The sequence below is a fragment of the Sorangium sp. So ce131 genome, from assembly GCF_051519095.1.
Classification (GTDB): Bacteria; Myxococcota_A; Polyangia; order Polyangiales; family Polyangiaceae; genus Sorangium.
Window position 1 is genome coordinate 11,106,053 of the sequence record NZ_CP150455.1, and the last position, 115,343, is coordinate 11,221,395.

At 71.1% G+C, this 115,343-nt stretch carries 48 protein-coding genes (2 of these 48 running past the window's edge); 23 read left to right on the forward strand and 25 right to left on the reverse strand.

Features of this window, described 5'->3' with window-relative positions:
• Positions 1–47,271: the 3' portion of a hypothetical protein gene (locus tag WMF43_RS40415; protein ID WP_437673218.1), read on the forward strand. It extends 5,376 nt beyond the left edge of the window; only the last 47,271 of its 52,647 coding nucleotides appear in the window; its start codon lies off the left edge, out of view; it ends in the stop codon at positions 47,269–47,271.
• 22 nt (positions 47,272–47,293) lie between these two features.
• Here the strand turns inward: WMF43_RS40415 and WMF43_RS40420 are convergent, their stop codons facing one another.
• Positions 47,294–48,586 (reverse strand): NTP/NDP exchange transporter, encoded by a 1,293-nt coding sequence (locus tag WMF43_RS40420; protein WP_437673219.1) that lies wholly within the window; start codon positions 48,584–48,586, stop codon positions 47,294–47,296.
• Between the two features lie 780 nt (positions 48,587–49,366).
• Between WMF43_RS40420 and WMF43_RS40425 the strand changes: the two genes are divergently transcribed.
• From WMF43_RS40425 to WMF43_RS40445, 5 genes are all read left to right on the forward strand, one after another.
• Positions 49,367–50,941: an eCIS core domain-containing protein gene (locus WMF43_RS40425; RefSeq protein WP_437673220.1), complete on the forward strand. Its 1,575-nt coding sequence runs from the start codon at positions 49,367–49,369 to the stop codon at positions 50,939–50,941.
• Between the two features lie 26 nt (positions 50,942–50,967).
• Positions 50,968–51,534, forward strand: a complete 567-nt coding sequence (locus WMF43_RS40430; RefSeq protein WP_437673221.1) for a hypothetical protein — start codon at positions 50,968–50,970, stop codon at positions 51,532–51,534.
• 243 nt (positions 51,535–51,777) lie between these two features.
• Positions 51,778–53,037 carry a metallophosphoesterase family protein gene (locus tag WMF43_RS40435; protein WP_437673222.1) on the forward strand — a complete coding sequence of 420 codons (1,260 nt, stop codon included), beginning with the start codon at positions 51,778–51,780 and terminating at the stop codon, positions 53,035–53,037.
• A 272-nt stretch (positions 53,038–53,309) separates the two neighbouring features.
• On the forward strand, positions 53,310–53,999 hold the full coding sequence (locus tag WMF43_RS40440; protein WP_437673223.1) for a glutathione binding-like protein: 690 nt from the start codon (positions 53,310–53,312) through the stop codon (positions 53,997–53,999).
• Positions 54,000–54,082: 83 nt separating this feature from the next.
• The gene (locus WMF43_RS40445; RefSeq protein WP_437673224.1) at positions 54,083–54,985 is read left to right on the forward strand and encodes an alpha/beta fold hydrolase; all 903 of its coding nucleotides are present in this window, start codon (positions 54,083–54,085) and stop codon (positions 54,983–54,985) included.
• Positions 54,986–55,089: 104 nt separating this feature from the next.
• Here the strand turns inward: WMF43_RS40445 and WMF43_RS40450 are convergent, their stop codons facing one another.
• From WMF43_RS40450 to treZ, 4 genes are all read right to left on the reverse strand, one after another.
• A complete protein-coding gene (locus WMF43_RS40450) occupies positions 55,090–56,919 on the reverse strand; it encodes a hypothetical protein (protein ID WP_437673225.1) in 1,830 nt (609 codons plus the stop codon).
• Between the two features lie 205 nt (positions 56,920–57,124).
• Positions 57,125–57,664 carry a hypothetical protein gene (locus tag WMF43_RS40455; protein WP_437673226.1) on the reverse strand — a complete coding sequence of 180 codons (540 nt, stop codon included), beginning with the start codon at positions 57,662–57,664 and terminating at the stop codon, positions 57,125–57,127.
• Positions 57,665–58,079: 415 nt separating this feature from the next.
• The gene (locus tag WMF43_RS40460; RefSeq protein WP_437673227.1) at positions 58,080–60,155 is read right to left on the reverse strand and encodes an amylo-alpha-1,6-glucosidase; all 2,076 of its coding nucleotides are present in this window, start codon (positions 60,153–60,155) and stop codon (positions 58,080–58,082) included.
• Complete coding sequence (gene treZ, locus WMF43_RS40465; RefSeq protein ID WP_437673228.1) at positions 60,145–62,091, reverse strand: malto-oligosyltrehalose trehalohydrolase; 1,947 nt, start codon at positions 62,089–62,091, stop codon at positions 60,145–60,147. The genes WMF43_RS40460 and treZ overlap by 11 nt, the downstream gene beginning before the upstream one ends.
• A 425-nt stretch (positions 62,092–62,516) precedes the next feature.
• On the opposite strand from treZ, the gene WMF43_RS40470 reads away from it, so the two are divergent.
• The gene (locus WMF43_RS40470; protein WP_437673229.1) at positions 62,517–66,704 is read left to right on the forward strand and encodes an AAA family ATPase; all 4,188 of its coding nucleotides are present in this window, start codon (positions 62,517–62,519) and stop codon (positions 66,702–66,704) included.
• A 98-nt stretch (positions 66,705–66,802) separates the two neighbouring features.
• On the opposite strand, the gene WMF43_RS40475 is transcribed toward WMF43_RS40470, so the two are convergent.
• From WMF43_RS40475 to WMF43_RS40525, 11 genes are all read right to left on the reverse strand, one after another.
• A complete protein-coding gene (locus tag WMF43_RS40475) occupies positions 66,803–67,348 on the reverse strand; it encodes a hypothetical protein (protein WP_437673230.1) in 546 nt (181 codons plus the stop codon).
• 1 nt (position 67,349) lies between these two features.
• Entirely contained in the window at positions 67,350–68,651 is a 1,302-nt protein-coding gene (locus tag WMF43_RS40480; RefSeq protein WP_437673231.1) for an AAA family ATPase, read from the reverse strand.
• A gap of 80 nt (positions 68,652–68,731) precedes the next feature.
• Positions 68,732–69,121 (reverse strand): YidH family protein, encoded by a 390-nt coding sequence (locus tag WMF43_RS40485; RefSeq protein ID WP_437673232.1) that lies wholly within the window; start codon positions 69,119–69,121, stop codon positions 68,732–68,734.
• A 28-nt stretch (positions 69,122–69,149) separates the two neighbouring features.
• A complete protein-coding gene (locus WMF43_RS40490) occupies positions 69,150–69,869 on the reverse strand; it encodes a molybdopterin-dependent oxidoreductase (RefSeq protein WP_437673233.1) in 720 nt (239 codons plus the stop codon).
• A gap of 66 nt (positions 69,870–69,935) precedes the next feature.
• On the reverse strand, positions 69,936–70,322 hold the full coding sequence (locus WMF43_RS40495; RefSeq protein WP_437673234.1) for a dihydroneopterin aldolase: 387 nt from the start codon (positions 70,320–70,322) through the stop codon (positions 69,936–69,938).
• 226 nt (positions 70,323–70,548) lie between these two features.
• Positions 70,549–70,857, reverse strand: a complete 309-nt coding sequence (locus WMF43_RS40500; protein WP_437673235.1) for a hypothetical protein — start codon at positions 70,855–70,857, stop codon at positions 70,549–70,551.
• 337 nt (positions 70,858–71,194) lie between these two features.
• A complete protein-coding gene (locus WMF43_RS40505; RefSeq protein WP_437673236.1) occupies positions 71,195–71,863 on the reverse strand; it encodes a Crp/Fnr family transcriptional regulator in 669 nt (222 codons plus the stop codon).
• A gap of 338 nt (positions 71,864–72,201) precedes the next feature.
• On the reverse strand, positions 72,202–72,993 hold the full coding sequence (locus WMF43_RS40510; protein WP_437673237.1) for a hypothetical protein: 792 nt from the start codon (positions 72,991–72,993) through the stop codon (positions 72,202–72,204).
• Between the two features lie 5 nt (positions 72,994–72,998).
• The gene (locus WMF43_RS40515; protein WP_437673238.1) at positions 72,999–73,835 is read right to left on the reverse strand and encodes a hypothetical protein; all 837 of its coding nucleotides are present in this window, start codon (positions 73,833–73,835) and stop codon (positions 72,999–73,001) included.
• A gap of 120 nt (positions 73,836–73,955) precedes the next feature.
• Positions 73,956–78,047, reverse strand: a complete 4,092-nt coding sequence (locus WMF43_RS40520; RefSeq protein WP_437673239.1) for a hypothetical protein — start codon at positions 78,045–78,047, stop codon at positions 73,956–73,958.
• A gap of 90 nt (positions 78,048–78,137) precedes the next feature.
• Entirely contained in the window at positions 78,138–80,411 is a 2,274-nt protein-coding gene (locus WMF43_RS40525) for a hypothetical protein (RefSeq protein WP_437673240.1), read from the reverse strand.
• Between the two features lie 475 nt (positions 80,412–80,886).
• On the opposite strand from WMF43_RS40525, the gene WMF43_RS40530 reads away from it, so the two are divergent.
• On the forward strand, positions 80,887–82,206 hold the full coding sequence (locus WMF43_RS40530) for a hypothetical protein (protein WP_437673241.1): 1,320 nt from the start codon (positions 80,887–80,889) through the stop codon (positions 82,204–82,206).
• A 7-nt stretch (positions 82,207–82,213) separates the two neighbouring features.
• On the opposite strand, the gene WMF43_RS40535 is transcribed toward WMF43_RS40530, so the two are convergent.
• Positions 82,214–83,329 (reverse strand): vWA domain-containing protein, encoded by a 1,116-nt coding sequence (locus tag WMF43_RS40535; RefSeq protein ID WP_437673242.1) that lies wholly within the window; start codon positions 83,327–83,329, stop codon positions 82,214–82,216.
• A 235-nt stretch (positions 83,330–83,564) separates the two neighbouring features.
• Here WMF43_RS40535 and WMF43_RS40540 point away from each other — a divergent pair, with 235 nt between their 5' ends.
• On the forward strand, positions 83,565–85,394 hold the full coding sequence (locus WMF43_RS40540) for a PE-PGRS family protein (RefSeq protein WP_437673243.1): 1,830 nt from the start codon (positions 83,565–83,567) through the stop codon (positions 85,392–85,394).
• Between the two features lie 163 nt (positions 85,395–85,557).
• On the opposite strand, the gene WMF43_RS40545 is transcribed toward WMF43_RS40540, so the two are convergent.
• Both WMF43_RS40545 and WMF43_RS40550 read right to left on the reverse strand, forming a co-directional pair.
• Positions 85,558–87,081, reverse strand: coding sequence for a hypothetical protein (locus WMF43_RS40545; RefSeq protein WP_437673244.1), 1,524 nt, complete (start codon positions 87,079–87,081; stop codon positions 85,558–85,560).
• A gap of 224 nt (positions 87,082–87,305) precedes the next feature.
• Positions 87,306–88,970, reverse strand: coding sequence for an N-6 DNA methylase (locus WMF43_RS40550; RefSeq protein ID WP_437673245.1), 1,665 nt, complete (start codon positions 88,968–88,970; stop codon positions 87,306–87,308).
• 338 nt (positions 88,971–89,308) lie between these two features.
• Between WMF43_RS40550 and WMF43_RS40555 the strand changes: the two genes are divergently transcribed.
• On the forward strand, positions 89,309–89,833 hold the full coding sequence (locus tag WMF43_RS40555) for a hypothetical protein (RefSeq protein WP_437673246.1): 525 nt from the start codon (positions 89,309–89,311) through the stop codon (positions 89,831–89,833).
• Positions 89,834–89,934: 101 nt separating this feature from the next.
• Here the strand turns inward: WMF43_RS40555 and WMF43_RS40560 are convergent, their stop codons facing one another.
• On the reverse strand, positions 89,935–90,645 hold the full coding sequence (locus WMF43_RS40560; protein WP_437673247.1) for a helix-turn-helix domain-containing protein: 711 nt from the start codon (positions 90,643–90,645) through the stop codon (positions 89,935–89,937).
• Positions 90,646–91,170: 525 nt separating this feature from the next.
• Here WMF43_RS40560 and WMF43_RS40565 point away from each other — a divergent pair.
• Positions 91,171–92,253, forward strand: a complete 1,083-nt coding sequence (locus WMF43_RS40565; RefSeq protein WP_437673248.1) for a serine/threonine-protein kinase — start codon at positions 91,171–91,173, stop codon at positions 92,251–92,253.
• 85 nt (positions 92,254–92,338) lie between these two features.
• A complete protein-coding gene (locus WMF43_RS40570) occupies positions 92,339–94,048 on the forward strand; it encodes a serine/threonine protein kinase (protein ID WP_437673249.1) in 1,710 nt (569 codons plus the stop codon).
• A gap of 4 nt (positions 94,049–94,052) precedes the next feature.
• Here the strand turns inward: WMF43_RS40570 and WMF43_RS40575 are convergent, their stop codons facing one another.
• On the reverse strand, positions 94,053–96,296 hold the full coding sequence (locus tag WMF43_RS40575) for a cyclic nucleotide-binding domain-containing protein (RefSeq protein ID WP_437673250.1): 2,244 nt from the start codon (positions 96,294–96,296) through the stop codon (positions 94,053–94,055).
• 186 nt (positions 96,297–96,482) lie between these two features.
• Between WMF43_RS40575 and WMF43_RS40580 the strand changes: the two genes are divergently transcribed.
• The 6 genes from WMF43_RS40580 (at position 96,483) to WMF43_RS40605 (ending at position 102,643) form a co-directional block, all read left to right on the forward strand.
• Positions 96,483–97,628 (forward strand): hypothetical protein, encoded by a 1,146-nt coding sequence (locus WMF43_RS40580; protein ID WP_437673251.1) that lies wholly within the window; start codon positions 96,483–96,485, stop codon positions 97,626–97,628.
• 43 nt (positions 97,629–97,671) lie between these two features.
• Complete coding sequence (locus WMF43_RS40585) at positions 97,672–98,661, forward strand: NAD-dependent epimerase/dehydratase family protein (protein ID WP_437673252.1); 990 nt, start codon at positions 97,672–97,674, stop codon at positions 98,659–98,661.
• A 107-nt stretch (positions 98,662–98,768) separates the two neighbouring features.
• The gene (locus WMF43_RS40590) at positions 98,769–99,617 is read left to right on the forward strand and encodes a hypothetical protein (RefSeq protein WP_437673253.1); all 849 of its coding nucleotides are present in this window, start codon (positions 98,769–98,771) and stop codon (positions 99,615–99,617) included.
• The gene (locus WMF43_RS40595) at positions 99,614–100,762 is read left to right on the forward strand and encodes a peptidase MA family metallohydrolase (RefSeq protein WP_437673254.1); all 1,149 of its coding nucleotides are present in this window, start codon (positions 99,614–99,616) and stop codon (positions 100,760–100,762) included. Before WMF43_RS40590 ends, WMF43_RS40595 begins: the two co-directional genes overlap by 4 nt.
• Positions 100,744–101,580, forward strand: coding sequence for a type II CAAX prenyl endopeptidase Rce1 family protein (locus WMF43_RS40600; RefSeq protein WP_437673255.1), 837 nt, complete (start codon positions 100,744–100,746; stop codon positions 101,578–101,580). Before WMF43_RS40595 ends, WMF43_RS40600 begins: the two co-directional genes overlap by 19 nt.
• 292 nt (positions 101,581–101,872) lie before the next feature.
• Positions 101,873–102,643 (forward strand): hypothetical protein, encoded by a 771-nt coding sequence (locus WMF43_RS40605; protein ID WP_437673256.1) that lies wholly within the window; start codon positions 101,873–101,875, stop codon positions 102,641–102,643.
• Positions 102,644–102,732: 89 nt separating this feature from the next.
• On the opposite strand, the gene WMF43_RS40610 is transcribed toward WMF43_RS40605, so the two are convergent.
• The gene (locus WMF43_RS40610) at positions 102,733–103,605 is read right to left on the reverse strand and encodes a zinc metalloprotease (protein ID WP_437673257.1); all 873 of its coding nucleotides are present in this window, start codon (positions 103,603–103,605) and stop codon (positions 102,733–102,735) included.
• 648 nt (positions 103,606–104,253) lie between these two features.
• Between WMF43_RS40610 and WMF43_RS40615 the strand changes: the two genes are divergently transcribed.
• Both WMF43_RS40615 and WMF43_RS40620 read left to right on the forward strand, forming a co-directional pair.
• Positions 104,254–104,706 carry a Fur family transcriptional regulator gene (locus tag WMF43_RS40615; protein WP_437673258.1) on the forward strand — a complete coding sequence of 151 codons (453 nt, stop codon included), beginning with the start codon at positions 104,254–104,256 and terminating at the stop codon, positions 104,704–104,706.
• Positions 104,707–104,815: 109 nt separating this feature from the next.
• Complete coding sequence (locus WMF43_RS40620) at positions 104,816–106,762, forward strand: permease (protein ID WP_437673259.1); 1,947 nt, start codon at positions 104,816–104,818, stop codon at positions 106,760–106,762.
• A gap of 90 nt (positions 106,763–106,852) precedes the next feature.
• On the opposite strand, the gene WMF43_RS40625 is transcribed toward WMF43_RS40620, so the two are convergent.
• The 3 genes from WMF43_RS40625 to WMF43_RS40635 all read right to left on the reverse strand — a co-directional run bounded on the left by WMF43_RS40625 (position 106,853) and on the right by WMF43_RS40635 (position 110,080).
• The gene (locus WMF43_RS40625) at positions 106,853–107,935 is read right to left on the reverse strand and encodes a serine/threonine-protein kinase (protein ID WP_437673260.1); all 1,083 of its coding nucleotides are present in this window, start codon (positions 107,933–107,935) and stop codon (positions 106,853–106,855) included.
• Positions 107,936–108,157: 222 nt separating this feature from the next.
• Positions 108,158–109,570, reverse strand: coding sequence for a type I glutamate--ammonia ligase (gene glnA / locus WMF43_RS40630; protein ID WP_437673261.1), 1,413 nt, complete (start codon positions 109,568–109,570; stop codon positions 108,158–108,160).
• A gap of 171 nt (positions 109,571–109,741) precedes the next feature.
• Entirely contained in the window at positions 109,742–110,080 is a 339-nt protein-coding gene (locus WMF43_RS40635; RefSeq protein WP_012239819.1) for a P-II family nitrogen regulator, read from the reverse strand.
• A gap of 565 nt (positions 110,081–110,645) precedes the next feature.
• On the opposite strand from WMF43_RS40635, the gene WMF43_RS40640 reads away from it, so the two are divergent.
• From WMF43_RS40640 to WMF43_RS40650, 3 genes are all read left to right on the forward strand, one after another.
• The gene (locus WMF43_RS40640; protein ID WP_437673262.1) at positions 110,646–113,372 is read left to right on the forward strand and encodes a serine/threonine-protein kinase; all 2,727 of its coding nucleotides are present in this window, start codon (positions 110,646–110,648) and stop codon (positions 113,370–113,372) included.
• A gap of 4 nt (positions 113,373–113,376) precedes the next feature.
• Positions 113,377–113,952, forward strand: a complete 576-nt coding sequence (locus tag WMF43_RS40645) for a GNAT family N-acetyltransferase (RefSeq protein WP_437673263.1) — start codon at positions 113,377–113,379, stop codon at positions 113,950–113,952.
• 153 nt (positions 113,953–114,105) lie between these two features.
• A protein-coding gene (locus tag WMF43_RS40650; protein WP_437673264.1) for a sensor histidine kinase crosses the window boundary here: on the forward strand, positions 114,106–115,343 show its 5' portion. 319 nt of this gene lie beyond the right edge of the window; the window shows 1,238 of its 1,557 coding nt (coding positions 1–1,238); the start codon lies at positions 114,106–114,108; the stop codon falls past the right edge of the window.

The window sequence follows — 115,343 nt, forward strand, 5'->3', positions numbered from 1 at the left end:
CAGATAGAGGCGCAGCAGCAGGACGACCAGTCGCTCGACGGAGCGCTCCTCCTCGACGCCCGTCTGGCGCAGACGATGAACCGCTCCGCGGTGGCCGGCCGCGATCCGAACGCCCGTGCGCTCCAGAGCTCCCCGCGCCGACCTGGAGAGAAGTCACAGACTGTCCAGCTCCAGAGGCTGCGCGCGCCAAAGGGAAGCACGCGTCCGCGGGAGGTGCGGGCGACCACCCTCGGTTACGGCCGCGTCAACGGCCCCGGTGCAGCGCTGCTGTTCGGCCTGGATGCGGAGCGCGATCTCGACCGCAAGCTGGGCGAGATCGCGAGGAACAAGGCGGAGGATGAGCGGACGAGCGACGATCTCTTCCGCATCCAGGTCGCGGACCTCATCGACAAGCTCGACCGCCAGGAGAACCGAGGTCCCGCGCCCGCGACAGGAAGGAGCACCGATGTCCCTGTCCTGCCGGTGACCGCGGAGGACCGCAAGAGCCCGGAGTACACCGCCATCCTCGACGCCGTGTACGGCCTCAAGATGAGGAACGCGCGGCGGACCGACCTGGCCGAGCTCGCCGATGTCTTCTTCGCCGCGCAGAAGACCGGCTCGACGCCCGTGCTCGCGACCGGATCGAGCGCGCTGCTGGACGCCCTGGGCACGCACGTGGGGCGCGATATGAAGGAGCGCGACCGCGGCAAGAGCTACGCGAGCTTCTTCGAGCCGGACGGCCTCACCGTCACGCTGGGGAACGGGACGGTGAAGGTCGTGCCGGTCGAGGCGGCGAAGCTGCCGCGAGAGCTGCCCGAGACGGCGATGGTACGCCTGGCCGAGACGTGGCAGGCCCCCGAGGGCGGGCAGAAGCTCTATGCGGGCATGAAGCTGCAGTACCGGCGGCGCGGCTCCGGCGAGCAGCTCAAGCCGGCCTCGCTGGTGGGCTATACCACGCAAGACGAGCGGCTCAGGGTGCAGACCCGCCCTGACACGAGCACGGTGGAGGAGCTCTCGTTCGACGAGCACGACATCATCATCGACGAGAGCCAGCCCGGGCCGCCCCCGATGAACGGCGTTCCGGTGGAGGAGGTGCAGGAGATGTTCGGCGATCCGAGCATCGGCGAGCGCCTCGAGAAGCTGCTCGATTTCAAGCTTGCGCCCGAGATCCCCGGGATCGCGCGCATCCCCGTCCGCAAGTACGTCGACATGATCGAGGGGCAGGGCTTCATCGCCACCATCGTGGGCGGCGCGGTGCGCGACGTCGTGGGCGGGCTCAAGGACCCGACCGACATCGACCTGTCGACGACCATGCCAGCCATGGACGTCTTCTCGGCGATGCACTACCAGAAGCTCGGCGACAAGCGGCGCGATGGCGGCCTGCCCGAGGCGAGCGTGCTGCCGTACTGGGGCCTCGCGCAGATCGAGCGGCAGGTGGACTCCGGGCTCGACGTCGCGAGCCGGCACGGACCGGAGCACGGCACGAGCTCGTTCGATCTCGCGGAGGACGTGGGCTCTCGCGACTTCACGATCAACGCTCTTTACTACGACCCCAAGAAAAAGCAGGTGCTCGATCCCACCGGGCGGGGTCTCCAGGATCTGAAGGACTGGAAGCTCCGCTGGACGAGCGGCAGCGGCGAGGCGCTGGAGGCGCATCTCAGGCACGATCCAACGCAGATCCGCCGGTGGATCAAGTTCCGGATGAAGAAGTACAAGGACAAGGAGGGGAAAGAGCGTCACCTCGAGCCGGCCAATCCGGGTGACACCGCCATCATCAACAAGGTGCTCCAGGACCTCCTCCAGGAGGACCAGATCACGCCGGAGGAGGTTTCTTACATCCTCGACGGCATGGGGGCCAGCCCCGCCGAGGTGCTCGACAAGGTCGATCACATCGGGATTGATCGGAGAGCGCTCGAGCAGTTGTTCAGCATCCCGCAGCGCCACGCGTCGCGCTCCGCGCCTTCCGCCGCGCCCCGATCGCCCGAGACCTCCGGCGCGGCGCCTCCGCCCGAGGCCGCTGCGGCGGACGTCCCCGCAGCGCGCAACCCTCGTGCCCTGGAGGAGGAGCTGGCAGGGTATAACCCCGCCTCGGACAGCGAGGACGAGGAGGTGTTCGAGCCGCCCCCGGACTCCGACGAGTTCGAGGACGAGCCGGCCCCGTTCTCGGAAAACACGCCCGATGAGGCGGCGCCCGTCCCCATCGAGGCGGTGACCTGGATCGTCGACAAGGCGATCAACAAGACCCTCTGGCGGACCGACACGAGCTTCGCAAACCGCGAGAGGGTCAAGCGCGATATCCCCAGGATCGCTGGACAGCTCCACGGCGGCGGCTTCGACGACGACCCCAAGACCATGAAGAAGCAGATCGGCGGACGCTTCCCGAAGGGGCCGCTGCTCAGCGACGTCGAGTGGGTTACCTTCGAGCAGCTCTCCTCGACCCCCGAGGGCCAGCGCTGGCTCAACGCCGCCGGCATGCTCACGCTCGACGAGGTCGAGAAGTACCTGTCGGACAACGACGACGACAACCCCGAGCGGTACCGCGGCTTCCACCCGCTCCACAAGGCGAGCAAGGTCGTGCTCGCCAGCTACGTCGCGCGCAAGATGAGCGGCGGCGAGGAAGGCCAGCGCTTCGAGGGCAGCCCTCCTGCCGCCGTGGCCCAGTCGATGGAGGCCAAACACGCCTCCGATCAGGAGCACAGAGACGCCCTCACCAGGGAGATCGACCGGCGCATCGCCGCAGAATGGGCAAAGACCCTCGCGCAAACCGAGCTCAACAACGCGGCGACATTCGCCATCGACCAGGGCGCCGTCCCCGACCCGAAGAAGAGCAAGAACAAGCTCTCCAAGGAGCAGGTCGTCGACAGGCACCGGCAGTCGCTCGAGGTGCTCAAGAACGTCTTCCACCTGCTGCAGGCGGGCGCCGAGATCTACGACGACAGCGCAAAGAGCCATGTCCCGCTCCAGGACGTGCCCGTCGCCAAGCTCCTCTCCCACGGCGGCCGCGTCAACGTCCAGGTCCCCAAGGGCAGCGCGCCCTACGCGCTCACCGAGTTCCTCGGCATCACCGACAAGCACGGCAACCCCACCACCGGCGTGTTCAAGCGCTCCTTCGGGACCCATCACACCGCCCTCAGCGGCGGGAAGTTCAAGGAGGAGGGCGGCCATTTCGCCGCCATCAAGTCCAAGCTCGACGACACAGAGCTCTACGGCATCAACCTCGCCGTCGGCGGCCTCGGCCTCAAGGACTTCAACGGCGACGTCATCCTCCCCGACGGCGCCCACGGACACATGTTCATCGGCTACAGGCCGCCCAAGCCGGGCAGGAAGGGCGCCCTGCAGATCGGCATCGAGACCACCGGCCCTCACGCGCCGAGCACCGTTGGCTACGTCCACAACGTGTTCTCCACCGAGAAGACCGCCAACCCCATCTCCAGCGTCGGCGGCCTCAAGCAGGACAAGATCGGCGACGAGACCACCAAGAACGCGCGCACCGTCGACCTGAGCAAGCTCGGCGACAACTGGGTAGATGCCCTCAGGCAACGCGCCGAGCAGTTCGAGCAAGACCTGGCCCTGAGGGGCAAGGACGCCCTCAACGAGCTCGTCGGACCGCGCACCCAGCCGCCGCAGGAGCTCCAGGGAGCCCAGCCCCCGGAGGACGAGCAGGCAGGGTATAACCCCATGGCGGACGACGCCGACGGGGCAGACGACCCGCTGCCGCACGCCGAGGTGGCGGAGAGCCCCTCCCCCGCGCCGACCACCACCGCCGAGAGCAGCGCCGAGGTCGAGCCGAGCCCACAGGGCCCAGGGAAGACGCTCGATGCTCTGCTCGACGCGCTCGATGAGCAGAGCCGTACGTGGTCGCACCCGGCGAGCGAAAAGGAAAAGAAGAAGGCCGTCCAGCTCCTGACCGAGCTGCTCCAGCGCCAGAACGTGAAGCCCTCGGTCATCGACCGGATGCGGGAGCTCATCAACAATCCCGCCTCGCTCTCGCAGTCGGCCTTCACCAACTGCGGGCTCAACAGCTTCCTCTATCCGACGCTGAAGAACGATCTCGCCACCACCTCCCACCTGGTCGCCGCCCTCTTCACGGGCAAGCGGCTCGGGAAGCTCGCGAGCTCCCCGGGGGACGGCTCCCTCGCACAGCAAGGCTCGGGCAAGGGGACGCTCAGCGACGGGTTGAACCTCATCCGGCGCGTGATGACAGGAGATGCCCCGCCAGCGCTCGGCCCGGCTCCTACCGCCCCTCTCGTCAACGGTCTCCGCACCGCCAAGGCGAAGGGCGGCAACCTGAAGAGGGAGAACGACCGAAAGGACCTGGATCGCTACCTCCTCGACCATCTGCTCGCCCGCGGCTTCGTCGAGCTGCTCGCGCCCGACACCCTCGCCGCGCTCGAGCAGCAGACCGACGCCGCCAAGCGGCCTGGCGTCGCCGCCAAGCAAGGCGACCTGCTGACCTCGGCGAGGCAGATCGCAGACCTCTTCAGCTCGGCGCCCGGGGCGCGCGCCAGCCTCATGGCCCACGGCTCTCCGGGAGGTTACGACGTCACGCGCGTCAACGAGGCCCTTCAGAAGACGGAGCAGGGTGGCTTTGCGATCGCCACCGTGACGGACGGCAAGGCGCTCTGGGACGCAGCGAAGGCGCATCAGGCCGGCGCCACCGCGCCGCAGGGGCCCGGCAAGGTCGCCCGGCTCGGCGAGCCCGCCGCGGTCAGGCCACACCATGCCCCGATCGACGGCCCGATCACCGACCTCGGCGACTCCGTCATCGTCCCGCTCCAGTCCTGGGGGCGCACCTTCCCCGTGCGCGTCGACAAGAAGGACATTCCGAACGTCTTCGCCGCGATCACCTACGGGACCTCTCTCCCGCCACAAACGCCGGCCCTCGGCGCATCCGCCCAGCAGCAAGCGACGGCGCCCCGCGCATCGGGCGGGCCGTCCGGGACCGCGACAGCTGCCAGTAGCCCGGCCGACCTGCTCGCCGGAGCCCGCTCGAACAACCAGTCCGAGAGGCTCATGGCGCTCGAGGCGGGCGTCGATATCGGAATCGTCCAGCTGACGCCGTCGGGGCTGGACGACACCCTGGTGGAGCTCGTCCCGGAGGAGCGCTGGGCCGAGGTCACGCAGCTCATCGTCGATACGATAGACGCGCAGCTCATCCCTGGCCTCGCGTTCCTGATGTCCCTCTCGCCCAAGGCCGCGGCGCGGCTGGCCGAGGAGCTCGTCGACAAGTGGCTGAGGTTCAACGCGGATCTGCTCAAGCGCGACGCCGACGAGGTGAGGGAGCAGCTCGGCGAGTACGCGCAGGGCATCCTGGCGAACTTCGAGCGCGACCAGGAGAGCTGGGCGTTCCGCGAGGGCGCGCCGGAGCCGGAACCGCGCGGCCAGGAGAGCGCCGAGGCGGCGCCGCCACCGGCGCCGGAATCGGAGTCGGAATCGGAGTCGGATGCGGAGTCGGAATCGGAGCCGGATGCAGAACCGGAAGCGGAGACCGAGGGCAGCGCTCAAGCGTCGTCGACGGCGAGCAGCGAGCACGGCGACGACGGCTCGGCGCCCGACGGCGGGGGCGACTTCTTCTTCGGCGCGTTCGGCGAAGACTTCATCGTCCAGTCCTCGCAGCAGGATACCGCCAACGCCCTCGACGGCGACGGCATCCCCAACTGGGTCGCACACTACACGCACCTGATAGCGAAGCTCCGCGATAAGAAAAAGGCAGAGGGCCAGGCCCCCGCGGGGACCTCCAAGCTCCTGACACCGAACAACGAGAGCGTCGTGCGCTTCGCGAGGACGCTCGACCACGCGCTCGCTCCAGCGCCGACGGGCTTCACGGCGGCCACCACGAAGAAGCTGCTGACCTCGCTCTCGAAGGCCCTCGACGACTACAAGGGACGGCGCAAGCGCGCCTTCGACTTCGCGGACGCGCTCGGGGCGCTCGAACCGCTCAGGAACGCAGGGATCGACGTCGCGGCGCTGCGGAGCCCGCCGCCCGCCGGGGTGCGCGCCGAGCTGACGCCGACCGAGGTGCTCGCGAGGGCCGAGAAGAGCTTGTGGATCACGAGCACCGAGAGGAAAGCCGTCTCCCGCCTGATCGGCGAGCGCGCCTTCGCCGGGATGCTCGCGGGCGCCATCGCCAAGGGCAGGCCCGGGCTCATCCGCGTCTTCGTCGACCACCTGCTCGACAGCGAAAAGCGCCTGGAGAACCAGCTCGCGCTGTCACCGCCGCTCACCTCGCGCTCGCTGGTGGTCGACAGCAACCTCGTCGAGGTGCTGCTCAAGACCAAAGCTCAGCTCTCGGCGAGCGATCGGCACATCCGCGAGCGGATCGAGGCGCTGATCCGGGATCACGACATCCAGGACCTGCGCGTCGCCAACACCAGCATCGGCGAGACGTACGAGAGCGGGGATGTCGTCGGGACCCGCGTGAACCTCGGCGGCCGGTCGCTCCCCTGGTACCGTATCCCGCTCGATCCGAGCGCCCAGAACCGGAAGGGCGAGTATGACGACGGGTACGTAGAGCTCACGAAGATGTCGGTCGGCGAGGTCAAGGGCAGCGCCGATCGCAGCATCGTCGCGGACGCCTTCTTCTCCAAGCGCGACAACGGCGCCGTACCCCACTTCGCCACGAAGGACCTCCACGTTACCCGGCCGCTGCTGAACCTCGCCGGGATCAACCCGAAGGAGCGCACGGAGGCGACGCTGACGGAGTTCGTGATCGGCAGGGCCGGTCAGGCCAGCTTCAGCCCGAGCCTGAAGGGCCGCAAGATCGTCGCGCACGTGCTCGAAGCACCGGCGCCGACGATCCAGACCGCCGACGCGCCGCCTCACGACAACGCCCCGGTCGGCGACGAGCACCCCATCGCCGCTCTGCTCAACAGGCCTGTCGGCAGCACGCATCGCGTTCGCGACGTGATGATGTTCTTCAAGGACCAGGGCGCGACGGTCCACATCGTCGGCGGCGCAGTGCGCGATCACCTGCTCGGCAAGGAGCCGAGAGACATCGACCTGAAGGTCAAGATGCCGCTGGAGGAGCTCGAGGAGGCGCTGCGCAGCAATCCCTCGTTCAAGGGCCTCAACATGTACGTGGTCCCCGAGCAGAACCTCATCCAGCTCGGCATGTACCCGAACGTGATCGACATCAGCAGCTCCGACGGGATCGACCGGTCGGACGAGGAGCACATCCTCGCGGACGCGCTCAAACGCGACTTCCGCATGAATGCGCTCTTCCGGGATGCGGACGGCAATCTCGTGGACCCGCTCGGCGGGGAGGAGGACGTGCGCGCCCGCAGGCTGCGCTTCGTCGCCGATCCAGGCCCCTCCGCGCCGCCCGAGGCTCGCAGGGAAGCGGTGATCGAGTACCTCCGCGGCGAGCCGCGGGGGCTCGGCCGCGCGCTCAGGTTCTACCAGCGCGGCTACACGATGGAGCGCGAGATCCTCCACGCCGTGCGCGACGCCGCGAAGGAGATCCTGTCCGGGATGAAGGGCCCCGGCGCGCCGCTCATCGAGAAGAACCTGTTCTTCCACAAGACCGGGGTCACCTCGCCGGAGCAGCTCATCGGGCTGATGCTGGGCCTCGACATCCCCCGCGAAGCCATCCGCGAGCTCATGCCCGACGACGTCGCCGGGCAGCTCGACGACGACACCAGCGTGTACAACCGCGACGTCGTGCCGCGCTGGCGCGATACCCCCGCCGAGGAGGGCGAGTACCAGCTGTCCGTGCCGGAGGTGAAGATCGACGTCGCCACCGGGCGCCTCTACCAGTACCGCTTCCACGCCCTTTCGCCTCGGCCGGAGGGAGACCCCGAGCACGTCCTCATCGACGTGGACCTGAGCAACCACAACCAGGCGGGCCACGCAAAGCCGCACTACCACGTCTACCGCTGGCGCAGCAGCGACGGCCGGTCCTTCTGGGACAAGAAGAACAACGGCTTCTCGGACACCGGCCAGCCGGGCCTCCCGAGCATCAGCAGCGGCGAGTACCGCGGTCCCACGCCCTGGCGGTTCGACGAGGGGCTCGACAGCGACAGCGACGACTTCCTCGATGTCGCCCGCCAGCGCATCAAGGACGCAGGTGTCGAGCTCAAGGAGGCGGGCGGCGTCCTGGATCTGGGCGGCCAGGTGAAGCTGCACCCCGAGCGGCTGCGCGAGCTGCACCGCAGCGGGCAGTTCAACAAGCTGCTCATGCTGGTCAAGAACCTGTCGGACGGGATGGCCTGGTCGCCTCACGACCAGGCGACGCTCGACCTGTCCGGGTCGCACCGCTCCCAGCAGCGGCTGCGCTTCAAGGCGCAGCTCGACGAGGTCGTGCCCTTCCTCGAGAGCGCTGGCATCGAGGACGTCACCTCGCGCTCGATCTTCGCGGAAGGTGGCGAGATGAAGCGCGACGCGCTCCTCCGCCTGTACGACCTGGCCAGCGGCGGCATCGACGAGGCGCTGCGCAAGCCGGCGGCCGAGTACGCGCTCCTCGCGCCGCTCGCCAACGCCGACGCGTTCGTCGAGCGCTTCGAGTTCTATGTGGCCGCGGCGCGGAAGAGCCCCGGCGGCGTCGTCGATGTGACGAGGCTGGAGCAGCGGTGGAACGAGGCGCGGGGCGCCGTGCGGGACGCCGGCGTCGTGACCGGCGCCAGCCTGAACGTCGATGATCTCGATGACCGCGATCGTCTCGTGGCCTCGCTCAGGCAAAACGTCGATCAGCTCGGCTTCAGGTCGCCGAGCGCCGCCGCCTACCACGTGGCCAAGCACCAGGGCGAGTTCACGTCTCCCGGAGCAGGCGACCACGACGTGAGGGCGAGCGTCACCCGGTACGTGGCGGCCGCGCGCGCCGCGATCCGCGACGCCCTCGATCCCCAAAACGCAGCCAGGGACGTCATCATCACGACGGACGAGAGCGGCGCGAAGGACGTGGTGCTCTGGGCTGAGTCGACCAAGGTGGTGGTCCGGGTAGAGCCTGACGGGCGCGCTCACCTCATCACGAGCTTCGTGAAGGGCAGCGGCAACGCCGTCCCGACCGACACGAGCGCTGTCGAGACCGGGAATGAGGACCTTGCCGGCAAGCCCGACGGCTACCGGCCTCAGGACGATCCGTCGGACGAGCTCTTCGGCCCGCTCACGCAGCGGCCGCAAGCGCTCCAGGGCACCCAGCAATCGCCCGTTGATGCCCCGGAGGAAAAACTGGCAGGGTATAACCCCGCCTCGGACAGCGACGACGAGGAGGTGTTCGAGCCGCCCCCGGACTCCGACGAGTTCGAGGACGAGCCGGCCCCGTTCTCGGAAAACACGCCCGATGAGGCGGCGCCCGTCCCCATCGAGGCGGTGACCTGGATCGTCGACAAGGCGATCAACAAGACCCTCTGGCGGACCGACACGAGCTTCGCGAACCGCGAGAGGGTCAAGCGCGATATCCCCAGGATCGCTGGACAGCTCCACGGCGGCGGCTTCGACGACGACCCCAAGACCATGAAGAAGCAGATCGGCGGACGCTTCCCGAAGGGGCCGCTGCTCAGCGACGTCGAGTGGGTTACCTTCGAGCAGCTCTCCTCGACCCCCGAGGGCCAGCGCTGGCTCAACGCCGCCGGCATGCTCACGCTCGACGAGGTCGAGAAGTACCTGTCGGACAACGACGACGACAACCCCGAACGGTACCGCGGCTTCCACCCGCTCCACAAGGCCAGCAAGGTCGTGCTCGCCAGCTACGTCGCGCGCAAGATGAGCGGCGGCGAGGAAGGCCAGCGCTTCGAGGGCAGCCCTCCTGCCGCCGTGGCCCAGTCGATGGAGGCCAAACACGCCTCCGATCAGGAGCACAGAGACGCCCTCACCAGGGAGATCGACCGGCGCATCGCCGCAGAATGGGCAAAGACCCTCGCGCAAACCGAGCTCAACAACGCGGCGACATTCGCCATCGACCAGGGCGCCGTCCCCGACCCGAAGAAGAGCAAGAACAAGCTCTCCAAGGAGCAGGTCATCGACAGGCACCGGCAGTCGCTCGAGGTGCTCAAGAACGTCTTCCACCTGCTGCAGGCGGGCGCCGAGATCTACGACGACAGCGCAAAGAGCCATGTCCCGCTCCAGGACGTGCCCGTCGCCAAGCTCCTCTCCCACGGCGGCCGCGTCAACGTCCAGGTCCCCAAGGGCAGCGCGCCCTACGCGCTCACCGAGTTCCTCGGCATCACCGACAAGCACGGCAACCCCACCACCGGCGTGTTCAAGCGCTCCTTCGGGACCCATCACACCGCCCTCAGCGGCGGGAAGTTCAAGGAGGAGGGCGGCCATTTTGCCGCCATCAAGTCCAAGCTCGACGACACAGAGCTCTACGGAATCAACCTCGCCGTCGGCGGCCTCGGCCTCAAGGACTTCAACGGCGACGTCATCCTCCCCGACGGCGCCCACGGACACATGTTCATCGGCTACAGGCCGCCCAAGCCGGGCAGGAAGGGCGCCCTGCAGATCGGCATCGAGACCACCGGCCCTCACGCGCCGAGCACCGTTGGCTACGTCCACAACGTGTTCTCCACCGAGAAGACCGCCAACCCCATCTCCAGCGTCGGCGGCCTCAAGCAGGACAAGATCGGCGACGAGACCACCAAGAACGCGCGCACCGTCGACCTGAGCAAGCTCGGCGACAACTGGGTAGATGCCCTCAGGCAACGCGCCGAGCAGTTCGAGCAAGACCTGGCCCTGAGGGGCAAGGACGCGCTCAACGAGCTCGTCGGACCGCGCACCCAGCCGCCGCAAGAGCTCCAGGACACCCGGTCACCGGAGGACATGGGGGCAGGGTATAACCCCGCCGCGGACGACGACGATTGGACAGCTGCCCCGCCGCCGCAGCAAGCCGGGATGACGGAGAGCCCTTCCGAGCAACCGGCGCAGGCCGGGGCGAGCCCACAGGCTCAAGGGAAGACGCTCGATGAACTCATCGACGAGCTCGATGAGAAGAGCCGCACGTGGTCACACCCGACGAGCGAGAAGGACAAGGAAGAGGCCATCCAGCTCCTGACCGGGCTGCTCCAGCACCAGAACGTGCGGCCCTCGGTCATCGACCGGATGCGTGAGCTCATCAAGAACCCCGCCTCGCTCTCGCAATCGGCCTTCACCAACTGCGCGATCACCAGCTTCCTTTATCCGACGCTGAAGAACGATCTCGCCACCACCTCTCACCTGGTCGCCACGCTCTTCACGGGCAAGCCGCTCGGCCAGTTCGCGAGCTCCCCGAAGGACGACCACCTCGCACAGCAAGGCTCGGCCAAGGCCACGCTCAGCGACGACCTCGACCTCATCCGGCGGGTGATGACGGGAGATGCCCCGCCAGCGCTCGGACCGGCGCCCACAAGGCCCCTCATCAACGGCCTCAAGACCGCCAAGGCCAAAGACGACAGCCTGACGAAGAACAAAGTCCGAAAGGATCTGGATCGCCACCTGCTCGACCACCTGCTCGCCCGCGGCTTCGTCGAGCTGCACGCCCCCGACACCCTCGCCAAGCTCGAGCAGCAGACCGACGACGCCAATTGGCCTGGCGTCGACACGAAGCAAGGCGACCTGCTGGCCTCGGCGAAGCAGGTCGCGAGCCTCTTCAGCTCCGCGCCCGGAGCGAACGCCAGCGTCATGCTCCCCAGCTCGCCCGGGGGTCACGACGTCACGCGCGTCAACGACGCCCTTCGGCAGACCGCGCAGGGTGGCTTTGCGGTCGCCACTGTGATCGACGGCAAGGCGCTCTGGGAAGCAGCGAAGGCGCATGACGCCAGCTCCACCACGCCTCAGGATCCCGCCAAGGTCGCCCAGCTCGGCGCGCCGGCCACCGTCACCCCACACCACGCCCCCATCGACGGCCCCATCACCGACCTCGGCGACTCCGTCGTCGTGCCGCTCCAGTCCTGGGGGCGCTCCTTCCCCATACGCGTCGACAAGAAGGACATTCCGAAGGTCTTCGCCGCCATCACCCACGGCACCTCTCTCCCGCCGCAAACCCCGGCACTCGGCGCCTCCGCCCAGCAGCAGGCGCCCCTCACCTCGGGCGGGCCGTCCGGGACCTCGGAAGACGCCGAGGACGCGGCCGACCTGCTCGCCGGCGCTCCCGCGAGCAGAGATCGGGGGCTCCAGCCCCAGCAGGCGCCGCAGATCGGCGTGCAGACCTTCCAGAATCCCGGGGAGTGGCGCCGGTACGACAGGGATGTCCGCAACTGGCTTCGTGACACCTTCGCGCTCTCTCCGAGAGACGCAGGCGATCTGATACGCACGGTCTCCCCGGAGGCCGCGCGCCTGCTGCTCCAGCTGCACGGCCACCCGCAGAGAGGTCGACTGCGGCTCCGCCCGATGGATCGCTTCAGGATCAGGAATCCGCAGTTCCTGCGAGAGCAGCTCCAGGGGCTCAACGCGCCCGGGACGACGCCCACCGCCGTCGTCCGCACGCGCCGTGGGTCTTCGCCTTCGCCGACGCGAGGCGGCGCCATCATCGTTGACCAGGCTGATAGGGCGCCGCGAACGCTCGATCCCGCAGCCGTCCAGCTCACGTCGTCAGGGCTGTACGAGACCCTCGTCAACCACGTCCCGGAGCAGCACCTGACGGACGTGGCGGACCTCGTCGTCGAGGCCATCGATTCGCAGCTCCTCCCGCAAATCCTGGAGCTCTTGCCCCTCGAGCTACCCGCCGCCGTGCAGCTGGCCGAGGAGATCATCGACAAGTGGCTGGCGTTCAACCCCAGCTTGCTCGACCTGCCCGCCGACGAGCTGAACCATCACCTCGAGCCCCACGTCGCGCTAGTGCTGGACACGCTCGAGCGGGATCAGGGCCGCTCGATGATCGGCCGAAACGAGGACACGAGTGATGACAGCTCTGGAGACGAGCGTTCCCAGGGGTCGCCCGCCCCTCGGGAGCGGCCCGAGAGCAGCGCGCGTAAATCCTCCTCCTCGGACGCGAGCAGCAACGCCGGCTCGCCCGGACGCACGACCTCTCCCGCGGCGGGCTGGGCGGCCGATGACGCTCCGTTCGGCGGATTCGACATCGACTTCGCCGCTGACCTCGAAGCGCAGCGCCAGGCAAGGCCGCCCAAGCCCCCGCGCGAGACCCCAGCTCAGCAGCTCATCCCCGAGTGGATCTGGGGAGTTCCCTACTACGACGCGCTCCAGCGGTCGCTGCTCGACAACATCGACAGCCCGGCCGTGCGCCAGGCGATCGCGGAAGACGGCGTGCTGGGAGCCGCGGACGAGGGGACGAGGCCGTTCGTCGAGGTGCTGCGCAAGGCCCTGAGCGGCTCGCTCAAGGGTGAAGCTCTGAAGGCCGAGCTCGAGATCGTGCTCCGCCTCTACGATGGGGAGGAGCGCGAGCAGGCCTTCGACGCCGCCAACGCGATGGGAGCCTTCGAGTCGCTCGAGGACCTCGACGACGCCGACCTGGCCGCGCTGCGCAACCCGCCGCCGCCCCCGCCGCGCGACGAGGAGCCGCCTCGCTCGATCCTCAAGCGGGGCCGCAAGGGGCACTGGCTCACCCGCGCAGAGGCCGACCAGCTCAACCGCGCCATCGGCGAGCGCGCCTTCGCCGGCATGCTCGCGCGCGCCATGGACAAGGGCAAGGTCGCCAACATCCGCCTCATCATCGAGCACCTGGCCAACCACGCCCAGCGTGCGACGGACCCGGCGCTCTCGTCAAGCTCGCTCATCGTCGACTCCAACCTGGTCGACGCGCTCCTCAAGCCGCGCGGCGAGCTGTCGCCCGCCAAGCGCCACATCCTCGATCAGGTCGAGGCCTTGATCGACGAGCACGACATCACGGACCTGCGCCTCACCAACGTCGGCGTCGGCGAGCTGTTCCAGTACGGCGACATCGTCGGCACCACGTTCACCAGCTCCGATGGCACAGAGCTGCCCTGGCTCGGCGTCCCGCTCGATCCGAACCTGACCGGCCGCAACAAGGGTCCTTACGAACGAGGGTTCGATGAGCTCACGAACCGCTCGGTCGGCGAGAAGAAGGGCAGCGCAGACCGCAGCATGGTCGCCGACGCCTTCTTCTCCCGGCGCGCCATCGAGCGCGGCGCGACCGCGGTGCCTCATTTCGCCACCAGCGACCACGGCATCCTCAATCCCATGCTGGGCCTCGCCGGCATCGACGCCGCGGCCCGCGGGCAGACGGCGTTCACCGACTTCGTAAAGGCTCATACCCCGGGCGGCAAGCCGTACTTCTCCCCGCAGCTGATGGGCCGCGCGCTCAAGGCCCACGCGATCCCCGCGCTCCCCAACCTGGATACGCCGGCGCGCGCCGCGGACGACGAGGAGGCGCCGCCCCTGAGCGCGCCCACAGGCTCTGCGCTCCTCGACACGCCCGTCGGCAACACCCACCGGGTCAACGACCTCATTGGCCTCATCCGCAGCCACGGATACGACGTCTACGTCGTCGGCGGCGCGGTCCGCGACTCCCTCAGCGGCATCACGCCCAACGACGTCGATCTCAAGACCAACATGCCCATGTCGCGGCTCGAGGACGCGCTGCGCAGCGACGCCGCCTTCAGCTCCCTCCCCGTCAACCCCGTCGCCGACCTGCGCCTGCTCCAGGTCGGCAGCGGCGGCAACGTCGTCGACATCACCACCGGCGACGAGACCAGCGTGCCAGGACCGCTCGACGTCATGGCGGACGCGCAGAAGCGCGACTTCCGCATGAACGCGCTCTACCTGGGCGAGAACGGCGATGTCGAAGATCCGCTCGACGGCGGCATCGAGGACCAGCTCCTCGGCAGGCTCCGCTTCGTCGCCGACCCGGGCCCCTCCGAGCCCGTCGAGGTGCGGCAGAGGGCCGTCGTCGAGCACCTCCGCAGCGCGCCCTGGAACCTCGGACGCGCGCTCAAGTTCTACCAGCGCGGCTACAGGCTCGAGCCCGAGATCCTCCACGCCATACGCGACAACGCCGAGAGCATCCTCTCGTCGATGAAGGAGCACAAGGCCCCGCTGCTCGACAAGTCGCTGCTCCTGCACTCCACGCGGGTCACCTCGCCTTATGCGCTGATCCAGCTCATGCATGATCTCGGGTTCTCTCCCAAGGCCATCCGCGAGCTCGTCCCCGACGAGATCGCCGGACGCTTCGAGGACGACAGCCCCGCCTTCGAGCGCGACCTCTTGCCGCGATGGCGCGCGACCCCCGACAACGACGCCGCGGGCTATCCGCTCGGCGCGCCCGAGATGAAGGTCGACGCCTCGACCGGGCGCATCTATCAATACCGCGTCCACGCCAAGGCGCCGCCTCAGAAGGAAGGGCAGCCGGAGGAGCACATCCTCATCGACGTGGACCTGAGCGACCACAACCAGCCAGGTCACAACGCGCCACACTACCACGTCTACCGCTGGCGCGAGCGCGACGGCCAGTCCAAGTGGGACAAGAAGGACAACGGCTTCTCCGACACCGGACAACCGGGCATGCCGCGGATCGACGACGGCGTTTATGTCGGCCCGCAGCCGTGGCGCTTCGAGGACGGACTCGACAAGGGCGCTCCGCTCGACGACTTCCTCGACGTCGCCCGAGAGCGCATCAGCGACGCAGACATCCAGCTCACGGAGACCGACGGCATGTTCGACCTGGGCGGCCAGGTCAAGCTGCATCCGGCGAGGCTCCAGGAGCTCCACCGCGGCGGGCAGTTCAGCAAGCTGCTCATGCTCGTCAAGAACCTGAACGACGGCATGCCCTGGTCTCCCAGGGACCAGGCCACCTTGGACCTGTCCGGCTCGCATCGCGGGCAGGAGCGCCTGCGCTTCAGGCCGCAGCTCGATCAGGTCGTGCCTTTCCTCCAGGACAGCGGCATCGACGACCCCTCCTCACTCTCCATCTTCGCCGATGGCGGCGAGATGCGGCACGACGCCCTCGTGCGGCTCTATGACCTGGTGAGCGCCGACGTGCGCCAGGATCTGCGCCGGCCCGCGGCCGAGTTCGCGCTGAAGGACGCCGGGACCTTCAGCGCCTTCGTCGAGCGCTTCGAGTTCTATGTCGCCTCGATGCAGGACAACCTCAACGAGGTCGACGTCGAGGCGCGCTGGCAAGACCAGCTGGACGCAGCACGGGACGCCGACGCCGTGGGCGACGTCGCGCTCGGCCCGGGCGACGATCCGGTGCAGCAGCTCAAGAAGGACAAGGCCAGCGATCTGCGCTTCGAGTCGGAGAGCACCGCCGCCTACCACGCCGCCAAACACGCCGACGAGTTCCTCACGCCGGAGCAGCGGGCCACGGCCGGGCCCACGGCGGAGAAGGTGCAACGTTACCTCGACAAGGCGCGCGACGCCGTCCGCAATGCCACCTTTACTGAGGCACGCACCGACGAGACCGGCGCGACCAACATCGTGTTCTGGCACGGCGCGACCAAGACCATCGTCCGGGTCAAGCCCGACGGCACCGCCCACCTGCTCACGAGCTACGTCCATACCGGCCGCAACGCCACGGCAGCCTCCGCGCTCCCTGGCGCGACGACCCCCACGCCACTCTCGGAGGCCGACGACTCCAGCAGCGATTCTGACTCCGAGCACAGCGATTCTGACTCCGAGGACGAGGACGATTCTGACTCCGAGGACGAGGACGCCGCCAACCAGCTCGGCGGGTACCTTCCTGAGGACGACGCGTCGGACGAGCTCTTCGGCCCCCTCACGCAGCGGCCGCGAGCGCTCCAGGGCACCCAGCAACTGCCCGACGATGTCCCGGAGGAGATGCTCGCAGGGTACAACCCCGCTTCGGACAGCGAGGACGAGGAGGCGTTCGAGCCGCCCCCGGACTCCGACGAGTTCGAGGACGAGCCGGCCCCGTTCTCGGAAAACACGCCCGATGAGGCGGCGCCCGTCCCCATCGAGGCGGTGACCTGGATCGTCGACAAGGCGATCAACAAGACCCTCTGGCGGACCGACACGAGCTTCGCGAACCGCGAGAGGGTCAAGCGCGATATCCCCAGGATCGCTGGACAGCTCCACGGCGGCGGCTTCGACGACGACCCCAAGACGATGAAGAAGCAGATCGGCGGACGCTTCCCGAAGGGGCCGCTGCTCAGCGACGTCGAGTGGGTTACCTTCGAGCAGCTCTCCTCGACCCCCGAGGGCCAGCGCTGGCTCAACGCCGCCGGCATGCTCACGCTCGACGAGGTCGAGAAGTACCTGTCGGACAACGACGACGACAACCCCGAGCGGTACCGCGGCTTCCACCCGCTCCACAAGGCCAGCAAGGTCGTGCTCGCCAGCTACGTCGCGCGCAAGATGAGCGGCGGCGAGGAAGGCCAGCGCTTCGAGGGCAGCCCTCCTGCCGCCGTGGCCCAGTCGATGGAGGCCAAACACGCCTCCGATCAGGAGCAGAAAGACGCGCTCACCAGGGAGATCGACCGGCGCATCGCCGCAGAATGGGCCAAGACCCTCGCGCAAACCGAGCTCAACAACGCGGCCACATTCGCCATCGACCAGGGCGCCGTCCCCGACCCGAAGAAGAGCAAGAACAAGCTCTCCAAGGAGCAGGTCATCGACAGGCACCGGCAGTCGCTCGAGGTGCTCAAGAACGTCTTCCACCTGCTGCAGGCGGGCGCCGAGATCTACGACGACAGCGCAAAGAGCCATGTCCCGCTCCAGGACGTGCCCGTCGCCAAGCTCCTCTCCCACGGCGGCCGCGTCAACGTCCAGGTCCCCAAGGGCAGCGCGCCCTACGCGCTCACCGAGTTCCTCGGCATCACCGACAAGCACGGCAACCCCACCACCGGCGTGTTCAAGCGCTCCTTCGGGACCCATCACACCGCCCTCAGCGGCGGGAAGTTCAAGGAGGAGGGCGGCCATTTCGCCGCCATCAAGTCCAAGCTCGACGACACAGAGCTCTACGGCATCAACCTCGCCGTCGGCGGCCTCGGCCTCAAGGACTTCAACGGCGACGTCATCCTCCCCGACGGCGCCCACGGCCACATGTTCATCGGCTACAGGCCGCCCAAGCCGGGCAGGAAGGGCGCCCTGCAGATCGGCATCGAGACCACCGGCCCTCACGCGCCGAGCACCGTTGGCTACGTCCACAACGTGTTCTCCACCGAGAAGACCGCCAACCCCATCTCCAGCGTCGGCGGCCTCAAGCAGGACAAGATCGGCGACGAGACCACCAAGAACGCGCGCACCGTCGACCTGAGCAAGCTCGGCGACAACTGGGTAGATGCCCTCAGGCAACGCGCCCAGCAGTTCGAGCAAGACCTGGCCCTGAGGGGCAAGGACGCCCTCAACGAGCTCGTCGGACCGCGCACCCAGCCGCCGCAAGAGCTCCAGGACACCCGGTCACCGGAGGACATGGGGGCAGGGTATAACCCCGCCGCGGACGACGACGATTGGACAGCTGCCCCGCCGCCGCAGCAAGCCGGGATGACGGAGAGCCCTTCCGAGCAACCGGCGCAGGCCGGGGCGAGCCCACAGGCTCAAGGGAAGACGCTCGATGAACTCATCGACGAGCTCGATGAGAAGAGCCGCACGTGGTCACACCCGACGAGCGAGAAGGACAAGGAAGAGGCCATCCAGCTCCTGACCGGGCTGCTCCAGCACCAGAACGTGCGCCCCTCGGTCATCGACCGGATGCGGGAGCTCATCAACAACCCCGCCTCGCTCTCGCAATCGGCCTTCACCAACTGCGCGATCACCAGCTTCCTTTATCCGACGCTGAAGAACGATCTCGCCACCACCTCTCACCTGGTCGCCACGCTCTTCACGGGCAAGCCGCTCGGCCAGTTCGCGAGCTCCCCGAAGGACGACCACCTCGCACAGCAGGGCTCGGGCAAGGCCACGCTCAGCGACGACCTCGACCTCATCCGGCGGGTGATGACGGACGATGCCCCGCCAGCGCTCGGACCGGCGCCCACAAGGCCCCTCGTCAACGGCCTCAAGACCGCCAAGGCCAAAGACGACAGCCTGACGAAGAACAAAGTCCGAAAGGATCTGGATCGCCACCTGCTCGACCACCTGCTCGCCCGCGGCTTCGTCGAGCTGCACGCCCCCGACACCCTCGCCAAGCTCGAGCAGCAGACCGACGACGCCAATTGGCCTGGCGTCGACACGAAGCAAGGCGACCTGCTGGCCTCGGCGAAGCAGGTCGCGAGCCTCTTCAGCTCCGCGCCCGGAGCGAACGCCAGCGTCATGCTCCCCAGCTCGCCCGGGGGTCACGACGTCACGCGCGTCAACGACGCCCTTCAGCAGACCGCGCTGGGTGGCTTTGCGGTCGCCACCGTGATCGACGGCAAGGCGCTCTGGGAAGCAGCGAAGGCGCATGACGCCAGCTCCACCACGCCTCAGGATCCCGCCAAGGTCGCCCAGCTCGGCGCGCCGGCCACCGTCACCCCACACCACGCCCCCATCGACGGCCCCATCACCGACCTCGGCGACTCCGTCGTCGTGCCGCTCCAGTCCTGGGGGCGCTCCTTCCCCATACGCGTCGACAAGAAGGACATTCCGAAGGTCTTCGCCGCCATCACCCACGGGACCTCTCTCCCGCCGCACGCACCGGTTCTCGACGCCTCCACCCAGCAGCAAGCTCCGGCGCACCACGACGCGAGCGGGGGGTCCGCGACCGCGCAAGGCGGCGTGGACCCGAGCGACCTGCTCGCGGGCGCCCCCGCGAACGTGCAGACTTTCGGGAACGCCACAGATTTTCGCCGGTTCAGGGAGGATGTCCGCGACTGGCTTCGTGACACCTTCGGCCTCTCTCCGAGGGACGCAAACATCCTGATGAGCACGGTCTCCGCGGAGGCCGCGCCCCTGTTGCTCCAGCTGCACGACCACCCCCGGAGGGGCCAGCTGGAGTTCCGCCCGACGGACCGCTTCAGGGTGAGCAATCCGCGGTTCTTGCGACAGCAGCTGCAGCGGCTCAACGCGCCCAGGGCGGCGCCTGCCGCCACCCGGGCGCCGCGCCGGGCCTCGAGGTCGCCGGCGCGGGACGGGGCCATCGTCATTGGCCGGCCTGACGTGTCGCCGGCGAGGGTCGCTCCCGAGACCGTCCAGCGCACGCCGTCAGGGCTGTACGACGCCCTCGTCAATCACGTCCCGGAGCAGCGCCTGAACGACGTGGGGAGACTCGTCGTCGAGACCATCGACTCGCAGCTGCTTCCGCGCATCCTGGATCTATTGCCCCTCGAGCTGCCCGCCGCCGCGCGGCTGGCCGAGGAGATCATCGAGAAGTGGCTGACGTTCAACCCCGCCTTGCTCGATCTGCCGGCGGGCGAGCTGAACGATCATCTCGCAGCACACACGGCGCTCGTGCTGGGCACGCTCGAGCGGGATCAAGGCCGCTCGACCATCGGCCGAGGCGAGGAGAGCGACGAGAGCGCCGACGACGGGAGCTCCGTGGGGGAGCGCGCCGAGGGGACACCCGGCACTCGGAAGAGCATCGAGAGCAGCGCGCAAGACTCCGCATCGGACACGAGCAGCGAGGCTGGCTCGCGCGGGCCTGCGATCTCACCCGCGGCAGACGAGGAGGACCCGTTCGGCGGCTTCGACTCCGACCTCGACTTCGGCGCTCCCCCGGAGGAGCCGCCGCAGAGCCAATCACAGCCCAAGCCCGCGCGCCAAACCGAAGCTGACAGGCTGATCCCCGACTGGATCTGGGGCGTGAAGTACTACGAGGTGCTCCAGCGGTCGCTGCTCCACAACATCGACACCCCGATCGTGCGCGAGGCGCTCTCGGAGGAGGGCGTGCTGGGGACCGCGGACGATCGCACAAGGCCGTTCGTCGAGGTGCTGCGCAAGGCCCTGAGCGGGTCGCTCAAGGGTGAAGACCTGAAGGTCGAGCTGGCGATCGTGCTCCGCCTCTACGACGGCCCGCGGCGCGAGCAGGCCTTCGATGCCATCGAGGCGATGGGGGCCCTCGCCTCGCTCGGGACCCCGGGCGACCCGGACCCCGACTTGATCGCGCTGCGCAACCCGCCGCCGCCCCCGCCGCAGGGCGACGAGGAGCCGCCCCGCTCCGTCGTCAAGAGGGGCCGCAAGGGGCACTGGCTCACCCGCGCCGAGGCCGACCAGCTCAACCGCGCCATCGGCGAGCGCGCCTTCGCCGGCATGCTCGCGCGCGCCATGGAAAAGGGCAAGATCGCCAATATTCGACCCATCATCGAGCACCTGGCCAACCACGCAGAGCGCGCGGCGTCTCCGGCGCTCTCCCCGCCGCTCACGTCACGCTCGCTCGTCGTCGACTCCAACCTCGTCGACGCGCTCCTCAAGCCGCGCGACGAGCTGTCGCCCGCCAAGCGCCACATCCGCGATCAGGTCGAGGCCTTGATCGAAGAGCACGGCATCAAGGACCTGCGCCTCACCAACGTCGGCGTCGGCGAGCTGTTCCAGCACGGCGACATCGTCGGCACCACGTTCACCACCTCCGATGGCACAGAGCTCCCCTGGCTCGGCGTCCCGCTCGACCCGAGCCTGCCCGGCCGCAACAAGGGTCGTTACGAACGAGGGTTCGATGAGCTCACGAGCCGCTCGGTCGGCGAGAAGAAGGGCAGCGCAGACCGCAGCATGGTCGCCGACACCTTCTTCTCCCGGCGCGCCACCGAGCGCGGCGCGCCCGCGGTGCCTCATTTCGCCACCAGCGACCATGGCATCCTCAATCCCATGCTGGGCCTCGCCGGCATCGACGCCGCGGCTCGCGGGCAGACGGCGTTCACCGACTTCGTAAAGGCTCATTCCCCAGGCGGCACCGCGTACTTCTCCCCGCAGCTGATGGGCCGTGCGCTCAAGGCCCACGCGATCCCCAACCTGGATACGCCGCCCAGCGCCTCGGACGAGGACGCCGCGCCCCCGCCGAGCGCGCCCACCGGCGCTTCGCTCCTCGACACCCCCGTCGGCAACACCCGCCGGGTCTATGACCTCATCGAGCTCATCCGCAGCCACGGCTACAACGTCTACATCGTCGGAGGCGCCGTACGCGACGCCCTCAGCGGCGTCGAGCCCAACGACGTCGATCTCAAGACCAACATGCCGATGTCGCGCCTCGAGGCGGCGCTGCGCGACGACCCCGCCTTCAGGTCCCTCTCCGTCAACCCCGTCGCCGACCTGCGCCTGCTCCAGGTCGGCAGCGGCGACAACGTCGTCGACATCACCGCCGCCGACGACACCAGCGCTCCCGTCCCGTTCGACGTCATGGAAGACGCCCTCAAGCGCGACTTCCGCATGAACGCCCTCTACCTCGACGAGAACGGCTACGTCGAAGATCCGCTCGACGGCGGCATCGAGGACCAGCTCCTCGGCAGGCTCCGCTTCGTCGCCGACCCGGGGCCCTCCGAGCCCGTCGAGGTGCGGCAGAGGGCCGTCGTCGAGCACCTCCGCGACGCGCCCTGGAACCTCGGCCGCGCGCTCAAGTTCCACCAGCGCGGCTACAAGCTCGAGCCCGAGATCCTCCACGCCATACGCGACAACGCCGAGAGCATCCTCTCGGCCATGGAGCAGCGCGAGGCGCCCCTGCTCGCCAAGTCCCTGCTCCTGCACTCCACGCGCACCAAGTCGCCCGGCGCGCTCATCGATCTCATGCTCGAGCTCGGCTTCTCTCCCACGGCGATCCGCCAGCTCATCCCCGACGAGATCGCCGGCCGCTTCGACGACAGGAGCCCCGCCTTCGAGCGCGACATCCTGCCCCGCTGGCGCGACACCCCCGACGACGACGCCGCGGGCCATCCGCTCGGCGCGCCGGAGATGAAGGTCGATGTCGCCACCGGGCGCATCTATCAATACCGCTTCCACGCCAAGGCGCCGCCGCAGAAGCAAGGGCAAGCCGAGGAGCACGTCCTCATCGACGTGGACCTGAGCGACCACAACCAGCCAGGCCACAACGCGCCCCACTACCACGTCTACCGCTGGCGCGAACGCGACGGCAAGTTCAAGTGGGACAAGAAGAACAACGGCTTCTCCGACACCGGGCAGCCGGAGCTGCCGCAGACCACCAACGGCTTCTACCTGGGCCCGCAGCCGTGGCGCTTCGAGGACGGGCTCGGCAGCGACGCCCCGCTCGACGACTTCCTCGACGTCGCCAGAGAGCGCATCAACGACGCGGACATCCAGCTCACGGAGACCGACGGCATGCTCGACCTGGGCGGCCAGGTCAAGCTGCATCCGAGGCGGCTCCAGGAGCTCCACCGCGGCGGGCAGCTCAGCAAGCTGCTCATGCTCGTCAAGAACCTGAACGACGGCATGCCCTGGTCCCCCAGGGACCAGGCCACCTTGGACCTGTCCGGCTCCCACCGCGGACAGGAGCGCCTGCGCTTCAGACCCCAGCTCGATCAGGTCGTGCCCTTCCTCCAGGACAGCGGCATCGACAATCCCGCTTCGCTCCCGATCTTCGCCGACGGCGGCCAGATGCGGCACGACGCGCTCGTGCGGCTCTACGACCTGGTGAGCGCCGACGTCCGCCAGGACCTGCGCAGCCCCGCGGCCGAGTTCGCGCTGCGAGGGGCCGACAGCGCCAACAGCTTCGTCGAGCGCTTCGAGTTCTATGTCGCCTCGATGCAGGGCAGCCTCAACGAGGTCGACGTCGAGGCGCGCTGGCAAGACCAGCTGGACGCAGCCCGGGATGCCGACGCCGTGGGCGACGTCACGCTCGACCGGGGCGACGATCCGGTGCAGCAACTCAAAGACAGGGCCAGCGACCTGCGCTTCGAGTCGGCGAGCACCGCCGCTTACCACGCCGCCAAACACGCCGACGAGTTCCTGACCCCGGAGCAGCGAGCCACGGCCGTGTCGCCGGCCGAGGACGTGCAACGTTACCTCGACAAGGCGCGCGACGCCGTCCGCAATGCCACCTTCACCGAGGCACGCACCGACGAGACCGGCGCGACCAACATCGTGTTCTGGCACGGCGCGACCAAGACCATCGCCCGCGTCAACCCCGACGGCACCGCGCACCTGCTCACGAGCTACGTCCATACCGGTCGCAACGCCACGGCAGCCTCCGCGCTCCCTGGCGCGACGACCCCCACGCCCCTCTCGGAGGCCGACGACTCGAGCAGCGATTCTGACGCCGAGGACGAGGACGAGGACGAGGACGATTCTGACGCCGAGGACGAGGACGAGGACGAGGACGATTCTGACGTCGAGGACGAGGACGAGGACGAGGACGAGGACGATTCTGACTCCGAGGACGAGGACGCCGCCAACCAGCTCGGCGGGTACCTTCCTGAGGACGACGCGTCGGACGAGTTCTTCGGCCCACTCACGCAGCGGCCGCGAGCGCTCCAGGGCACCCAGCAACTGCCCGACGATGTCCCGGAGGACATGCTCGCAGGGTATAACCCTGCTTCGGACAGCGACGACGATGAGGTGTTCGAGCCGCCCCCGGACTCCGACGAGTTCGAGGACGAGCCGGCCCCATTCTCGGAAAACACGCCCGATGAGGCGGCGCCCGTCCCCATCGAGGCGGTGACCTGGATCGTCGACAAGGCGATCAACAAGACCCTCTGGCGGACCGACACGAGCTTCGCAAACCGCGAGAGGGTCAAGCGCGATATCCCCAGGATCGCTGGACAGCTCCACGGCGGCGGCTTCGACGACGACCCCAAGACCATGAAGAAGCAGATCGGCGGACGCTTCCCGAAGGGGCCGCTGCTCAGCGACGTCGAGTGGGTTACCTTCGAGCAGCTCTCCTCGACCCCCGAGGGCCAGCGCTGGCTCAACGCCGCCGGCATGCTCACGCTCGACGAGGTCGAGAAGTACCTGTCGGACAACGACGACGACAACCCCGAGCGGTACCGCGGCTTCCACCCGCTCCACAAGGCCAGCAAGGTCGTGCTCGCGAGCTATGTCGCGCGCAAGATGAGCGGCGGCGAGGAAGGCCAGCGCTTCGAGGGCAGCCCTCCTGCCGCCGTGGCCCAGTCGATGGAGGCCAAGCACGCCTCCGATCAGGAGCAGAAAGACGCGCTCACCAGGGAGATCGACCGGCGCATCGCCGCAGAATGGGCCAAGACCCTCGCGCAAACCGAGCTCAACAACGCAGCGACATTCGCCATCGACCAGGGCGCCGTCCCTGACCCGAAGAAGAGCAAGAACAAGCTCTCCAAGGAGCAGGTCATCGACAGGCACCGGCAGTCGCTCGAGGTGCTCAAGAACGTCTTCCACCTGCTGCAGGCGGGCGCCGAGATCTACGACGACAGCGCAAAGAGCCATGTCCCGCTCCAGGACGTGCCCGTCGCCAAGCTCCTCTCCCACGGCGGCCGCGTCAACGTCCAGGTCCCCAAGGGCAGCGCGCCCTACGCGCTCACCGAGTTCCTCGGCATCACCGACAAGCACGGCAACCCCACCACCGGCGTGTTCAAGCGCTCCTTCGGGACCCATCACACCGCCCTCAGCGGCGGGAAGTTCAAGGAGGAGGGCGGCCATTTCGCCGCCATCAAGTCCAAGCTCGACGACACAGAGCTCTACGGCATCAACCTCGCCGTCGGCGGCCTCGGCCTCAAGGACTTCAACGGCGACGTCATCCTCCCCGACGGCGCCCACGGCCACATGTTCATCGGCTACAGGCCGCCCAAGCCGGGCAGGAAGGGCGCCCTGCAGATCGGCATCGAGACCACCGGCCCTCACGCGCCCAGCACCGTTGGCTACGTCCACAACGTGTTCTCCACCGAGAAGACCGCCAACCCCATCTCCAGCGTCGGCGGCCTCAAGCAGGACAAGATCGGCGACGAGACCACCAAGAACGCGCGCACCGTCGACCTGAGCAAGCTCGGCGACAACTGGGTCGATGCCCTCAGGCAACGCGCCCAGCAGTTCGAGCAAGACCTGGCCCTGAGGGGCAAGGACGCGCTCAACGAGCTCGTTGGACCGCGCACCCAGCCGCCGCAAGAGCTCCAGGACACCAGGTCACCGGAGGACATGGGGGCAGGGTATAACCCCGCCGCGGACGACGACGACTGGACAGCTGCCCCGCCGCCGCAGCTAGCCGGGATGACGGAGAGCCCCGCCGAGCAACCGGCGCAGCAAGCGGGGAACGTATCAACATCGGGCCCGCAAGCGGGCTCGGACGACATCCTGAGCGGAGCGGCCGCGCCGAGCGCGACTCCCTCCCCCGCCCCGACCACCATCGGGAGCAGTGACCAGGTCGAGCCGAGCCCACAGGATCAAGGGAAGACGCTCGATGATCTGATCAACGCGCTCGATCAGAAGAGCCGCACGTGGTCGCACCCGGCGAGCGAGGCGGACAAGGAGGAGTCCATCGAGCTCCTGACCGGGCTGCTCCAGCACCAGAACGTGCGCCCCTCGGTCATCGAGCGGATGAGTGAGCTCATCAAGAACCCCGCCTCGCTCTCGCAATCGGCCTTCACCAACTGCGCCATCACCAGCTTCCTTTATCCGACGCTGAAGCACGATCTCGCCACCACCTCTCACCTGGTCGCTACGCTCTTCACGGGCAAGCCGCTCGGCCAGTTCGCGAGCTCCCCGAAGGACGACCACCTCGCACAGCAGGGCTCGGGCAAGGCCACGCTCAGCGACGACCTCGACCTCATCCGGCGGGTAATGACGGCAGATGCCCCGCCAGCGCTCGGACCGGCGCCCACAAGGCCCCTCGTCAACGGCCTCAAGACCGCCAAGGCCAAAGACGACAGCCTGACGAAGAACAAAGTCCGAAGGGATCTGGATCGCCACCTGCTCGACCACCTGCTCGCCCGGGGCCTCGTTGAGCTGCACGCGCCCGACACCCTCGCCAAGCTCGAGCAGCAGACCGACGACGCCAATTGGCCTGGCGTCGACACGAAGCAAGGCGACCTGCTGGCCTCGGCGAAGCAGGTCGCGAGCCTCTTCAGCTCCGCGCCCGGAGCGAACGCCAGCGTCATGCTCCCCAGCTCACCCGGGGGTCACGACGTCACGCGCGTCAACGACGCCCTTCAGCAGACCGCGCAGGGTGGCTTCGCGGTCGCCACTGTGATCGACGGCAAGGCGCTCTGGGAAGCAGCGAAGGCCCATGACGCCAGCTCCACCACGCCTCAGGATCCCGCCAAGGTCCCCCAGCTCGGCAAGCCCACCGCCGTCACCCCACACCACGCGCCGATCAACGGCACCATCACCGACCTCGGCGACTCCATCGTCGTGCCGCTCCAGTCCTGGGGGCGCTCCTTCCCCGTACGCGTCGACAAGCAGGACATTCCGAAGGTCTTCGCCGCCATCACCCACGGCACCTCTCTCCCGCCGCACGCACCGGTTCTCGACGCCTCCACCCAGCGGGAAGCTCCGGCGCACCACGACGCGAGCGGGGGGTCCGCGACCGCGCAAGGCGGCGTGGACCCGAGCGACCTGCTCGCGGGCGCCCCCGCGAACGTGCAGACCTTCGGGAACGCCAGAGATTTTCGCCGGTTCAAGGAGGATGTCCGCGACTGGCTTCGTGACACCTTCGGCCTCTCTCCGAGGGACGCAAACATCCTGATGAGCGCGGTCTCCGCGGAGGCCGCGCCCCTGTTGCTCCAGCTGCACGATCACCCCCGGAGGGGCCAGCTGGAGCTCCGCCCGATGGACCGCTTCAGGGTGAGCGATCCACGGTTCTTGCGACAGCAGCTGCAGCGGCTCAACGCGCCCACGGCGGCGCCTGCCGCCACCCGGGCGCCGCGCCGGGCTTCGAGGTCGCCGGCGCGGGACGGGGCCATCATCATTGCCCGGCCTGACGTGTCGCCGGCGAGGGTCGCTCCCGAGACCGTACAGCGCACGCCGTCAGGGCTGTACGACGCCCTCGTCAATCACGTCCCGGAGCAGCACCTGACGGACGTGGCGGACCTCGTCGTCAAGGCCATCGATTCGCAGCTCCTCCCGCAAATCCTGGAGCTCCTGCCCCTCGAGCTGCCCGCCGCGGCGCGGCTGGCCGAGGAGATCATCGAAAAGTGGCTGGCGTTCAACCCCAGCTTGCTCGACCTGCCCGCCGACGAGCTGAACCATCACCTCGAGCCCCACGTCGCGCTCGTGCTGGACACGCTCCAGCGGGATCAGGGCCGCTCGATGATCGGCCGAAACGAGGACAAGAGCGACGACAGCTCTGGAGACGAGCGCTCCGAGGGGTCACCTGCCCCTCGGGAGCGGCCCGGGAGCAGCGCTCAACAATCCTCCTCATCGGACGCGAGCAGCAACGCCGGCTCGCCCGGACGTACGACCTCCCCCGCGGCGCGCTGGACGGCCGAGGACGATCCGTTCGGCGGATTCGACATCGACTTCAGCGATGACCTCGAGGCGCAGCGCCAGGCGCAGCCGCCCAAGCCCCCGCGCGAGACCGCAGCTCAGCAGCTCATCCCCGAGTGGATCTGGGGAGTTCCCTACTACGACGCGCTCCAGCGGTCGCTGCTCGACAACATCGACAGCCCAGCCGTGCGCCAGGCGATCGCCGAAGACGGCGTGCTGGGAGCCGCGGACGAGGGGACGAGGCCGTTCGTCGAGGTGCTGCGCAAGGCCCTGAGCGGCTCGCTCAAGGGTGAAGCTCTGAAGGCGGAGCTCGAGATCGTGCTCCGCCTCTACGACGGGGAGGAGCGCGAGCAGGCCTTCGACGCCGCCGAAGCCATGGGAGCGCTCGAGTCGCTCGAGGACCTCGACGACGCCGACGCCGACCTGGCCGCGCTGCGCAACCCGCCGCCGCCCCCGCCGCGCGACGAGGAACCGCCTCGCTCGATCCTCAAGCGGGGCCGCAGGGGGCACTGGCTCACCCGCGCAGAGGCCGACCAGCTCAACCGCGCCATCGGCGAGCGCGCCTTCGCCGGCATGCTCGCGCGCGCCATGGACAAGGGCAGGATCGCCAACATCCGCCCCATCATCGAGCACCTGACCAACCACGCAGAGCGCGCGGCGGACCCGGCGCTCTCCCCGCCGCTCTCGTCACGCTCGCTCGTCGTCGACTCCAACCTCGTCGACGCGCTCCTCAAGCCGCGCGACGAGCTGTCGCCCGCCAAGCGCCATATCCTCGATCAGGTGGAGGCCTTGATCAAAGAGCACGGCATCAAGGACCTGCGCCTCACCAACGTCGGCGTCGGCGAGCTGTTCCAGTACGGCGACATCGTCGGCACCACGTTCACCACCTCCGATGGCACAGAGCTCCCCTGGCTCGGCGTCCCGCTCGACCCGAACCTGCCCGGCCGCAACAAGGGTCCTTACGAACGAGGGTTCGATGAGCTCACGAGCCGCTCGGTCGGCGAGAAGAAGGGCAGCGCCGACCGCAGCATGGTCGCCGACACCTTCTTCTCCCGGCGCGCCATCGAGCGCGGCGCGACCGCGGTGCCTCATTTCGCCACCAGTGACCATGGCATCCTCAATCCCATGCTGGGCCTCGCCGGCATCGACGCCACGGGCCGCGGGCAGACCTCGTTCACCGACTTCGTAAAGGATCATACCCCAGGCGGCGAGCCGTACTTCTCCCCGCAGCTGATGGGCCGTGCGCTCAAGGCCCATGCGATCCCCAACCTGGGTACGCCGCCCACCGCCTCGGACGAGGACGCCGCGCCCCCCCCGAGCGCGCCCACGGGCTCTGCGCTCCTCGACTACCCCGTCGGCAACACCCGCCGGGTCAATGACCTCATCGGCCTCATCCGCAGCCACGGATACGACGTCTACATCGTCGGAGGCGCCGTCCGCGACTCCCTCAGCGGCAACCCGCCCAACGACGTCGATCTCAAGACCAACATGCCCATGTCGCGGCTCGAGGCCGCGCTGCGCAGCGAGCCCGCCTTCAGCTCCCTCCCCGTCAACCCCGTCGCCGACCTGCGCCTGCTCAAGGTCGGCAGCGGCGACAACGTCGTCGACATCACCGCTGCCGACGACACCAGCGCTCCCGTCCCGTTCGACGTCATGGCGGACGCGCAGAAGCGCGACTTCCGCATGAACGCGCTCTACCTGGGCGAGAACGGCGATGTCGAAGATCCGCTCGACGGCGGCATCGAGGACCAGCTCCTCGGCAGGCTCCGCTTCGTTGCCGACCCGGGCCCCTCCGAGCCCGTCGAGGTGCGGCAGAGGGCCGTCGTCGAGCACCTCCGCGACGCGCCCTGGAACCTCGGACGTGCGCTCAAGTTCTACCAGCGCGGCTACAGGCTCGAGCCCGAGATCCTCCACGCCATACGCGACAACGCCGAGAGCATCCTCTCGTCGATGAAGGAGCACAAGGCCCCGCTGCTCGACAAGTCGCTGCTCCTGCACTCCACGCGGGTCAACTCGCCCCATGCGCTGATCGAGATCATGCATGATCTCGGGTTCTCTCCCAAGGCCATCCGCGAGCTCGTCCCCGACGAGATCGCCGGCCGCTTCGAGGACAACAGCCCCGCCTTCGAGCGCGACCTCTTGCCGCGATGGCGCGCGACCCCCGACGACGACGCCGCGGACCATCCGCTCGGCGCGCCCGAGATGAAGGTCGACGCCTCGACCGGACGCATCTATCAATACCGCGTCCACGCCAAGGCGCCGCCTCAGAAGGAAGGGCAGCCGGAGGAGCACGTCCTCATCGACGTGGACCTGAGCGACCACAACCAGCCAGGCCACAACGCGCCCCACTACCACGTCTACCGCTGGCGCGAACGCGACGGCAAGTCCAAGTGGGACAAGAAGAACAACGGCTTCTCCGACACCGGTCAACCGGGCATGCCGCGGATCGACGACGGCGTTTACGTCGGCCCGCAGCCGTGGCGGTTCGAGGACGGGCTCGACAAGGGCGCTCCGCTCGACGACTTCCTCGACGTCGCCCGAGAGCGCATCAGCGACGCAGACATCCAGTTCACGGAGACCGACGGCATGCTCGACCTGGGCGGCCAGGTCAAGCTGCATCCGAAGCGGCTCCAGGAGCTCCACCGCGGTGGGCAGCTCAGCAAGCTGCTCATGCTCGTCAAGAACCTGAACGACGGCACGCCCTGGTCCCCCAGGGACCAGGCCACCTTGGACCTGTCCGGATCCCACCGCGGACAGGAGCGGCTGCGCTTCAAGCCCCAGCTCGATCAGGTCGTGCCCTTCCTCCAGGACAGCGGCATCGACGACCCCTCCTCACTCCCCATCTTCGCCGATGGCGGCCAGATGCGCCACGACGCGCTCGTGCGGCTCTATGACCTGGTGAGCGCCGACGTGCGCCAGGACCTGCGCAGCCTCGCGGCCGAGTTCGCGCTGCGAGGGGCCGACAGCGTCAACAGCTTCGTCGAGCGCTTCGAGTTCTATGTCGCCTCGATGCAGGGCAGCCTCAACGAGGTCGACGTCGAGGCGCGCTGGCAAGACCAGCTGGACGCAGCCCGGGATGCCGACGCCGTGGGCGACGTCACGCTCGACCGGGGCGACGATCCGGTGCAGCAACTCAAAGACAGGGCCAGCGACCTGCGCTTCGAGTCGGCGAGCACCGCCGCTTACCACGCCGCCAAACACGCCGACGAGTTCCTGACCCCGGAGCAGCGAGCCACGGCCGTGTCGCCGGCCGAGGACGTGCAACGTTACCTCGACAAGGCGCGCGACGCCGTCCGCAATGCCACCTTCACCGAGGCACGCACCGACGAGACCGGCGCGACCAACATCGTGTTCTGGCACGGCGCGACCAAGACCATCGCCCGCGTCAACCCCGACGGCACCGCGCACCTGCTCACGAGCTACGTCCATACCGGTCGCAACGCCACGGCAGCCTCCGCGCTCCCTGGCGCGACGACCCCCACGCCCCTCTCGGAGGCCGACGACTCGAGCAGCGATTCTGACTCCGAGGACGAGGACGAGGACGATTCTGACGCCGAGGACGAGGACGAGGACGAGGACGAGGACGATTCTGACGTCGAGGACGAGGACGAGGACGAGGACGAGGACGAGGACGAGGACGAGGACGAGGACGATTCTGACTCCGAGGACGAGGACGCCGCCAACCAGCTCGGCGGGTACCTTCCTGAGGACGACGCGTCGGACGAGTTCTTCGGCCCACTCACGCAGCGGCCGCGAGCGCTCCAGGGCACCCAGCAACTGCCCGACGATGTCCCGGAGGACATGCTCGCAGGGTATAACCCTGCTTCGGACAGCGACGACGATGAGGTGTTCGAGCCGCCCCCGGACTCCGACGAGTTCGAGGACGAGCCGGCCCCATTCTCGGAAAACACGCCCGATGAGGCGGCGCCCGTCCCCATCGAGGCGGTGACCTGGATCGTCGACAAGGCGATCAACAAGACCCTCTGGCGGACCGACACGAGCTTCGCAAACCGCGAGAGGGTCAAGCGCGATATCCCCAGGATCGCTGGACAGCTCCACGGCGGCGGCTTCGACGACGACCCCAAGACCATGAAGAAGCAGATCGGCGGACGCTTCCCGAAGGGGCCGCTGCTCAGCGACGTCGAGTGGGTTACCTTCGAGCAGCTCTCCTCGACCCCCGAGGGCCAGCGCTGGCTCAACGCCGCCGGCATGCTCACGCTCGACGAGGTCGAGAAGTACCTGTCGGACAACGACGACGACAACCCCGAGCGGTACCGCGGCTTCCACCCGCTCCACAAGGCCAGCAAGGTCGTGCTCGCCAGCTACGTCGCGCGCAAGATGAGCGGCGGCGAGGAAGGCCAGCGCTTCGAGGGCAGCCCTCCTGCCGCCGTGGCCCAGTCGATGGAGGCCAAACACGCCTCCGATCAGGAGCACAGAGACGCGCTCACCAGGGAGATCGACCGGCGCATCGCCGCAGAATGGGCCAAGACCCTCGCGCAAACCGAGCTCAACAACGCAGCGACATTCGCCATCGACCAGGGCGCCGTCCCCGACCCGAAGAAGAGCAAGAACAAGCTCTCCAAGGAGCAGGTCATCGACAGGCACCGGCAGTCGCTCGAGGTGCTCAAGAACGTCTTCCACCTGCTGCAGGCGGGCGCCGAGATCTACGACGACAGCGCAAAGAGCCATGTCCCGCTCCAGGACGTGCCCGTCGCCAAGCTCCTCTCCCACGGCGGCCGCGTCAACGTCCAGGTCCCCAAGGGCAGCGCGCCCTACGCGCTCACCGAGTTCCTCGGCATCACCGACGAGCACGGCAACCCGAAAACCGGCGTGTTCAAGCGCTCCTTCGGGACCCATCACACCGCCCTCAGCGGCGGGAAGTTCAAGGAGGAGGGCGGCCATTTCGCCGCCATCAAGTCCAAGCTCGACGACACAGAGCTCTATGGCATCAACCTCGCCGTCGGCGGCCTCGGCCTCAAGGACTTCAACGGCGACGTCATCCTCCCCGACGGCGCCCACGGACACATGTTCATCGGCTACAGGCCGCCCAAGCCGGGCAGGAAGGGCGCCCTGCAGATCGGCATCGAGACCACCGGCCCTCACGCGCCGAGCACCGTTGGCTACGTCCACAACGTGTTCTCCACCGAGAAGACCGCCAACCCCATCTCCAGCGTCGGCGGCCTCAAGCAGGACAAGATCGGCGACGAGACCGTCAAGAACGCGCGCACCGTCGACCTGAGTAAGCTGGGGGACAACTGGGTAGATGCCCTCAGGCAACGCGCCGAGCAGTTCGAGCAAGACCTGGCCCTGAGGGGCAAGGACGCGCTCAACGAGCTCGTCGGACCGCGCACCCAGCCGCCGCAAGAGCTCCAGGACACCCGGTCACCGGAGGACATGGGGGCAGGGTATAACCCCGCCGCGGACGACGACGACTGGACAGCTGCCCCGCCGCCGCAAGCCGAGAAGACGGAGAGCCCCTCCGAGCAACCGGCGCAGGCCGGGGCCAGCCTACGGGATCAAGGCAAGACGCTCGATGATCTCATCAAAACGCTCGATGAGAAGAGCCGCACGTGGTCACACCCGGCGAGCGAGGCGGACAAGGAGGAGGCCATCGAGCTCCTGACCGGGCTGCTCCAGCACCAGAACGTGCGCCCCTCGGTCATCGACCGGATGAGTGAGCTCATCAAGAACCCCGCCTCCCTCTCGCAATCGGCTTTCACCAACTGCGCGATCACCAGCTTCCTTTATCCGACGCTGAAGAACGATCTCGCCACCACCTCTCACCTGGTCGCCACGCTCTTCACGGGCAGGCCGCTCGGCCAGTTCGCGAGCTCCCCGAAGGACGACCACCTCGCACAGCAGGGCTCGGGCAAGGCCACGCTCAGCGACGACCTCGACCTCATCCGGCGGGTGATGACGGACGATGCCCCGCCCGCGCTCGGACCGGCTCCGACGAGGCCGCTGGTCAATGGTCTCAAGACCGCCAAGGCCAAACGCGACACACTGAAGCGGGACGCGGGCCGGAACGACCTGGATCGCCACCTGCTCGACCACCTGCTCGCCCGCGGCTTCGTCGAGCTGCACGCCCCCGACACCCTCGCCAAGCTCGAGCAGCAGACCGACGCTGCCAACCGCCCTGGCGTCGACACGAAGCAAGGCGACCTGCTGGCCTCGGCGAGGCAGGTCGCGAATCTCTTCAGCTCCGTGCCCGGAACGAACGCCGGCCTCATGCTCCCCAGCTCGCCCGGGGGCCACGACGTCGCACGCGTCGACGACGCCCTTCGGCAGACGGAGCAGGGTGGCTTCGCGGTCGCCACCGTGATCGACGGCAAGGCGCTCTGGGAAGCTGCGAAGGCCCATGACGCGAGCTCCTCGGCGCCTCAGGATCCCGCCAAGGTCGCCCAGCTCGGCGCGCCGGCCACCGTCACCCCACACCACGCCCCCATCGACGGCCCCATCACCGACCTCGGCGACTCCATCGTCGTGCCGCTCCAGTCCTGGGGGCGCTCCTTCCCCGTACGCGTCGACAAGAAGGACATTCCGAAGGTCTTCGCCGCGATCACCCACGGCACCTCTCTCCCGCCGCAAACACCGGCCCTCGGCGCCTCCGCCCAGCAGCAGGCGCCGGCGCCCCTCACCTCGGGCGGACCGTCCGGGACCTCGGAAGACGCCGAGGACGCGGCCGACCTGCTCGCCGGCGCTCCCGCGAGCAGAGATCGGGGGCTCCAGCCCCAGCAGGCGCCGCAAATTGGTGTGCAGACCTTCCAGAACGCCGGGGAGTGGCGCCGGTACGACAGGGATGTCCGCAACTGGCTTCGTGACACCTTCGCGCTCTCTCCGAGAGACGCAGGCGATCTGGTACGCACGGTCTCCCCGGAGGCCGCGCGCCTGCTGCTCCAGCTGCACGGCCACCCCCAGAGAGGTCGACTGCGGCTCCGCCCGATGGATCGCTTCAGGATCAGGAATCCGCAGTTCCTGCGAGAGCAGCTCCAGCGCCTCGACACGCCCGGGGACGCGCACGGGGCGGCGCCCGCCGCCGTCGCCCGCACGCGACGTGGGACTTCGCCTTCGCCAACGCGAGAGGGCGCCATCATCGTTGACCAGCTTGATGTGGCGCCGCGAGCGCTCGATCCCGCAGCGGTCCAGCTCACGTCGTCTGGGCTGTACGAGACCCTCGTCAACCACGTCCCGGAGCAGCACCTGCCGGACGTGGCGGACCTCGTCATCAGGGCCATCGATTCGCAGCTCCTCCCGCAGATCCTGGAGCTCTTGCCCCTCGAGCTGCCCGCCGCCGCGCGGCTGGCCGAGGAGCTCATCGACATGTGGCTGGCGTTCAACCCCAGCTTGCTCGACCTGCCCGCCGATGAGCTGAACCATCACCTCGAGCCCCACGTCGCGCTCGTGCTGGACACACTCGAGCGGGATCAGGGCCGCTCGACCATCGGCCGAGGCGAGGAAACGAGCGACGACAGCTCTGGAGACGAGCGCTCCGCGGGGTCGCCCGCCCCTCGGGAGCGGCCCGAGAGCAGCGCGCGTAAATCCTCCTCCTCGGGCGTGAGCAGCAATGCCGGCTCGCCCGGACGTACGACCTCCCCCGCGGCGCGCTGGACGGCCGAGGACGATCCGTTCGGCGGATTCGACATCGACTTCAGCGATGACCTCGAAGCACAGCGCCAGGCACAGCCGCCCAAGCCCCCGCGCGAGACCGCAGCTCAGCAGCTCATCCCCGAGTGGATCTGGGGAGTTCCCTACTACGACGCGCTCCAGCGGTCGCTGCTCGACAACATCGACAGCCCGGCCGTGCGCCAGGCGATCGCGGAAGACGGCGTGCTGGGAGCCGCGGACGAGGGGACGAGGCCGTTCGTCGAGGTGCTGCGCAAGGCCCTGAGCAGGTCGCTCGAGGGTGAAGCTCTGAAGGCCGAGCTCGAGATCGTGCTCCGCCTCTACGACGGGGAGGAGCGCGAGCAGGCGTTCGACGCCGCCGAAGCCATGGGAGCGCTCGAGTCGCTCGCGAACCTCGACGACGCCGACCTGGCCGCGCTGCGCAACCCGCCGCCGCCGCCCCCGCCGCGCGACGAGGAGCCGCCTCGCTCGGTCCTCAAGCGGGGCCGCAAGGGGCACTGGCTCACCCGCGCAGAGGCCGACCAGCTCAATCGCGCCATCGGCGAGCGCGCCTTCGCCGGCATGCTCGCGCGCGCCATGGACAAGGGCAGGGTCGCCAATATTCGACCCATCATCGAGCACCTGACCAACCACGCCCAGCGCGCGGCGGACCCGGCGCTCTCCCCGCCGCTCACGTCACGCTCGCTCGTCGTCGACTCCAACCTCGTCGACGCGCTCCTCAAGCCACGCGACGAGCTGCCCGCCGCCAAGCGCCACATCCGCGATCAGGTCGAAGCCTTGATCGACGAGCACAACATCACGGACCTGCGCCTCACCAACGTCGGTGTCGGCGAGCTGTTCCAGTACGGCGACATCGTCGGCACCACGTTCACCACCTCCGATGGCACAGAGCTCCCCTGGCTCGGCGTCCCGCTCGATCCGAACCTGCCCGGCCGCAACAAGGGTCCTTACGAACGAGGATTCGATGAGCTCACGAACCGCTCGGTCGGCGAGAAGAAGGGCAGCGCAGACCGCAGCATGGTCGCCGACGCCTTCTTCTCCCGGCGCGCCATCGAGCGCGGCGCGACCGCGGTGCCTCATTTCGCCACCAGCGACCACGGCATCCTCAACCCCATGCTGGGCCTCGCCGGCATCGACGCCACGGGCCGCGGGCAGACCTCGTTCACCGACTTCGTAAAGGATCATACCCCAGGCGGCGAGCCGTACTTCTCCCCGCAGCTGATGGGCCGCGCGCTCAAGGCCCACGCGATCCCCGCGCTCCCCAACCTGGATACGCCGACGCGCGCCGCGGACGACGAGGAGGCGCCGCCCCTGAGCGCGCCCACAGGCTCCGCGCTCCTCGACACGCCCGTCGGCAACACCCACCGGGTCAATGACCTCATTGGCATCATCCGCAGCCACGGATATGACGTCTACGTCGTCGGCGGCGCGGTCCGCGACTCCCTCAGCGGCAACCCGCCCAACGACGTCGATCTCAAGACCAACATGCCCATGTCGCGGCTCGAGCACGCGTTGCGCAGCGACGCCGCCTTGAGCTCCCTCCCCGTCAACCCCGTCGCCGACCTGCGCCTGCTCAAGGTCGGCAGCGGCGACAACGTCATCGACATCACCACCGGCGACGAGACCAGCGTGCCAGGACCGCTCGACGTCATGGCGGACGCGCAGAAGCGCGACTTCCGCATGAACGCGCTCTACCTGGGCGAGAACGGCGATGTCGAAGATCCGCTCGACGGCGGCATTGAGGACCAGCTCCTCGGCAGGCTCCGCTTCGTCGCCGACCCGGGCCCCTCCGAGCCCGTCGAGGTGCGGCAGAGGGCCGTCGTCGAGCACCTCCGCAGCGCGCCCTGGAACCTCGGACGCGCGCTCAAGTTCTACCAGCGCGGCTACAGGCTCGAGCCCGAGATCCTCCACGCCATACGCGACAACGCCGAGAGCATCCTCTCGTCGATGAAGGAGCACAAGGCCCCGCTGCTCGACAAGTCGCTGCTCCTGCATTCCACGCGGGTCAACTCGCCCCATGCGCTGATCCAGCTCATGCATGATCTCGGGTTCTCTCCCAAGGCGATCCGCGAGCTCGTCCCCGACGAGATCGCCGGACGCTTCGAGGACGACAGCCCCGCCTTCGAGCGTGACCTCTTGCCGCGATGGCGCGCGACCCCCGACAACGACGCCGCGGACCATCCGCTCGGCGCGCCCGAGATCAAGGTCGACGCCTCGACCGGGCGCATCTATCAATACCGCGTCCACGCCAAGGCGCCGCCGCAGAAGGAAGGACAGCCGGAGGAGCACATCCTCATCGACGTGGACCTGAGCGACCACAACCAGCCAGGCCACAACGCGCCACACTACCACGTCTACCGCTGGCGCAACCGCGACGGCCAGTCCAAGTGGGACAAGAAGGACAACGGCTTCTCCGACACCGGGCAACCGGGCAAGCCGCGGATCGACGACGGCGTTTACATCGGCCCGCAGCCGTGGCGGTTCGAGGACGGGCTCGACAGCGATGCCTCGTTCGACGACTTCCTCGACGTCGCAAGAGAGCGCATCAACGACGCGGACATCCAGCTCACGGAGACCGACGGCATGCTCGACCTGGGCGGCCAGGTCAAGCTGCATCCGAGGCGGCTCCAGGAGCTCCACCGCGGCGGGCAGTTCAGCAAGCTGCTCATGCTCGTCAAGAACCTGAACGACGGCATGCCCTGGTCCCCCAAGGACCAGGCCACCGTCGACCTGTCCGGCTCGCATCGCGGACAGGAGCGCCTGCGCTTCAAGCCCCAGCTCGATCAGGTCGTGCCCTTCCTCCAGGACAGCGGCATCGACGACCCCTCCTCACTCCCCATCTTCGCCGATGGCGGCCAGATTCGGCACGACGCGCTCGTGCGGCTCTACGACCTGGTGAGCGCCGATGTCCGCCAGGATCTGCGCAGCCCCGCGACCGAGTTCGCGCTGCAGGGGGCCGACAGCGTCAACAGCTTCGTCGAGCGTTTCGAGTTCTATGTCGCCTCGATGCGGGACAACCTCAACGAGGTCGACGTCGAGGCGCGCTGGCAAGACCAGCTGGACGCAGCCCGGGAGGCCGATGCCGCGGGCGACGTCGCGCTCGACCCGGGCGACGATCCGGTGCAGCAGCTCAAGGACAGGGCCAGCGACCTGCGCTTCGAGTCGGAGAGCACCGCCGCCTACCACGCCGCCAAACACGCCGACGAGTTCCTCATGCCGGAGCAGCGGGCCACCGCCGGGCCCACGGCGGAGAAAGTGCAACGTTACCTCGACAAGGCGCGCGACGCCGTCCGCAATGCCACCTTCACCGAGGCACGCACCGACGAGACCGGCGCGACCAACATCGTGTTCTGGCACGGCGCGACCAAGGCCATCGCCCGGGTCAATCCCGACGGCACCGCGCACCTGCTCACGAGCTACGTCCATACCGGTCGCAACGCCACCGCGGCCTCCGCGCTCCCCGGCGCGACGACCCCCACGCCCCTCTCGGAGGCGGACGATACGAGCAGCGATTCTGACTCCGAGCACAGCGATTCTGACTCCGAGGACGAGGACGAGGACGAAGACGAGGACGAGGACGAGGACGAGGACGAAGACGAAGACGAAGACGAGGACGACTCTGACTCCGAGGACGAGGACGAGGACGCCGCCGACCAGCTCGGCGGGTACCTTCCTGAGGACGATGCGTCGGACGAGCTCTTCGGCCCGCTCACACAGCGGCCGCGAGCGCTCCAGGGCACCCAGCAACTGCCCGACGATGTCCCGGAGAACATGCTCGCAGGGTATAACCCTGCTTCGGACAGCGACGACGATGAGGTGTTCGAGCCGCCCCCGGACTCCGACGAGTTCGAGGACGAGCCGGCCCCATTCTCGGAAAACACGCCCGATGAGGCGGCGCCCGTCCCCATCGAGGCGGTGACCTGGATCGTCGACAAGGCGATCAACAAGACCCTCTGGCGGACCGACACGAGCTTCGCAAACCGCGAGAGGGTCAAGCGCGATATCCCCAGGATCGCTGGACAGCTCCACGGCGGCGGCTTCGACGACGACCCCAAGACCATGAAGAAGCAGATCGGCGGACGCTTCCCGAAGGGGCCGCTGCTCAGCGACGTCGAGTGGGTTACCTTCGAGCAGCTCTCCTCGACCCCCGAGGGCCAGCGCTGGCTCAACGCCGCCGGCATGCTCACGCTCGACGAGGTCGAGAAGTACCTGTCGGACAACGACGACGACAACCCCGAGCGGTACCGCGGCTTCCACCCGCTCCACAAGGCCAGCAAGGTCGTGCTCGCCAGCTACGTCGCGCGCAAGATGAGCAGCGGCGAGGAAGGCCAGCGCTTCGAGGGCAGCCCTCCTGCCGCCGTGGCCCAGTCGATGGAGGCCAAGCACGCCTCCGATCAGGAGCACAGAGACGCGCTCACCAGGGAGATCGACCGGCGCATCGCCGCAGAATGGGCCAAGACCCTCGCGCAAACCGAGCTCAACAACGCAGCGACATTCGCCATCGACCAGGGCGCCGTCCCCGACCCGAAGAAGAGCAAGAACAAGCTCTCCAAGGAGCAGGTCATCGACAGGCACCGGCAGTCGCTCGAGGTGCTCAAGAACGTCTTCCACCTGCTGCAGGCGGGCGCCGAGATCTACGACGACAGCGCAAAGAGCCATGTCCCGCTCCAGGACGTGCCCGTCGCCAAGCTCCTCTCCCACGGCGGCCGCGTCAACGTCCAGGTCCCCAAGGGCAGCGCGCCCTACGCGCTCACCGAGTTCCTCGGCATCACCGACGAGCACGGCAACCCGAAAACCGGCGTGTTCAAGCGCTCCTTCGGGACCCATCACACCGCCCTCAGCGGCGGGAAGTTCAAGGAGGAGGGCGGCCATTTCGCCGCCATCAAGTCCAAGCTCGACGACACAGAGCTCTATGGCATCAACCTCGCCGTCGGCGGCCTCGGCCTCAAGGACTTCAACGGCGACGTCATCCTCCCCGACGGCGCCCACGGACACATGTTCATCGGCTACAGGCCGCCCAAGCCGGGCAGGAAGGGCGCCCTGCAGATCGGCATCGAGACCACCGGCCCTCACGCGCCGAGCACCGTTGGCTACGTCCACAACGTGTTCTCCACCGAGAAGACCGCCAACCCCATCTCCAGCGTCGGCGGCCTCAAGCAGGACAAGATCGGCGACGAGACCGTCAAGAACGCGCGCACCGTCGACCTGAGTAAGCTGGGGGACAACTGGGTAGATGCCCTCAGGCAACGCGCCGAGCAGTTCGAGCAAGACCTGGCCCTGAGGGGCAAGGACGCACTCAACGAGCTCGTCGGACCGCGCACCCAGCCGCCGCAAGAGCTCCAGGACACCCGGTCACCGGAGGACGAGCAGGCAGGCTATAACCCCGCTGCGGACGACGACGACTGGACAGCTGCTCCGCCGCCGCAAGCCGGGATGACAGAGAGTCCCTCCGAGCAACCGGCGCAACATGCGGGGGCCGCCTCAACAACGGGCCCGCAGGCGGGCTCGGGCGACCACTTCAACGGAGCCGCCGCGCCGAGCGCGGCTCCCTCCCCCGCCCCGACCACCACCGGAAGCAGCGACCAGGTCGAGCCGAGCCCACAGGATCAAGGGAAGACGCTCGACGATCTGATCAAGGCGCTCGATCAGAAGAGCCGCACGTGGTCACACCCGGCCAACGAGGCGGACAAGGAGGAGGCCATCCAGCTCCTGACCGGGCTGCTCCAGCACCAGAACGTGCGCCCCTCGGTCATCGACCGGATGAGTGAGCTCATCAAGAACCCCGCCTCGCTCTCGCAATCGGCCTTCACCAACTGCGCGATCACGAGCTTCCTTTACCCGACGCTGAAGAACGATCTCGCCACCACCTCTCACCTGGTCGCCACGCTCTTCACGGGCAAGCCGCTCGGCCAGTTCGCGAGCTCCCCGAAGGACGACCACCTCGCACAGCAGGGCTCGGGCAAGGCCACGCTCAGCGACGACCTCGACCTCATCCGGCGGGTGATGACGGCAGATGCCCCGCCAGCGCTCGGACCGGCGCCCACAAGGCCGCTGGTCAACGGCCTCAAGACCGCCAAGGCCAAAGACGATAGCCTGACGAAGGACAAGGTCCGAAAGGATCTGGATCGCCACCTGCTCGACCACCTGCTCGCCCGCGGCTTCGTCGAGCTGCACGCCCCCGACACCCTCGGCAAGCTCGAGCAGCAGACCGACGACGCCAATCGGCCTGGCGTCGACACGAAGCAAGGCGACCTGCTGGCCTCGGCGAGGCAGGTCGCGAGTCTCTTCAGCTCGGCGCCCGGAGCGAACGCCAGCGTCATGCTCCCCAGCTCGCCCGGGGGTCACGACGTCACGCGCGTCAACGACGCCCTTCAGCAGACCGCGCAGGGTGGCTTTGCGGTCGCCACCGTGATCGACGGCAAGGCGCTCTGGAACGCAGCGAAGGCGCATGGCGCCAGCTCCACCGCGCCTCAGGATCCCGCCAAGGTCCCCCAGCTCGGCGCGCCCACCGCCGTCACCCCACACCACGCGCCGATCGACGGCCCCATCACCGACCTCGGCGACTCCATCGTCGTGCCGCTCCAGTCCTGGGGGCGCTCCTTCCCCGTACGCGTCGACAAGAAGGACATTCCGAAGGTCTTCGCCGCCATCACCCACGGCACCTCTCTCCCGCCGCAAACGCCGGCACTCGGCGCCTCCGCCCAGCAGCAGGCACCCCTCACCTCGGGCGGACCGTCCGGGACCCCGGAGAATGCCGACGATCCGGCCGATCTGCTCGCCGGCGCTCCCGCGAACAGAGAACGGGAGCTCCAGCCCCAGCAGGCGCCGCAGATCGGTGTGCAGACCTTCCAGAATCCCGCGGAGTGGCGCCGGTACGACAGGGATGTCCGCAACTGGCTTCGTGACACCTTCGCGCTCTCTCCGAGAGACGCAGGCGATCTGGTACGCACGGTCTCCCCGGAGGCCGCGCGCCTGCTGCTCCAGCTGCACGGCCACCCCCAGAGAGGTCGACTGCGTCTCCGTCCGATGGATCGCTTCAGGATCAGGAATCCGCAGTTCCTGCGAGAGCAGATCCAACGCCTCAACGCGCCCGGGACCACGCCCGCCGCCGTCGTCCGCGCGCGACGTGGCTCTTCGCCTTCGCCGACGCGAGGCGGCGCCATCATCGTTGACCAGGCTGATAGGGCGCCGCGAACGCTCGATCCCGCGGCGGTCCAGCTCACGGCGTCAGGGCTGCATCAGACCCTCGTCAATCACGTTCCGGAGCGGCACTTGAACGACGTCGCGGACCTCGTCGTCAATGCCATCGATTCGCAGCTCATCCCGCAAATCCTGGAGCTCTTGCCCCTCGAGCTGCCCGCCGCCACGCAGCTGGCCGAGGAGATCATCGACAAGTGGCTGGCGTTCAGCCCCAGCTTGCTCGACCTGTCCGCCGACGAGCTGAACCATCACCTCGAGCCCCACGTCGCGCTCGTGCTGGACACGCTCCAGCGGGATCAGGGCCGCTCGACGATCGGCCAAGGCGACAACACCGATGAAGACAGCTCTGGGGACGAGCGTTCCGAGGGGTCACCCGCCCCTCGGGAGCGGCCCGAGAGCAGCGCGCGTAAATCCTCCTCCTCGGACGCGAGCAGCAACGCCGGCTCGCCCGGACGCACGACCTCTCCCGCGGCGGGCTGGGCGGCCGATGACGCTCCGTTCGGCGGATTCGACATCGACTTCGCCGCTGACCTCGAAGCGCAGCGCCAGGCAAGGCCGCCCAAGCCCCCGCGCGAGACCCCAGCTCAGCAGCTCATCCCCGAGTGGATCTGGGGAGTTCCCTACTACGACGCGCTCCAGCGGTCGCTGCTCGACAACATCGACAGCCCGGCCGTGCGCCAGGCGATCGCCGAAGACGGCGTGCTGGGAGCCGCGGACGAGGGGACGAGGCCGTTCGTCGAGGTGCTGCGCAAGGCCCTGAGCGGCTCGCTCGCGGGTGAAGCTCTGAAGGCCGAGCTCGAGATCGTGCTCCGCCTCTACGACGGGGAGGAGCGCGAGCAGGCCTTCGACGCCGCCAACGCGATGGGAGCCTTCGAGTCGCTCGAGGACCTCGCCGACGCCGACCTGGCCGCGCTGCGCAACCCGCCGCCGCCCCCGCCGCGCGACGAGGAGCCGCCTCGCTCGATCCTCAAGCGGGGCCGCAAGGGGCACTGGCTCACCCGCGCCGAGGCCGACCAGCTCAACCGCGCCATCGGCGAGCGCGCCTTCGCCGGCATGCTCGCGCGCGCCATGGACAAGGGCAAGGTCGCCAACATCCGCCCCATCATCGAGCACCTGGCCAACCACGCCCAGCGCGCGACGGACCCGGCGCTCTCCCCGCCGCTCTCGTCAAGCTCGCTCGTCGTCGACTCCAACCTCGTCGACGCGCTCCTCAAGCCGCGCGACGAGCTGTCGCCCGCCAAGCGCCACATCCTCGATCAGGTGGAGGCCTTGATCGACGAGCACGACATCACGGACCTGCGCCTCACCAACGTCGGCGTCGGCGAGCTGTTCCAGTACGGCGACATCGTCGGCACCACGTTCACCACCTCCGATGGCACAGAGCTCCCCTGGCTCGGCGTCCCGCTCGACCCGAGCCTGCCCGGCCGCAACAAGGGTCCTTACGAACAAGGGTTCGACGAGCTCACGAGCCGCTCGGTCGGCGAGAAGAAGGGCAGCGCAGACCGCAGCATGGTCGCCGACACCTTCTTCTCCCGGCGCGCCATCGAGCGCGGCGCGACCGCGGTGCCTCATTTCGCCACCAGCGACCACGGCATCCTCACCCCCATGCTGGGCCTCGCCGGTATCAACGCCGCGGCCCGCGGGCAGACGGCGTTCACCGACTTCGTAAAGGCTCATACCCCGGGCGGCAAGCCGTACTTCTCCCCGCAGCTGATGGGCCGCGCGCTCAAGGCCCATGCGATCCCCAACCTGGGTACGCCGCCCACCGCCTCGGACGAGGACGCCGCGCCCCCCCCGAGCGCGCCCACGGGCTCCGCGCTCCTCGACTACCCCGTCGGCAACACCCGCCGGGTCAATGACCTCATCGGTCTCATCCGCAGCCACGGGTACGACGTCTACATCGTCGGAGGCGCCGTCCGCGACTCCCTCAGCGGCAACCCGCCCAACGACGTCGATCTCAAGACCAACATGCCCATGTCGCGGCTCGAGGACGCGCTGCGCAGCGACGCCGCCTTCAGCTCCCTCCCCGTCAACCCCGTCGCCGACCTGCACCTGCTCCAGGTCGGCAGCGGCGACAGCGTGGTGGACATCACCGCTGCCGACGACACCAGCGCTCCCGTCCCGTTCGACGTCATGGAAGACGCCCTCAAGCGCGACTTCCGCATGAACGCGCTCTACCTGGGCGAGAGCGGCGATGTCGAAGATCCGCTCGACGGCGGCATCGAGGACCAGCTCCTCGGCAGGCTCCGCTTCGTCGCCGATCCGGGCCCCTCCAGGCCCGTCGAGGAGCGGCAGAGGGCCGTCGTCGAGCACCTCCGCGACGCGCCCTGGAACCTCGGGCGCGCGCTCAAGTTCTACCAGCGCGGCTACAGGCTCGAGCCCGAGATCCTCCACGCCATACGCGACAACGCCGAGAGCATCCTCTCGTCGATGAAGGAGCACAAGGCCCCGCTGCTCGACAAGTCGCTGCTCCTGCACTCCACGCGGGTCACGTCGCCTTATGCGCTGATCCAGCTCATGCACGATCTCGGGTTCTCTCCCAAGGCCATCCGCGAGCTCGTCCCCGACGAGATCGCCGGACGCTTCGAGGACGACAGCCCCGCCTTCGAGCGCGACCTCTTGCCGCGATGGCGCGCGACCCCCGACAACGACGCCGCGGGCTATCCGCTCGGCGCGCCCGAGATGAAGGTCGACGCCTCGACCGGGCGCATCTATCAATACCGCGTCCACGCCAAGGCGCCGCCGCAGAAGGAAGGGCAGCCGGAGGAGCACATCCTCATCGACGTGGACCTGAGCGACCACAACCAGCCAGGCCACAACGCGCCCCACTACCACGTCTACCGCTGGCGCGAGCGCGACGGCCAGTCCAAGTGGGACAAGAAGGACAACGGCTTCTCCGACACCGGACAACCGGGCATGCCGCGGATCGACGACGGCGTCTACGTCGGCCCGCAGCCGTGGCGGTTCGAGGACGGGCTCGACAAGGACGCTCCGCTCGACGACTTCCTCGACGTCGCCCGAGAGCGCATCAGCGACGCGGACATCCAGCTCACGGAGACCGACGGCATGTTCGACCTGGGCGGCCAGGTCAAGCTGCATCCGGCGAGGCTCCAGGAGCTCCACCGCGGCGGGCAGTTCAGCAAGCTGCTCATGTTCGTCAAGAACCTGAACGACGGCATGCCCTGGTCCCCCAAGGACCAGGCCACCGTCGACCTGTCCGGCTCGCACCGCGGACAGGAGCGCCTGCGCTTCAAGCCCCAGCTCGACCAAGTCGTCCCCTTCCTCCAGGACAGCGGCATCGACGACCCCTCCTCAGTCCCCATCTTCGCCGACGGCGGCCAGATGCGGCACGACGCGCTCGTGCGGCTCTACGACCTGGTGAGCGCCGACGTACGCCAGGACCTGCGCAGCCCCGCGGCCGAGTTCGCGCTGCGAGGGGCAGACAGCGTCAACAGCTTCGTCGAGCGCTTCGAGTTCTATGTCGCCTCGATGCAGGGCAGCCTCAACGAGGTCGACGTGGAGAGGCGCTGGCAAGACCAGCAGCAAGCAGCCCGGGACGCCGACGCCGTGGGCGACGTCACGCTCGACCGGGGCGACGACCCGGTGCAGCAACTCAAAGACGGGGCCAGCGAGCTGCGCTTCGAGTCGGCGAGCACCGCCGCGTACCACGCCGCCAAACACGCCGACGAGTTCCTCACGCCGGAGCAGCGGGCCACGGCCGTGCCGCCGGCCGAGGACGTGCAACGTTACCTCGACAAGGCGCGCGACGCCGTCCGCAATGCCACCTTCGCCGAGGCACGCACCGACGAGACCGGCGCGACCAACATCGTGTTCTGGCACGGCGCGACCAAGACCATCGCGCGGGTCAAGCCCGACGGCACCGCGCACCTGCTCACGAGCTACGTCCATACCGGTCGCAACGCCACGGCGGCCTCCGCGCTCCCCGGCGCGACGACCCCCACGCCCCTCTCGGAGGCCGACGACTCCAGCAGCGATTCTGACTCCGAGCACAGCGATTCTGACTCCGAGGACGAGGACGATTCCGACTCCGAGGGCGATGACGCCGCCGACGAGCTCGGCGGATACCTTCCCGAGGACGACACGTCGGACGAGGCGCCGCCCCCGCAAGCGAGCGACACGTCGGCTGCCCTCGACGGCGCCGAGCCCCTCCCCGGGCCCATCGCGCTGGTGAGGCAGCTCGTCGCGAAGAGCGGGACGTGGTCCTCCCCGCCAACGCAGGCGGACAAGCAGGAGGCCATGGCGCTCGCCACCCAGCTCCTCCAGCAGCTCGGCCTGGAGGCCAAGCTCGTCGACAGGAAGGGCAAGCAGGGCGCGGACTCGCCCGATGGCGGGCACTCCACCTGCAGCTGCGTCCGTTGAGCCGGCGCCCGCCTCGGGCGCCTCAGCCCACCTCGCCGCGGGCGCGCTCCGCCTGCCTCCTCGCCAGGTAACGGCTCAGGAGGACCCACACCCCCGCGACAGGCACCATCAGCAGCGACAGCCCCGCCGCCTTCAGCCCGAGCGCCGACAGCCCCGAGAGCGTCCACGCGCTCGCGGCGTCGCCGCCGCGGAACGCCACGGTGTCGATGAAGCTCTTCGCCTTGTACTTCTCCTCGCGCGCGACCACCGTGAACAGGATCTCCCGCGCAGGCCGGTCCACCGCGTAGTGGATCGCCCGCCGGAGCCCCTGGAACGCCGCGATCATCCAGAGCGTGGGCTGCGCCGCGAGCGCCGCGAACCCGACGCCCGTGACCACCGGGACCACCGCGAGCGCGACCCCGAGGCCGACCCGCGTCATGAGCCTGCCGGTCACGAGCACCTGCACGAGGATCGTGATCACGTTCACGGTGAGATCGATGGTGGCGAACATCTCGGTCCGCCGCGCGGGATCCATCGATTGCGCGGAGACGATCCGCGCCTGCTCGAAGTAGAGCACCGTCGCGGTCATGGACAGGAAGAGCGTCTGCGCGCAGATCCCGAGCAGGTACGGCGACCGCAGGACGAGCGTCACCCCGCGGAGCGCGCCCCCGCCGATGCGCTCCTCCGCCGCGGCCGCCTCGGGCCGCGCCGCGCCGCCGCCCTCGAGCCGCCCGGCGAGGCGGTTCAGCCGCCCGACGCAGAGCACGGCGAGCTCCAGCAGCGCCGCCGACAGGAGGAGGAGGTTCGCGGTCCCGATCTGCCTGGCCTGCGCGGCCGTGACGAACGAGCCGGCGAGCGCGCCCGCGCTGCCGCCGGCGGCGATGAAGCCGAAGAGGCGCTTGCCCTGCTCGCTGCGCCAGAGGTCCGCCATGAACCCCCAGAACACGGACACGGCGAACAGGTTGAAGACGCTCAGCCAGACATAGAAGACCTTGCCCACCGCCGCGCGCGGCGCGCCGAGCGAGAGCAGCCCGAAGAAGACGAGGAGGTTCGACGCGAAGAAGTGATAGACGATCGGGATGAACCGCCGCCGCGGCAAGCGCGCCACGAGCGCGGAGAACACGGGCACGGCCGCGAGCATCGACGCGAAGACCGCGGTGAACAGCCAGGGCAGCTTGTCCATGCCGCCGGAGATGCCCATCTCCTCGCGCACGGGGCGCATGACGTAGTAGCTGAACAGGAGGCAGAAGAAGTAGGCGAAGCTCCAGAGGAGCGCCGCGACCTCGCCGTCCTTCACCTGGCAGAGCCGCCGGAGCAGCGCAGTCGCAGAGCTCAACGGGATACCGCTCTTCCCGGGACGAGGCCGCGCGCGGCGGGCGTCGGGAGGCGGGGCGGCGGGCGCAGCATCGGTCGCCCACTGCATAACGGCGCGCCGCATGTGTCAAGGCGGGAGGCGGCGCCCTGCCGGCCCGGCGGGCGGCCGCGGGGGCGCCGGCTGGCGCGGGCGCAGGGACCCCTGGCGCGGGCGCAGGGGACGGGAACGCGGCGCTCACGGCGGCGCTCGAGCGCGTCCCGGCAAGGTGGGCGTGGACGGGCAACCATGCCCCTGAGAGCTCGCCTGCTGCGCGTCGCGTAAGGGGACTTGACACGGGCGAACACTCTCGGATGCTTGTCCGCCATGTCCATGTTTGATCGGAGAACGCGCCCGTCCCCGACGCATTTTCCTGCCCCGCAGCCAGCGACGCGGCTCAACGCGCAGGCCCGGTCGGCGACCTGCGCCTCGGCCCAGCTGGACACGTCGGCGACCACGGCGGCACCATCGCCTCCCGGACCGGTGCATGGATTCGACTTCAGCCGCATCTCGATCACGTCGCCCCCGCCCCCACTTCAGCGGAAACCGTCGAGGATCAGCGCTCCGGGTGACCCGCACGAGCGCGAGGCGGATGAGGTGGCCGACAAGGTAATGCGCATGACGGCGCCGGCCCCCATCCCTCCGGCGCCCGGCGCGAGCCGGCGCCAATGCGCTGCGTGCAAAGAGAGCGACGAAAACACTACGATCCAGAGGCAGGCGCAACCTTCGACGGACGTCGATGAGGCGCGGGGCACAGGGGCTGCCGTGCGCGCGGCCGAGCGCAGCGGCGAGCCGCTGCCGCAGAGGGTGCGGGACCTCTTCGAGCCGCGCTTCAGGTACGACTTCAGCCGGGTGCGCGTGCATACAGGCGTCGAGGCGGCGAGCGCGGCGCGCTCGGTACGGGCGCGCGCGTACACCATCGGACGCGACATCGTGTTTGGGTCGGGCGAGTATGCGCCCGCGACGACGGAGGGACAGCGGCTGATCGCGCATGAGCTGCAGCACGTCGTCCAGCAGAGCGGCGGCGCTGGGCCGACGCTCGGCGAGGGCTCGCCGCGCATCGCCCGTCAGGCGAAGCCGCCGGAGAAGCAGAAAGGCGATGACCCTGCGAACGGCGAGGAGCTGCCCGCCAAGGACACGATGGCGGGCTCGCTCGTCACGCGCGTCGTCATCTCGCTCGCCCGCAAGCGCGTCGGTTTCCAGACGGCGGTCGGCATGATCCTCGGCACGGTCAACACCGACCTGAAGCCGGGGACCTACGAGCTGAAGCCGGAGCCCGACAAGCAACGCTGGGTCATCGTGAAGCCGGAGACGAAGTCCGGTTTCCGCTTCGACGTGACGCTCGAGGGCGCCAACCCGTGGACGCTGAGGTACCCCGAGACCCTGGTCATGGACGTGCAGACCGGCTCTGTAAATGAGCCAAAGACCTGGGGGGAGATGCACGACGGCAAAGGCCTCACCGATCCGCTGTGGATCTACGAGGGCACGAAGCCGAACCCCGTCACCGGCCCCGACGACTTCGACTCGGCGCGATACGACATCGACTACCGATCCGAGAAGGGAAACCTATCCAAGTGGCTCGTCGTGGGGTATCGAGACAACACGACAAAGGACATTCACCTCGACACGATCACCGAGTCGACGCCGCGGCTCTGGGCAGCGAAGCAGGAAGCGCTCAAGGTGATGGGCGAGTACAACCTGAACTTCATCCTCGGCACGTTCGGCACGGTGTTCTTCATCATCACGATCACGCCCCTCGTCGGCGTCCCGACGCGCTACGGCGCGACCCGACGGGCAGTGCCGAAGAGCGCGGGAGCCAAACCACCGAACAGCAAACCACCCGAAGTCAAGCCGCCCGAAGTCAAGCCGCCCGAAGCCAAGCCGCCCGAAGTCAAGCCGCCCGAAGCCAAGCCGCCCGCAGTCAAGGCGCCCGAGACGAAGACCCCTGCAACGCCGAAGGCGCCGGAGCCCGGCAAGGCGGGCGGGCCTGCGGCCGTCAAGGACCCGGCGCAGTTCGGGCGCGATCTCGGCGCGAAGGTGAAGAGCCAGCCCTCGGGGAAACGCGCCGCGATCGCCAATGGCGTATCGGACGCCAACCTCTCTCAGGCCGACGCGGCGAAGGCCACCGGAGAGGCGTCCAAGGCGGCTTTCGGCCGCATCGCCGAGGTCCCGATGCCGAACGGCGACACGGTGGTCGCGTCCGTGCAGAGCGGGCCAAACCAACCTGTTTTCGTGGTCAAGCCAGACGGCAAGGTCATCATGGCGCGCGCGACGATCGAGCCCACGAGGCCCTTGAACCTCGAGAGGCCGATCACCGTCTCCGACATCGTGCCGGAATAAGGATGCGTTCGACAGGATCAGCGCCGATGATGGACAAGAGGACACTGCTGCTCTACCTGCTCTCCCGAATGAGGTCCAAGGAGCGCGTGCGAGAGGCCCTCGCCGACCTGGGCGCGTCGGAGGAAGACGTGAACGAGGCCTACGAAGCCGCGGACCGCCTCGGCTTCGAGGCCACCCATGCGGCGGCGCATTACATCGATGCGCTGGGCCCCCCGACGAGCAGCGCGCTCGATACCTCGGTCGATCCGTCGAGCCCCTTCGCCGGATCGCGGCTGCTCCGCTTCTCGCTCCCGACGTGGCCCGAGCTCGATTTCGCGGTGCGCGCGCACCCGACCGGCTATGCGTGGGGCAGGTGCTTCCTGCGCTCCCTCGCGGGCGCGACCCCGCCGCTCACGACGGTCCGGGATCTCGCGCCATGGCGGTTCGTCGACGCCGAGGTGACGAAGGCGTTTGGCCCCTCGAAGAGCGAAGATGCCTGGGCGGGATGGGAAGACCTGTCCTATTCGATCCCGGAGTCGCCCGGAGGCCCCACGCGCCGGTACCTGCTCCGCTTCGACATGGGGCTGCTGCAGGCGGTCGACCCGCTCGAATGACAGGCGGGCCGCTGCTCACGGGGCTGCGCGATCGAGCGCGCTCGCTGCGCGCACCGGGCAAGCAGCAGGGTGAGGCGGCGCGGGCGCCGAAGCGGGCGGGCACGGGCGCGCGGGCGGGCACGGGCGCGCGGGCGGGCACGGGCGCGCGGGCGGGTGCGGGCGCGCGGGCGGGTGCGGGCGCGCGGGCGCCGTGAACGAGCCTCCCTCCTGCCGGGAAGGAGCTAGGATGCACCGCACGTACCCATGAAGTTCGTCCACGCAGCCGACCTCCACATCGACAGCCCCCTGCGCGGGCTCGGCCGTTACCCGGGCGCCCCGGTCGAGCAGATCCGCGGGGCGACGCGGCGCGCGCTCGAGAACCTCGTGAGCCTCTGCCTCACCGAGGAGGTCGACCTCCTGCTCCTCGCGGGCGACATCTACGACGGCGACTGGAAGGACTACAGCACCGGCCTGTTCTTCGCGTCGCAGCTCTCGCGCCTGCGCGCCGCCCGGGTGGAGGTCGTGCTCCTCTACGGCAACCACGACGCCGAGAGCCACATCACCCGTCACCTGGAGCTCCCCGAGAACGCCCGGCGGCTCGACCCGAGGAGCCCCGAGTCGGTCGTCTTCGAGAAGCTCGGGGTCGCGGTGCACGGGCAGAGCTTCGCCACGAAGGCGGTCACGGACGATCTCGCCGCGGGGTATCCGGACGCCCTGTCCGGCCTCTTCAACATCGGCATGCTCCACACCTGCCTGGGCGGCCGCGAGGGCCACGACAACTACGCGCCTTGCAGCCTGACCACGCTCGTCGGGAAGCGTTACGACTACTGGGCGCTCGGCCACGTCCACACCCGCGAGGTGCTCTCGGAGGACCCGTACATCGCGTTCCCCGGCAACCTCCAGGGCCGCCACGCCCGCGAGACCGGCGAGAAGGGCGCGCTGCTCGTCACGGTGGACGACGGCCGCGTCGCCTCGGTCGAGCACCGCGCCCTCGACGTCGTGCGCTGGTGCGCCTGCGAGGTCGACCTCTCGCCGGCCGCGAGCGCCGACGACATCGTGGACCTCACCCGCGAGCAGCTCGAGCAGCGCCTCGCCGAGGCGGACGGCCGCACGCTCGCCGCGCGCGTCGTCCTGTGCGGCGCGACGCCCGCGCACGCCGCCCTGCGCGCCGACTTCGAGCGCTGGACGGGCCAGATCCGCGCGATCGCCAACGACCTCGGCGGCGGCCTCTGGATCGAGCGCGTGCTCTCGCGGACGCTGGCGCCGCTCGAGGTGGGCGCGCTCGAGGAGCGCGACGACGCGATCGGCCAGCTCACGCGGTCGCTGCGCGCGCTGCGCGACGACGAGGCGGGCCTCACCGCGCTCCTGCGCGAGTTCGCGAGCCTCAAGAACAAGCTCCCCGCCGAGGCGCGCGAGGGCGACGACGCGATCCGCCTCGACGACCCGGCGTTCCTGCGCGAGGCGCTCGACGACGTGGAGCACACGTTGATCTCGCGGCTGCTCGGCGCCGGCGACGCGCCCTGACCGCGGCGCGGCGCGCTCGCTAAAGCGTCGCGACGCGCCCTGACCGCGGCGCGGCGCGCTCGCTAAAGCGTCGCGACGCGCCCTGACCGCGGCGCGGCGCGCTCGCCAGGGCGTCGCGACGCGCCCTGACGCGCCCTGACCACGGCGCGGCGCGCTCGCCAGGGCGTGCCGCCCGCCGGCGTTGCCGCCCGCCGCCGGGCGTGCCACGCATCTCGCAGAGAGCGCCGCCGCGACGTATCTCCGGCGCAGGCGGCGCGAGATCGGAGCGCACGATGATCGACCTTTATTACTGGCCCACACCGAACGGCTGGAAGATCAGCATCATGCTCGAGGAGGTGGGGCTGCCCTACAACCTCGTCCCCGTGAACATCGGCAAGGGCGACCAGTTCAAGCCCGAGTTCCTCGCGATCAGCCCGAACAACCGCATGCCGGCCATCGTGGACCACGAACCGCTGGGCGGCGGCGCGCCCCTCTCGATCTTCGAGTCCGGCGCGATCCTCCTCTACCTCGCGGAGAAGACGGGCAAGCTCCAGCCCACCGACGTGCGCGGCCGCTACGAGGTCGCCCAGTGGCTGATGTGGCAGATGGGCGGGCTCGGCCCGATGTCGGGGCAGGCGGGGCACTTCCGGGCCTTCGCGCCCGAGAAGATCCCGTACGCGATCGATCGCTACACCAACGAGGTGAACCGCCTCTACGGCGTGATGAACAAGCGGCTCGCCGACCGCGCCTACCTGGCCGGCGACTACTCCATCGCCGACATCGCGTCGTTCCCCTGGGTCACCGGCTACGAGCGCCTGGGGCAGAGCATCGAAGAGTTCCCGCACCTGAAGCGCTGGGTCGACGAGATCCGCGCGCGGCCCGCGGTCGCGCGCGGCCTCGCGGTCGGCGCCGACCTGCGGCAGCAGGGCCCCATGACCGAGGAGCAGAAGAAGATCCTCTTCGGGCAGAAGGCCAAGGCCTGATCGGCCGCGCTTCCTGAGGCCCCGGCGCGCCGGGCGAGCTGGGGCCTCAGGCGGCGCTCACAGAGGGGCCGAGGAGCAGAGCCATGACAGCTAGCGAAACTCCGCCGAATGGCGCACGCACGCCTGACTCCGAGGTTCGACATCGTACCCTCTCGATCGACGGGGTTCGGATCTTCTACCGCGAGGCCGGTCCGGCGGACGCTCCGGTCGTCCTGCTGCCGCACGGGTACCCGTCGTCCTCCTTCCAGTTCCGCAACTTCATGCCTGCGCTGGCCGACCGCTGGCGGCTGCTCGCGCCCGACTATCCGGGCTTCGGCTACAGCGACACGCCCGCGGGCTTCGCATACGACTTCGACGGGTACGCCGACCTGCTCGATCGATTCGCGAAGGCGCTGGGGCTCGAGCGATACGCCCTCTACCTGCACGATTACGGCTCTCAGATCGGCCTGCGCCTGGCCATCAAGGCGCCCCGGCGGGTCGCCGCCTTGATCATCCAGAACGGCGACATCTACGAAGACGAGCTCGGGCCCAAGTACGAGACCTTGAAGGCCTACTGGGCGAACCCGACGCCGGAGCGCCGCGAGAAGCTGTACGAGGCCGTCAGCGAGGAGGGGTTCCGCGACGAGTTCGTGGGCGAGGTCGACGAGCGGCTCGTGGAGAGGGTGCCTCCCGATCTCTGGAAGCTCTCCTGGCCGCTCGTGACCAAGGAGCGCCGCGACATCATGGTCGGCTTGATGGAGGGCCTGAAGGAGAACCTCGCGTGGTTCCCACGGTACCAGGCGTACCTGCGCGAGCATCGCCCGCCGACGCTGATCGTCTGGGGGCCGCAAGACGGCTTCATGCCCGAGGGCGCGGCGCGCGCTTATCTCCGCGACGTGCCGGACGCCGAGCTTCACCTCCTCGACGGCGGGCACTGGGCGCTCGAGACGAACCTCCCGGAGATCGTGGCGCTTTCGCGAGACTTCCTCGGGCGCGTGCACGCCTGAGCGCGCCAGCGAGGTCCCGCCGCGCCCCGAGCGCGCTCCGCCCTAGATCTCGTCGGCTCCGAGGAGCAGGGCGGCGGGTCCTGACGCGCCTGCTCGACGGCGGTTCACTTCGAGATGACCTTCGTGCACGTCGCGCCGAAGTCGACGTAGCCGACCGGGCAGCTCCCCCAGCACACCGGACCCACGCCGCTGTAGCCCGAGGCGCAGGTCGGGTAGCAGAGCCCCGCGTCGTACTGCTGGCCCGCGCCGCAGCTCGTCGGCACCGAGCCGACGCCGCGCCCGTAGGAGCTCTTGGCGAAGATGTGGGCGTCGCGCCGGCACGTGCAGCCGTCGTTGGCATACCCCGACGGGCAGGTGGAGCAGCCCTTGGCGAAGGTCAGACCGCAGACGTCATACCAGGGGCACGAGGAGTTGTTGGCATTGATGATGTGCGCGTCGCGCCGGCACGTGAGGCCGTCATCCGTGTACCCGGACGGGCAGCTCTGCCAGCACACCGGGCCGACCCCGTAGTAGCCCGAGGCACAGGTCGGGTAGCAGAGCCCCGCGTCGTACTGCTCGCCCGCGCCGCAGAGGCTCGGCACGGCGCCGACGCCGCGCCCGTAGCTCGGCTTGTTCACCGTGGAGGAGCACGTCGCCCCGTCGTCGCTGAAGCCCGTCGGGCAGGCCGGCACCGCGGCGGGGGCCGGGACGGCGGGGTTCTGCACGTGGAGGCGCGACTGGAACTCCTGCAGGCTGTGGATCGTCCCGGGGTTCGCCTCCAGCACCTCGATCATCGCCTTGTCGCCCACGACGTCGGAGAGATCGAGCAGCGCGTTGGCGATGCGCCGCGCGTTCCAGTCCCGGAACTGGAGCGACGGGCACGCGGTCGCGCCGCCGCAGAGGCGGCCGCGCGCGTGGACCCGGGCTTGCTCCCAGTAATTCGCGAAGCCCTCGTTGAAGGCGTATCCCTTGTTGGAGATCTCGGAGCCGTCGGGCGCGCGCCCGTAGAGGTAGGCTACGTCGTCCCCGTTCCAGTGGAGCAGATCCCCGTCGGCGGCGTGGCGCACGGTGTGCCCGAACTCGTGGGTGATGACGCTCCGCCGCGCCGCGGCCGTGCTCCCCAATGTGCTCGTGAGGAAGTCGGTTCGGACGTTGATGTAGTCGTAGAACGTGAAGGGCGTGCCCAGCTCGACGCCGCTCCAGCGCAGCATGCGCAGCGCGTGCGCGGGCGGCTGGGCCTGACGGACAGCGTGGAAGTCGCGCAGCGCCTCGACGCCGAGCCTCCAGAGCTCGCAGTCGACGCCGCTCAGCGTGACCACGTCGACGTCGAGGTCGCCGCTCGAGCGCGGGCTGCCCGCGACGTCGATCCCCTGGCCGCGCGGGGCGTGCAGCTCGTCCATGATCGTGAGCGGCGTTGTCACGCCGTCCGAGCTCACGACGCCGTCGTACGTCACGTCGAGGCGCACGCTCCGGCTCGTGGTCGACGAGACGGGAATCCTGAAATCGCCGTTCGCATCCGTCACGCCGCTCCCGAGGCCGGGCATGCTGAGCGCCACGAACGCGAGCGCGCTCGTGACGGTCCCCGCGCCGTCCGGCGCGGCGCACTGAAGGCGCCCGATCACGGACGCGGACGCCGGGGCGCAGTGGAGGCTCGTCACCTCGTCGACGCAGATCGAGTCCCACTGGGTATTGCAGCAATAAGGGTCCGCCGCACACACGCAGCTCTGGACCGACGCGTCGTTGCAGCCGGGGAAGGGGTGTGGGTTCACGCAGTCGTTCACCTTGAGCTCGCCTTCGGCCTCCGCCGTCGGTTCGCCCGGGGCTCGCGCCTCGCCTGGACCGCCGGGGGGCTCGGCGCCCTCGGGGGCGGCGCATGCGACGAACGCGCTCGCGGCGAACAACAGCATGGCGGACGCGGAGACCTTCGTGTTCCCGAGGCTCGGTGTCGATGACATGGCTCTCTCCTTGATGTGGTCTGGACGGTTCAAGCTCGTCCAGGCACCCCAAGTACGCGGGCCACGCTCGGATGTTTCGCGACCTGCCGCCCGTTCGTGCGAGCCTCCGGCGCGCGGGTCTACACGCCGGTGAGGCGCGCCGTGAATGTGGAGCGCTGGTACCGCGGCCCCTGCCCTTGGAAGGAACGTCCGGAGGCTCCCCCCATCAGGTAGGATAGGGCGTCGGGCAGTAGACGTAGACATCGTCGACCTGCAGCCACGAGTCCTGGCCGTTTCCCCAGAGACCGGCGTAGAACAGCTGGTATCTGCCGTCGGCCACGAAATTGAACGAGTAGAAATTGTACCCCGCGTGCGACGGGTTCGCCGGCCCGGAGCCGACGATCCTCACCTCGTTCAGGATGCGCATGCTCCCATCGGCGCTGCGGATGGACATGTATCCGTCCGTGAGCGTGCTCGAGCTCCGGATCCAGGCGCCGACCTCGCACGTCGATCCGGGCCACGCGCTGACCCAGGTGTTGACGGCGTTCCAGCCGGAGTAGTTCCTCGCCCAGCCGTTGCTGGCGCCGCCGTGCGAGAGGCCGATGCCCGCGTCCACGCCCGCGTTGCCGGCGAACCACCACGAGCTCTGCTCCGCCCCTTCGAAGCCGTTCGACCACAGGAGAGCGCCCGCGCGCGCGTCGCCCTCGGCGAGCAGCGAGGCGGCGGCGAGGCATGAAGCGGCGATGACGAATCGATGAACGAGCATGACAAACACCTCTCGATGCTGGAGACCAACGATGGAGAGCCTTCGGCGGGCGCGATGGCTGCATCGCTCCTCGTCGCGCGCCGCGTGGCCCCGGGCGCTCCTTTCATCTACCGTGCCGGAGCGCGCGCTCGGCCGTCGAGGTGCGCCCGGCGCGGCGATCTCGCGCGAAGGCCGGCGCTGCGGGCGGCGACGTGCGACAGGCAGGGGGCAGCGCGAGCGTCTCGAGCGGACGCGCTGCGACGCACCGGGGGCAGGGAGCGAGTTGCTGGCGGCGGGGGCTGTCCGATGACGCCGGGCCGGCCGCACGTCGGATTCATCCTGGTGGCCCCGCGCGGGTTCGTCCCCAGCTCGATGACGACCCGAGGCCCTCAGCGAGAGGGCTGCAGGCGCGCGGCGCTGCCCCCCCCGCCTCCGCTCAGCCCGCCGCCGAGCGCGCCGTCCGCGCGTACGCGCGCAGCACCTCGGCGACGCTCCACGCCTGCGCGACGCACCCGCGGGGCGTGAACGGCGGCTCCGCGTCGAAGATCTCGCTGATCGACCCGGCGCACGCCTCGTCGAGGTGCGGCGCGAACCCGGAGAGCAGGTCGCGCGCCCCGGCGAGATCCGCCGGGTAGACCTTCAGCCACGCGTCGATGAACGGCCCCATGAGCCACCCCCACACCGTGCCCTGGTGATAGGCCAGGTCCCGCGCGCGCAGATCGCCGAAGTACTTCGGCTTGTAATCGGGGTGCCCCGGGGCGAGCGACCTGAGGCCCACCGGCGTCCAGAGCCGCTCCTTGACCTGATCGACCACCCCCTTCCAGCGCGAAGGATCGAGGACCGGGTGCGGCAGCGAGATCGAGAAGATCTGGTTGGGCCGGAAGGCGCTGTCGGTGCCCTGCTCGCCGTCGAGCACGTCGTGGAGATACCCCTTCTCCTCGTACCAGAAGCGCTCGTTGAACGACGCCTTCACCCGGTCGGCCGCCGCGCCGTAGCGCTCCGCCGCGGCGTCGCCCTCGGCCTCGCGCACCCAGCGCTCGACCAGCCGGAGGGCGTTGTACCAGAGCGCGTTGATCTCCACCGCCTTGCCCCTCCGCGGCGTGACCACGTAATCGCCGACCTTGGCGTCCATCCAGGTCAGCTGATAGCCCTCCTCGCCTTGCCGCACGAGGCCGTCCTTGGGGTCGACGCCGATCCCGAAGCGCGTCCCGCGGGTGTGGTGCTCGATGATGTCGATCAACGTGGGGAGGATGAGCCGGAGCGTCTCGCGATCGCCGGTGTAGGTCAGGTAGCGATCGAGCGCGTGGAAGAACCAGAGGGTGGCGTCGGCCGTGTGGTAGAGCCCCTCGTTCTGGCCCTCCGGGAACATGTTGGGGATGAGCCCGTCCTTCACGTAATGGGCGAACGTGCGGAGGATGTAGCCCGCCTCGGTGTGGCGCCCGGTGACGAGCGTCAGCCCCTCCAGGCTGATCATCGTGTCCCGGCCCCAGTCGGTGAACCAGTGGTACCCGGCGATCACGGTCCGCACCTCGTCCCCGCTCGCCCGGGCGCGGGCGGCGTCCTCCACGCGGCCCGCGGGGGTGATGAGGAACTTGTCGGCGCCGAGGATGAGCTCCGCCGCCGGCCCGGTGCGCACCTCGGGCGCCGCGGCGAGCAAGAGCCGCGTCCGGCGCTTGCGCTCGGCGCGCTGCACCTCCTCCGTGGAGAGCGCGTTGATCGTCTCCCACGCCTCGGTGGCGGCGACCAGGGTCACGCTGCCGCCGACCGGGAGCTCGAGGCTGAAGCGGCCGGGGCTGTAGAACTGGCCGATGGCGTCGTAGCCGCGGCTCTGCTCGATCCGGTAGCGCACGTTGCGCAGGCGGGCGCTGTCGATCCTGAACTCGGCGCGCGCGCCCTGGACCTTGAGCCGGAGCGGCGGCAGGTCGCTCGGCGAGGCGAGCTCGTAGCGGTCCTCGACCACGGTGAGCGCATAAGGACCCGCGACCGGCCGATCGAGCGCGCCCTCGTGCGGGCGGAAGTTCACCCACGGCTGGAGCTCGATCCGGACCGGCCCTGCCCCCTCGATCAGCGTGTACGTCACATGCACGGTGTTCTGCCCGTGGGGCAGGAGCAGGCGCCGCTCGAACACCATGCCCGCGCCCTGGTAGCGCCACACCGGGAGCCCCGCCTCGAGGCGGAACTCGGCGAGATCGATCACCTGCGCGGAGCTGTCCTCGAGCCACGGCTCCAGGCCGCCCACCAGGTACACCTCGTTGTCCGCCGTGAAGATCCGGGCGGACAGGTCGCTCAGCATCATCGTGCGGCCGAGCGGCGCGGGCAGCGCGGCGATCAAGAGGCCATGGAAGCGGCGGGTCACCGCGCCGGAGATGGTGCCTGACGCGTAGCCGCCGAGCCCGTTCGTGACGAGCCACTCCCGCGTCAGCGGATCCGAGCCGTGCTCGGCGTCGTCGTGCGACGCGGGGGCGGTGCCCCGGGACCAGACCATCATCCGACAGATCTCGTCAGCGAACATTCTTCTTGGGCTCCTCTGGACGCGGGTTGGCGCTGGTCTTCTCGGGGACCGGCGTCCCCACCACGGGGTGGAGGAGGACCGCCGCCTCGCCCGGGATATGGACGCCATCCTCGGTGTTGACGGGTGGACTGCCGTGTCCGCCGTAACGGGGCGACTCGCTGGACCACAACGTCTCCCAGCGGCGCCCCGGCGGCGGGGCGAAGAGCGGCTCCGGCAAGGATCCTCGATGGATGTCCCCCCCGAGGTTGACGAGGAGCAGCCGGTCGTCGCCGTCGTCGCCGAAGTAGCGGAGCAGGAAGGCGTGGGAGGAGAGGACGGCCCCGTCGACCCCGCGCGGGCGCTGGGCCGAGATCACCGGGTCGCGCCGGCGGAGCGCGATCAGGTCCTCGTGGAGCGCATAGATGCCGGCGTTGCGCTCGCGCTCGGCGAAATCGAGCTTGCAGCGCTCGAACGTCGCCGGATCGTCCGGAGCGTCGAGGCGCTCGCGTACCTCGGGCGCGGCGCAGGACGGGAACTGCGCGAGGAACTCCGCCCTGCCCTTGCGCACGAGCGGGGCCAGCTCCTGGTTGTGGTCCGCGAAGAAGAGGAACGGCGCCGACGAGCCGAACTCCTGCCCTTGAAAGAGCATGGGCGTCCCGGGGGCGAGGAGCAGCAGCGCCGACAGCGCCCGGAACCTCCCCGGGCTCGCGATGTGGTAGAGCCGCTCGCCCTTCGCCGTGTTGGCGACCTGATCGTGGTTCTCCAGGAAGAGGACGAACCGCGCCGGCTCCACCCCGAGCACCGGCGTCCCCCGCCGCTGCTTCTGCCACGCGTAGCGCTGCCCCTGGAAGAGGAACCCGTGCTTCAGGGCGGAGATGAACTCCTGGGGCGAGCCCTCGTGATCGGTGTAGTAGGCCTCGTTGTGCCCGGTGAGCGCCACCTTGGCGCTGTGGTGGAAATCGTCGTTCCAGATCGCGTCGAGCCCGTACCCGTTCCGCTCCGCTGCGCGGATCATCCACTCTTCCTGGGACTCGTTCTCGGCCACGATGAACGTCTCTTTGCCCCTCGCGGCCTCCCGGACGCGGCGGGTGATGGCGGCGAGGATGTGGTCCTTCGAGCTGTCGTAGATGTTCTGCGTCGCGTCGAGCCGGAGCCCGTCGAGGTGGAACTCGTCGATCCAGTAGCCGGCGTTGGCGATGAAGTACTCCCTCACCGCCTCCGACCCCGGGCCGTCGAAGTTGATGGCCGCGCCCCAGTCCGTCTTGTGCCGATCGGTGAAGTAGTCCTTGGAGAACTCGCCGAGGTAGTTCCCATCCGGGCCGAGGTGGTTGTAGACGACGTCGAGGATCACCCCGATCCCGGCGCGGTGCGCCGCGTCGACGAAGCGGCGGAGGTCGTCCGGGCTGCCGTAGTTGCGCATCGGCGCGAAGAGGTTCACGCCGTCGTAGCCCCAGTTGAAGCGGCCGGGGACCTCGTTGACCGGCATCACCTCGATCAGCGAGATGCCGAGGCGCGCGAGCTCCGGCAGCTCGCGGGCGGCGGCCGCCCAGGTGCCCTCTCGGGTGAAGGTGCCGACGTGCATCTCGTAGAGGACCTGCCCCTTGAGCGGGGCGCCCCGGAAGTCGCCGTCGCGCCACGCGAACGCGCCAGGATCGACCACCTCGGAGGGCCCGTGCGGCCCTTCGGGCTGGAAGCGCGACGCCGGATCCGGATAGAGCTTCTCGCCCCGATCGAGCCGGTAGCGGTAGCGGGTGCCGCTCGCGGCGGCCGGCACGAGCCCCGCGAAGTAACCGCCCTCCTCCGGCTGCAGCACGGCGGTCGCGCCGCTGCCAGGCCCGCCCTCGAGGACGACCTCGACCCGGCGCCGCGCCGGCGCCCAAACGCGGAAGTGCACGCCCTTGTCCGGCACCACCTCTGCTCCGACCGGTAATCTCCGCTTTGTCTTGTTCTCCACCATCTCCAGATGGATTGTAAGCGCAACGCACGTGACGTCCAGCGCTGATATAGCGAGGAAGGCCTTGCAGCTGGAACCTTAGAAGCGCGTGCGGAGAACCCTGAATCGTGGTTCTTCCTGCCGCGGCAGGCCGGAGCTGTCGCGGTGCAGGTCGATGAGCGGGGCCCGAGGGAGCGCCCGCTTCATTCATTGAGATCACGAAGCCAGATATCGAATCGCGCCTTTCGGCCGCGCAATGGCGTTGCGCCAGCGCCAGCGCCAGCGCCGCGGCGGGGCCCATTCGCCCCCGGGCGCCCCCTGCCTGTTCACCCCGACCAGCGCTACCTGGCCGCCCTGGCGGGCTCGGCCGTGCGCAGCGCCGCCGCTCGCCTCGCCTGGGCGTGTCGCCGCGGCGAGGAGCGCCTTGACATCGCGCGCCGGTTTCGCACTTGGTATCCGTTCAGTGGGACGGCGCCCCGCGGCGCTCGGCCGGCGACCTCGTGAAGATCCTAGAGCTCCACCTCCTCGCGTTCGGTCCGTTCACGGATCTCCGGCTCGACTTCTCGTCGCCGTCCCCGGGCCTGCACGTCGTCTACGGCCCCAACGAGGCCGGCAAGAGCACGGCGCTGCGCGCGATCCGCGGCCTCCTCTACGGCATCCCGCACATCACGCCGGACGCCCACCTCCACCACAACACCGAGCTCCGCGTCGGCGGCCGGCTCGCGGGCGCGGGCGGCGCGACGCTCGCGCTCGTCCGCCGCAAGGGGCGCGTGAAGACGCTGCGCGACCCGGAGGACAACCCCCTCGACGACGCCGCGCTCGCGCCGCTGCTGGGCGGCGCCACGGCGGAGCTGTTCGAGACCACGTTCGGGCTCACCCACGAGGCGCTCCGGCAGGGGGCCGAGGCGCTGCTCCAGGGCAAGGGCGACGTCGGCCAGAGCCTGTTCGGCGCGGGGCTCGGCGGGCCGGGGCTGCAGCAGCTGCTCGCCACGCTGCGCCAGGAGGCGGACGAGATCTTCACACCCCAGGCGAGGACCCGCCCGCTCAACGAGGCGATCAAGGCGTTCGAGGAGGCGCGGAGCCAGGCGAAGAGCGCCGCGCGGCCGCCCGCGGACTGGACGCGCAAGCGGCAGGAGATCGACGAGGCGAGGGCCGAGCAGGAGCGCGTCGACGCGGAGGTGCTCGCGCTCCGGGCGACGGACAAGCGCCTGCGGCGCGCGCTCCGGGTGCTCCCCCTGCTCGGGGCCCGGCGCGCGCTGCTCGAGCGGCGCGCGGCCCTCGGCGACGTCGTCCTCCTGCCCGAGGGGGCTCCGCGCGACCGCGAGGACGCGCAGGAGCGCGCCGCCGACGCGGGCGCGCAGGCCGAGCGCCTCCGCGCGGACATCGAGGAGCTCGAGGCGCGGCGCGCCGCGCTGCACGTCCCCGCGTCGCTCGCCGAGCTCGACCCGGGGGTCATCGACGCGCTCGTCAGCCGGCTCGGCAGCCACCGCAAGGCCGCGGTCGACCTGCCGCGGGTCCGGGCGGAGCTCCACGGCATCGAGGACGAGGCGCGCGCGATCCTGCGCCGGCTCGGGCGCGACCCCGCGCTCGTGGGCGGCGCCGAGCCCGGGCGGCTGGAGGCGCTGCGCGTCGACGTCGCGACCGAGGCGCGCCTCAAGAAGCTCGCCCGCGAGCGCGGCGCCGTCGAGGCCAAGCCGCGCGAGGTGGAGCGGCTGCTCGCCGCGCACCGCGCGCGCCGCGACGCCTGCGCGCGCCGGCTGGCCGAGCTGCCCCAGGGCGAGGACCCGGCCCCGCTGCGCGGCGCGCTCTCGCGGGCGCAGAAGCAGGGGGATCTCGAGCACCGCCTCCGCGAGGCCGCCGCCGCGGCGGCGCAGCTCGCCCGCGACGCCGACGCGCAGCGGGACCGGCTCGGCCTCGGCGCATCCGCCTCGCCCGCGCGGCGCCCGCTCTCCGCCGCCGAGGCGAGCGCCCTGCCCGTCCCGCTGCCCGAGACGGTCGACCAGGCGGCCGCGCAGTGGGGCGCCATCGCCCGCGACCGCGACCGGCTCGCCGAGCGCGCCGCCGAGATCGAGGCGCGCCGGCGCGAGAGCGCGCGCGAGATCGACGCGCTCCAGCGCGCCGGCGCGGTGCCCACCGAGGCCGACCTCGCGGAGGCGCGCGAGCGCCGCGACGCCGCCTGGAAGGCGCTGCTGCGCGCGCTCCAGGCGAAGGGGAGCGCGCGCGCCGCGGAGGCGGCGATCCACACGGCCACGCTCTTCGACCTCGGCAAGGACGCGCCCGCCTCGGCCGGGGCGGGGCGGCGGCGGCCGCTCGCCGCGGCGGGCGACGCGCCGGCGCGCGCGCGGCCCGACGAGTACGCCGAGCTGGTCCGCGCCGCGGATGTGATCGCCGACCGGCTGCGCCGCGAGGCCGACCGGGTCGCCCGCCTCGCGCGGCTGCTCGCGGATCAGGCGCGGGCCGAGGCGGATCAGGCGCAGCTCGCCGGCGAGCGCGCCGCGCTCGATCGCCGCGCGGCCGAGGCCGAGGCCGCGTGGATCGCGCTGTGGCAGCCCGCGGGGGTCGCGCCGCGCTCGCCCGAGGAGATGCGCGGCTGGCTGGCCCGTTACGCGGGCCTGACCGCCACGGTCGACCGGCTCCGCGCGGCCGAGGCCGAGGCCGACGCGCTGAGGGCCCGGATGCAGGCGCACGCGGCCGAGCTCCACGCGGCGCTCCAGGGCGCGCGCGCCCCGGCCCGGGGCGCGGGCGGGGCGCCGGAGGGCGTGGGCCGGGCGCCGGAGGGCGCGGGCGGGGCGCCGGAGAGCGCGGGCGGGGCGCCGGAGGGCGCGGCCGCGCGGCTCTCGGCGCTGATCGAGGCGGCGGAGCAGGAGCTCGCCGCGATCGAGGGCGCGGCCCGGGAGCGCAAGGAGCTCCTGCGGGAGCGCAGGGAGCTCGAGCGCGAGATCGAGGACCTCGAGCGGGAGCGGTCGGGGCACGCGCGCGCGCTCGACACGTGGCGGGCCGAGTGGGCGGAGGGCGCGCGGGCGCTCGGCCTGCCCGGCGACGCATCGACGGACGAGGCCACGGCGATCCTCGAGGAGCTCGGCGCGCTGTTCCGCAAGGTCGACGGTGCGGCCCACGAGCGCCGCCGCGTGCGCGGGATGGAGCGCGACGCGCAGGCGTTCGAGGCCGACGTCGCGGAGCTCGCGGCGCGGCACGCGCCGGACCTTGCCGAGCTGCCGGCGGATCAGGCCGCCGATCAGCTGCTGAAGCGCTACCACAAGGCGCGCGCGGACCTGCGCGAGCGCGGCGAGATCGAGCGCCGCCTGGCCGACAAGCGCCGCGAGCGGGAGCAGCAGGAGGCGCGGCGCGAGGCCGCCCTCTCGCGCCTCGCGAAGCTCTTCGAGGCGGCGGGCGTGGCGCGCACCGGCGACGACGGCGCGGACGTCGCGGCGCTCTCGCGGGCGGAGGAGCGCTCGCGCGAGGCGCGCCGCCTCGACCGCGAGCTCGTCGAGAACGAGGGCAAGCTGCTCGAGGCGGGCGAGGGCGCGGGCGTAGCCGCGCTGGAGCAGGAGACGGCGGGGCTCGAGCGGGACGCGCTCGCGCTCGAGGTGGACCGGACGGAGCAGCGCCTCGCGGCGCTCGAGGACGAGCGGCGCCGGATCGACCGGACGCTCGGCAGCCTCGAGCAGGAGCGCGAGCACCTCCGGGCGACGGTGGGCGCCGCCGAGGCCGCGGTGGAGGCGCAGATCTGCCTCTCGCACCTGCGCGGCGAGGTCCGCCGCTACGTGCGGGCGCGCCTCGCCGCGGTGCTCCTGGAGCGCGAGATCGAGCGCTACCGCGAGCGCAACCAGGGCCCGATCCTGGCGCGCGCGAGCGCGCTCTTCCACCGCCTGACGCTGGGCGCCTACGCGGGCCTGCGGGTCGGCTACGACGAGAGCGAGCAGGCGGTCCTGCGCTGCGTCCGGGGCGCGCCGGCCTCGCCGGCGGCCGCGTCGACCAGGGCGACGGCGGCGCCTGCGGCGGGGGCGAGCGCCACGCCGGCGGCGGAGGCGCCCGCGGCGCCCGCGGCGGAGGCCCCCGCGGCGGAGGCCCCCGCAGCGGAGGCGACCCCAGCGAAAGCGACCGCGGCGGAGGCGACCCCAGCGGAGGCGACCACGGCGGAAGCGACCGTGGCGCAGGCGACCGCGACACCTGCGGTGGATGCGGCCACCACGCCGGCAGCGGAGACTCCCGCAGCGCCCGCGGTAGAGGCCACTGCCGCGCCCGCGGCGGAGGCCACGGCGACCCCCGCGACCGCGACCCCCGCCGTGGAGGCTACCGCGCCCCCCGCGGCAGAGTCCACGGCCGCGCCCTCGAAGGCGGCGGTGCAGCGCGAGGTGGACGTGAGCGGCCTCAGCGACGGCACGCGCGACCAGCTCTACCTCGCGCTCCGGCTCGCGAGCCTGGAGCACCACGCCCGGACGGGCGAGCCGATGCCGCTCATCCTGGACGACCTCCTGATCCACTTCGACGACGACCGCGCCCGGGCGGCACTCGCCGTGCTCGGCGAGATGACGGCGACGACGCAGGTGCTGTTCTTCACGCATCACGCGCGGCTCGTCGAGCTCGCGCGGGAGGCGGTGCCGGCCGAGGTGCTCCGCGAGCACCGGCTGCGGTGAGGAGCCAATCGCGGTCGCGCGAGTCGTCGGAGCCTGGGCGCGCCCCGATCGAGCAGCCGCGGCTCGCCGACGGTCCCGCCAGCGCCGAGGAGAGTTTCCTACTTCAAAGCGCGCCGCGCTCCCAGCCGGCGGTGCGGATGGGGAGGCGCCCCGTCCTCCAGCCACTTGGAACACGCATCCGCCTCGCTCCCGGGGTTGGCCCACACGATGCGCTTCAGGGAGCTCACGCGCGCTGAAGTTGCGCTGAAGAGCGCTCGTACCTGCTCATCCAGCGAGACCACGGTATGGTCCGTCACCTGCGCGGCCTCGATGAGGTGCGCGTCCTTGAGCATGGCGCGCCGATCGCGCTCGGTCTCGGCGGCGCCGTCGATCGCGTCGCGCAGGCCAGCGTCCTCGGAGACGTCGAGCGGCAAGAGTTTCTTGCGAGCGACCATCGCGGCCCGCCATTGCCGCGCAAAACCGGACTCGTGCTTCTTCCACTCCGAGCTGACAGAGGGCGTGAGCACGACGCGATGGCACACGGTGAGCGTCGTCTTCAGAAAGTCGCGGCACTGCTTGGGGAGCGGGTGGACAGCGTCCTCTCCACCGGCGGCCCGGGCCACCGAGGCGTCGATGACGAGGCGGCGCGAGACCTTGGCCCGCATCTCAGCGCTTCGCCTTGGCCATCCGCTTCTCGGCAGCGTCGAGGTACCGGGCCTGCGCGTCGAGCGCCACCTCGGCGAAGTCCTCGGGCCAGTCGCCGAAGGCGCCAGCCTCGTCGAGATCCGCGCTCCGCACCTGCGTCGCACCGTCTTTATCGAGGGAGAACCAGTGCAGCGCGACGAGCTCCGGCCGGAGCGCCCCTTCGGCGACGAGCGCCTGCACACCGAGCAGCAGGAGCGAGCTGTGCGTCTCGACCACGACCCGGACGCCGCGGCTGGCGGCATCGGCGAGGAGTTGCGCCATCGCGACCTGCGCGCGCGGGTGCAGGTGGATCTCCGGTTCTTCAATATAGACGAGCTGACCGGGTCGAGCTGTCAGGAGAGCGACGAGCACCGGGAGGCACTGCGAGATACCGAAACCGACGTCGGCAATACTAACGAGGTCGAGCGCGCGGCCCCGCGCTCGCTGCTTGAGGCGGCCGACGCGCAGCTCAACGCGAGTGTCGTCGACGCGAGACGCCTTGATCGTCCAGTTTAAGCCGAGCTTTTCAAGCGCGGCCCCGAGCTGCTTCAGGCGGATGTCCTTCGTGGCTTGCCAGTGATGGATGATGCTGGCGACATACGGCTCGAAGGTCCCGGGGAACTCCTTGCCGACGGCGGTAGTCCTGTACGTCCGCTCGGGGTTGCCGCGGAGCGCGGCGACATGGATGATGGCGCGCAGGTTGTCGCGTGCGTGCCGGGCCGCGAGCGGAACGTAGTCGGAGCCGTCGTCCGCCTCGATGACGCTCAGCGTCTCCCCGGTCCGCTTGGACAGTTGGTACCAGAGCAAGCATCGCTGTCTCACAACAGAAATAACGTACTCTCCGTAGTCATGAACGATGCGGCGGTGCAACCTCTCAATCCTTCCGGATCGGACGGCAACTATCATGTCGGTCACATCGAGCCCGCCCTTCGGCTGCTTCTGAAAGCGGACGTCGACATTCCCGGCGGGCAGGTGGATACTGACCGAAAACTGATTGATGCTCCGACCTTCAAAGCGCGAGAAGAGCTGCTCGACTGCCGTGAATCGGACGTGCGGTCCGTCGAGCAGCAATGCGCCCGGATCGTAGAACGCGTCCAGCGTCTGCTTCATGAGCAGAGGGGGCTGCATGATGCTGGACTTGCCCGAGCTGTTGGTCCCCGCGAGGAGGGTCAGCGGGCGGACGGAGATCTCCGTCCGCTTACGGATCGATTTGAATCCCTCGACAGCGATGGCCGAGATGCCGCCCAGCTCCGCCGCGCGCGCAACGCTTGATTTATCCGCCACCCTGCTCCTCCGCGCGTGCTACGGCGACTATTTCACATACCAGGACGCAGATCCAGGACGAGGGCTTCGCCTCCGGCACCTCACGACGCGAACAGCCAGATCACGCTCGCCGCCCCGCCCAGGAAGAGCGCCGCCGTGAAGATCAGCACGGCCACCCGGTCGGGCCGGTACTCCCCGCGATCGATCGCGCGCGCGGCCCGCACGTAACGCGCCGCGGCCCACGCGATGAGCGCCATCCCGAGCAGCACCATCCCCGCGCTGGCCCCGGCCGCGTCCCTCAGCAAGGACCGCGACGCTCCCCGCGTGGCGCTCCCTGCCGTCTCGAGGAAGTACAGGCTGAACCGGTTGATCGTGATCCCGAAGCTGAGCAGCGCGATCGCCGTGCGCACGTACGCGAGGTGCGTCCGCTCGTTCGCGAGGTGCTCCCTCGCGTAGGCCTCCGTCCGCTTCGCGCTCTCCTCGCCGGGCATGCTGGTCGCGACAGCCTACTCGACCCGCCTACCGCCGGCTGAACCGATCGTCGAACCACGGGTACGCCGTGTTCGAGTAGCCGCGCACCTCCCAGAACCCCGGCCGGTCCACCGCGCTGAACGTGATGCGCTTGATCCACTTCGCCCCCTTCCAGGCGTAGAGCTGCGGCGTGATCATCCGCACCGGGCCGCCGTGCTCGCGGGGCAGCGGCTTGCCCTCCCAGGTGTGGACGAGCAGCACGTCGGGCAGCATCGCCTCCTCGAGCGGGAGGTTCGTCGTGTATGGCGTCTGGGTGCCGGGCGCGATGTCGCTCGCCTCGATCAGGACGAAGCGCGCCTCCGCGAGCGGGCGCGCCCGGCCGGCGATGTCCGAGAAGCGGACGCCCACCCAGCGGTTGTCCATGCGGCTCCAGGTGGTCACGCAGTGGAAGTCCGAGACGTCGAGCGTCTGGGGCAGCTCCATGAACTGCTCCCAGGAGTAGGTCCGCGGCGCCTCGCACAGCCCGTCGACCGTGAGCTCCCACCGCTCGGTCGGGATGTCCGGCGTGTCGCCGAGGTCGAGCACCGGCCACGTCTTCACCTCGCGCTGCCCCACCGGCAGCCGCGGCAGTCCGTGCCGGTTCGGCGGCCCGCTGCCCACGGGCGCGCGCCCGTCGAACACGCCCTTGCTCCGCGCCGCCTGCCGCTCGGCGAACGCCTGCTTGCGCTCGATCAGCGGACGCGGCCGCCGCCCTGCATCGTCCCCCATCGCGTGACCATGGCCAGAGGCGGCCCCGCCTGCAAGCTCGAGCTGGCCTCGCCCGCGCGGAGCGCGTCAGGGCGAGCGGCCCTTGCGCCCCGTGAGCTCGACCGCCACGGCGTCCACCGAGACCGAGGTCGGCGGGCCGAACTTCTTCACCTGCACCGTGACGCCGATGGCCGGCGTGTCGTCGAGCACGCGCTCGATGATCCGCTCGGCCAGCGTCTCGAGCAGCTTGTAGGAGGCGCTCGTGCCCGCGTCGACGACGAGGGTCGCGAGCTGGTCGTAGTCGAACACGCGAGCGCGCGTGTCGGTGCGGGGCAGCAGGGCGACCGGGAGCTCCACTTCCATGCACACCACGAAGTCCTGGGGCAGGTCGCGCTCGGCGCGGGACACGCCGTGCTTGGCGCGGAAGCGGATGCCGTCGAGGCGGATCCGGTACGTCTGGATCGCGGACTCCATCGACGCCCCCTACCACGCCTTTCGCCCGGCTTCTGCGGCAACGAGGGGGAGCGTGGGCCCGCGCGCCCGGCGCCGCTCTCGGGCCCGCGCCCGGCGCCGCTCTCGGGCCCGCGCGCCGGCGCCGCTCTCGGGCCCGCGCGCCGGCGCCGCTCTCGGGCCCGCGCGCCGGCGCCGCTCCCTGGCTCGCATGCCCGGTGTACGCCGTGCGCGCGTCTCTGCGCCTGGGTCAGAGCGGCCGCTTGAAGCACACGGCGTCGATCTTCACGCCGAGCTCGCTCCGCAGGAACTGCACCGGCTCCCAGCCCTCCTGCCCGAACCGCTTGAGGACGGGGTTCCAGCCGGTCGCCGTGGTCACCTCGCTGAGCTGGTTGTCGCTGACGCGCGCCGTCTCGGAGTCCACGCACCGCACCTCCCACCGGGGCGGATCGGTCCCCGCGTGCACCGGCGGCACGAGGAAGCGCGGCGCGACGTACGACGCGGAGCACCCGAAGAGAAACGCGAGGGCGATGGCTGTTCCGGAGCTGAGCTTCGGCATGGGGGCGATTCCTTTCCTGCGGAGTCGACTCGCGAAAGGCGTATCGGCGCTGCGTGCGTCACGTCAACTGGTAACGGCGCGCGCCGCGCGCTCTGGACGCGTCGAGCCGCCTCGTCATCTCCGCCGCGCGCCGCGCGCGCTGGCGTCCATAGGTCATGGTTGTACGGCAACCTGAGACCGGAGGGCCGGTCCCCCGGAAACGTGAGGGCCGGCCCCCTTGAACCGTGAAGGCCGGTCCCCCTGAACCGTGAGGGCCGGCCCCCTTGAACCGTGAAGGCCTGTCCCCCTGAACCGTGAGGGCCAGGTCCCCCTGAACCGTAAGGGCCCCGGTCCCCCCTCACCGTTTGCGGGCGAGGGCTTCGCGGTCCTTCACGATGAGCCGCCGCCCCGCCGCGTCGAGCACCCCTTCCTTCCGGAGCGCGCCGAGCGTCAGCGTCACCGTCTCCCGGGTCGACCCGATCACCTGCGCGATCTCCGCGTGGGTGATCGGCGCCGAGATCAGCACCCCGCGCGGCGTCGGCACGCCCCACCTGTCCGCCGCGTGCAGCAGGAACTCGGCCAGCCTCCCGCCCACGTTCCTGAAGAGCATCGACTCGATCCGGTCCTCGGTCTCCCGCTGCCGCGCGACCAGCAGCGCGAACACCGCGCCCCCGAGCGCCGGGTGCTGGGCGCAGAGCTCGCGGAGCACGGCGACCGGCAGCCGGATCACCTCGGCCTCGTCCATCGCGACCGCGCGCTCCGTCCGCAGCTCCACGCCGCCGAGGCACGACTCGCCGAGCACGTCGCCCGTACCCCGGTAGCTGAGCGGAAACGCGACCCCCTGCTCGTTCACGCGCTCGACGCGCGCCCGCCCCCGCCCGATCACGACGAGCGTCTCCGCCGGGGCGCCCTGCTCGAAGATCGCCGCGTCGGGCTCCACCAGATCGAGCGCGGCGGCGTCCACGAGCGCGTCCCGCACCGGACGATCCGCCTGGGCGAAGAGGGAGGAGAGCCTGAGCGCGCGCATCACACGCGCCTTCACAGGATCAGACGGCTGGCGCCCGGCGTCCGGCGCGTGTCGGGATTCCAGGTCGCTCACGGGGAGAGCAGAAGAGTAATCCATCTTTCGTACGATGGCACACTTCACGCGCTGGCGCAGAGCGCCGCCGGGCGCCGAGCAGCGCGCCGGCGGCTGGGCGGCCTCTCGGAGTCCGGCCTGCTCGGGCGGCAGGTCGACGTGCCGGACATCGCGGGAGGTGGACGGGGCGTCGGAGGCGAGCTGCGAGCCGTGCGCGGACGTGAGCACCCTGGCGCCCCGGCAGGTTGCTCTCTGCCGGAACCCCTCGCCGGCGCCCCGGCGCGGAGCTAGCGCGTCTTCTCTGGCACCTCGGGGAGGGTGGCGCTCCCCTGCGCCGAGGCCGTCGGTCCGATAGCGGCGGCGCCAACGTTGGAACGATGGATGTCCGTCCTGTAGATGTCGCCCGTCGTGACCTGGACGTTGAGCTGATGGGCCTGCTCGCGCAGGCCGGTCGCGTCGACCTCGGTCAGCTCCAGAAACCCCTCCTGGCCAGACAGCCCGAAGATGCGATCGCGGATCTCCCGAAGCTCCCTCAGCGAGCGAAGGATCTCGCGAGCAGCGTCGTCGGCCGTCTTTTCCGTCTCGCTCCGCGCCAGGGAGCGACCGAAGAGCCCCGCGTCGGAGAGCGCGGCGAGCCGCTCAGCCATCGTGGACGTGCAGCTCTGGATGAGCTGGATGATTCGCCCCTCGCGCTCTTCAAGCAGCCAGAAGAGCTCGTGCCATCGAGCGTCGCCGCGCGAGCAGCGCAGGAGCAACGCCACGTCGCGCTCGAACTGCTCGCGAAGGTGGCGCAAGCGGCTGCAGATCTCCTCGGCCTTGGAGTACTCGCTTCGAGCTAGAACAAGGTCGAGCTCGCGGCGCAGCCGGTCGATTTGTTCGCTGTCGCCGGGCTTGACGTGCTTGACTTCGAGCGCGAGGCCGCAGACATCCTGGAGGGCCTGCTCGACGACGTGCGCGACGCGAGCCACGAAGCGGAGGACGCGACGCACGTCCTGTGCGTTGAGCTGTGCGTCAGCGGCCGCGGCTGCGACGACCGCGCCCAGCTCCGTGGCGACCTGGTGAAGTGCGTTGGAGATCATGGCGCCTAGCCCCCGATGAGCTTCTTGGTGACCTCGATCATGACCGGATTGCTGGCGATCGCTCCGACCACCTCCAGCGTCTTCGGGAGGAGCTGGGGCTTCATCCCCTTCGCTGCCTGCTCGGCCCAGACTTCGTCGAGCGTCTCCTTCATCTTTGCCTGCACGTCAGCGAGGCTCTTCTGCTCGACCTGGATGTCCCGCGCGAGCCGCAGGAACTGGTTCAGCGCCTCGAACATGCGCGTATCGAGCGCATCGAGCGCGTCTTGATCGCGCACGAGGGCGCCCTGGGCTTCAGCGACGGCCTTGCGATGCTGCTCCTGGGTGGGGGGCGCGGCGGCGGCGACGCTGCCGGTGGCCACGGCCCCGGCTCCGATGGCCGCGGCGCCGACGTTCGAGTGGGAGATGTTCGTCGTGTACTTGTCGCCCATTTGGGTCTCCGCGTAGTTGTTGATGACGACGCCCTGTCCATGAGCCGGAGGAGCGGGTGGCAGCGCCAGCAGAGAGTCGAGGAAAGAGAGGAGCTTCGCCTTCGCTTCGGCCGCCCTCGCACGATTCACGAGCTCATCCGTGGCGGCGGCTTGGGCGAAGTTGTTCCCGCGTGAGGTTTGGATCCGAGGGCCGACCACGAACGCGGGGCGCTTCGTCAGCTCGTCGAAGCGTTCGACATGCCGGTGGAGCACGTGGACCAGGAACGGGCGCACCGCCTCACGCCATTCCTCGACGGCCGTCCACCTGTAAGGATCGAGGCCCGCCAGGCGCTCCCGGTGACGGCTGAGCGCATCGCGCGTGGCGTTATCCATGGCGGGCCGCAGCGTAGATCGCACCGCGCTGGCCGTCACCACGACGCGAAGCCGCACCCGTGCGGGAGGAGGGGAGGCGCAGCGTGGCCGGCGGCCGGCCAACCCCGGTCGCCCCGGCCCGACCTCGGTCGCTGCGCGGAGAGATCGGGGATGGACGGATCGTCAGCGACCGCCGCGGCCGAGCAGCACCACGATGTCTCGGTCGAGCGCGCTGTCGGCGGCGCGGGCGAACTGTTGAAAGCGCGGGTACACGTCGGGCTGCACCCGGCCCGCCGGCAGATCCAGGAAGCGATCCAGGATCAGCGCGTCCCCCTCGACGCGGTCGTTCACCCGCACCGAGCGCCCCTCGTCCTCGGCCGTGACCGGGGCGAGCTTCGTGGCCACGCGCGCGCCCGGGGGCAGCTTCACGCGGAGGTGCACCTCCGAGCGGGTCGCGATCTGCTCGGAGATGTAGAGCGGCGTCTCGCGGGCGGGCAGGCTGGCGAGGGTGCGCATCCGCACCCCGAAGGGCGGCGAGAGGACGAGCTCCTGGCCCTGCGCGCGGGCGAAGCTCGCGACCGAGATCTTCATCTTCAAGGTGAGCGGCCGGTCGATCTCGGTCAGCTCCTGCACCTGGATCTCCTGGAGGCGCGCGCCCGGCAGCATCTGCGGCAGGAGCCGGGACTCGATCGCGTCCTTGAGCTGCGCGTCCGGGAGCGACTCCAGGGCGGTGCGCAGCGCGATCGCGAGCTTGCCCTCGTAGCGCTGCTCGATCGCCAGCGAGGCCGCGCCGCTCTCCGACACCTCGGCGACGCCCTCGGTCACCACGCCGTCGTGCGCGCCGGACGACGGCGTCACCTCGCGCGGCGCCCCGGGCCGCAGCACGACGGCCGGCTGCCCGCGGAGGGAGCTCGGCAGGTAGCCGTACGGCGCGAACTTGTCGTGGACGAACATCCACCGGACGCCGCCCGCGCCGGGCCTCTCGCCGGTGTCGAGGCGCACCGCGAGCGCGTTGAACGTCTCGGCCTCGCTCATCGGCCCGCGCGGCGGCGCCGTGAGCCGGTCGCTCACGACGCCGTGGCCCGCGTCGATCCCGAGCAGGCGGCACAGGTACAGGAACGCCTCGGTCCGGTTGCCGCTCTTGCCCATGACGACCCGGCGTCCGTCGTTCTCGCGCCCCGCCTCGACGTTCGCGAGCACCCAGCGGTAGATGCGCCGCGCCTGCTCGTCCTTCGACGGCGCCGCCCCCCCGCCCTCGCCTGCCGCCGGCTGCCCGCCGCGCGCGCCCGCCGCGGCGCTCGCAGCGCCCGCGGTGCCCGCCGCCCCCTTGCCGCCGCCCGGGGCCGCCCCGGCGGCGTCCGGCGTGAGCGCGATCTTCCGCGCGATGCGCACGAGGCGCGGATCGCGCGGCGTCTCGTCGGCGGCCGCGTCGATCATGCGCGCGATCGTGCTCTCCAGGCGGATGCCCCAGCCGATGCGCACGTTCGGGAGGAACTCCGACATCGGCGCGCTCGCCGGCTCCTCGGGCAGCGCCGGGCTCTTGTCGACGCGGTAGCGGCGGGTGACGATCGCGCCCGATGTCGTGATCTCGGGCGCGGGCACCGGCCCGGAGGTCTCCACGTCGAGCGGCCGGCTCCTCGGCGAGATGACGATGAACTCGCTCCGCCAGTAGGGGACCTTCTCCTCGCGGAAGAACCAGCGCGGCCCCTGGAACGTGAGGCCGCCCTGGCCGTCGCCGCGCAGCACGAGCAGGTTCTCCACCTCGATGTAGTCGCCCACCTCGAGGTGCGGCATCGTCACGGTCGGCTTGTCCTCGATGAACTCCGGCTCGTGGATCGACCCGTCCCGCTTGACGGTGCGCAGCTTGAGCACGAGCCCCTCGGGCACCTGCTGCTCGGCGTGCTCCTGGATCGCCTCGCGCGACTGGATCCGGATGATCTCGTGCTGGAGCATGCGCGCCGAGCCGTCCTCGTGGACCCACATGGCCGCGTAATCGAGCACGCGCGCCGCGGTGCCCGGCATCACCTCGCCCGAGGCCTCGTGCTCGGCGATCACCTTCTTCGAGTCCTGCCGGTAGGGGCTGAGCTCGGTCGTGCCGTCGAGCAGCTCGATCGCGTCGCGCAGGGCCGAGGTGTCGGCGCCGGTGCGGATCGCCTCGATGAGCGCCTTCTGGAGCGCGTCGCGCTCGCCCCGGGCGAAGCGCGCGTCCGCGAGCGCGAGCCGCGCGTCGGCGTCGTCGGGCGCCTTCGCCAGGGCGCGCTCGAGCTGCTCGAGCGACTCGGCGCGCTTGCCCGCGCGCGTCAGGAGGTCGGCGATGCGCAGCGCGATGTCCTTGCGGTCCCTGCGGGCGGATCCCAGCCGCCTGAGCTCCTTGATCGCCGCCGCGTAGTCGCGCCGGTCGATCGCGCGCTCCAGCTCGATCTCCGCGTCGGGGTCGAGCTCCCGGATGTGGGCCGCGAGCTTGTCGGCCTCCGCGACGCGCCCGTCGGCGTCGAGGATGCGGAGGAGCGCGCCGAGCACCTCGAGGTCGTCCGGGAAGCGCGCGGCGGCCTCCTTCACGGCGCGCACGTGCTCCACCCGCCAGCCGAGCCGCGAGTACATGACCGCGAGCGTCCGCAGGACGTCGGGCACCTCCCGGAACCGGTCGGCCAGGGCTTCGACCGTGCGGGTGACCTCCGGCAGCCCGACCTTGTCGGCCTCCTCGAGCGCGAGCCAGAAGCGGGGGTACCAGAGGTCCGGATCCTTCGCCGCGGCGCGCGCGCGCACGTCCTTCACGAGGTCGCGCCCGTCGGACGCCGGGAAGATCGGGTCCTTCTCGAGGAAGACCGCCTGCATGGCGAGCGCCGGGCCGGTGGCGCGCGCCGGATCGGCCACGAGCGGCTCGATCAGCACCGCGCTCACGTCGTCCTGGCCCTCGATGTGCGCGATGTAGGCGGCGAGGTAGCGGGCGATCGGGTCGTTCACGTCGCGCTCGCCGCGCGGCGCGCCGCGCAGGCCGAGGGCGCGCGCGACCTTCGGGGCGGGCTGCGGCGGCACGCCGAGCGCGGCGAGGAACGGCTCGATCGGGTTGGGGTCCGGGAGGACCTCGGGGGGGAGCAGCGAGTACGGCGGCGTCGGATCGGCGGAGGTGGTCACGCCGAGCGGCGTGCCGTCCGGCGCGAGCAGGCGCATCGAGGTCTCGCTGCCGCCGACGCGGGCGAGGAAGCGGTGCCGGCCGGGGCCGAGGCGGAGGCGCGCGCCGAAGCGGGGCCAGATCCCCCACTGCTTCGTGTCGCGCGTGAGCACCTCGACGTCGTCGACGAAGACGGCGAACGCCCCCTGGACGGCGACGAGCACCTCGCGCTCGGCGGGCAGGTCGACGAAGGTCTCGACGTAGAAGACGCCGCCGCGCTCCCCGGGCCGGAGCTCGCCGCCGGGCGCCCCGTCCGGCGCGACCGCGGTGAGCTGGCAGCCGCGGCGCTCGGCGGCGAGCACGCGCGGGGGGTCGGCGCGGCGGGGGTCGCGCGGGAACACGGGCGGCCAGGGGCCGGCGCGCTCCGCCTCGTAGTGGACGCGGTGGTCGCTCTCCGCGAGGTGCCCGAACGGCCCGGCGAAGCGGGCGTTCTCGATGCAGCCGTAGCGGCGCGCGGCCATGTCGATGAGCGGCACGGCCGGCTCGGCGCCGGCGCCCTGCGCGCCGCCGGCGCCCTGCGCGCGGCCACGCGCCGCGGCGGCGGCCGCCTCCTCCGGCAGCCCCTCGATGCTCCACCACTCGACGAGCTCCCCGCGCGCGCGCCAGCCCAGGTTGCCGGGGTGCTCGATCGAGCGCACGACGACCTCGCGGGCCTTCTTCCAGAGCCCTGCGACGCTGGAGCGCAGGTCGAGCAGACGGTTCGCGGCGAACCAGCCGACGAGCGGGGCGTCCGGGTGCGCGCTGCTGCGCGCGGCGGCCAGCGCGTCGAGGTAGGCCATGGCCGCGCGGGGGTTGCGGCCGTGCTCCTCGTCGTCGACCGCGCGTCCGAGCGAGGCGAACAGGGTGCTCTTGGCGTCGAGCCCGTCGAGCCGCTTGCGCGCGGCCTTGACCCCCGCGGGCGTGCCGCCCGGCACGAGGAGCTCCCCGAGCAGCCAGCGTCCGACCACGTCGCCGTCGGTGGAGCGCGCGCCGGCGTCGCGGAGCGAGGCGATCGGATCGGGCTGGCGCGGCGCGGAGATCGCGCCGCACGCGCCGACCGCGAGGGCGAGGGCGGCGGCGCTGGCGAACCGGAGGAGCGCAGGGAGGGGGCGAGGAGCGCGCATCGGCTCGGTCCTTAGCGCGAGCGACCGCGTGCGCACAGGGACACCGAGAGGGACCGTGGACCGGACCCTCCGTCCGGTCCCGGCTGCGGCTCACACGCTGGCTTCGACGGCGCCTGCGACCTGCTGGAGCAGGACCGCCTGCTCGATGACCTCGGGCGGAACGTGCATGTCGTCCTGCGCCGCGACCACGTCCTCGCGCGCCGCGACGGGCTCCTCCGGCGCCGCGCCTGCCTCCGGCGCCGCACCTGCCTCGGGCGCCGCACCTGCCTCGGGCGCTGCGCCTGCCCCCGGCGCCGCGACGGGCTCCTCCGGCGCCGCGCCTGCCTCCGGCGCCGTGCCTGCCTCCGGCGCCGTGCCTGCCTCCGGCGCCGCGCCTGCCTCCGGTGCCGCGCCTGCCTCCGGCGCCGCGCCTGCCTCCGGCGCCGCGGCCGCCCCCGCGCGCTCCGCCGCGCGGCGCAGCGACGCGATCTCCGCCTGCGCGGCGACGAGCGCCTGCTCGAGCTCGTCGTGGAGCGCCGCGGGCGACGCCCCGGTGGCGTCGCGCGCCTCGGCGAGCTCGCGCTCCAGCTGCGCGATCTTCCAGCCTGCGGCGCGCAGGTCGGCCTCGCTCGCGGCGGCGCTCCGCGCCAGCGCGTCGAGCTGCTGCCGCAGCGCCTCCACGGCGTCGCTCGCCCCGCCGGGCCCGAGGAGCGTCCCGCCCGGGCCGCCGCCCGCGCCGGGGCCGCCGCCCGCGGCCGACCCGAAGACGACCCCGAGCTCGTCGACGAGCTCCTTGCCCACGCGCTCGCTCTCGCGCAGCTGCGCCTTGAGCGTCGCGATCACGTGGCCCCGGTCGCGCAGCGCCTCCTCCAGGCTCGCGATCTCGGCGGCCGCCGCCTCGCCGGGGTCGCGCTTCTCGAGCTCCGCGCTCCGCTGCTCGAGGGCGACGAGCTGTTGCTCGAGCTCGACGATCCGCGCCTCGAGCAGCAGCCTGCGCGCGTCGAGCGCGGCGCGCTGCTCCTCCTGCGCGCGGCTGTCCCGCTCCAGCCGGCTCGCGCGGTCGCGCTCGCGCGCGAGCTCCGCGCGCGCCGCCTCGAGCTCCTCCTGCCGCGCGGCCGCCTCGCGCCGGGCGCGCTGCGCCTCCTCCTGCGCGCGCTCGCCCTCCTGGGCGCGCCGCCGCGCGGCGTCCCGCTCCGCCTCGACCTCGGCGATCCGGGCGCGCGCGGCGTCGAGCTCGGCCGTGGCCGCGTCGAGGCGGTCGCGGGCGCCGGCGATCTCCGGCCGGTTGCGGATCATGCCGAGCTCGAGCTCCACCTTGGTCCGCGCCCGCTTCTCGTCGTCGAGCTGCTTCGCGAGCCGGGTCGCGCGGTCGCGCTGGCTGCGGAGCTCCTCCTCCATGTCGCGGATCTGGTGGGTCAGCCGCTCGGCGCGGACGTGGGCGTCGCCCGCCCTGGCCTCGACCTCGCGCAGGCGCGCCCCCTTCGCGTCGAGGTCGGCCTCCACCTCGGCGAGGCGCGCGGCCGTCGCGACGGCGCTCTCGGCGCGCGCCCCCGCGTCCTCGCGGTCGCGCTGGTGCCGGTTGCGCAGCTCGGCGAGCTCGCCGCCGAGCCGCGCCGCGAGGCCCTCGGCCTCGCTCAGCGCCTCGGGCGAGGGGCCGGCGCTCGCGGCCGGGAGGTCGTCGAACGGCAGCTCGATCACGGCGAACGCGTCGAGCCGGGGCAGCCGGTCGCCGGCGACGGCGATGAACCACTCCGGCTCCTCGGAGCCGTCGAGGATCGACGTGTCGACGCTGACCTCGGGCTCCCCCTTCGGCGCGAACTCCGCGACGGTGTACCCGACGAACGGCGCCTGGCCGATCATCCGCACCTGCTTGAACTGGAGCGCCACGAGGTCGTAGAGCGCGTAGTAGCCGGGCGCCTGCCCGCGGCGCGCGCCGGCCCCGAGCAGGCCGCGGGACACGTCGGGGTTCGGCGACGCGATGACGGCCGCGCCGCTCGCGGCGGTGAGGCGGCGGGCGCGGCGGAGGACCTCGGCCGGCTCGCTGAAGATCGAGAGATCGGGGATGATGAGGGTGTCGAAGGCGCCGTCGCGCACGCCGAGGTCGGCGTCGAACACGGCGAAGGTCGGGTGGGCCTGCCGGGTCTGCGCCGATCGCGCGAGCCGCTCGGCGACGCGCGCGGCGTCCGGATCGAAGGCGTGGACGAGGCGGGCACCGCGCTGGAGCAGCCGATCGGCGAGGCCGATCGAGGCGTCGCCCAGGACCGCGACCCGTCGGCCGCGCACGAGCGGCTCGAGGTAGGCGCTCAGCACCAGCGAGGGGTGAAGCGCGGCGGGCGCGGCGGTTCGCAGCGAGCCCGCGGCGGCGGGGGAGGACTCCTTCGTCATAGTTTCGTCCTCTTACGGCGCGGATGGCCAGGAGTCCACAAAGCCACGGCGCCCCCTCGGCCCATTTGCCGCGCCGGGCGGGGCCCCTCGGGGTCATCTCCCCCGCGGCCGGCGCTCCCGGGGGGCCTACCTCTCCCCGCGGCCGGCCTCCCGGGAGCCTCTCTCCCCGCGGCCGACCTCCCCCGGGGCCCCCCCTCGCCGCCGCCCGGGCCCACCTCGCCGCCGCCGCCCGGGCCCACCTCCCCGCCGCCGCCCGGGCCCACCTCGCCGCCGCCCGGACCCACCTCGCCGCCGCCGCCGGGCCCACCTCGTCGCCACTGGTCCTTCGGGCCCCTCGCCGAGCCCAGCCTTTCCGGGTCCACCTCGCCCCTGGAACGCCCCGCGCCTCGCCCGCCCGATGTCGCCCGCACGACAGCCGCGCATCATCCGAGCGCCGACCGCGCGATTTCGCGCCGGCCCGCTGCTACGCTCTCGCATGCGCTACATCCTTCTGCTGGCCGCCATCGCGCCGCTGGCAGGCGCTTACGCGTGCGCCACATCGAACAGCTCGGATGGGCCTCCCCTCGGCGGCGCGTCGAGCGGCCCCGGCCCCGGCAGCGGCACCGGCCCCGGCGGCGGCCCGGGCTCCGGCGGCGGCCCCGGCGTCGAGGCCGGCACCGGCGGCGGCTCGACGGGGTTTCTGGACGACGGCGGGACGGGCGACGGCGCGTTCGATCCGGACTCGGCGTGCGCCGCCGCGCTCGTGGAGGCCAAGACCGAGCAGCTCCCGGTCGACATCGTCTGGATGGTCGACAACTCCCCCAGCATGGAGCCGGCGGTCGCGGAGGTGAAGCAGGGCCTCAACGACTTCGCCGCGCGCATCGCGGACTCGGACCTCGACTACCGCGTCGTCATGCTGTCCTATCGCAGCAAGACGAGCCCGGTGACCGTCGGCGGCGACGATCTGTATCCCGTGTGTATCCCGCCGCCGCTCGCGGGCGACGCCAGCTGCGGCAACGGCGAGCGGTTCTTCCATTCGAGCATCAATATCCGGAGCACCCAGCCGCTCGAGCAGCTCCTCGGCACGCTGGGGCAGACCGCCGGCTACCGCGAGGGCGACGCGCGGGGCGGCGAGCCCTGGCGCGATCGGCTCCGCCCGGAGGCCACGAAGACGATCGTGCTCGTCACCGACGACAACTCCCGCCTGACCGCCGACGAGTTCGAGCGCTACGCCGGCGGGCGGACCCCGGGCAGCTCGAGCACGAGCCTCATGCTCCCGCCGGGCATCCTCGACCCGCACTGGAGCGGCCTCTTCGACGGCTACGTGTTCAGCGCGATCTACGGCTGGGGCCTGGAGAGCGACGCCGAGGCCACCTGCGTCTACTCCGACGGGAGCACGCCGCCGAGCCCCGGCCCGACCTACACCGAGCTCGTCGCGCGCACGAGCGGCGTGCGCGCCCGGGTCTGCGACGGCCACGCCGCGTGGGAGCCGTTCTTCGCGGCGGTCGCGCAGGCGGTCGTCCGGTCGTCCCGGCTCTCCTGCGAGATCGACATCCCCGAGCCGAGCGGCGGCGCGACGCTCGACCCCGACGCGGTCAACGTGAGGATCGCGGACGAAGGCGCCGAAGAGGTCCTGTTCCGGGTGGGCAGCGCCGAGGGCTGCGGCCCGGGCGGCGGCTGGTACTACGATGATCCCGCGCGCCCGGAGCAGGTGGTGCTGTGCCCGGCCTCGTGTGACCGCGCGCAGGCCGTGGTCGGCCCGGGCAAGGCCGGCCGCATCGAGGTGCTCTTCGGCTGCTCCACGATCACCCGGTAGAGGGGGGTCAGCGGATCACGGTCTCGCAGCCGAGCAGGATCTGGAGCTTGGCGGCGGAGGCCTCTCGCGCGGCGTCGCAGGTGGCGCGGCACAGGGTGAGGGAGGACGGGCGGGCGGGGTTGTCGTAGCGCCAGCCTGGACCGTCGCAGTCGGGGTTCTGGGGGAGGATCTGCTCGGGGGCGCCCTCCAGGGCGAAGAGGACGTTGACGTCGGAGAACGAGACCTGTCCGCCGGCCACCTGCGAGGGCACCGCGTAGTCGCAGGGGAGCGCCTGGCCAGTCACCTTCGCGAGCGCTTCCTGGAACTCGACCGCGATGTTGGTCGACCCGACGAGGACCGCGGCGTCGGTGCCGCCCGCGGCCGCGATCTGGTTGGCGATGCGCTGGTCGACGCCGGGGAGCCCGATCACGAAGGTGCGCACCGGAGGGCGGTAGGCCGCGGCGGCCGCGGCGAGCTCGGCGATATCGTCCGGGTCCTCCGGGTTTGCGGCGCCGCATTGCCCCGGAGGTCCTTGCGGCTTGCCGTCGGTGACGAGCAGCACCGCGGAGGCCTCGCCGGGGTTGTTCTCCGCGACCTCGATGCCCTTGAGCAGCGCGCCGCCGAGCGCCGGATAGATGGGCGTGCTCTGCCCGTCCGGCACCTCGGCCTCGAGGGCCTCGACGATCGCGGCCGCGTTGTCCGGCAGCGGGCCGAACGGGACGAGCGGCGCCTTGTAGGCGTCCTCTTCGCAGGCGGGCACGGTGTCCGGTTTTCGCGGGAAGAAGCGCAGCGCCACGCGCACGCCGGCGAACCTCGCGCTGTTCACGAACGCCGTCAGGCCGGCCTTCGCGCTGGTCCACTTGTCCTCGGTCATCGAGGAGGACTTGTCCATCATGATGTAGAGATTGAGCGGGACCGCGATCGCCTCCTCGGTGACGAGCGCGCAGGCGGCGTCCGGGTCGAGAGGCTCCTCGGTGGGCGCGTCGCCGAGCTGTCCACCGTCGAGATCTCCGCCCGGGCCGGTCCCTCCCGGCGGGGGCACGGAGCCGAGCCCCGAGTCCGGAGCGCAGGCGCCGTGGAGCAGCGCGGCGGCGAGCCCGAGCAGGGAGGCGAACGAGAGGTGGCGCAGCGGAGCTAGGTGCATGGGCGTGTCGGCAGCAGGTGAAGGCGGAGACAGACAGAAGACTACCGGAGTCGGCGATGAGCGCGAGCGCGAACTCGCCGTGCGTGAGCTGGCTTGCCAGCGCAGCGCGCCATGGCCGGCGTCGGTCGATGCGGCCTGTACGGTCGCGTGCGCCGCTCCTCGCCGGTGGGGTGTCGCTATTACGGATAGCCCGACAAAGTCTTTCCGCAAAACGCGCGAAGGTGCAGAATTAAGCATGCGCGTGCGATTCTTTCTCGAAGCGGCTTCTCTGCTCGCGTTGCTCTCTGCGCTCGGCTGCGCGGAGAGCAGCCAGATCGACGGCCCGTACGTCCCCCCGGGCTCGGGCACCGGCGGCGGCTCCGGAGCGGGCGGCGCGCCTGCCGCGAGCGGTGCCACCTCGACGTCATCAAGCAGCAGCGCGGCCGCCACGACCGGGGCGGGCGGCGAGGGTGGCGACCCGACGGGCTCAGGCGGAGAGGGCGGCGAGGGCGGCGGCGGTGACGGCGGCAGCGGGGGTGGCGAGGTGATCGATCCCTGCGCGATGGGGTGTATGCCGGGCACACACGACGTGGATGGGAACCCGCTCACGGGCCAGTGCGGCTGTGAGTACGTGTGCACGCCGACCTCTGCGACCGAGGATCCGATCGACGCCGACTTCACGGACTCCAACTGCGATGGCGGCGACGGGCTCGTGGAGCAGTGCGTCTACGTGTCGGCCAGCGAGGGGGATGACACCAACAGCGGGACGCGCACGTCCCCGATGCAGACGATCGAGGCGGCGATCCTGGTGGCGCGCGACAACGCGGTGCCCGCGGTCTGCGTCTCCGGCGAGCCGTACGATGAGGCCGTCACGGTCGTCTCCGGCATCAGCATCTATGGCGGGTTCGATCACCGGAACCCCGATTTCAAGTTCCGGAGATCCCCCGACGTGACCACGACCGTACGCGCGCCGGGCACGGTGTTTCACGCGCCCGCGATCGAGCAGGAGACGCACATCGAGGGCCTCACGATCGAGGCGCTGACGTCGCCGACGCCCGGCGCGAGCACGTATGGAGTGCGGCTCGGCGGCGGGCTCGCGCAGCTCTTCGTGCGGTACAACCAGATCGAGGTGGAGAACGGTCAGGATGGTGCCGACGGTGCGCACGGCGCGGCGCACGCGGCCGGGACGGCGCCGGCGGGGATCGCTGGTGGGGCGGGCTGCAGCGACTGCAGCAGCGTGGGCGCAGGCGGCCCCGCGCCGGTGTGCGACGACCCTGGCGGCAGGGGCGGCAACGGCGGACACAACAACGGCAGCGGCGGGGCGGGCTCGCCGGGGAGCCGCGGAGCGGCCGGAGGCGAGGGCGGCGCCTCGGCGCGCGCCTGTTACGACCGCAGTTCGGCAGGCCGAAACGGCGCGGCCGGCGGGGCTGGGGTGCAGGGGACGCCCGGGACGGGGGGCGCGAGCCTGGGCACCATCGCGTCCGGCGTCTATCAGCCTGCCAACGGTACGAACGGGCAGCCCGGCATCAATGGCGGCGGCGGCGGCGGCGCAGGCGGTGGCGGCGGCGGCTCGTGCCAGTTCGCCGGGTTTTGCACCTGCGATGCAGACGGCGGCGGCGGCGGCGGCAGCGGCGGGTGCGGCGGGCTCGGCGGGCGCGCCGGGCTGGGCGGGCGCGGAGGCGGCGGGAGCTTCGGCATCTTCGCGGCGGCCGGACGGGTGGTCATCTCAGGCAACGTCATCAGGACCGGCGTGGGTGGCCGCGGCGGTCGCGGTGGCAACGGCGGCGCGCACCAGCTCGGGGGCAACGGCGGCACAGGCGGCACGGGGTTCGACGACTCTGGCCAGGGCAGCACCGGGGGTCGAGGCGGCAACGGCGGCGATGGCGGCCCCGCCGGGGGTGGCGGCGGCGGTCCGAGCGCCTGCCTGGCGCGATCCCGAAGCGTGGTGTTCACGTTCTCGCTCGCGGACAACAGCTGCACGACCCTCGCCCCCGGCCTGGGTGGCGCCGGCGGCACGAACCCGAGCGGCGGCGCCGCGGGTGCCGGGCGGGACGGCACGGCCGGACCGAATCTGCAGGTCAACTGACCGGCGGTCTGCCTCGGCGCTGAAGCCGCACATGACTGCTGTAACCCGGCGCCCTCCGGGACGACCATCCAAGCAATGAAATCGAGGCAGATGCTGCGTCTGCCTCCGGCGCCGAAGAAAGATCTCGGACGCGCACTGGATTAACTCGACCCTTCTCGTGAACCTATCTTCCGACCCGTTCGAGGTCGATTTTTGCCACAACCACGCTGCTCTCACCCCCCTCGCCGATTTTCATCCCGCTGCCAAAATCCAGCAATCCATCGTTGAGTCCAACGACCACCAGCTCATTCGTCTCCGGTCCGGCATCCACGCTGATGATCACTTGCAATGCGGCAGGATCGCCGAAACGCCTGCTCCAGAGGTGCTCTCCACGAGCGCTCAGCTTTGCGACTGTCCAGTCTGGGTCTCCCCTCCCACCAAGCATCCCGCCCCCGAAGTCGACGCCACCAGCGACGCTGGCGCCGAGCACGATCTCCCCCGCAGTGTCAAAGGCGACACGGGGCCCAAGGATAACAGCAAGGCTGTCCTCCGGCTCGATCTGGGGCGAATCATCCCCGAATTTCAATGACCACAAGTGACTACCGGCGGAGGAGAGCTTCACGAGCAGGAGATCCGAATCCGGCGTCCCGCTCGTCTGTTGGGCACCGGGAACATTCGGCGTTATGATTCTGATCGCTCCGGCGAGAGCCCCACCCACGAGGACGTCCCCTCGCGCGTCGACGTCGATGTCGCTTATCCAGGCGTCGCCCTCCCCTTGGATGATCGAGGTCCAGTCCCGGTCCCCGGTGGGTACCAGCTTGAGAACGAAGGCGCCGGCGCCCGAGGGGCTCTCGGCGAAGCCTTCACCGAAGCCAAATCGGATGGATCCCGTGAACCGGCCCCCCACGATCATATTGCCGTCGGGATCCGTAGCGACCGCGGTAGCCTCGATGGTCGTCGTCGTCATGGTGTCTTCAGGATTCCCGAGCTGAAGGCTCCACTGCTCGTCGCCTGTCTCGCCGTCCAATCTCACGATGAAGGCGTCCTTCGCCGCGGTTGTCAGGGTCGACGAGCCGAGATTCACCTCGCCTTCGAAGGAGCCGACAAGAACCACGTCGTCGTCGGGGGTAGCCGCCGCGTCGAGGGTGGAGACGCGCCCTGTCCCCGTGAACAGGTCGCGCTGCCAGCGCAGCTCGCCGTCGGGCGAGAACCTGGCCACAAAAGAAGCACGTCCATCGGGGGTCGGCGCCGTGAGGGGTTCTTCGTCGCCGAGATCGATCGAGTTCTGATAGCGCCCCGCCAGCACGATGCTGTCGTCAGGCAGAACTGCAAGGCGGGGCTGGAAGGCGCCGTCCGCATCGCTCACCGAGAGCTGCCGGCTGAAAGCATGGCTGCCGTCGGGCTTCAGCTTGGCGAGAAAGAACGCCATGTGAGAGGAGATCAGCGGGGGTCCGCCAAAATCCACGGTTCCTTGAAAGATTCCCGAGATGAGGATGTTCCCCTTGGAGTCGAGCCGAGCGCTCTCGGCATAAGCGAATTCATGACTCCCGAAGCCCTTCGCCCAGACCGCTCCCGAGCACGACTCCGCATCGCAGTCCTCGAACTCGTCGAGGCCGAGGACCTGGCCACACGAAGCGTTGCCGCAGAGCGCCGCCAATGCGAGCACGTGGACGGCGCGAACGAGGCGAGAATACGGATCACGGCGCATGGCGACGCATGAGGCCCCAGCCGTCCACGTCCGTCAAGGGTGAAGCAAGATACTCAGAGCGCCCGCTCGGTTCATGCCGTCGGACCTCTTCATGCGGCAGCTCGGCGCTACGGCAGACTCACATGGGTAACGCGTTCGTGTGCCCGCGCTGGAGCAATCGCGCTTCTCGCGCGCGCCCCTCCTCCAAAGTCCCGTACCCGACCAGGCGCGCCCCCGCCGCCCGCTCACCTCGGCTTGCCGGCGCGGGCCACGCGGCGCGCGGCCATCCTCGCCCGCGCCTCGGACAGCGCCGCCACCTCGCCCGGCCGCACGCCCGCGGCGCGGACGAGCAGCGCCTCGTCCACCGCACGCACGACCTCAACCATCCGCCCGCTCCGGAGGTGGTCCGCGAGCTCCGGGCGCAGCGCCCGCAGCGCGCCCCCCGCGGCGTCGAGCGCGGCGGGCGAGGGCATCGGCAGCCGGTCGGCTTCCTTCGGCTCGATCTTCAGGATCCCGCCGCCGTACGAGCGGCCGACCAGCTCGGCGCCGAGCAGGGTCGCGCTGTTCAACATGGCGAGCGGCAGGAGGTCCGCGCCGAGCTCGCGCCGGTCGCGCTTCAACGTCACGCCGTGGATGGAGTTCAGGTGCGCGGCCCCGGCCTGATTCCACACGAGCCTCGGCGTATCGTGGTTCATGTAGGTGAGGAACAGGTCGGGCACACGCGCGGTCGGGACGCGCCACCACGGCGAGCGCACGGCGCACTTGTACGCCGCGTGGACGCCGCGCTGCTCGCCGGCGTCGATGTAACGCCGCGCGGCCTCGGAAGGGTCGTCCCTGTCCGGATAGAACAGGTAGACGCGGGCCCCCGCTCCGGCCATCTCCTCGAAGGTCCGGTCCGTGAAGGCGAGCCCGCGGAGGTGGCTTGATCCAGGCGGTGAGATGCGGAGTCGCTCGCCCTCCGGCAGCCCCAGCCGCGCGACCTCGGCCGCCGTGAGGGTGAAGTACGTATTCTTGCCCGTGACCATGCCGAGATCGGTGTCGCCCCAGGCGGAGAGCACCTCGAAGCTCGGCCCGGCCGTCAGCGCGGCGTAGGCGCGCGCGGCCTCCGGCGGCAGCAGCGCTTCGGTCCACTTGTCCTCGGCGCCCGCCGGCGACCAGGGGCGCGCCGGGGAGGCCGACGGCCCGCCGAGGGCCTGCAGGCCGTCGAGGTCGTGCACCTGGAAGAGGTCGAAGCGCGGCGTCGGCCCCTCCCCTTCCGCCAGGAGGAGGACCACCTCTTCCAGGACCTCCGGGAACACGCGCTCCTCGAACATGACGAGCTGAACCGATCGGAAGCGATCCAGGAGGAAGCGCCGGACCGACGCCGCGTAGTTGACGGACAGCAGCGCGGCCGGCAGCACGAGGGCGAGCCGGCCGTGCTTCCGGAGGAAGCTCGCCGCGTGCACCACGAACGCGGCCCACGCGTTCGCGAGCCCGCTCAGCCGGACGCCCTGCGACAGCGCCGCCCGCTGGGCCTTGAGCCGGTCCTTCCCCGAGAACGATTGGTAACGGATGTAGGGCGGGTTCCCGATGACCACGTCGAACCGGGGCGCGGCGGGCTCATCGAAGAAGTCGCCGATGCGCAGCGCCGACCGGAGCCCCTCCCCGCGCAGGCAGGCCCGGGCCGCGCTGATGGACGGCGGGTGAACATCGAGCCCGTGCAGCGTCGTACGGCCGCCGAGCGCCCGCAGCCGGCGCCCCGCGGCCGAGAGGATCGAGGCGTGCCCACACGAGGGCTCGAGGATTCGGTCCTTCGGCGAGCGGACCGCCCAGGACGCCAGGAACTCGGCCAGCCGGAGGGGCGTGAAGAACGCGCCGCGAGCCTTTCGCTTCTCGCTGCTGTCGAACACGAGGGACAGCTGAGCCGGCACAACGACCAGGGTACCCGCGCCCCCCGTGGCACGCTCAAAATAAGGAGGCGATCGGCAGCCGCGGGCGCCGCACCGTCGCGGTCGTACCCGGGACGGTCGCGCCAGCCGCGGGCGGCGGGCCTGCCGTCCGTCGCGATAGCGGACGTTCCTCCGTTCACCCCTGTCGCGATACTGGATGATCCTCCGCTCGGCGCGCCGGCGTCTCCAAGCCCATGGAGGCGCGTCCGCTAGACTGGAGCAAAGCGATGGCCGCCAGCGGGAACACTTTGCGGCCGCACAGGGGCCGGTTAGAACAGCCTCGCGACAAGCGACGAGCGCTGAAGACAGGGAGGCCCCCCATGATGACCGCGATGCAGATGCCGATGATGCCCCAGATGATGAACCCGGAGATGACGTCTGGTGCCTCGATGATGCCCGGCATGATGGGCATGGGCATGCCGATGATGCCCGGCATGATGGGCATGGGCATGCCGATGATGCCCGGCATGATGGGCATGGGCGGCATGGGCATGCCGATGATGGGCATGGGCATGCCGATGATGCCCGGCATGATGGGCATGGGCGGCATGGGCATGCCGATGATGGGCATGGGCATGCCGATGATGCCCGGCATGGGCATGGGCGGCATGGGCATGCCGATGATGCCCGGCATGGGCATGGGCATGCCCATGATGTGCAAGATGACCTGTGAGATGACCAAGGACGGGATGACCTGCAAGATGATGCCGGTCGAGGGCATGTCGATGGACATGCTCAAGGAGCGCTGCGACGCGATGATGAAGATGATGTCGGCCGGCATGCCGATGATGATGATGTGCGGCGGGATGCCCATGATGATGGGCACGACCGCCGCGACCAAGTAGCGCAGCCGGTCAGCAGCTCGCTTTCTTTGATTCGATCCACAGGACGCCGGCGCTCGCCGGCGTTCGTGTTTCCACCCCCCCGGGGTGGCGAGCGCCCCTCTTCAGGGGGCCGACAGCGAATACGTCATTACGAGGTACATCTGCGCCTCGACGTTGGCCGGGTTGCGATACACGTGCGGCGTATCGGCCTGGAACACCAGCGCGTCGCCCGTCGCGAGCAGGTAACGCTGGCCATCGACGCTGATCTCCACCGTCCCCTGGCTCACCACGATGTTCTCCGTCGTGCCGGGCGGATGAGCATCGGCCTCCTCCACGCTGAGCGGGGCGAGCCGGAGCTCGTAGAACTCGACCGTCCTGGGTGCATCGAACGGAAACAGCGCACGCGACGTGAATTTTCCGTCATGGGAAGTGAGCCGCTTGGCGCGGTCACAGCGCAGCAGCATCGGCCCGCTGGAGACGCGGTTGCTGATGAGCGCCGAGAACGGCACGCCGAGGGCGCGGGCGATCTTCCAGACGACATTGATGGTGGGCGCGCTACGGCCGAGCTCGATCTGCCCGAGCATGGCGCGGCTGACGCCGGAGACCTTCGAGAGCCGCTCCAGGGAGAGGCCGCGCCGCGTGCGGAGCCGCCGGAGGTTCTCGCCGACGACCGGCGTGAGATCCGCGGGCGAGTCGGAGTGGGCGACCTCGTAGGTCCACGCCTCCTCCCCATCCATCTCCTGCTCGCCGGCCTTTTCGTGGTGCACGTCCAGAGCGACCGGGACGGCGCCGTTCACCGAGGCAAGGCCGCTGTTCTGTCGTACCGATTTCATACCAGGTTGGCGCCACTCTACACGGGATCTCCGGGCTGGCAATACGACCAAGAACGTCACCTAATTGTAATTCAAGTTAATGTTCATCAGGAGATTCCGTCACTCCTCGGGATTGCGCCTGAGCTCGGCCCCCGGATCTCCTAGCGCGGTGTTCCTGTCCGGCGGGCGTGCCCGCTCCCCGCGCGCCCTCCCCCGTCGAGCGCGCCGCTCCCCTCCCATCCCTCCTCCGGGACACGCGCCCTCCGCTGTCGCGCCCGGCCACCTCTCTCCCCGTCGCGCCCCGCCGCGCCCTCCCGTCCCGCCCCGCGGCCCTCCCCGCGCCGCGCACCGGCCCGCCGCCCGCCGCGCCCCGGCCGCGGACCTGCCACATCCCCCGCCGTGCCCCCGCGCGCCCGGCAGCCGCCCCCTCCCGGCCAGCCCGGCTTCCGCCCGTACCTACCGCCGGAGCGCGAGAGCGGCTAGAACGTGGCCCCGTCTCGCATGGAGGTGCCGGCGCAGCGCGGTCGGGACACCGAGGAGTTGCCGATGGACCACGACATCCACGACGTGATCGACGGCCGGTACAAGCTGCTCGATGTGGTCGGCCAGGGAGGCCACGGCGTGGTGTACCGCGCCCTCGACCAGAAGCGCGGCGCCCTCGTCGCCGTCAAGTGCCTCCACCCGGAGTTCGCCTCCGACCCCGCCTTCAAGGCCCGGATGCGGCGCGAGGCGCGCGCCATGGGGGCGCTCTCCGGCACCAGCGCCACCCAGGTCTTCGCCTTCAGCGAGGCGCCCGACGGCACCCTCTACATCGTCATGGAGTTCCTGAGGGGCCGCGATCTCGAGACCACGCTCCGCCACATGGAGGCGCAGAACCAGCGGCTCCCGCTCGACCGGCTGAAGGAGCTGTTCCGCCCCATCGTCGACACCCTCGAGGCGGCGCACGCGCGCGGCATCGTCCACCGCGACCTCAAGCCCGCCAACATCTTCGTCCTCGAGCCCGATCCGGACGGCCCGTCCTCCACGCGCGCAAATAGTAATGTAGACCACAAAAACGGCGCTTCCTCATCTCCATTTCCCGCTCCGTTGAAGAGCGAGCCCCCCTGCGCGATCGGCGACTCGAACCCGCCCGGAAGCGGCGACGACGCGAGCAGCGGCCCGCAGATCTACGCGGGCGCGGCGTCGCGCGGCTGCGTGCGTCTGCTGGACTTCGGCCTTGTCAAGGTGATGCAGGCCGACCCCCTCACCCGCGAGGGCGCCATCCCGGGCTCGCCGAGCTACATCGCGCCCGAGGTGTGGAAGGGCCGGCCCCAGGAGATCGACCACCGGATCGACATCTACTCGCTCGGCGCGGTGCTCTTCCGCGCGCTCGGCGGCCGCGTCCCGTTCATGGGCGCGAGCCGTGTCGACATCCTGCTCGCCGCCGCGCGCGGCCCGCGGCCCAGCCTGCACGCCCTCCGCCCCGACCTGCCGCCCGAGGTGGACGTGTGGGTCGCCCAGACCCTCGCCATCACCCCCGAGGCGCGTTTTCAAGACGTCCGCGCGCTCTGGAGCGCGCTGGAGCCGCTGCTCGACCGCGCCGCGCGGGCCCCCGACGGCGCCGCCCGGAGCGGCGCAGTCCCGGCTTGAGACGTTTCCCTACCCGAGCGCCTTGCGACGCGGGAAGCGCCGCTGATAGCGTATCGGAAACCATGTCTGAACCGAGGGCCGCAGGATGAGCTCCTCGCCCGGCCTACTGCAGCCGAACACGCGGTTTCGCGACCGCTACCGCGTCCTGCGCGTCATCAAGTCGGGCGGCATGGGCGCGGTGTACGAGGTCCTCGACCAGGTGACCGCGACGCCCCGCGCGCTCAAGGTGATGCTGCCGAGCCTGCTCGACAGCGAGGAGCTGCGCGCCCGCTTCGCCCTCGAGGCCCGCGTCACCGGCAGCATCGAGAGCGATCACATCGTCAGGACCTCCGACGCCGGCGTCGACGAGGCGACCGGCACGCCGTTCCTCGTGATGGAGCTGCTCCGCGGCGAGGAGCTCGGCAGCCTCCTCAAGAAGCGCGGCGCGCTCCCCCCCGAGGACGTCGCCCTCTACCTCTTCCAGGCGTCGCTCGCGCTCGACAAGACGCACGCGGCCGGCATCATCCACCGCGACCTCAAGCCGGACAACCTGTTCGTCACGGTCCGCGACGACGGCTCGCCGTGCGTGAAGATCCTCGACTTCGGCATCGCCAAGGTCATCGAGCAGCACCACGCCTCCACGCTGACCCGGCAGATGATCGGCACGCCCGTGTACATGTCGCCCGAGCAGATCCGGGCCGAGCGCAACGTCGGCCCGCGCGCCGACATCCACGGGCTCGGCCACGTCGCGTACACGCTGCTCGTCGGCGAGACGTACTGGGCCGAGGAGGCCGAGTCGATCCCGTCGCCTTACCTGCTCGCCGCCGAGCTGCTGCGCGGCCCCCAGGAGCCGCCGAGCGCGCGCGCCGCCCGCCGGCGCTCCGCGACGTTGCCGAAGGAGTTCGACGCCTGGTTCCTCCGGGCGACCGCGCTCAAGCCGGACGACCGCTTCGAGCGCGCGTCCGTCGCGATCGACGCGCTCGCCGCCGCGCTCGGCGCCCCGCTCCCGCGGATGTCGCGCATCGTGCTCGTGCCGGAGCGCCCGCCGCCGGTCCCCGCCGGCCCGAGCCCGACCGCCCCCACGCAGCCGTCGCAGGCCGTCCAGCCCGCCGGCTTCGCCGACGTGCCGACCGTCACCGTGCCCGAGCTCGTCAAGACGCCCGTCTCGCGCCGCCCGCTGCGCCCGCACCCCGGCCCGAGCCCGCTGCCCCCCTCGCGCCCGGAGTCGTCGCGCCCGGAGATCCCGCCGGAGCCGTCGCGCCCGGAGCTGCCTCGCCCGGAGCTCTCGCAGCGCTCGCCCCTGAGCGGCGTGACGCCGAGCCGCACGACGCCCTCCCTCGGCGAATCGCCGAGGCCCTCCCTCGGCGAGCCGCCGCGGTCCTCCTTCGTCGAGCCGTCGCGGAGGCCCGAGCCGACCTCGCGGCGGGATCGCCCGCCGCAGCGCCGGTTCCAGGTGCGCGCCGACACGACGACCGGCGTGCTCTACGTGAAGGTCTGGGGTTTCTGGGACGTCGAGGAGGGCAAGGCGTACCTCGACGACTTCCGCGGCAAGGCCTCGACGCTGCTCGGGCTCGGCAAGCCCTGGTACGTGCTCGCCGACATCGCGGACTTCCCGCCGCAGCGGCCCGACGTGAGCCCCTACGTCGAGCAGACCATGGCGTTCGCGGCCGGCAACGGCATGCGGCGGGCCGCGAACCTCGTGAACAGCGCGCTCTCGAAGATGCAGATCTCCCGCCTGTCGGCCGCCATGGGGCTGCCCGAGTACTCGTTCTTCACCACCGAGGCGGACGCCCTCGCGTGGCTCTTCAAGGGTTGAGCGCTCAGCCGAGCACGAACCGGCGGATGCGCCCGGCGAGGCTCCGCACCTTCTCCTCGGCCTCGAGGTACCGCTCGGCCGCGTCGCGCAGGTTGGCCTGGCGCGACGCCATGAGCAGGCTGAGCTCGATCACGAGCTGCGGGCGCGCCTCGATGATCGGCTGCAGCGCCTCCTTCGTGATCTGGTAGAGCACCACCTCGTCGATCGCGCGCACCGTCGCGGTGCGCTCCTCGCCCGTGAGCAGCGCGAACTCGCCGAAGACCGCGCCCTTCTCGAGCGCGGCGACGGGCATGTCCTGCCCGTCGGGGTGCCGCACCAGGACCTCCACGGTGCCCGACGCCACGACGAACATCGCCGAGTCCCGCTGCCCCTGCAGCACGATCCGGTCGAGCGGGCCGTACTCGACCCGCCGCGCCTTCGTGGCGAGCCGGCGGAGCTCGCGGTCCAGCAGCGGCTTGAAGACCGGCGTGCGCCGGAGCAGCGTCATGACGTCGTCGGCGGTGGCCTCGCGCTGCGACTTGGCCGGCTCGTCGAGCTCGACGGACTGCGCGGCCCCGTAGCCGTCGCGCCGCTGCAGGGCGGCGAGCAGCGTGGGGTTCTTGTCCATGTACGCCTCGAGCAGGCTCGCGTTCCGCGGGATGCACTCCTCGCCCGTGTAATCCATGAGGTGCCGCTCGGCGGCCCACCGGGCGACGTCGTTCATCGACTTCCGGTACTGCCGGCACGCCGCGGGGAAGATGCCGTCCTGATCGCCGAACAGCCCGGTGAGCGCCTCGGGCATGAGGTTCAGCCCGAACAGCCGCATGTCGCCCCGCTGGTGCCAGAGCGCGAAGTCGCGCCAGCGCGGCTCCAGGTGCGAGAGCTCCGGGAACGCGAGCGCGCTGTTCTTGAGCACCGCCCGCTCCGCGTCGCGGAACACCCGGTGCCAGGTCTCCTGCGCGTTCCACAGGTTGGGGCCCGCGAGCTCGATCGCCTTCTGCAGGTCCGCGTGGTGGACGTGCAGGAACGCGAGCGTCGCCTTCTGCTTGCGCATCAGGTTCGTGAGGCTCACGGGCCCCGCCGAGAAGAAGCCGGCCGCGCGCGGCGCGACGTGCCGCATGTCCCAGACCTGCTTCCACGCCGCGGGGTCGATCGCCGCGCGGATCGGCGCGAACGCCTCGCCCTTCTCGAACGCGCGGCGCTCCTCCGGCGAGAGGATGTCGGGGTACTCGTCCTTCACGGCCTCGAAGATCCCGAGGCACGTGAGGAGCTCGAGGTAGAGCCCGAGCCGCAGCAGCCACCGCGGATCGGGGAGGTTGCGCCGGTGCTGCTCGAGATCCTGGTGGATGGCCCGGAGGTACAGGAGGGACTTGTCCGTGCCGATGGTGAGCACGGGGAACCACGGGTGGTAGCCGACGTGCAGCTCCTCGATCCCGAGCTCCTGCTGCTGGGCCTCCAGGTCCGCCTTCAGGAGCCGGTCGAGCAGGCGCGCGTAGAGCGAGCCGAAGCGGCCGGTGTCGAAGACCTCGACGTCGGTCGACTCGGACGAGACCGTCCTGCCGCCCTCGCTGAGCTTGATCTCGACCCGGATCTGCTGGCGGAACAGGCTCGCGAACGTGAACGGGTCGGCGCCGTCGGGGATGCGCGCGCGGAACTCGTCGGGCAGCTCGTGCCAGCCGTAGCCGCCGCCGGTCTCCTCGCCGGGCGGGTGCGGCATGAGCTGCCGCGCGGGGATGATCGTGGCGACGTAGACCGTCTGGTGGAACGAGTTCCACGGCGCCGGCTCGAGCTTCGGGACCGGGTAGGACGACGTCGAGACGATCTGGGGGCTGAGCGGCAGGTCGACGATGCCCGGCACCGGGCAAGGCTCGCCGTCGACGAGGTTCGCGGGGAGGAACCACGCCGACATGGTCACCTCGAACGGCCGCTCGAACGGCGCGACGAACGCGTAGAGGTCGCGCAGGCGGTAGAGCAGCCACACCTCGTCGCCGAGCTCCGCCGGGTCGCCCGCGGTGTTGACGCAGCCGACGCGCTCGCTGCACCCGTGCCCCGGGTAGAGCGCCTCGTCGACGGGCCGCTTGCCGGGCTCGAACGGGATGAGCTCCAGCGAGGGCGAGAGCTCGGCCGACTCCTCCTCCGGGCTCTGCCGCGCCTCGAGCTGGCGCAGGTACTGGCGGACCCGGGCGAGCTTGTCATCCCAGTCCATGCCCTCCACGCGGCTCATGAGCAGCCGCTTGAACTGCTTCTGGAACTCCTTCGGCGTCATCATCCTGCGTCACCTGAGTGCCCGGCGGCAGGACAGCCGCCCTCCGCGCGAGCTTACCGGCTCCGCGCGCGCGGCGTCCCCGAATCCGCCCGCGCGGCGTCCCCGAATCCGCCCGCGCGGCGTCCCCGAATCGGAGGGGATCCTGTCGGCGCGATCCCCTTGCGGCGCCGCGGGGCGGACGGTACGGGCATGCGCCTTATGGCTATCGAGATCCGCGAGCTCCGGCAGGGCGACAAGAAGGTCCTGAAGGACTTCTTGAACGTGGTCGACACCGTCTACGAGGGCGACCCCAGCTATATCCGGCCGCTCGATCTGGACATCCGCGATCGGCTCGACAGGAAGAAGAACCCGTTCTTCGAGCACGCCGAGGGGACGGCGTGGGTGGCCTACAAGGACGGCCGGCCGGCGGGCCGGATCACCGCGCAGGTCGATCACGAGCACCTACGGTACCACCGGGACGAGACGGGCATGTTCGGCTTCTTCGACACCATCGACGATCCCGAGACGGCCGGGGCGCTGCTCGCGGAGGCCGCCGGCTGGGTGCGCGCGCGCGGGATGAAGCGGATGCGCGGCCCCTACTCGCTCTCGATCAACGAGGAGGTCGGTTGCCTCGTCGAGGGCTTCGAGCACCCACCGGTGCTCATGATGTCCTACCACCGGCCGCACCAGGGCCGGCTCATCGAGCAGGCGGGGCTCGAGAAGGTGAAGGATCTCTACGCGTGGCGGTACGAGGTCGGCGACATCCCCGTCCGCGCGCAGAAGGCCCACGCCGAGATCCTGGCGATGCCGGAGGTGCACACGCGCTGCGGCGATCCGAAGAACCTGCTGCGCGACATCCGCATCCTCATGGACGTCTTCAACGACGCGTGGAGCGACAACTGGGGCTTCGTCCCGATGACCGAGAAGGAGCTCATCAAGTGGGCGAACGACGTGCGGCTCATCCTGATGCCCGAGCTCACGAAGCTCACGTTCATCGACGGCGAGCCCGCCGCCGTGTCGCTCGGGCTGCCCGACCTGAACGAGCTGATCAAGGACTTCCACGGCCGGCTCCTCCCGAGCGGGATCTTCAAGCTGCTCTGGCGGCTGCGCGTGCGCGGCCCGAAGAGCGGGCGCCTCGTCGTGCTCGGCATCCGCAAGAAGTGGCGCCACGTGCGGCGTTACGCCGGGCTCAGCGCCTTCCTCTACGTCGAGATGAACCGGGCGGCTCACCTGCTCGGCATGGAGGGCGGGGAGCTCGGGTGGACGCTGGAGGACAACGCCGCCATCAACGCGGGCATCCGGCTGATGGGCGGCCGGATCTACAAGAAGTACCGGGTGTACGAGCGCGCGCTCTGAGCGCGCGGGGGCGCAGCGGGGAGCGGCGGGAGGAAGCGGATCGATGAGGGTGCTGGTCACGGGCGCGAGCGGGTTCCTCGGCTCGCATGTCGCCGAGCAGCTCGCGCAGAAGGGGTACGGCGTCGTCGCCCTGGTGCGGCGCTCGTCGAGCACGAAGTTCCTGGCGACGCTGCGCGGCGTCGAGCTCGTCTACGGCGCCGTCGAGGACGCGGAGAGCGTCCGCCGCGCGGTGCTCGACGCGGGCGTCACCGCGATCGTGCACTCGGCCGGGCTGGTCAAGGCGCGCGACGAGGCGGAGTTCTTCCGGATCAACGTCGGCGGCACGCGGAACCTCCTCGACGCGGCGAAGGCCGCGCCCGCGCTGGAGCGCTTCGTGTTCGTCTCGAGCCTCGCCGCGGTCGGCCCGAGCCTCGACGGGCGCCCCGTCGCGGCCGACGCGCGCCCGTCGCCGGTGACGCGCTACGGCCGCTCGAAGCTCGAGGCCGAGCGGCTGGTCCTCGCCGAGAAGGACGCGCTCCCCGTCGTCGTCCTCCGCCCCCCGATGATCTACGGTCCGCGCGACCAGGAGTCGTTCGCGTTCTTCCAGAGCGTCGCGCGGCGCTTCCTGCCGATGCTCGGCGACGGCAGGAACACGCTGAGCGTCATCTACGCCACCGACGCGGCCGCCGCGTGCGTCCGGGCGCTCGAGAGCGACGCGCCGAGCGGCCGCGCCTACTTCATCGACGACGGCCGCGTGTACGTGTGGCGCGACATGCTCGCCGACGTGGAGGCCGCGCTCGGCGCGCGCGCGTTCGTCCGGGTCGGCGTGCCGTTCCCGCTCGTGCGCGGCGCCGCGCTCGCCAGCGAGGGTCTGAGCCGCCTCACCGGCAAGCCCGTGATGCTGACGCGCGACAAGCTGAACGAGCTCGCCGCGGCGCACTGGGTCTGCGACTCGAGCGAGGCGCGCAAGGAGCTCGGCTGGGCGCCCGAGGTGAGCTGGCCCGAGGGGACGCGCCGCGCGGTCGCGTGGTACCGCGAGCACGGCTGGCTGTGACGGCGGCGCCGCGGCGCGCTGCGACGGCGGCGCCGTGGCGCGCTGCGACGGCGGCGCCGCGGCGCGCGCTGTTTGACGCTCGCCCGCCGGCTCCGTACGGTAAACCCATGTGCCGCTGTCCGCACGCTGCCTCGGTCCTCACCGCCGCGGCGCTCGGCCTCGCGGCCGCCCTCGCGCGGGCGGAGCAGCCGCCGCCGGGCGGCGCGCCGGCCGCGGAGGCGCCGCGCGTCGCCCCGGGCGCCGCCGCGCCTCGGGCGGCCCTGCGCGGCGCCGTCGTGGTGGCCGTGGACGACGAGAGCGCCGAGGCGGCCCGGTCGCTCGCGCGTGTCGTCTACCGCGACCCCGCGCTTCGCCCGCCCATCGACGAGGCGGCGGCGCAGGCGCTCGCCGGCGAGCCCCCGCCGCCCGACGCGCCGGCCTCGGTCAAGGAGCTCGCCGAGGTGCGCCGCTCGGCCGGGCGCGCCGGGTCCGAGCCGGTCGCGCGCGGGCTGCTCGCGTCGCTCGGCGCGGGCGCTGGCGCGGCGCTCGTCGTGGCGGTGAGCACGGCGCAGGGCCACCCCGTCGCCCGCGTGCTGCACGTCGCGGGCGCGCGTTACGCGCCGCTCGAGCTCGGCGCGACGCTCCAGCGCGCCGCCGACGGCGCGGCCGCCCCTGCCGCGACGACCATCGACTGGCCCGGCGCGGGCGCGGCGATCCGCGCGCTGCTGCCCGCGGACGGGGGCGCGCCCGCGCGGTCGGCGGAAGGCGGCCCGGTGCGCCCGCTCGCGACCGCGGCCCCGCCGACGCCGGCGGGCGCGCCGCCCGCGCAGAGCGAACGCCGTTCGGTGTGGAGCTCTCCCTGGTTCTGGGGGCCGCTGGCGGGCGTCGCCGCGACCGGGCTCGCGGTGCTGGTGCTCGCCCAGACGGGCGCGAGCGACGGCGACACCGTTCACCTCAAGGGCCGGATCGCGCCATGACGCGGTCGGCCCGGCGCAGCCCGGCGGCGTTGGGGCTGAGGCTCGCGGCGCTCCTGTGCCTCGCGCTCGTCACCGCGCCCCGGCCGGCCCGCGGCGCCCCGCGCGTCTACGACGCGCCCGCCGCGGCGCTCCACGGCGCGGCCGCGCCCGTGGTCCCGCCGCCCCCGCCGGAGTACCTCACCGAGGATCTCCGCTGGCTCGAGGTCGCCTACCACCCGTCGACGCGCGACCGCGTCCGCTCCCTGATCGCGCGCGCCGGCGCCTTCCGCGCCGAGCTCGGCGCCCTGCTCGGCCGCGAGGTGCTGGTCGCGCCGGTGAAGGTCCGGATCGCGGCCGTCCCCGCCGAGCTCGACAACCTCGTCCCCGGGGGGATCGACGCCCCCGCGACGGCCGTCGCGTTCGGCGCGCTGCGGCTCGCCGTGCTCAGCGCCGGCCCCCGCCTCGGCTTCGACCCGCCCGATCTCGAGCGCGCCTTCCGTCACGCGCTCGCGCACCTCGCCCTCGACGAGGCCACGGGCGGCGCCGAGCTCCCGCCCTGGTTCCACGAGGGCTTCGCCGTCCACGCGTCGGGCGACGGCGCTGCCCGCCGCGCGCAGCTGCTCAGCGTCGCCGCGCTCAGGTCGCGCCTGCTCCCGCTGGCCGAGATCGAGGCGGGACTGCCGGGCGCCGAGGACGCGGCCGCGCCGCTGGCCCGCGCGCAGGCGGCGGATCTCGTCCGGTTCCTCGTCGCGGGCGACCGCCGGCATGGCTTCGCGCGCGCCCTGGACGAGGTGCGCGCCGGCGCGCCGCTCGCGGCCGCGCTCGAGTCCGCCTACGCCGCGCCGCGCTCCGAGCTCGAGCGCGCGTGGCGCGCCGACGTGGCGCGCCGCTACGGCTTCCTCCCGGTGCTCGCGGGCTCGCTGCTGCTGCTCGGGCTGATCATCGCGGGCAAGCTCGCCGTGCAGCGGCTCCGCCGGCGGAGGTCCGCGCCGCCCCCCGCCCCGCGCCGGAGGTTCCGCGCCGCGCCGGAGCCGCGCCCCCGTCCCGCGCGCCCGTCCACGGCGCAGCTCGTGGCCACGCTGGGCGCGCGCCACCGCGGCGACGCCGACGGCGACACGGACGTCCCGAAGGTGGAGCACAACGGCCAGTGGCACACGCTCCACTGAACCCCGCGGAGGCCGCCGGCCCGAGCTCCGGCCCCCGGCGGGAGCAGCGCCGGCTCATCGATCTCGCGATCGGCGCCGCCTGGATCGTCGGCCTCGCCGCGGTCCTGCGGCTCACCTCCCTGCTGCTCTCGTCGAGCCCGCTCGCGGCGGCGCTCGCCGGCGCCGTCGTCGCCGACCTCGCCGCCGCGCGCGCCGGCGTGCAGTGGCTCGATCCTCGGGAGCGGGCCGACCCGGCCCACCGCGCCCGGGTCGCGCGCCGCATCGGCCTCGGCGCGGCGCTGGGCGCGCTCGCCGTGCTGCTCGCGCTCGGCGTCGCCGTGATCCTCGGCTGGGCGCGCGTCGAGGCCGGGGCCCCCTCGGCGAGCTTCGGCTTTGCCCTCGCGCGCGCGGCCGCGCTCGCCGTGCGCGACGAGCTCCTGCTCACGGGCATCCCCTTCGCCACCGCGGCGCGCGCCGGCCTCTCGAGCCGCTACGCGCTGGGCTTCTCGGCGCTCGCGCACGGCGCCGCGATCGGGCTCGCCCCGGGCGCGTCCGCGGCGAGCTTCGCGCTGGCCACCGCGCTGGGCGCGCTCACCGCGGCGCTCTGGCGCCGGGGCCGGGGCGCGTTCGCCGCGGTCGCCGCCCACGCGAGCTTCATCGCGCTCGCCGGCGCCGGCCTGCGCGGCTCCCTGCTCGACGCCACGTGGGCCGACGGCGCCCTCGCCGCCGGGACCCGCGCCTTCGGCCCCCCGGCCTGGCTCACCGCGCTCACGCTCGCGATCCTGGCCGCGCTCATCCTCCGCCCCGCCGCGCCCCGCCTCCGCCGGCCGGCGCCGTAGCGGCCCGGCCCCCGCCGGCCGACGACGCAGCGCCCCCGCCCCTGCTGGGCGCGAAGCGACCCCGCCCTCGCCGGGCGCGAACGCCACCGTGGCGCCCGCGCCCGGCGTGAACGTCCGCTGAACCGACACGGAGAGTTCACAGCGCGGTGCGACGACGGGCAGCACGGCCGATCGCGGGCCGAACTGCGCACGTCCCACAGCGCCTCACTCCTAGGACAAGACTATGACATATTCCAGCGCAGCGCGTCAAACCCACATTGACGCGGCGCCTGCGAAGATCCAACGATGGGAGATGCATTTCGGAAACGTCCGTCAGATTGTGCCGGCAATGCTGCTCGTCCTCGGGACGACCGGCTGCGGCATGGCGACGATGGTCGAGACGAACACGCGCTCCATCCAGGCGACCACGGAGGCGATGAAGCGCACGCAGGAGGTGATCGAGGCGTCGAACCAGGCGCTGCGCGAGTCGCAGCAGAGCCTCGATCGCCTCGCCGAGCTGCGCCAGCCGATGGAGAAGGTCGCGGAGATGCAGGAGGCGATGGAGCGGCTGGCCGAGCTCAAGGCGTCCATGGACGCGATGCAGCGGAGCCTGCGGGAGACCGCGAGCCTCGAGCAGTCGATGGATCGCCTGAGCGAGATGAAGGCGACGATCGCCGCGATGAACGAGAGCCTCGAGGGCCTCCGGGGTCCGCTCTCGGACGTCGCCGCCCTGAACGCCCCGATGCGCGACGTCGCCGGCCTCAAGCAGCCGATGGAGCAGGTCGCGACGCTGCGCGAGCCGATGAAGGAGGTGAGCAAGCTGTCGGCGCCGATGGAGGAGATGAGCCAGCTCGGCAGCGACGCCTCGCGGCAGACCGGCCTGCTCGCGGTCGGCCTGCTCGGCTGGGGGCTCATGACGTTCCTCGGCGTCTATTTCGGCGTCCAGGCCGGCTCCCGCCGGCAGCAGCGCCTCGCGGAGGGCGAGGGGGACGCGGGCCCGGCCCCGCCGCGCGCCGACCCCGTGTCCCGCCTGCTCGCCAGGGGCCGGAGCTTCGAGCGCCGGGCTCAGGTCAAGTCGATGTGATCCACGTGCGCTCGGTGAAGCGAGCGGCGGACGACTCCGCCGCTCGTTCCCCGCCGCGCTGCGCGTGGTGATCGGACGTCAGGCGCCGGTCAACGGTAGACGCGCCACTGATCCAACATGCGCTGGGTCTGCCCTGCGGTGAACCTGTCCATGCACCCATCGTCGGTGTAGTCCATGAAGTTCTCGATTGGATCGGAGCCAGTGCCGCTGCATGTATTCAGACCCCTGGGGCAGCCGTACGCGGGCTCTTTTTCAGCGGGCGTGTCGGAGACGTAGTCCCCGACCCCGGAGCAGCCGCCCTGGAACGTGTGATAGAGGCCCAGCCAGTGCCCCACCTCATGAGTGCCCGTGTCCCCCAGGTTGTAGGGGATCGCGTCCCCGCCCGGCAGCGACGAGTAGAGGAGGACGACGCCGTCGCTGGCGAGGTTCGCATCGGCGGATGACGGGAACGTCGCCCAGCCGAGCAGGCCGCCGCCCACGTTGGCCGTGTAGATGTTGAGGTCCGCTTTCGTGCCGCGACGCAGCGCCGCCTTGACGTTCTTCTCGGTCCTGGACCCTTGCCTCATCGTGTACCACGTCGAGTTGGTCGTCCGGTCGGTTGACACGAGCGTGAAGCTGAAGCCGGTGCTCGCGTAGGCGGCGTTGAGCACACCGATCTGTTCGTTGATCATCGAGTCGGGCACGTCGCCGTTCGAGATGCCCGGGCCCTTGTTGATGACGTGGAAGTACACGTTGATAGTGGCAGGGGCGACCCCCGTGAACCCGGACGGCGCGCGGCTGCGCAGGACCTCCTCGATCGCCATCTTCTGCTCGTCGCTCGGCTCGATGGTGCCGCAGCCGCGCTTCAGCCGGACCGGGGCCACGTCCGCCTGCTCGGGGTCGACGTCGGCGACGGTCGTCTCTTCTTCTTCCGCGGGGTCGAGCGGCTCGCCGGCGCACGCGGCGCTCAAGGTAGCGATCAAGACTAAGGCAAGTACCTCCGCACGCGTCCGATCTCGCATAGACGTTCTCCTTGGGTCGTTCCCCGCAAAGGACGTCGAAATATAGCGCTTCGGTGACAACCGGTTCAATTCGAAAAGAAAGGTTTTAGGTCAAAACGACAGGGGGAGATCCCGCGGCGGTCCGCGCTGGTCCCGTCCTCCTTTGCTGGCGGAATCCGCGCACACACACGCGCGCGCGATGACGCAGCGCAAGGCCGGTTTCGAGCGGACACTCAGGTGATCCAACTTGGAGCGATCGCTCCATTATGGAGCACAGACCGCTTGCCGGAGCGCGCGGTGACGCGTCCGCCTGGCATGTGCAGATCGCGACGCGCGACCTGCTCGAGGCACACAGGGTCGCCCGACTCGCCATCTGCCGCGCTGTCGTCCCCGCTGCCTCTTTTCGCGTCCGCCCGGGATCTCGCGGCGCCGTCGCGTCCGCGCGGAGCGAAACCGACGGCGCTCGCCGGGCCGGTGGGCCAGAGGCCGCGCGGCGGGGCGGGCTCGGTAGCGGCCGGGCGGCCTCTCACCGCCGTGTGCTCGGCGCGAGATCGGCCCGGGCACAGCGCGCCCGGCGCGCCACGCGCATCCCGATTGCAGTACCGTCCGGGCGACGGTAGAGGTGTCCCCATGGCGCGTTCGAAAGCAGGTCAGTCCGCGGACCAGCTCCGCGAGCAGATCCGGGCGGCCGGACTGCGAGCCACCTCACCGCGCATCGCCGTGCTGCAGAGCCTCGGCCGCTCGCGCACGCCCACCAGCCACGCCGAGCTCGCGGCAGAGCTCGCCCCGAAGGGCTGGGATCGCGCCACCATCTACCGCAACCTGATCGATCTGACGAACGCCGGCCTCGTGCGCCGCACCGACATGGGCGACCACCTCTGGCGCTTCGAGCTGCGCGAGGGCGCCGGCAGCCACGCGACCGACGAGCACCCGCACTTCATGTGCGACACGTGCGGCGACGTGCTCTGCCTCCCCGACGAGAGCATCGAGATCAAGGCGGCGCGCGGCGCGCCCCGCGCGCTGCGTCGCAAGGGCCTCCAGATCCAGATCAAGGGCCGCTGCGACCGCTGCGTGCAGGCCTGAGCCGCGGCGCAGCGCCGCCGAGCCGCGGCGAGCGGCCGCGCGCATCTCGGTTGCAACACCAATTTGATGTTGATTAGGGCCCGTCGCTCGGGCATAGCCCAGCGCTCCCATGCTCGCGCTCGTCGTCGCCCTGTCGATCGCCGGCCTCGCCGCGGGGCCGCTCCTCGTGGCGCTCGGCCGGCGCCGGGCGCTGCCGACGTCCGCGCTCGACGGGCTGACGCTCGGCCTGGTCCCCGCCCTCGTCCTCTCGCGCCACCTGCCGCACGTGGTCGAGGAGATCGGCGCGCAGGCGGTCCTGTGGCTCGCGCTCGGGTACGCGGCGCTCTGGCTCACAGAGCACCGGCGGCGCGGCGCCGGCGAGGCGCTCGGGCGAGAGGTCGCGTTCTCGGCGCTCGCCGTCCACGGGCTGCTCGACGGCGCCGGGCTCGCGCTGGCCGTGGCCGCGGCCGACGGCAGCACCGACGGGGTGCTCTTCGCGGTCGCCGTCGTCGTGCACCGCCTGCCGGAGGGGCTGTCGCTCGCCGCGCGCTTCTTGCCGGCCTGGGGGTGGCGGCAGCTCACCGCGCGCCTCGGGTTGCTCGCGGCGCTCACGCTGCTCGGCGCCCTGCTCGGCCACGGCCTCCTGGAGCGCCTGCCGCACGAGTCGTTCGAGGCGTTCATCGCCTTCGGCCTGGGCGTCCTCCTGCGCATCGTGGTGCACACGCACGAGCCCCCGCCGCGCGACGCGAGGGCGCGGCTGACGAGCGCCCTCGCGTTCGCCTCCGGGCTCGCCGTCGTGCTCGCGATCCCCGACCCGGAGAGCTCCCTCACGCGCGCCCATCCGGGCGAGCCGTCGATCGCCGAGTCGCTCGGCCCGCTGTTCGTCGAGACCGCGCCCGCCATGCTCGCCGGGCTCGCCGCGGCGGGGCTCCTGCGCGTGTTCCTCCCGCTCCGCGCCGGCCTTCAGCTGCGCGGCGGCCCGGCGCTGATCCAGGCTGCCCGGGGCGTCGTGTCCGGGCTGCAGCTGCCCCTCGGCGCGCCCGGCGCCCTGCCGCTCGCGCGGCGGCACCTGCGCGCGGGCGCGCCGGTCGCCGCGGTGATCGCGCTGGCGATCGGCGCGCCGACGCTCGACGTGGGCAGCGCCGCGCTCTCGCTTCGGCTTCTCGGCCTGCCGCTCGCCGCGGCGCGCGTCGCGGCGGGCGCGCTCCTCGCCGTGGCGGTCGCGGTCCTCGTCGCCCGCGCGGCGGGCGGCGCCGCGCCGCCCGACGGCGCCGCGCCGCCCGACGGCGCCGCGCCGCCCGACGGCGCCACGCCGCCCGACGGCGCCACGCCGCCCGACGGCGCCGCGCCGCCCGACGGCGCGCCGCTCGCGCGCGGCCAGGCCGCGCCGCGGGCGCAGCTCCGCGCCGCGGTCGCCGAGGCCGTCGGGCCGGAGCTCGACCGGGTGGCCGCCTGGTACCTCGTCGGCCTGGTGCTCGCCGCCGTCGTGGAGGCGACGCTCGCGCCGGCCGCCGCCAGCGCGCTCGGTGCGCCGGCCGCCGTCGTCGTGAGCGCGCTCGCGGCGATGCCCGTGTACGTGTGCGCGCAGGGCGCGACGCCGCTCGCGGCCGTGATGATCCACAAGGGCCTCTCCGCCGGCGCGGCGCTCGCGTTCCTCCTCGTGGGGCCCGCGGTGAACCTCGCCCTGCTCGCCGCGCTGAGGCGATCGCTCGGCGCGGGCGCCGCCGCCGTGTTCGCGATCGCGAGCGTCGCCGTCGCCGTCGCGCTCGGCCTCGCCGCGAACGCCCTCCTCCCCGCCGCGTCGACCCCGGAGCTCCACGGGCTCCTCGCCCACGAGCACGCGATCGTCGAGTGGCTCTGCGCGGCGGCGCTCGGGGCGCTCCTGCTCGCGAGCTTCATGAGGCTCGGCCCGCGCGCGTGGTTCGGCAACATGAGCGCCCACGGCAACGCCGCTGCGCTCGATCCCGAGGATCCGCACGAGCACGGCGCCCACGCGCACGGGTGTGATCGCCACGGCGCGCCGGCCGATGCTCGCGAGCCTGCGGCCGCCGCGTGCCCCGGCGCGCCGCGCCCCTGAGCGCCGGGGCTCCGGAGCGCCGGCGCAGGGCGTTCGGCCGCCGCGCCCATCGCGCCCGCCACGCGGCGCTGCGCGCTCGCGCTCCGTCCCTCAGCGGATCCAGTACTTGCCGATCAGCACGAGCACCGTCACCCAGAACGCCACCCCGAGCCCCGCGGCGATGAGCATCGCGGGCGGCAGCCGCCGCCCGTGCCGCAGGAGCCGGCTCAGCGACGCGGCGGCGCCGCCGCGCGCCCCGGCGCTCGCCGCCGCGAGGCCGAGCTTGCCGCCGAGGCCGTGGTCCGAGGCGCGCCGCCCCGGCTGGCCGCGGAACCGCGCGGCGCGGAGCTCGCGGAGCACCGCCTCGAGCTCCTTCGCGAGGGCGCCCGCCGAGGCGATCCGGTCCTCGCGCTCGCGCCTGAGGCAGGCGTCGACGATCTGGCAGAGGCGCGGCGGGAGCCCGGGGTTGCGCGCGGCGATCGGGTCGCAGTCCTTGCTCAGGATGCGGACCATGAGCGCGTTGTAGTTCGGCGCCTGGTGCGGGAGCGTCCCGCTCAGCGCCTCGTACATGACGACGCCGAGCGACCAGATGTCGGCGCGGGCGTCGAGATCTTCGCGCCCCGCGGCCTGCTCGGGGGACATGTAGGCCGGCGAGCCGACCACGCAGCCCGTGCGGGTCAGCGCGAAGTTGTGCTCCTTCTCCATCACCTTGCTGATCCCGAAGTCGAGGATCTTCCCGATGAGCTCGCCCTGGTGATTGCGGTGGATGTAGATGTTCGCGGGCTTCAGGTCGCGGTGGATGATCCCCTGCTGATGGGCCATGTCGAGCGCCCGCGCGAGCCCGGTGAAGATCTCGACCAGCGTCTCGGGCTCGATCGTGCGCTCGCGCCGGAGCCACTCGTCGAGCCCCTCGCCGATGAGCAGCTCGAATACGAGGAAAGGCGAGCCGTCCTCGGCCTGCCCGAGATCGAGGATCTCGACGATGCTGGGGCTGCGCACCCGCCCGCTCGCCTTCGCCTCGTTGAAGAAGCGCTGGAGCGCGACGGCGTCCTCGGCGACGTCGGGGCGCATCACCTTGAGCGCCACGTCGCGATCGATGAGCTCGTTCTTCGCAGCCCAAACCGACCCGCTGGCCCCTGCGCCGAGGAGCTTCACGAGCCGGTAACGAGACTGGATAAGATCGCCAGGGTTCACTGCTGCGCCGAGGTATCGTCTTTCAGGAGGAGGGAGTCACCCCTCCCCCGACCCCCGAAGCGAGGCGAGGATAACCCGAGGCGACGGCGAGCGGTATCACGCGCCGCCGGCGCCGCGAGGGCGAATCGCGAGGAAGGCCGGCGGACAGCGAGGGTCACAGCGCAATTTTCTGCTGCGCCGGCCGCTCGCTGTCCGGATGGAGGGGGCCCGGACGTCGGAGGCTCAGACGTCGTAGTAGAGGAAGAACTCGTGCGGGACCGGGCGCAGCCGGATCGCGTCGACCTCGCGCTCGCGCTTGTAGTCGAGCCAGGTCTTGAGGATGTCGCGCGTGAAGACGTCGCCGCGGAGGAGGAACTCGTGGTCGCGCTCGAGCGCGCTGAGCGCCTCGTCGAGCGAGCCCGGCATGTGCGGCACTTCCTTCAGCTCCTCGGGCGAGAGCGCGTAGATGTCCTTGTCGAGCGGGTCGCCCGGATCGATCCGGTTCTGGACGCCGTCGAGGCCGGCCATCATCATGGCCGCGAAGGCGAGGTACGGATTGCAGCTCGCGTCCGGGAAGCGGACCTCGATGCGGCGGCCCTTCGGGCTGTTGCCGGGCGGCAGCGGGATGCGGATCGACGCCGAGCGGTTGCGGCTCGAGTACGCGAGGTTCACGGGCGCCTCGTAGCCGGGGACGAGCCGGCGGTAGCTGTTCGTCGTCGGGTTGGTGAGCGCCGCGAGCGCCTTCGCGTGCTTCAGGATGCCGCCGATGTACCAGAGCCCGGTGTCCGAGAGGCCCGCGTAGCCGTCGCCGGCGAAGAGCGGCTTGCCCTCCTTCCAGAGCGACTGGTGGCAGTGCATGCCGCTGCCGTTGTCCCCGTAGAGGGGCTTCGGCATGAACGTCACCGACTTGCCGTGCTTGCGGCCGACGTTCTTGATCACGTACTTGAACCACATGAGGTTGTCGGCCATCGCCGTCAGCGTCGAGAACCGGATGCCGATCTCACACTGCCCGGCCGACGCCACCTCGTGGTGCCCGACCTCGACGCCGATGCCCGTCTCGATCAGCGTGCTCATCATGTCGGCGCGCAGGTCGGAGAGCGTGTCGGTCGGCGGGACGGGGAAATACCCCTCCTTCGGCCGGATCTTGTGCCCGAGGTTCACGCCGGCCTTGCCGGTGTTCCAGACCGCCTCCTCGCTGTCGATCTCGTAGAAGGCGCCGCGCTGGCTGCTCTCGTAACGGACCGAGTCGAAGACGAAGAACTCGGCCTCGGGCCCGAAGTAGGTCGTATCGGCGATGCCGCTCGCGCGGAGGTGGTTCTCGGCCTTCTGCGCGATGTAGCGCGGGTCACGGCCGTAGGGCTGGCCGGTCACCGGATCGCTGATCTTGCAGATCATGCTGAGCGTCTTCTGGGCGTGGAAGGGGTCGAGCTTCGCCGTCGTCGGGTCGGGCGTCATGAGCATGTCGCTCGCGTTGATCGGCTGCCACCCGCGCACCGACGAGCCGTCGAACCCGATCCCCTCCTCGAAGATGTCCTCGTTCAGGCGAGACGCGGGGATCGTCGTGTGCTGCCAGACGCCGGGCAGATCGATGAATTTGAGATCGACAAACTTAACGTCGTTTTCCTTCGCAAACGCGACGACATCTTTCGGCTTCATGATCTTCCTCTACCTCGCTGAACTCTCTGCTCTCGATAGCTCTTGATGATGACGGCTGGCGGGCTCGCTTCTCGCCTGTCGCTGCTCGATCCCCGAGCCCGTGGCCTGCCGTGAATGCCCAGTGACGCTCTGTCAGCGTCTCGCGCGTCCCGCGCGTCTCGCGCGGCTCGCCTAGATGGCGTCCTCGCCGCGCTCCCCCGTCCGGATCCGCACGGCCTCCTCGACAGGGACGACGAAGATCTTGCCGTCGCCGATCCTGCCCGTCTTGGCGCTCTTCTCGATGGCGTCGATCACGTCGCTGACCATGCTGTCCGGCACCACGATGTCGACCTTCACCTTCGGGACGAAGTCGACGACGTACGCCGACCCGCGATAGACCTCCTTCTTGCCGCCGGTCCGACCGAAGCCTTTCACCTCGGTCACCGTCATGCCCTGAATCCCGACCTCGGCGAGGGCGTCCTTGACCTCGTCGAGCTTGAACGGCTTGATGATCGCCTCGACCTTTTTCATTGCGCACGCCTGTGGTGACCGGGTGCCCTCCGGCATGGAAGCCCGGACGCTCACCCGAAAAGCCCCGCCGGAGCAGAGCCGATGGAGGGGGGCCGCCTCGGCTGGCGGCCTCCCGTCGAGTTGCCGGGCGCCGCCCGGCCTCCGATCCGTGGCGGGGTCCGCCCGGTCTACCGAGCGTTGCCCCGACCCTTGTCAACGACGCGGGCGCCCATCCGGCGAGATGGCCGGATCAGGCAATCCCTTACCCCCGGGGCGCCGGCGCAGCACCCTAAGGTCTACGCTGATGTACCCAAGCTCATGTTTCCGGAATGTTTCGGGCACCGCGCGTGCGTGAGAAAAGTGTATCCGGCGATCAGAAAGTGGAGCCGGCTTACTTTTCCGCTGGCACCCCCCGGGGGGTCGGCGCCCGCTCCGGGGTGTAACCCTGCGGAAGAGCTCGCTTACCCACAACGTCGCCGGGGGGGCCCCCCCTCCCTCGCCAGACCAGGCCCGCGCTCGCCTTGTTCTTGCCGGGCGGCTCGCATAGTCTGCGCTGGCGAATCCAGTCGCGGGACAGCCCTGCCTGATGGCTTTGCCGAACAAAGCGAAGATCCCGGTAGGCACGGTCCTCGCCGGAAAATACCGCATCACACGCGAGATCGGGCGCGGCGGCATGGCCGCCGTGTACGAGGCCGAGCACATCGACATCGGCAAGCGCGTGGCGATCAAGGTGCTCGCACAGGAGCTCACGACCTCCGCCGTTGTGGTCGAGCGCTTCCTCCGCGAGGCCCGCGCCGCCGCGTCGATCCGCAGCCCCTTCATCTGCGACGTCTACGACTCCGGCAAGCTCGACGACGGGCGGCCCTTCCTGGTGCTCGAGCTCCTCGAAGGCGAGTCGCTCTACGAGCGCATGACGGTCGTGCGGTACCTCGATCCCGAGACGACCGTGGCCGTGGTGTCGCAGGTCTGCCGCGGGCTCACGAAGGCGCACGCCGCCTCGATCGTCCACCGCGATCTCAAGCCGGAGAACATCTTCCTCACGAAGGACGAGGAGGGCCGGCTCTGCGCGAAGATCCTCGACTTCGGCCTCGCGAAGTTCTACGCGCCGGTCGACGGCGGCGACGCGCACCCGCGCCTCACCCGCGAGGGCGCGGTCTTCGGGACGCCGGCGTACATGAGCCCGGAGCAGGTGCGCGGCCAGGGCGCGGTCGACCACCGCGCGGACCTCTGGGCGCTCGGCTGCATCACCTACGAGTGCCTCACGGGCCGCACCGTGTGGCAGACCGAGCAGGGCGTCGCGATGACGTTCGCGCAGATCGCGAACGCGCCGCTGCCGCTGCCCTCGGCGCTCCGCCCGGACCTCCCGCCGAGCTTCACCGTGTGGTTCGAGAAGGCGCTCGATCGCTCGATCGACCGCCGCTTCCAGACCGCGAAGGAGTTCGCCGACGAGCTCTCGATCGCGCTCGGCGTCGCGCAGCCGGCGTCGCCGCGCGGCGCGGAGCCGTCGCAGGTCGGGCTCGCCCCCACGCCGAGCGGGCAGGGGAACAGCAACATGGCCCCGCCGATCGACGTGTCGTTCGACACGCCGGGGCCGCTGCACATCGACGAGTCGCGGCGCACCGTCTCCTCGGGCCCGGCGGATCGCGCGGTGGATCCGCTCGGCGGGGTCGATCTATCCGGCCAGCCCGGCGGCGGGCGCCCGAGCCAGCAGGGCGTGGGCCAGCAGATCACGTTCTCCGGAGGCGCGGGCGACGCGTCGGTCCCCGACGCGTTCGCGCAGCGGCGCCCAGCGCGGCGCGGCGGTCGCGCGCTCGTCCTCTTCGGCGTGCTCGCGCTCGCCGCCGGCGCCGCGTACGCGGGCTACCGCCAGTTCCTCAAGCCGACGGCCCTGCCGCCCGCCTCGAGCGCCGCGGCGCCCGCGGGCTCGAGCGCGCCCGCCACGTCGAGCGCGCCCACGGTCCCGGCGCGCGCCGACGCCTCGGTGGAGGCGGTGAGCGGCCTGCCGTGGCCGCCGCTCGTCGCGCAGGCGCAGGAGGCGATCGCCGCCGGCGACCTGAAGGGCGCGCTCCGGCTGCTGAAGGACGCGCAGGAGAAGGGCAACCACCCGGTGCCGCGGACCCTGAGCGAGCACCTGCAGGTCGCGCTGAAGGACGCGAGCGGCAAGGCGCCGTGCCAGCTCACCGGGCTCGCCCGGCCGCGCACGCACGATCTCGTGCGCGAGGGCGGCCGCGCCATCGGCGCGAGCCGGCCGTCGATCGCGCTCGGGCCGCGCGGCGCGGTGGTCACCTGGACCGACTCGCACGAGGGCACCGAGCACGCGTACACGACGTCGCTGGACAGCGCGATGCGGCCTTCGTCGCCGGCGCTCGACGTGACCCCCGAGGGCCGCGCCATCGGCCGCCCCGAGCTGAGCGCCGCCGGCGAGCGGCTGGTGCTCACGTACTGGGACGGCAAGGGGCCGGAGGCCGGCGTGCACGTGCGCTGGCTCGACGCGGACGGCCGGATCGACGGCCCCGCGATGATGGTCGCGCCGTTCCCGCGCGGGGGGAACTCGTGGCCCTCGCTCGCGCGCTCCTCGAACGGGTTCGTGGTCGTGTGGTCGGACGACAGCGACACCGCCTCCGAGGACCTCTTCCTGCGCCGCCTCTCCCCGAACCTCGATCCGGTCGGCGACAGCATCCGGCTGACCGACGTCACCCCGACCGGGCCCTCGAAGCCGCGCGTGCGTTTCCCGTCGCTCGCGGTCGCGAGCGACGTGCTGCACCTCGCCTTCCGCTTCGATCGCGAGCCGATGCGGGTCATCCAGTACATGCGCCTCCCGCTCGCGAACGCCGACAAGGGGCTGCCGGCGCCGAGCCCCGGCAAGCGCGCCGACCGCACGCTCGGCGATCTGTCGCTCGTGAACAGCGACCGGGTGCGGAGCGACAGCCCGTCGATCGCGTGCGGCGCGAGCGGCTGCTTCGTCGTCTGGCACGGCGAGCCCCCGCTCGGCGGCGCCTCCGCGGCCTACATCGACCCGGCGAAGGGCCAGCCGCTCTGGCGCAAGAGGATCTCCAAGGCCGGCGCGCGGCCGTCGATCGCGACCGCGCCGAACGGCCAGGCCCAGCTCGTCTGGTTCGAGCAGGGCCGCATGGTGACCGCATCGATCAACCGCGATGGCCTCGGCGCGCCGACGAGGTTCGCCCGGGTCAGCGGCGACCAGCCGACGCCTTCGATCAGCCCCGGCGCGAGGCCCGGAGAATGGTATGTCGCCTGGCTTGACTACGAGGCGGGTCATCTCGAGCCGTACGCTGCTCGCATCCAGTGCCGGTGACCCCATGCTCATCCTGCCGCCTCGCAGCGAGGTCCGCGCCCGCCCGATCGAGACCGAGCGGCTGATCCTCGTCCCCATCGACCCGTCCGACGGCCCCGAGCTCTGGCTCGCGGTGAGCGGCTCGCGCGCGACCCTCCAGCGGTGGCTGCCCTGGGTGCAGTTCCACACGGACCCGGCCGCGAGCGCCCGCTTCGCCGAGGCGTGCGCGGCCGACTGGGATCACGGCCGGGCGCTGCGCTTCGTCATCCGCGAGCGCGCCCACCGCTCGCTCGCCGGGGTGGTCGGGCTCGAGGCGTGTGTGCACCTGCACCGCTCCTGCGAGCTCGGCTACTGGCTCCGCAAGGAGGCCACCGGCCGCGGGCTCATGACCGAGGCCGCGAAGGCCGCGCTCGGCTTCGCGTTCAACCACATGGGCGCGCACCGGGTGCGCGTCGCGGCCGCCACGGACAACCACCCGTCGCTGTCGGTCATCGGCCGGCTCGGCTTCCGCTTCGAGGGCATCGCCCGGCAGGCCGAGTGGTGCGACGGCCGCTGGCTCGATCACTCCGTCTTCGCGATGCTGGCGACCGATCCCAGGTGAGCGCGCCCGGCGTCCTCTTCCCCGTGTGCACCGTGTGCACCGTGCGCACCGAGCGGACAATGACGCTGAGAACGAAGGCGAAGACGACGAAACGGAGCGCGCCGGATGCCGCCCGTGAGCGGCCCGAAGCGCGCTAACATCCAACATTCCGCCGTGACCCGCCGACGCCGCCTCCTCCGCTGGCCTCGCGGCACCACGCCGCTCGTGCCGCTCGCGCCCGCGATCGTGATCGTCGTGGGGATCGCGACGGCGGTGGCGATCGCGCTCATCGGCATCCGCCAGCTCGCGAAGATGAGCGACCAGGCCGCGAGCCTGCGCGCGGAGGTGCTGGCCGCGACGCTCGCGGCGCGGCTCCGCGGGACGGCCGAGACGGAGCGCACGGAGATCCTGGGGCAGGCCGCGCGGCGGGCGTCGTCGGAGATCCTGCTCGTCGAGCCGAGCGGCCGCGTGCTGGTCAACGAGAGCTTCGGCGCGCCGGCCCAGGCCGACATCGTCCAGATGCTCACCCAGGGCCAGGGCGACACGTCGACCTCGCACGGCCGCTTCCAGTATTCGGTGCGGCCGCTCCACCCGCCGCTCTCGCACCTGTCGGTGATCACCTTCGTCTCCGCGCCGAGCCCGCCGCCGGACTCGATCGCCCTCGGCAACGCCGTCGCGGCGCTCACGACGCTGCTGCTCGGCGTGGCGGTCGCGGTGGCGCTCTCCTTCACCAAGGCGGCGCGCGACGACGTCGACTACCTGCGCGAGCGCATCACCGCGATGGCGCGCGGCCACGGCGAGAGCGCGTCGACCACGGACGCGATCCAGATCGAGCCGGTGCCGATCCGGTCGCTCGACCAGGTGGGGCTCCTGACGGCGGCGTTCAACCTGCTGATCACCCGCTTCGCCGCGGCGGAGCGCTCCTACCTGGCGGACCTCCAGCAGGCGTCGGTCATGGATCGGGAGCGCTCCGCGTTCCTCGCCGGGCTGAGCCACGAGCTGCGCACGCCGCTGAACGCCATCCTCGGCTTCGCGCACGTCCTCGAGAGCGAGGTCGACGGCCCGCTCAGCCAGGACGCGCGCGAGGCGCTCTCGGTGATCCGGCAGAGCGGCGAGCACCTGCGCACGCTCATCGACGACATCCTCGACCTGTCGGCGCTCGAGACCGGCAAGCTCCAGCTCTCGCGCCGCGCCGTGAACGTCCGCGTGCTCGTCGAGCAGGTGATGCGCGAGGCGTCCCCGGCGGCGCGCGACAAGCCCGTCGAGCTGCACGTCACCGGGGAGCGGACGCTGCTCGCGCACGCCGATCCGCGCAGGGTGCGGCAGATCCTCACGAACCTGGTCTCCAACGCGGTGAAGTTCACCGCGCGCGGCTCGGTGACGGTCCACATCGCGAGGCGCGGCCGCTACGC

Excerpts from the sequence above, each read along its gene's own strand:
- WMF43_RS40430 (WP_437673221.1), top strand. The coding sequence starts at position 50,968 with ATGATGGACAAGAGGACACTGCTGCTCTACCTGCTCTCCCGAATGAGG.
- WMF43_RS40435 (WP_437673222.1), top strand. The coding sequence starts at position 51,778 with ATGAAGTTCGTCCACGCAGCCGACCTCCACATCGACAGCCCCCTGCGC.
- WMF43_RS40440 (WP_437673223.1), top strand. The coding sequence starts at position 53,310 with ATGATCGACCTTTATTACTGGCCCACACCGAACGGCTGGAAGATCAGC.
- WMF43_RS40445 (WP_437673224.1), top strand. The coding sequence starts at position 54,083 with ATGACAGCTAGCGAAACTCCGCCGAATGGCGCACGCACGCCTGACTCC.
- WMF43_RS40450 (WP_437673225.1), bottom strand. The coding sequence starts at position 56,919 with ATGTCATCGACACCGAGCCTCGGGAACACGAAGGTCTCCGCGTCCGCC.
- WMF43_RS40455 (WP_437673226.1), bottom strand. The coding sequence starts at position 57,664 with ATGCTCGTTCATCGATTCGTCATCGCCGCTTCATGCCTCGCCGCCGCC.
- WMF43_RS40460 (WP_437673227.1), bottom strand. The coding sequence starts at position 60,155 with ATGTTCGCTGACGAGATCTGTCGGATGATGGTCTGGTCCCGGGGCACC.
- treZ (WP_437673228.1), bottom strand. The coding sequence starts at position 62,091 with ATGGTGGAGAACAAGACAAAGCGGAGATTACCGGTCGGAGCAGAGGTG.
- WMF43_RS40475 (WP_437673230.1), bottom strand. The coding sequence starts at position 67,348 with ATGCGGGCCAAGGTCTCGCGCCGCCTCGTCATCGACGCCTCGGTGGCC.
- WMF43_RS40485 (WP_437673232.1), bottom strand. The coding sequence starts at position 69,121 with ATGCCCGGCGAGGAGAGCGCGAAGCGGACGGAGGCCTACGCGAGGGAG.
- WMF43_RS40490 (WP_437673233.1), bottom strand. The coding sequence starts at position 69,869 with ATGGGGGACGATGCAGGGCGGCGGCCGCGTCCGCTGATCGAGCGCAAG.
- WMF43_RS40495 (WP_437673234.1), bottom strand. The coding sequence starts at position 70,322 with ATGGAGTCCGCGATCCAGACGTACCGGATCCGCCTCGACGGCATCCGC.
- WMF43_RS40500 (WP_437673235.1), bottom strand. The coding sequence starts at position 70,857 with ATGCCGAAGCTCAGCTCCGGAACAGCCATCGCCCTCGCGTTTCTCTTC.
- WMF43_RS40505 (WP_437673236.1), bottom strand. The coding sequence starts at position 71,863 with ATGCGCGCGCTCAGGCTCTCCTCCCTCTTCGCCCAGGCGGATCGTCCG.
- WMF43_RS40510 (WP_437673237.1), bottom strand. The coding sequence starts at position 72,993 with ATGATCTCCAACGCACTTCACCAGGTCGCCACGGAGCTGGGCGCGGTC.
- WMF43_RS40520 (WP_437673239.1), bottom strand. The coding sequence starts at position 78,047 with ATGCGCGCTCCTCGCCCCCTCCCTGCGCTCCTCCGGTTCGCCAGCGCC.
- WMF43_RS40525 (WP_437673240.1), bottom strand. The coding sequence starts at position 80,411 with ATGACGAAGGAGTCCTCCCCCGCCGCCGCGGGCTCGCTGCGAACCGCC.
- WMF43_RS40530 (WP_437673241.1), top strand. The coding sequence starts at position 80,887 with ATGCGCTACATCCTTCTGCTGGCCGCCATCGCGCCGCTGGCAGGCGCT.
- WMF43_RS40535 (WP_437673242.1), bottom strand. The coding sequence starts at position 83,329 with ATGCACCTAGCTCCGCTGCGCCACCTCTCGTTCGCCTCCCTGCTCGGG.
- WMF43_RS40540 (WP_437673243.1), top strand. The coding sequence starts at position 83,565 with ATGCGCGTGCGATTCTTTCTCGAAGCGGCTTCTCTGCTCGCGTTGCTC.
- WMF43_RS40545 (WP_437673244.1), bottom strand. The coding sequence starts at position 87,081 with ATGCGCCGTGATCCGTATTCTCGCCTCGTTCGCGCCGTCCACGTGCTC.
- WMF43_RS40555 (WP_437673246.1), top strand. The coding sequence starts at position 89,309 with ATGATGACCGCGATGCAGATGCCGATGATGCCCCAGATGATGAACCCG.
- WMF43_RS40560 (WP_437673247.1), bottom strand. The coding sequence starts at position 90,645 with ATGAAATCGGTACGACAGAACAGCGGCCTTGCCTCGGTGAACGGCGCC.
- WMF43_RS40565 (WP_437673248.1), top strand. The coding sequence starts at position 91,171 with ATGGACCACGACATCCACGACGTGATCGACGGCCGGTACAAGCTGCTC.
- WMF43_RS40570 (WP_437673249.1), top strand. The coding sequence starts at position 92,339 with ATGAGCTCCTCGCCCGGCCTACTGCAGCCGAACACGCGGTTTCGCGAC.
- WMF43_RS40575 (WP_437673250.1), bottom strand. The coding sequence starts at position 96,296 with ATGATGACGCCGAAGGAGTTCCAGAAGCAGTTCAAGCGGCTGCTCATG.
- WMF43_RS40580 (WP_437673251.1), top strand. The coding sequence starts at position 96,483 with ATGCGCCTTATGGCTATCGAGATCCGCGAGCTCCGGCAGGGCGACAAG.
- WMF43_RS40585 (WP_437673252.1), top strand. The coding sequence starts at position 97,672 with ATGAGGGTGCTGGTCACGGGCGCGAGCGGGTTCCTCGGCTCGCATGTC.
- WMF43_RS40590 (WP_437673253.1), top strand. The coding sequence starts at position 98,769 with ATGTGCCGCTGTCCGCACGCTGCCTCGGTCCTCACCGCCGCGGCGCTC.
- WMF43_RS40595 (WP_437673254.1), top strand. The coding sequence starts at position 99,614 with ATGACGCGGTCGGCCCGGCGCAGCCCGGCGGCGTTGGGGCTGAGGCTC.
- WMF43_RS40605 (WP_437673256.1), top strand. The coding sequence starts at position 101,873 with ATGCATTTCGGAAACGTCCGTCAGATTGTGCCGGCAATGCTGCTCGTC.
- WMF43_RS40615 (WP_437673258.1), top strand. The coding sequence starts at position 104,254 with ATGGCGCGTTCGAAAGCAGGTCAGTCCGCGGACCAGCTCCGCGAGCAG.
- WMF43_RS40620 (WP_437673259.1), top strand. The coding sequence starts at position 104,816 with ATGCTCGCGCTCGTCGTCGCCCTGTCGATCGCCGGCCTCGCCGCGGGG.
- glnA (WP_437673261.1), bottom strand. The coding sequence starts at position 109,570 with ATGAAGCCGAAAGATGTCGTCGCGTTTGCGAAGGAAAACGACGTTAAG.
- WMF43_RS40635 (WP_012239819.1), bottom strand. The coding sequence starts at position 110,080 with ATGAAAAAGGTCGAGGCGATCATCAAGCCGTTCAAGCTCGACGAGGTC.
- WMF43_RS40640 (WP_437673262.1), top strand. The coding sequence starts at position 110,646 with ATGGCTTTGCCGAACAAAGCGAAGATCCCGGTAGGCACGGTCCTCGCC.
- WMF43_RS40645 (WP_437673263.1), top strand. The coding sequence starts at position 113,377 with ATGCTCATCCTGCCGCCTCGCAGCGAGGTCCGCGCCCGCCCGATCGAG.